The 109,518-nt window shown below is 64.0% G+C and carries 110 protein-coding genes, 1 tRNA gene and 1 pseudogene (1 of these 112 only partly in view); 39 read left to right on the top strand and 73 right to left on the bottom strand.

Translation table 11 applies throughout. The features are described 5' to 3' along the window. Nucleotides 1-192 carry the end of a TetR/AcrR family transcriptional regulator gene (locus AC066Y_RS08510; protein ID WP_456760705.1) on the top strand. It extends 366 nt beyond the left edge of the window, so 192 of the gene's 558 nt are visible here — the last part of the coding sequence; its start codon lies beyond the left edge, outside the window; it ends in the stop codon at nucleotides 190-192. 64 nt (nucleotides 193-256) lie between these two features. Here AC066Y_RS08510 and AC066Y_RS08505 read toward each other — a convergent pair whose 3' ends face one another. Further along, nucleotides 257-748 carry a hypothetical protein gene (locus AC066Y_RS08505; RefSeq protein ID WP_478273480.1) on the bottom strand — a complete coding sequence of 164 codons (492 nt, stop codon included), beginning with the start codon at nucleotides 746-748 and terminating at the stop codon, nucleotides 257-259. 208 nt (nucleotides 749-956) lie between these two features. Between AC066Y_RS08505 and AC066Y_RS08500 the strand changes: the two genes are divergently transcribed. Both AC066Y_RS08500 and AC066Y_RS08495 read left to right on the top strand, forming a co-directional pair. Next, on the top strand, nucleotides 957-1,229 hold the full coding sequence (locus tag AC066Y_RS08500; protein ID WP_478273479.1) for a PsiF family protein: 273 nt from the start codon (nucleotides 957-959) through the stop codon (nucleotides 1,227-1,229). 134 nt (nucleotides 1,230-1,363) lie between these two features. Then, nucleotides 1,364-2,449, top strand: coding sequence for an AbrB family transcriptional regulator (locus AC066Y_RS08495; protein WP_478273478.1), 1,086 nt, complete (start codon nucleotides 1,364-1,366; stop codon nucleotides 2,447-2,449). 246 nt (nucleotides 2,450-2,695) lie between these two features. On the opposite strand, the gene AC066Y_RS08490 is transcribed toward AC066Y_RS08495, so the two are convergent. From AC066Y_RS08490 to AC066Y_RS08475, 4 genes are all read right to left on the bottom strand, one after another. Continuing rightward, on the bottom strand, nucleotides 2,696-3,076 hold the full coding sequence (locus tag AC066Y_RS08490; RefSeq protein ID WP_478273477.1) for a hypothetical protein: 381 nt from the start codon (nucleotides 3,074-3,076) through the stop codon (nucleotides 2,696-2,698). Nucleotides 3,077-3,174: 98 nt separating this feature from the next. After that, entirely contained in the window at nucleotides 3,175-3,459 is a 285-nt protein-coding gene (locus AC066Y_RS08485) for a DUF1488 family protein (RefSeq protein WP_342724603.1), read from the bottom strand. Nucleotides 3,460-3,496: 37 nt separating this feature from the next. Further along, complete coding sequence (locus tag AC066Y_RS08480; protein WP_456760700.1) at nucleotides 3,497-3,793, bottom strand: hypothetical protein; 297 nt, start codon at nucleotides 3,791-3,793, stop codon at nucleotides 3,497-3,499. Further along, nucleotides 3,786-4,055: a hypothetical protein gene (locus AC066Y_RS08475; RefSeq protein ID WP_478273476.1), complete on the bottom strand. Its 270-nt coding sequence runs from the start codon at nucleotides 4,053-4,055 to the stop codon at nucleotides 3,786-3,788. The genes AC066Y_RS08480 and AC066Y_RS08475 overlap by 8 nt, the downstream gene beginning before the upstream one ends. Between AC066Y_RS08475 and AC066Y_RS08470 the strand changes: the two genes are divergently transcribed. Then, the gene (locus tag AC066Y_RS08470; RefSeq protein WP_478273475.1) at nucleotides 4,054-4,515 is read left to right on the top strand and encodes a hypothetical protein; all 462 of its coding nucleotides are present in this window, start codon (nucleotides 4,054-4,056) and stop codon (nucleotides 4,513-4,515) included. The two genes, AC066Y_RS08475 and AC066Y_RS08470, sit on opposite strands and share 2 nt — an antisense overlap. A 37-nt stretch (nucleotides 4,516-4,552) precedes the next feature. Here AC066Y_RS08470 and AC066Y_RS08465 read toward each other — a convergent pair whose 3' ends face one another. After that, complete coding sequence (locus AC066Y_RS08465) at nucleotides 4,553-5,125, bottom strand: disulfide bond formation protein B (protein ID WP_478273474.1); 573 nt, start codon at nucleotides 5,123-5,125, stop codon at nucleotides 4,553-4,555. A gap of 159 nt (nucleotides 5,126-5,284) precedes the next feature. Between AC066Y_RS08465 and AC066Y_RS08460 the strand changes: the two genes are divergently transcribed. Then, nucleotides 5,285-5,369, top strand: a tRNA-Leu gene (locus AC066Y_RS08460). A gap of 761 nt (nucleotides 5,370-6,130) precedes the next feature. On the opposite strand, the gene AC066Y_RS08455 is transcribed toward AC066Y_RS08460, so the two are convergent. From AC066Y_RS08455 to AC066Y_RS08385, 15 genes are all read right to left on the bottom strand, one after another. Beyond that, a complete protein-coding gene (locus tag AC066Y_RS08455; protein ID WP_478273473.1) occupies nucleotides 6,131-6,370 on the bottom strand; it encodes a DUF2798 domain-containing protein in 240 nt (79 codons plus the stop codon). Between the two features lie 67 nt (nucleotides 6,371-6,437). Then, nucleotides 6,438-7,901, bottom strand: a complete 1,464-nt coding sequence (locus AC066Y_RS08450; protein ID WP_478273472.1) for a porin — start codon at nucleotides 7,899-7,901, stop codon at nucleotides 6,438-6,440. A gap of 61 nt (nucleotides 7,902-7,962) precedes the next feature. After that, entirely contained in the window at nucleotides 7,963-8,712 is a 750-nt protein-coding gene (locus AC066Y_RS08445; RefSeq protein WP_478273731.1) for an SDR family NAD(P)-dependent oxidoreductase, read from the bottom strand. Between the two features lie 17 nt (nucleotides 8,713-8,729). After that, nucleotides 8,730-9,875 (bottom strand): SDR family oxidoreductase, encoded by a 1,146-nt coding sequence (locus AC066Y_RS08440; RefSeq protein ID WP_478273471.1) that lies wholly within the window; start codon nucleotides 9,873-9,875, stop codon nucleotides 8,730-8,732. Nucleotides 9,876-9,921: 46 nt separating this feature from the next. Beyond that, a complete protein-coding gene (locus AC066Y_RS08435; RefSeq protein ID WP_478273470.1) occupies nucleotides 9,922-10,863 on the bottom strand; it encodes a D-2-hydroxyacid dehydrogenase family protein in 942 nt (313 codons plus the stop codon). Next, complete coding sequence (locus AC066Y_RS08430; RefSeq protein WP_478273469.1) at nucleotides 10,860-11,699, bottom strand: alpha/beta fold hydrolase; 840 nt, start codon at nucleotides 11,697-11,699, stop codon at nucleotides 10,860-10,862. Before AC066Y_RS08430 ends, AC066Y_RS08435 begins: the two co-directional genes overlap by 4 nt. Beyond that, complete coding sequence (locus AC066Y_RS08425) at nucleotides 11,696-12,166, bottom strand: 2,4'-dihydroxyacetophenone dioxygenase family protein (RefSeq protein WP_478273730.1); 471 nt, start codon at nucleotides 12,164-12,166, stop codon at nucleotides 11,696-11,698. Before AC066Y_RS08425 ends, AC066Y_RS08430 begins: the two co-directional genes overlap by 4 nt. Nucleotides 12,167-12,304: 138 nt before the next feature. Continuing rightward, on the bottom strand, nucleotides 12,305-13,009 hold the full coding sequence (locus tag AC066Y_RS08420; protein ID WP_478273468.1) for a glutathione binding-like protein: 705 nt from the start codon (nucleotides 13,007-13,009) through the stop codon (nucleotides 12,305-12,307). A gap of 102 nt (nucleotides 13,010-13,111) precedes the next feature. Beyond that, nucleotides 13,112-13,669 carry a YkgB family protein gene (locus AC066Y_RS08415; RefSeq protein WP_478273467.1) on the bottom strand — a complete coding sequence of 186 codons (558 nt, stop codon included), beginning with the start codon at nucleotides 13,667-13,669 and terminating at the stop codon, nucleotides 13,112-13,114. A gap of 118 nt (nucleotides 13,670-13,787) precedes the next feature. Continuing rightward, nucleotides 13,788-14,363 (bottom strand): carboxymuconolactone decarboxylase family protein, encoded by a 576-nt coding sequence (locus AC066Y_RS08410; RefSeq protein ID WP_478273466.1) that lies wholly within the window; start codon nucleotides 14,361-14,363, stop codon nucleotides 13,788-13,790. Between the two features lie 142 nt (nucleotides 14,364-14,505). Further along, on the bottom strand, nucleotides 14,506-15,348 hold the full coding sequence (locus AC066Y_RS08405; RefSeq protein WP_478273465.1) for a sensor histidine kinase: 843 nt from the start codon (nucleotides 15,346-15,348) through the stop codon (nucleotides 14,506-14,508). Nucleotides 15,349-15,499: 151 nt separating this feature from the next. Next, nucleotides 15,500-15,880 carry a nuclear transport factor 2 family protein gene (locus tag AC066Y_RS08400; protein WP_478273464.1) on the bottom strand — a complete coding sequence of 127 codons (381 nt, stop codon included), beginning with the start codon at nucleotides 15,878-15,880 and terminating at the stop codon, nucleotides 15,500-15,502. A 522-nt stretch (nucleotides 15,881-16,402) separates the two neighbouring features. Further along, nucleotides 16,403-19,261 (bottom strand): ATP-binding protein, encoded by a 2,859-nt coding sequence (locus AC066Y_RS08395; RefSeq protein ID WP_478273463.1) that lies wholly within the window; start codon nucleotides 19,259-19,261, stop codon nucleotides 16,403-16,405. 395 nt (nucleotides 19,262-19,656) lie between these two features. Further along, nucleotides 19,657-22,074 (bottom strand): ATP-binding protein, encoded by a 2,418-nt coding sequence (locus tag AC066Y_RS08390; RefSeq protein ID WP_478273462.1) that lies wholly within the window; start codon nucleotides 22,072-22,074, stop codon nucleotides 19,657-19,659. Then, nucleotides 22,071-22,508, bottom strand: coding sequence for a winged helix-turn-helix domain-containing protein (locus AC066Y_RS08385; protein ID WP_478273729.1), 438 nt, complete (start codon nucleotides 22,506-22,508; stop codon nucleotides 22,071-22,073). The genes AC066Y_RS08390 and AC066Y_RS08385 overlap by 4 nt, the downstream gene beginning before the upstream one ends. 229 nt (nucleotides 22,509-22,737) lie before the next feature. Between AC066Y_RS08385 and AC066Y_RS08380 the strand changes: the two genes are divergently transcribed. From AC066Y_RS08380 to AC066Y_RS08365, 4 genes are read left to right on the top strand one after another with little or no spacing between them, the layout of a single operon-like run. Beyond that, nucleotides 22,738-23,928 (top strand): thiolase family protein, encoded by a 1,191-nt coding sequence (locus AC066Y_RS08380; RefSeq protein ID WP_478273461.1) that lies wholly within the window; start codon nucleotides 22,738-22,740, stop codon nucleotides 23,926-23,928. Between the two features lie 21 nt (nucleotides 23,929-23,949). Then, nucleotides 23,950-24,777, top strand: a complete 828-nt coding sequence (locus AC066Y_RS08375; RefSeq protein WP_478273460.1) for an NHL repeat-containing protein — start codon at nucleotides 23,950-23,952, stop codon at nucleotides 24,775-24,777. An 11-nt stretch (nucleotides 24,778-24,788) separates the two neighbouring features. Continuing rightward, entirely contained in the window at nucleotides 24,789-25,712 is a 924-nt protein-coding gene (locus AC066Y_RS08370) for an alpha/beta fold hydrolase (protein ID WP_478273459.1), read from the top strand. Next, nucleotides 25,709-26,110 (top strand): hypothetical protein, encoded by a 402-nt coding sequence (locus AC066Y_RS08365; protein WP_478273458.1) that lies wholly within the window; start codon nucleotides 25,709-25,711, stop codon nucleotides 26,108-26,110. The genes AC066Y_RS08370 and AC066Y_RS08365 overlap by 4 nt, the downstream gene beginning before the upstream one ends. Before the next feature lie 14 nt (nucleotides 26,111-26,124). Here the strand turns inward: AC066Y_RS08365 and AC066Y_RS08360 are convergent, their stop codons facing one another. Both AC066Y_RS08360 and AC066Y_RS08355 read right to left on the bottom strand, forming a co-directional pair. Further along, nucleotides 26,125-27,285, bottom strand: coding sequence for a patatin-like phospholipase family protein (locus AC066Y_RS08360; RefSeq protein ID WP_478273457.1), 1,161 nt, complete (start codon nucleotides 27,283-27,285; stop codon nucleotides 26,125-26,127). A gap of 34 nt (nucleotides 27,286-27,319) precedes the next feature. Beyond that, entirely contained in the window at nucleotides 27,320-27,553 is a 234-nt protein-coding gene (locus tag AC066Y_RS08355; protein WP_478273456.1) for a hypothetical protein, read from the bottom strand. A 107-nt stretch (nucleotides 27,554-27,660) separates the two neighbouring features. Here AC066Y_RS08355 and AC066Y_RS08350 point away from each other — a divergent pair, with 107 nt between their 5' ends. From AC066Y_RS08350 to AC066Y_RS08335, 4 genes are all read left to right on the top strand, one after another. Further along, on the top strand, nucleotides 27,661-28,542 hold the full coding sequence (locus AC066Y_RS08350) for a LysR family transcriptional regulator (RefSeq protein ID WP_478273455.1): 882 nt from the start codon (nucleotides 27,661-27,663) through the stop codon (nucleotides 28,540-28,542). Between the two features lie 148 nt (nucleotides 28,543-28,690). Then, complete coding sequence (locus tag AC066Y_RS08345) at nucleotides 28,691-29,005, top strand: hypothetical protein (protein ID WP_478273454.1); 315 nt, start codon at nucleotides 28,691-28,693, stop codon at nucleotides 29,003-29,005. A gap of 148 nt (nucleotides 29,006-29,153) precedes the next feature. Then, nucleotides 29,154-29,828, top strand: a complete 675-nt coding sequence (locus tag AC066Y_RS08340; protein ID WP_478273453.1) for a peroxiredoxin-like family protein — start codon at nucleotides 29,154-29,156, stop codon at nucleotides 29,826-29,828. Between the two features lie 79 nt (nucleotides 29,829-29,907). After that, nucleotides 29,908-31,011 carry an alkene reductase gene (locus tag AC066Y_RS08335; RefSeq protein ID WP_478273452.1) on the top strand — a complete coding sequence of 368 codons (1,104 nt, stop codon included), beginning with the start codon at nucleotides 29,908-29,910 and terminating at the stop codon, nucleotides 31,009-31,011. A 20-nt stretch (nucleotides 31,012-31,031) separates the two neighbouring features. On the opposite strand, the gene AC066Y_RS08330 is transcribed toward AC066Y_RS08335, so the two are convergent. Then, nucleotides 31,032-32,060, bottom strand: coding sequence for a cupin domain-containing protein (locus tag AC066Y_RS08330; RefSeq protein ID WP_478273451.1), 1,029 nt, complete (start codon nucleotides 32,058-32,060; stop codon nucleotides 31,032-31,034). Nucleotides 32,061-32,194: 134 nt separating this feature from the next. Between AC066Y_RS08330 and AC066Y_RS08325 the strand changes: the two genes are divergently transcribed. Both AC066Y_RS08325 and AC066Y_RS08320 read left to right on the top strand, forming a co-directional pair. Next, entirely contained in the window at nucleotides 32,195-32,731 is a 537-nt protein-coding gene (locus AC066Y_RS08325) for a carboxymuconolactone decarboxylase family protein (protein ID WP_478273450.1), read from the top strand. A 46-nt stretch (nucleotides 32,732-32,777) separates the two neighbouring features. Next, nucleotides 32,778-33,281: a YkgB family protein gene (locus tag AC066Y_RS08320; RefSeq protein WP_283079873.1), complete on the top strand. Its 504-nt coding sequence runs from the start codon at nucleotides 32,778-32,780 to the stop codon at nucleotides 33,279-33,281. Between the two features lie 102 nt (nucleotides 33,282-33,383). Here AC066Y_RS08320 and AC066Y_RS08315 read toward each other — a convergent pair whose 3' ends face one another. From AC066Y_RS08315 to AC066Y_RS08250, 14 genes are all read right to left on the bottom strand, one after another. Next, nucleotides 33,384-34,400 (bottom strand): porin, encoded by a 1,017-nt coding sequence (locus AC066Y_RS08315; protein ID WP_478273728.1) that lies wholly within the window; start codon nucleotides 34,398-34,400, stop codon nucleotides 33,384-33,386. Between the two features lie 515 nt (nucleotides 34,401-34,915). Beyond that, nucleotides 34,916-35,899, bottom strand: coding sequence for a dihydroxyacetone kinase subunit DhaK (gene dhaK, locus AC066Y_RS08310; RefSeq protein WP_478273449.1), 984 nt, complete (start codon nucleotides 35,897-35,899; stop codon nucleotides 34,916-34,918). 32 nt (nucleotides 35,900-35,931) lie between these two features. After that, entirely contained in the window at nucleotides 35,932-36,357 is a 426-nt protein-coding gene (locus AC066Y_RS08305; protein ID WP_478273448.1) for a hypothetical protein, read from the bottom strand. Further along, complete coding sequence (ptsP, locus tag AC066Y_RS08300; RefSeq protein ID WP_478273447.1) at nucleotides 36,347-37,966, bottom strand: phosphoenolpyruvate--protein phosphotransferase; 1,620 nt, start codon at nucleotides 37,964-37,966, stop codon at nucleotides 36,347-36,349. Before ptsP ends, AC066Y_RS08305 begins: the two co-directional genes overlap by 11 nt. A 1-nt stretch (nucleotide 37,967) precedes the next feature. Continuing rightward, nucleotides 37,968-38,270, bottom strand: coding sequence for an HPr family phosphocarrier protein (locus AC066Y_RS08295; protein ID WP_371821719.1), 303 nt, complete (start codon nucleotides 38,268-38,270; stop codon nucleotides 37,968-37,970). Nucleotides 38,271-38,301: 31 nt separating this feature from the next. Continuing rightward, complete coding sequence (gene dhaM / locus AC066Y_RS08290; RefSeq protein WP_092118687.1) at nucleotides 38,302-38,694, bottom strand: dihydroxyacetone kinase phosphoryl donor subunit DhaM; 393 nt, start codon at nucleotides 38,692-38,694, stop codon at nucleotides 38,302-38,304. Beyond that, on the bottom strand, nucleotides 38,691-39,314 hold the full coding sequence (gene dhaL / locus AC066Y_RS08285; RefSeq protein WP_478273446.1) for a dihydroxyacetone kinase subunit DhaL: 624 nt from the start codon (nucleotides 39,312-39,314) through the stop codon (nucleotides 38,691-38,693). The genes dhaM and dhaL overlap by 4 nt, the downstream gene beginning before the upstream one ends. Nucleotides 39,315-39,335: 21 nt before the next feature. Next, nucleotides 39,336-40,361: an ABC transporter ATP-binding protein gene (locus AC066Y_RS08280; protein ID WP_478273445.1), complete on the bottom strand. Its 1,026-nt coding sequence runs from the start codon at nucleotides 40,359-40,361 to the stop codon at nucleotides 39,336-39,338. Continuing rightward, nucleotides 40,354-41,451 carry an ABC transporter ATP-binding protein gene (locus AC066Y_RS08275; RefSeq protein WP_478273444.1) on the bottom strand — a complete coding sequence of 366 codons (1,098 nt, stop codon included), beginning with the start codon at nucleotides 41,449-41,451 and terminating at the stop codon, nucleotides 40,354-40,356. Before AC066Y_RS08275 ends, AC066Y_RS08280 begins: the two co-directional genes overlap by 8 nt. Before the next feature lie 4 nt (nucleotides 41,452-41,455). Beyond that, entirely contained in the window at nucleotides 41,456-41,656 is a 201-nt protein-coding gene (locus tag AC066Y_RS08270; protein WP_478273443.1) for a hypothetical protein, read from the bottom strand. Continuing rightward, nucleotides 41,653-42,615, bottom strand: a complete 963-nt coding sequence (locus AC066Y_RS08265) for a carbohydrate ABC transporter permease (protein WP_478273442.1) — start codon at nucleotides 42,613-42,615, stop codon at nucleotides 41,653-41,655. Before AC066Y_RS08265 ends, AC066Y_RS08270 begins: the two co-directional genes overlap by 4 nt. Further along, entirely contained in the window at nucleotides 42,612-43,586 is a 975-nt protein-coding gene (locus AC066Y_RS08260; protein WP_456759072.1) for a carbohydrate ABC transporter permease, read from the bottom strand. The genes AC066Y_RS08265 and AC066Y_RS08260 overlap by 4 nt, the downstream gene beginning before the upstream one ends. A gap of 74 nt (nucleotides 43,587-43,660) precedes the next feature. Beyond that, a complete protein-coding gene (locus tag AC066Y_RS08255; protein ID WP_478273441.1) occupies nucleotides 43,661-45,019 on the bottom strand; it encodes an ABC transporter substrate-binding protein in 1,359 nt (452 codons plus the stop codon). Between the two features lie 562 nt (nucleotides 45,020-45,581). Continuing rightward, nucleotides 45,582-46,046, bottom strand: coding sequence for a RidA family protein (locus AC066Y_RS08250; RefSeq protein ID WP_478273440.1), 465 nt, complete (start codon nucleotides 46,044-46,046; stop codon nucleotides 45,582-45,584). Nucleotides 46,047-46,435: 389 nt separating this feature from the next. Here AC066Y_RS08250 and AC066Y_RS08245 point away from each other — a divergent pair, with 389 nt between their 5' ends. Then, nucleotides 46,436-46,819 (top strand): C40 family peptidase, encoded by a 384-nt coding sequence (locus tag AC066Y_RS08245; protein WP_478273439.1) that lies wholly within the window; start codon nucleotides 46,436-46,438, stop codon nucleotides 46,817-46,819. A gap of 310 nt (nucleotides 46,820-47,129) precedes the next feature. Here AC066Y_RS08245 and AC066Y_RS08240 read toward each other — a convergent pair whose 3' ends face one another. After that, nucleotides 47,130-47,762 carry a TetR/AcrR family transcriptional regulator gene (locus tag AC066Y_RS08240; protein ID WP_478273438.1) on the bottom strand — a complete coding sequence of 211 codons (633 nt, stop codon included), beginning with the start codon at nucleotides 47,760-47,762 and terminating at the stop codon, nucleotides 47,130-47,132. Between the two features lie 94 nt (nucleotides 47,763-47,856). On the opposite strand from AC066Y_RS08240, the gene AC066Y_RS08235 reads away from it, so the two are divergent. Then, nucleotides 47,857-48,522 (top strand): O-methyltransferase, encoded by a 666-nt coding sequence (locus tag AC066Y_RS08235; RefSeq protein WP_478273437.1) that lies wholly within the window; start codon nucleotides 47,857-47,859, stop codon nucleotides 48,520-48,522. 23 nt (nucleotides 48,523-48,545) lie between these two features. Here the strand turns inward: AC066Y_RS08235 and AC066Y_RS08230 are convergent, their stop codons facing one another. From AC066Y_RS08230 to AC066Y_RS08220, 3 genes are all read right to left on the bottom strand, one after another. Then, nucleotides 48,546-49,886 (bottom strand): TRAFs-binding domain-containing protein, encoded by a 1,341-nt coding sequence (locus AC066Y_RS08230; protein WP_478273436.1) that lies wholly within the window; start codon nucleotides 49,884-49,886, stop codon nucleotides 48,546-48,548. A 12-nt stretch (nucleotides 49,887-49,898) separates the two neighbouring features. Continuing rightward, nucleotides 49,899-50,483: a hypothetical protein gene (locus AC066Y_RS08225; RefSeq protein WP_478273435.1), complete on the bottom strand. Its 585-nt coding sequence runs from the start codon at nucleotides 50,481-50,483 to the stop codon at nucleotides 49,899-49,901. Between the two features lie 112 nt (nucleotides 50,484-50,595). Next, complete coding sequence (locus tag AC066Y_RS08220) at nucleotides 50,596-51,735, bottom strand: patatin-like phospholipase family protein (RefSeq protein ID WP_478273434.1); 1,140 nt, start codon at nucleotides 51,733-51,735, stop codon at nucleotides 50,596-50,598. A 398-nt stretch (nucleotides 51,736-52,133) separates the two neighbouring features. Here AC066Y_RS08220 and AC066Y_RS08215 point away from each other — a divergent pair, with 398 nt between their 5' ends. Next, nucleotides 52,134-53,558, top strand: coding sequence for a toll/interleukin-1 receptor domain-containing protein (locus tag AC066Y_RS08215; RefSeq protein WP_478273433.1), 1,425 nt, complete (start codon nucleotides 52,134-52,136; stop codon nucleotides 53,556-53,558). Between the two features lie 139 nt (nucleotides 53,559-53,697). Here AC066Y_RS08215 and AC066Y_RS08210 read toward each other — a convergent pair whose 3' ends face one another. The 3 genes from AC066Y_RS08210 to AC066Y_RS08200 form a co-directional block, all read right to left on the bottom strand. Next, nucleotides 53,698-54,435 carry a hypothetical protein gene (locus AC066Y_RS08210; RefSeq protein WP_478273432.1) on the bottom strand — a complete coding sequence of 246 codons (738 nt, stop codon included), beginning with the start codon at nucleotides 54,433-54,435 and terminating at the stop codon, nucleotides 53,698-53,700. Nucleotides 54,436-54,543: 108 nt separating this feature from the next. Beyond that, nucleotides 54,544-54,801 (bottom strand): hypothetical protein, encoded by a 258-nt coding sequence (locus AC066Y_RS08205; RefSeq protein WP_212314100.1) that lies wholly within the window; start codon nucleotides 54,799-54,801, stop codon nucleotides 54,544-54,546. A gap of 115 nt (nucleotides 54,802-54,916) precedes the next feature. Then, on the bottom strand, nucleotides 54,917-55,915 hold the full coding sequence (locus AC066Y_RS08200; RefSeq protein WP_478273431.1) for an NAD(P)H-dependent flavin oxidoreductase: 999 nt from the start codon (nucleotides 55,913-55,915) through the stop codon (nucleotides 54,917-54,919). Between the two features lie 64 nt (nucleotides 55,916-55,979). Between AC066Y_RS08200 and AC066Y_RS08195 the strand changes: the two genes are divergently transcribed. Next, complete coding sequence (locus AC066Y_RS08195; protein ID WP_478273430.1) at nucleotides 55,980-57,542, top strand: AMP-binding protein; 1,563 nt, start codon at nucleotides 55,980-55,982, stop codon at nucleotides 57,540-57,542. Between the two features lie 149 nt (nucleotides 57,543-57,691). On the opposite strand, the gene AC066Y_RS08190 is transcribed toward AC066Y_RS08195, so the two are convergent. The 7 genes from AC066Y_RS08190 to AC066Y_RS08160 all read right to left on the bottom strand — a co-directional run bounded on the left by AC066Y_RS08190 (nucleotide 57,692) and on the right by AC066Y_RS08160 (nucleotide 64,335). Beyond that, nucleotides 57,692-59,863 (bottom strand): ATP-binding protein, encoded by a 2,172-nt coding sequence (locus AC066Y_RS08190; RefSeq protein ID WP_478273429.1) that lies wholly within the window; start codon nucleotides 59,861-59,863, stop codon nucleotides 57,692-57,694. A 338-nt stretch (nucleotides 59,864-60,201) separates the two neighbouring features. Continuing rightward, complete coding sequence (locus tag AC066Y_RS08185; RefSeq protein WP_478273428.1) at nucleotides 60,202-60,975, bottom strand: thioesterase family protein; 774 nt, start codon at nucleotides 60,973-60,975, stop codon at nucleotides 60,202-60,204. Further along, nucleotides 60,975-61,946: an NAD(P)H-dependent flavin oxidoreductase gene (locus AC066Y_RS08180; RefSeq protein WP_478273427.1), complete on the bottom strand. Its 972-nt coding sequence runs from the start codon at nucleotides 61,944-61,946 to the stop codon at nucleotides 60,975-60,977. Before AC066Y_RS08180 ends, AC066Y_RS08185 begins: the two co-directional genes overlap by 1 nt. A 170-nt stretch (nucleotides 61,947-62,116) precedes the next feature. Continuing rightward, complete coding sequence (locus AC066Y_RS08175) at nucleotides 62,117-62,605, bottom strand: hypothetical protein (RefSeq protein WP_478273727.1); 489 nt, start codon at nucleotides 62,603-62,605, stop codon at nucleotides 62,117-62,119. A gap of 124 nt (nucleotides 62,606-62,729) precedes the next feature. Continuing rightward, nucleotides 62,730-63,311, bottom strand: a complete 582-nt coding sequence (locus AC066Y_RS08170; protein ID WP_478273426.1) for a YqaA family protein — start codon at nucleotides 63,309-63,311, stop codon at nucleotides 62,730-62,732. Between the two features lie 63 nt (nucleotides 63,312-63,374). After that, nucleotides 63,375-63,776 (bottom strand): phosphoribosyl-ATP diphosphatase, encoded by a 402-nt coding sequence (gene hisE / locus AC066Y_RS08165; RefSeq protein ID WP_478273425.1) that lies wholly within the window; start codon nucleotides 63,774-63,776, stop codon nucleotides 63,375-63,377. Between the two features lie 124 nt (nucleotides 63,777-63,900). Continuing rightward, nucleotides 63,901-64,335, bottom strand: coding sequence for a hypothetical protein (locus AC066Y_RS08160; RefSeq protein WP_478273424.1), 435 nt, complete (start codon nucleotides 64,333-64,335; stop codon nucleotides 63,901-63,903). 307 nt (nucleotides 64,336-64,642) lie between these two features. Here AC066Y_RS08160 and AC066Y_RS08155 point away from each other — a divergent pair, with 307 nt between their 5' ends. The 6 genes from AC066Y_RS08155 to AC066Y_RS08130 all read left to right on the top strand — a co-directional run bounded on the left by AC066Y_RS08155 (nucleotide 64,643) and on the right by AC066Y_RS08130 (nucleotide 72,271). Further along, complete coding sequence (locus tag AC066Y_RS08155) at nucleotides 64,643-65,650, top strand: ABC transporter substrate-binding protein (RefSeq protein ID WP_478273423.1); 1,008 nt, start codon at nucleotides 64,643-64,645, stop codon at nucleotides 65,648-65,650. Nucleotides 65,651-65,814: 164 nt separating this feature from the next. After that, nucleotides 65,815-67,593, top strand: a complete 1,779-nt coding sequence (locus AC066Y_RS08150) for a glucan ABC transporter ATP-binding protein/ permease (protein WP_478273422.1) — start codon at nucleotides 65,815-65,817, stop codon at nucleotides 67,591-67,593. A 251-nt stretch (nucleotides 67,594-67,844) separates the two neighbouring features. Next, nucleotides 67,845-69,236 carry a D-alanyl-D-alanine carboxypeptidase family protein gene (locus tag AC066Y_RS08145; RefSeq protein ID WP_478273726.1) on the top strand — a complete coding sequence of 464 codons (1,392 nt, stop codon included), beginning with the start codon at nucleotides 67,845-67,847 and terminating at the stop codon, nucleotides 69,234-69,236. 175 nt (nucleotides 69,237-69,411) lie between these two features. Next, a complete protein-coding gene (locus AC066Y_RS08140) occupies nucleotides 69,412-71,094 on the top strand; it encodes a long-chain-fatty-acid--CoA ligase (RefSeq protein ID WP_478273421.1) in 1,683 nt (560 codons plus the stop codon). Nucleotides 71,095-71,110: 16 nt separating this feature from the next. Next, nucleotides 71,111-71,677 (top strand): DUF924 family protein, encoded by a 567-nt coding sequence (locus AC066Y_RS08135; protein WP_478273420.1) that lies wholly within the window; start codon nucleotides 71,111-71,113, stop codon nucleotides 71,675-71,677. A gap of 108 nt (nucleotides 71,678-71,785) precedes the next feature. Continuing rightward, nucleotides 71,786-72,271: a peroxiredoxin gene (locus AC066Y_RS08130; protein WP_097673720.1), complete on the top strand. Its 486-nt coding sequence runs from the start codon at nucleotides 71,786-71,788 to the stop codon at nucleotides 72,269-72,271. A 183-nt stretch (nucleotides 72,272-72,454) separates the two neighbouring features. Here the strand turns inward: AC066Y_RS08130 and rnhA are convergent, their stop codons facing one another. The 3 genes from rnhA to ispH are packed head-to-tail and all read right to left on the bottom strand — an operon-like array spanning nucleotide 72,455 to nucleotide 74,864. Continuing rightward, entirely contained in the window at nucleotides 72,455-72,916 is a 462-nt protein-coding gene (gene rnhA / locus AC066Y_RS08125) for a ribonuclease HI (protein WP_478273419.1), read from the bottom strand. Further along, nucleotides 72,904-73,884: a homoserine kinase gene (locus AC066Y_RS08120; protein ID WP_478273418.1), complete on the bottom strand. Its 981-nt coding sequence runs from the start codon at nucleotides 73,882-73,884 to the stop codon at nucleotides 72,904-72,906. The genes rnhA and AC066Y_RS08120 overlap by 13 nt, the downstream gene beginning before the upstream one ends. A 5-nt stretch (nucleotides 73,885-73,889) precedes the next feature. Next, entirely contained in the window at nucleotides 73,890-74,864 is a 975-nt protein-coding gene (gene ispH / locus AC066Y_RS08115; RefSeq protein WP_456720334.1) for a 4-hydroxy-3-methylbut-2-enyl diphosphate reductase, read from the bottom strand. 229 nt (nucleotides 74,865-75,093) lie between these two features. On the opposite strand from ispH, the gene AC066Y_RS08110 reads away from it, so the two are divergent. Further along, complete coding sequence (locus tag AC066Y_RS08110; protein WP_050405544.1) at nucleotides 75,094-75,789, top strand: DUF1013 domain-containing protein; 696 nt, start codon at nucleotides 75,094-75,096, stop codon at nucleotides 75,787-75,789. Nucleotides 75,790-75,908: 119 nt separating this feature from the next. Here the strand turns inward: AC066Y_RS08110 and AC066Y_RS08105 are convergent, their stop codons facing one another. From AC066Y_RS08105 to AC066Y_RS08090, 4 genes are all read right to left on the bottom strand, one after another. Further along, nucleotides 75,909-77,024, bottom strand: coding sequence for an acyltransferase family protein (locus AC066Y_RS08105; RefSeq protein WP_478273417.1), 1,116 nt, complete (start codon nucleotides 77,022-77,024; stop codon nucleotides 75,909-75,911). 204 nt (nucleotides 77,025-77,228) lie between these two features. Continuing rightward, complete coding sequence (locus AC066Y_RS08100) at nucleotides 77,229-77,501, bottom strand: hypothetical protein (RefSeq protein WP_229168563.1); 273 nt, start codon at nucleotides 77,499-77,501, stop codon at nucleotides 77,229-77,231. Nucleotides 77,502-77,824: 323 nt separating this feature from the next. Continuing rightward, a complete protein-coding gene (locus tag AC066Y_RS08095) occupies nucleotides 77,825-79,735 on the bottom strand; it encodes a propionyl-CoA synthetase (RefSeq protein ID WP_478273416.1) in 1,911 nt (636 codons plus the stop codon). 124 nt (nucleotides 79,736-79,859) lie between these two features. Continuing rightward, nucleotides 79,860-80,642, bottom strand: coding sequence for a hypothetical protein (locus AC066Y_RS08090; protein WP_478273415.1), 783 nt, complete (start codon nucleotides 80,640-80,642; stop codon nucleotides 79,860-79,862). Nucleotides 80,643-80,793: 151 nt separating this feature from the next. On the opposite strand from AC066Y_RS08090, the gene AC066Y_RS08085 reads away from it, so the two are divergent. Then, a complete protein-coding gene (locus AC066Y_RS08085; RefSeq protein WP_478273414.1) occupies nucleotides 80,794-82,332 on the top strand; it encodes a cation:proton antiporter in 1,539 nt (512 codons plus the stop codon). A gap of 16 nt (nucleotides 82,333-82,348) precedes the next feature. Here the strand turns inward: AC066Y_RS08085 and AC066Y_RS08080 are convergent, their stop codons facing one another. The 4 genes from AC066Y_RS08080 to AC066Y_RS08065 form a co-directional block, all read right to left on the bottom strand. Then, complete coding sequence (locus AC066Y_RS08080) at nucleotides 82,349-83,155, bottom strand: SDR family NAD(P)-dependent oxidoreductase (RefSeq protein ID WP_478273413.1); 807 nt, start codon at nucleotides 83,153-83,155, stop codon at nucleotides 82,349-82,351. 119 nt (nucleotides 83,156-83,274) lie between these two features. After that, nucleotides 83,275-83,688, bottom strand: a complete 414-nt coding sequence (locus AC066Y_RS08075; RefSeq protein WP_478273412.1) for a DUF1850 domain-containing protein — start codon at nucleotides 83,686-83,688, stop codon at nucleotides 83,275-83,277. Beyond that, complete coding sequence (locus AC066Y_RS08070; protein ID WP_478273411.1) at nucleotides 83,649-85,757, bottom strand: TRAP transporter permease; 2,109 nt, start codon at nucleotides 85,755-85,757, stop codon at nucleotides 83,649-83,651. Before AC066Y_RS08070 ends, AC066Y_RS08075 begins: the two co-directional genes overlap by 40 nt. Nucleotides 85,758-85,912: 155 nt before the next feature. Then, nucleotides 85,913-86,860, bottom strand: coding sequence for a TAXI family TRAP transporter solute-binding subunit (locus tag AC066Y_RS08065; RefSeq protein ID WP_478273410.1), 948 nt, complete (start codon nucleotides 86,858-86,860; stop codon nucleotides 85,913-85,915). A 147-nt stretch (nucleotides 86,861-87,007) separates the two neighbouring features. On the opposite strand from AC066Y_RS08065, the gene AC066Y_RS08060 reads away from it, so the two are divergent. Both AC066Y_RS08060 and AC066Y_RS08055 read left to right on the top strand, forming a co-directional pair. Further along, entirely contained in the window at nucleotides 87,008-88,294 is a 1,287-nt protein-coding gene (locus AC066Y_RS08060; protein WP_478273409.1) for an MFS transporter, read from the top strand. A 350-nt stretch (nucleotides 88,295-88,644) separates the two neighbouring features. Next, entirely contained in the window at nucleotides 88,645-89,859 is a 1,215-nt protein-coding gene (locus AC066Y_RS08055; RefSeq protein ID WP_478273408.1) for an EAL domain-containing response regulator, read from the top strand. A 14-nt stretch (nucleotides 89,860-89,873) separates the two neighbouring features. Here the strand turns inward: AC066Y_RS08055 and AC066Y_RS08050 are convergent, their stop codons facing one another. After that, nucleotides 89,874-90,749 carry an HpcH/HpaI aldolase/citrate lyase family protein gene (locus AC066Y_RS08050; protein WP_478273407.1) on the bottom strand — a complete coding sequence of 292 codons (876 nt, stop codon included), beginning with the start codon at nucleotides 90,747-90,749 and terminating at the stop codon, nucleotides 89,874-89,876. A gap of 45 nt (nucleotides 90,750-90,794) precedes the next feature. Then, a complete protein-coding gene (locus AC066Y_RS08045; protein WP_478273406.1) occupies nucleotides 90,795-91,274 on the bottom strand; it encodes a hypothetical protein in 480 nt (159 codons plus the stop codon). A 206-nt stretch (nucleotides 91,275-91,480) separates the two neighbouring features. Here AC066Y_RS08045 and AC066Y_RS08040 point away from each other — a divergent pair, with 206 nt between their 5' ends. Beyond that, nucleotides 91,481-91,780, top strand: a complete 300-nt coding sequence (locus AC066Y_RS08040) for a hypothetical protein (RefSeq protein WP_456720322.1) — start codon at nucleotides 91,481-91,483, stop codon at nucleotides 91,778-91,780. A 118-nt stretch (nucleotides 91,781-91,898) separates the two neighbouring features. On the opposite strand, the gene AC066Y_RS08035 is transcribed toward AC066Y_RS08040, so the two are convergent. After that, entirely contained in the window at nucleotides 91,899-93,095 is a 1,197-nt protein-coding gene (locus AC066Y_RS08035) for a hypothetical protein (protein WP_478273405.1), read from the bottom strand. A gap of 364 nt (nucleotides 93,096-93,459) precedes the next feature. Next, a complete protein-coding gene (locus tag AC066Y_RS08030) occupies nucleotides 93,460-94,089 on the bottom strand; it encodes an NUDIX hydrolase (protein ID WP_478273404.1) in 630 nt (209 codons plus the stop codon). Between the two features lie 92 nt (nucleotides 94,090-94,181). On the opposite strand from AC066Y_RS08030, the gene AC066Y_RS08025 reads away from it, so the two are divergent. From AC066Y_RS08025 to AC066Y_RS08015, 3 genes are all read left to right on the top strand, one after another. Then, nucleotides 94,182-94,607 carry a PaaI family thioesterase gene (locus AC066Y_RS08025; RefSeq protein WP_478273403.1) on the top strand — a complete coding sequence of 142 codons (426 nt, stop codon included), beginning with the start codon at nucleotides 94,182-94,184 and terminating at the stop codon, nucleotides 94,605-94,607. A gap of 99 nt (nucleotides 94,608-94,706) precedes the next feature. Beyond that, the gene (locus AC066Y_RS08020) at nucleotides 94,707-95,717 is read left to right on the top strand and encodes an aldo/keto reductase (protein ID WP_478273402.1); all 1,011 of its coding nucleotides are present in this window, start codon (nucleotides 94,707-94,709) and stop codon (nucleotides 95,715-95,717) included. Between the two features lie 119 nt (nucleotides 95,718-95,836). Then, nucleotides 95,837-96,037, top strand: coding sequence for a hypothetical protein (locus AC066Y_RS08015; protein ID WP_478273401.1), 201 nt, complete (start codon nucleotides 95,837-95,839; stop codon nucleotides 96,035-96,037). A gap of 106 nt (nucleotides 96,038-96,143) precedes the next feature. Here the strand turns inward: AC066Y_RS08015 and katG are convergent, their stop codons facing one another. Further along, nucleotides 96,144-98,318 (bottom strand): catalase/peroxidase HPI, encoded by a 2,175-nt coding sequence (gene katG / locus AC066Y_RS08010; protein WP_478273400.1) that lies wholly within the window; start codon nucleotides 98,316-98,318, stop codon nucleotides 96,144-96,146. Nucleotides 98,319-98,436: 118 nt separating this feature from the next. Between katG and AC066Y_RS08005 the strand changes: the two genes are divergently transcribed. Beyond that, nucleotides 98,437-99,396: a hydrogen peroxide-inducible genes activator gene (locus AC066Y_RS08005; RefSeq protein WP_478273399.1), complete on the top strand. Its 960-nt coding sequence runs from the start codon at nucleotides 98,437-98,439 to the stop codon at nucleotides 99,394-99,396. Nucleotides 99,397-99,658: 262 nt separating this feature from the next. On the opposite strand, the gene galU is transcribed toward AC066Y_RS08005, so the two are convergent. Together galU and AC066Y_RS07995 are read right to left on the bottom strand one after the other, a co-directional pair. Next, nucleotides 99,659-100,534: a UTP--glucose-1-phosphate uridylyltransferase GalU gene (gene galU / locus AC066Y_RS08000; protein ID WP_092118845.1), complete on the bottom strand. Its 876-nt coding sequence runs from the start codon at nucleotides 100,532-100,534 to the stop codon at nucleotides 99,659-99,661. Between the two features lie 136 nt (nucleotides 100,535-100,670). Next, on the bottom strand, nucleotides 100,671-101,972 hold the full coding sequence (locus tag AC066Y_RS07995; protein WP_478273398.1) for an NADH:flavin oxidoreductase/NADH oxidase family protein: 1,302 nt from the start codon (nucleotides 101,970-101,972) through the stop codon (nucleotides 100,671-100,673). A gap of 92 nt (nucleotides 101,973-102,064) precedes the next feature. On the opposite strand from AC066Y_RS07995, the gene AC066Y_RS07990 reads away from it, so the two are divergent. The 3 genes from AC066Y_RS07990 (at nucleotide 102,065) to AC066Y_RS07980 (ending at nucleotide 106,038) form a co-directional block, all read left to right on the top strand. Continuing rightward, entirely contained in the window at nucleotides 102,065-102,484 is a 420-nt protein-coding gene (locus AC066Y_RS07990) for a MerR family transcriptional regulator (protein ID WP_478273397.1), read from the top strand. A 134-nt stretch (nucleotides 102,485-102,618) separates the two neighbouring features. After that, complete coding sequence (locus AC066Y_RS07985) at nucleotides 102,619-103,998, top strand: lytic murein transglycosylase (RefSeq protein WP_478273396.1); 1,380 nt, start codon at nucleotides 102,619-102,621, stop codon at nucleotides 103,996-103,998. A gap of 330 nt (nucleotides 103,999-104,328) precedes the next feature. Next, the gene (locus tag AC066Y_RS07980) at nucleotides 104,329-106,038 is read left to right on the top strand and encodes an SGNH/GDSL hydrolase family protein (RefSeq protein WP_478273725.1); all 1,710 of its coding nucleotides are present in this window, start codon (nucleotides 104,329-104,331) and stop codon (nucleotides 106,036-106,038) included. A 118-nt stretch (nucleotides 106,039-106,156) separates the two neighbouring features. On the opposite strand, the gene AC066Y_RS07975 is transcribed toward AC066Y_RS07980, so the two are convergent. After that, nucleotides 106,157-106,531, bottom strand: a complete 375-nt coding sequence (locus AC066Y_RS07975) for a CsbD family protein (RefSeq protein ID WP_478273395.1) — start codon at nucleotides 106,529-106,531, stop codon at nucleotides 106,157-106,159. A 59-nt stretch (nucleotides 106,532-106,590) separates the two neighbouring features. Beyond that, the gene (locus AC066Y_RS07970) at nucleotides 106,591-107,325 is read right to left on the bottom strand and encodes an SDR family NAD(P)-dependent oxidoreductase (protein WP_478273394.1); all 735 of its coding nucleotides are present in this window, start codon (nucleotides 107,323-107,325) and stop codon (nucleotides 106,591-106,593) included. Nucleotides 107,326-107,519: 194 nt separating this feature from the next. Here AC066Y_RS07970 and AC066Y_RS07965 point away from each other — a divergent pair, with 194 nt between their 5' ends. Beyond that, nucleotides 107,520-108,299: an SDR family NAD(P)-dependent oxidoreductase gene (locus AC066Y_RS07965; RefSeq protein ID WP_478273393.1), complete on the top strand. Its 780-nt coding sequence runs from the start codon at nucleotides 107,520-107,522 to the stop codon at nucleotides 108,297-108,299. A gap of 101 nt (nucleotides 108,300-108,400) precedes the next feature. Then, on the top strand, nucleotides 108,401-109,288 hold the full coding sequence (locus tag AC066Y_RS07960) for a TauD/TfdA dioxygenase family protein (RefSeq protein ID WP_478273392.1): 888 nt from the start codon (nucleotides 108,401-108,403) through the stop codon (nucleotides 109,286-109,288). A gap of 113 nt (nucleotides 109,289-109,401) precedes the next feature. Here AC066Y_RS07960 and AC066Y_RS07955 read toward each other — a convergent pair. After that, nucleotides 109,402-109,518: pseudogene (locus tag AC066Y_RS07955) on the bottom strand (IS110 family transposase); the annotation flags it as partial.

The raw sequence follows: 109,518 nt of genomic DNA, 5'->3' as shown, positions 1-109,518 counted from the left end.
GCCGCGCGGCTGAAGAATGTCGGCCAGCTCTATCGCGCCACCGGGCTCTCGGCCGAGGAAGCCGATGCGCAGGCGTTCCTGTTCTACTGCTTCATCTTCGGCCAGAGCCTCTTGTTTCTCGAACGCGGCCCGCGCAAGCGCGCGCAACTGCTGGCGCAATCGGCGGACAAGCTGCTCACGGAAAGCCAATAGCGCTTCAGCCGAAAGAAAAGCGGCCGGCTTGCGCCGGCCGCCCGTCAAACTCGCTTCAGCTGGCTCAGGCGCCCTTCAGGCGCTTGTTGCATTCGCTGTAATAGCCGCCGCCCTTCTGGATCCACTTCAGGCCGCCATTGCCGCCGGTGGTCTTGTTGGCATTGTACTGGTCCACGCAAGTGTGCATGCGCTGCTTGCCTTCGGACTCCTTGGCGTATTTTGGATCGACCGCGTTCGGAAACACGGCGGGCCCTGCCGGTGCGGCGGGTGCCGCGGCGGGCGCGGCGTCCCGCTTGGCCTCCTTCGGCGCGGCCGGAGCAGGCGCGGCGGCAGCGGGCGGCGGAGCGGCGGGCGCCGCGGCCGGGGTCGCGTCGGCGCCGCATTGCGCCTTGCGGAAATCATTCCACTTCTGGCCGTTGAGGGTGCCGGCCGTCTTGGCCGCCTGGTACTTGGCGCTGCATTCCTGCGTGGTCAGGGCCTGCGCCGGCGCGCTCGCCACAAAGGCTGCAAAGCCCGACACCGCAATCACACACAACAATCTGGTCTGAATGGTCATCCCTGGTCTCCCGTCATCCCTGGTTTCCCGTGAGGGTTTCCCCTAGGGGGCATTGGCGTAAGACCATTATCCTAGCGCAACCCCGACTTGCGACAACGTGCGGACGCCCTTGGCTGTTAAAATATTGTGGCGGCGGGACCACCGCATATTCATCCACGGTTCATCATCGCCGCGCAACGTTTCGGCTCCTTCCCTCACGAGGTGCCCCATGATGAAGATTTCCTCCCTTGCGACCGTGACCGCCCTTGCCTCCGTGCTGCTGATCGGTGGCGCCTTCGCGCAGACCGCCGCGCCCGCCGCCAAGGACGCCGCTCCGAAGGCCGACGGCAAGATGGCCAAGGAAGCCAAGCCGCGCACCGCCGAGTCGCTGGAATGCTCGAAGGAAGCCGATGCCAAGGGCTTGCACGGCAAGGAGCGCAAGAAATTTCGCTCCGAATGCAAGAAGGCGGGCGGTGCTGCCGCAGCGCCGGCCGCGAAGTAACGCGCAGACGTATTCTGACGTCCTTCACCCTCCCCGCCGGGGAGGGTGAAAATCTGTGCGCAGGCGAGCCGGGGTGCAATGCTGCAATCGCGAGATGCAATTGTCCCGTGGTTGCGAATTTGCCATAAGGCGGCGTGACCCTGATCCGCGCTTCGATGGCGACCGCCATTCCCGACCGCAGCAAAGTTCTGAACGGGCTCGAGACACTCGTCATCGGCGCCGCCGGCGGCTTGCTGTTTTTATGGGCGGGATTGCCGGGCGGGCTGATCTCGGGTGCGATGTGCGCGGTCGCGATCGCCGCACTCGCCGGACGGCCGCTCGCGGTGCCGCCGGTGCTGACGCAATCGGTGCTGCTGCTGCTCGGCATCTCGCTGGGCTCGCTGATGTCGCAGCAATTGCTGCAGCACATGAGTTCCTATCCGCTCACCATCGCCCTGCTGGCGCTGGCGACGTTCTGCTCGACCTTCGGCTCGAGCGTCTATCTGCAACGCATGCATGGCTGGGACCAGACCTCGGCCTTCCTCGCCGGCAGCCCCGGCGCGCTCTCGCAGATCACGATCCTCGCCGCGGAGAAGGGCGCTGACGTCGCGGCGATCGCCGTGGTGCAGACCATGCGCGTCATCATCCTGACCGCGGCGCTGCCGCTGGTGCTGGCGTTGACCGGGGTGACGCACGCGGCGCCGCCGCCACTGCCGACGACGGTGGCCTCGCCGTTCGGCCTTGTCGCCCTGGTCGCCGGGTCGATCGGCGTCTCGCTGCTGCTGCGCTGGATCAAGTTTCCGGCCAGCTGGATGTTCGGCGCGATGCTCGCCTCCAGCCTGCTGCATGGCTCAGGCCTGGTCGATGGCGGCCTGCCGCCCTGGCTGCGCAACGTCGCGCTGGTCGGCATCGGCGCGCTGATCGGCACCCGGTTTGCGCGGATGAAGACCTCGACCCTGCTGAGCCACGTCAATGCCGGGCTCGGCTCATTCGCGATCGCGATCGCAATCTCGGCCGTGTTCGTCGCGGTGATCGCCTTCACTACCCATGTGCGGCTCGCCGACGTCGTGGTCGCCTTCGCGCCCGGCGCGATGGACGCGATGCTGGCGCTGGCGCTGACGCTGCACATCGACCCGATCTTCGTCGGCGCGCATCATTTGTCGCGCTTCCTGTTCGTCACCATCTCGACGCCGGGCATCATCCATCTGTTCGGACGGCCGCAGGACGACGTCGACGACTAGGCCAAGGCTCACCTGTTAATTCCGTCATCCCGAGGTGCGAGCGGAGCGAGCCTTGAACGATGAACGGCCCGGCTGGTGGCCGTGCATGCTTCGAGACGGCCGCAAGCGCGGCCTCCTCAGCATGACGGATTGAGAGGCGGACACGGGCCTTAACCGTGGAAGCGTGGTGGGTTTCGCGGAGCCTGTGATCGGGCCGCGCTTTGCGCGGACCCGTTGGCTCTACCTACCCTGCAGCTCCAATCCAGATCATGCCTCGGCCGTCGACTGGCCCGGCTGATCGCGAAACGATCGCGCCAACGCTGTCAGTTCGCCGGGATCGAACCATAGCTCCTCGTCCCGGTCCATTTGCAGTTTCGCGACGGCTGCAGCGTGCCACAACGGCTCGGTGATCCGGGCATAGACCGAATCGGGCTGTGCTTCGCTCCATTCCTCGAGCCGCTCCCTGGCGACTGCACGCCAAAGCGCAGTCAGCCGGCTGCTCGCACCATGGATCTCGGAGATGGTATATCTCGGGCGCTGCTCGCTCATCAGCGTGGCGATGAGATTGCGTCGGCTCTTGAGGCGCAACAACGTCTCATTGGCCAACAGCAACAACTCGACGGGGACGCGGTGCACGATGATCAGCATGGGCTCGTCTGTCGCGCATGATCGGAACGGTGGCGGCGGGATAGCCTCGACCTTGAAACACCTGACACGCGCGCCAGGGCCTTCGCACCGGGAATCCTCTACCTTGGCTTCCGGAAATCGATGCTGCGCAGGATGATCCGGGGCGGCGCCCCCTCGAATTCCTTCGCCTGGTACTTGTCATCGGCGCAGGCCTCGATGCGCTCGCGCAGCCGCATGAACTGGGTCTCGCGGTGGCCCGCGCGCCCGAGCGCCCCGCCTTCCAATTCATCCATGGCGGAGGTCGAGATCGCGCAATGGATCTCCTTCTCGTCGTCATGCATCGAAAACAGCACGACCATCCGGTCGTATTCGTAGCTGATGAAGCGACCCTGGGTAAGCGTCATGTGACCAGCTCCTTCAAAGCCGCGAAGTGGTTCTGGTTCATCGCGGCTCGGTGAGCCGGACAAAATCCTCGAGAATTGCCGTGACCAGATCGCGATGCCTTGTATCCTCCGGCGGCAGGCTCGCGGCGTACAGATTCAGAACGTAGCGCGCCTTGGCGGCGACCTCCGGCCACGACGTCGCAGGTACCGCCAGCAGTCCGGTTTCGAGCGAGGCCTGCCGTTCGCGCAGATCCCTCGCATGGGTCTCGATTTCCGCCAGCGCACGGCGAATATCGGTGGCTTTCTGGGCTGCCATGCCGCGGTGGCGATCGAGGTCGAGCGGTTCGTCAGACATTGGAGGCGCTCGCGTCGATACGCTGGGCGTCCGCCAGATCGACCGAGCCGATCGACACCATCTCCGTCGTCAATCCGCGCGAGCCTTGTGCCGGGACGATGATCATCGTGGCGACACGGCGGAACACCGCGAACGAGAGCCCTTCGATCGCCTCTTCGTCGGTGATGACCTCATAGGCGCCTGCGGGCAATTCACGATCGATGCCTCTGATCCGGAATGGATGCTGGAAGGTGACGACTTCACGTCGGGAGCGCATGGTCATGGGCCAGCCTTTTGCGAAACGCCTTGCGCCGGTGCGCGGCCCCATTGGCAGCATGCGCCGCTTCAGCGGCAATAGCCAATGCTTTCTTGTTGGTTTTCCTTGTGTTCCTGGCTTTCTCGCCGAACGAGGGGCAAAGACCGCTCCGCACAGCATCCTGCGCGTTGCTGCCGCAGCGCGCCGCAGACCGCTTTGGCGCTCGCTATTCGGGTGCGATCGGCCTACGGTCGATCACCATCACTTCCGGCAAAGCAAATCCACGTCGACGTTCGGGACTGCTCGGGAGGCAGGCTCTGACCGAGTCGATGATCTCGATAAACAGAGGGAGACCGACATGTCCAAAGGCGAGCGACACGGCAACCGCGAGGTCAAAAAGCCCAAGAAGGAGAAGATCAAGGTGATCGCCGCGGCTCCCAGCCTGAAGGGCGGACAGCCGAGCTTCACGCCGGGAAAGAAGAAATAGATCGATTGAGACAAGGCCTGTAAATCAGGCCACTCAGTCAGACCTTGGCCGCCTTCGCCACGCCCCAGCCGGCGATCGCGGCCATCAAGAGCGAGATCAGCACGTTGTAGCCGGCAAGCGAGATGCCGAGGAAGCGCCACTGCACTTCGTCGCAGCGGACCACCTTGACCTTGTCGAGCTGATCCAGCAGCGAGCCGGCCTTGCCGAAATCCACCATCGGGCCGGTGCAGTCGGTCGGTCCCTGCCAAAACCCCCATTCGACCCCGGCGTGATAGGCGCCGAGCCCGGCATTGGCGAGCGCGGCGAGGCCGAGGATCACAAGGCCCGCGAGCAGCACCGGGCGCGCTGCGCCACGGGCGGCCGCGAGCGCCACCACGGCGCCGAGCGGGACCGCGAGGTAATAGGCATAGCGCTGCTCGAGGCACAGCGGACAGGGCATGATCTCCAGCACCAGCTGGAAGAACCAGGCGCCGGCCAGCGTCGCCGCCGCGATCACGGCAATCGCCAGGGCCGAGGTCAGCGCCGGATTGCCGGTGGCGGAAGCATCCGACGGATGGGCGGTGGCGAGCGTCACGGCAGTCCTCCTGCGAGCACCGTCCGGCGGGGTCATGGCCCCCGCCCCATGCTCAGCCCGGGTCGTATCGCGTGAAAATACCGCTGTCGAGGCGCGGGACAATCACATCCGCGCGGGTTGACCGTGACGGGCCGCCCGCTATAGTCCGCCGCGCTTCGCGACCCCGGCCCTGCCTCGGCCTGGACCACCGCGAATGCCCCTGTGGCGGAACTGGTAGACGCGCTCGACTCAAAATCGAGTTCCGCAAGGAGTGCTGGTTCGATTCCGGCCAGGGGCACCACGGAAAAATTCTTCGTAATATCAATAACTTAAGCCTTTGGTTCGATTCCGAATTTCTCCGGATAATTGTCACGACCTATTGAAAATACAAGCAAAAGCCCACTGCAGCCGTCCGCTTTGCTGGTATTTTTGCTGGTATCGCCAAGCCAAAAGCGCCGCGGCGAATTTCGCTCTTCCGAACGACGGAATCGAGCAGATGGCCCGCAAGAATGATGGCGCCGAGGGTGCCAACCCACAGCAGATCTGACTAATCTCGACTGCCGCCGCGCGACCGAAATTCGACATGAGCGACGGACCGGCGCTTTTCGACTCGCGCACGAAGCTGATGCAGCATTGGGCTGATCGGAAGTGTTTCGATCCCAAGAAGTCGATGCCGACAAGGTAGGCGCGCAGGCTTGAGTCTCCTAACATCAGGCTGGTTGAGCTTGTCCAATTCAACCCGCGGCAAGCTCAGGTGATAGTCGTCGAACGCTTGTGCATGACGTGCCGGAAAGCGGATCGATCTCGCAGCGCCTTTGCAACGCGTTGTGCTTGGCCACCTGAGATAAACCGCCGCGCGTACATACGCCGTGACCAAGAGATCGTCTGCGCTCCTGACCGCTGGCCTCCGAACGCAAAGGTCACGCGATCGAATCGCGTCGGGTGAGGCAATCCATTTTTGCTTTTTCACCTCGATGATTGGACTGAAGAGCTGCAGTCAAAAGATTTCGATCCCGGGACTCGACCCTGAATGCGATCATGCGTTTGCAGCGCCTGGCGTTCTTAGTCCATCGACTCTTCTCGGGTAAGGACCACGGATAGTGATCGTATTATCGGTGCGGCAAACAGGACGACAGGCGACATCACGACCCACGAGATCAGCCATGATGCGAGCCAGTTCCACAGGTAATGGCCGGTTGCCGTTGCGGAAAGGCTCGCGACGCCTGCGGCAATGAGGGAAGTCAATCCAGATTGGATGACGCCAAAGACGAAGTGACTGTAGCGACGCGGGATTGCGAACATAGCCTCCTCAAACTCAACTGCGCTGAATTCTCGATGCTCTTGAAACTGCAGACGGCGCCGAGGTTCTTTAAAACCGGAAACGCAAGCCGACAGTTGGATCGATATTGTTGTATTTGAGGAAGCCACTTGCCTGTCCGCCAGTGACCCACGAGTACATCAGTCCGGCGTAAGCGTCGAATTTCGCCGCGAAATGCCAGTCGACCGCCGCTGAAACCGCGTTGAGCGTTCCACTGCATGTCGTGAACGCCAAGGTGGAGCAGCCGGACGATGCTCCGCCGCCAAAGCTGTTCTGGTCGTAATGATAATAGGCGCCGATCACGTTCACGTCTTCGGTGACGGCGTATGACACGCCCGCCCAGGACACTTGCAGTATCTTGTTATGAAAATCGAAGGCTGTCGTATTGACGGCCGTGACAAAGTCCCCGCCGATATCCGTAAAGGGTCTCCGCTTGTCGCTTGGCGGAGCGTATCGGATCCATTCATATCCGGCATAGAGTTTGAGGGGGCCGTTCGCATACTTGCCGAGCAGCATCAGGCTCGAATCGTCAGAAATCGTGGCAGTCAGGGTCTGCGGCAGGAACGGGGGCACCGGCACGCCTCCGACCGTGGGGTTGCCGGTGAGTCCGATCGAAACGGCGTCGCGCACGACGCTGCCGATTGCGTCGAGCGAAAGCGTGCCGTTCGCCAACCCGGTAATATCGCCGCCGAATTGCACCTGGTAGGCGCCGTCGGCAGCGTTGTTTTGGTCGTAGCCGCCGAACTGCCAAAGCGCCCCGACGCGGAACTGGCCTACATTGATGCGGTATTTCGCAGACGTCGTGTACCGGCAGTCTTCGGTGTTACCGACGCCGCAGGTTACGCCTGAAAAGCCAAGCACCGAGAACGCGTACGATCCCGCCATTGGGTCATACGCAGCGATAGCGTCGTTGGTCAGCGCGTACTGCCGGAACACCGTGAGAGTGCCATATGTCGGTGAACTGACGCCCGCGTAACCCATGCCGTTGTAGAATTGTCCCTGCCGGCTCGAATCGCCGTAGGAGTTTTGGTTGGTCAGCGGCACGCCGGCGTTCTGGGCGACGGAATGCGATCCGTTGGCGAGTTGTAATGAATAGGGATCAAAGTCGGCTTGCACATCAAAAATGAAGGACCAATCGGAGCCGATCGGTTCGCTTCCCTTGATGCCGATGTTCGATTGGCTCAGTGCATTGGGCGCGGGGAGCCACAGCGATCGATTGCTGCTTTTTGAGATCAAATAGTCCACGCCGAACGACGATCGCCTGTTGAACGGCGCAGAATGGCTTTGCCAGGACCCGCCGGTGTCGATCGTACCGTACACGGTGATGCCGTACCAGCTCAGCGGGCAGGCCGTGGTCACAAAGTCCGTAGGACTGCCACATGGTGCGCGGGAAGAAGGCTTTGCCGCAGCTGGCGGCGGAGCTTTTGTCGCCATGTCATCAGCCATCGCTGCGCTCAAAGGCGTCCCGAGGAGGATCGAAGAAATGCCTATAACGCAAAGTGAAGTGAGCTTCATGGTCATCCCCCCAGAAGGTCGCTTATTTGTTCCGTGCTGCATCTTCGCAGCCCTCGCATGTTCAAAGCGCGCTCAATCCGCCATCGACGACGAGATCGGCGCCGGCGACGTAACTGCTCTCGTCGGAAGCCAGGAACAGCGCGGCGGCAGCGATCTCCTCGGGTCGGCCAAGCCGGTCGAGCGGAGTGGCAGCCCTGAAGCTCGCCCGGATCGCGTCGGCGCCTTCCTTCGTCGTTGCCTGCGCGTCGATGATGGGCGTGTCGATCGCGCCCGGGCTGATCGCGTTGACACGAATGCCGCGGTCCTTGAGTTCAGCGGTCCACGTTCGCACAAACGAACGAACGCTTGCCTTGGTCGCGCTGTAGGCGGTGTAGCGCGGAATGCCCTTGAACGCGGCGATAGAAGAAATCAGGACGATGGTTCCGCCATCGCGGAAGAGAGGTAGCGCCTTCTGAACCGTGAACAGAAGCCCGCGCACATTGATGCCGAAGGTCTGGTCGAAATTTTTCTCCGTCACTTCGACGAACGGCTCCGGATCGATGAAGCCCGCGTTTGCGACCAGAATGTCGATCCTTCCCTTCTCGCTCCGGATCCTCTCGTAGAGCCGATCGAGATCCTGGAGGTTCTGGACGTCCCCTCGAACGGCCGCCGCACGCTCTCCAATCAGGGCAACCGCCATTTTGAGTTCGTCCTGGCGGCGGCCTGTGATGTAGACAAATGCTCCCTCCCTCGCAAACCGCTGGGCCGTCGCGAGTCCGAGACCACTACTACCGCCCGTTATGAGCGCTACTTTGCCTTGCAGTCTTGGCATCATTCTCTTCCTTCCAATCAGGATGCGACTGAGAGCCGGGCAGCCGCCTGCTTCGAGGCCGGCGGCAAGAGCTTATTGTCGATCAGAGACTGCAGGGCCTTGCGGAACGACACCTCCGTATCGACCACCTTTGCGAAGCCGGCCTGGCGCAGCTTGACGGTGCTCACGAAGGCCCTCGGTCCCGCCGGGGCGCCATAGGCAAAAGCGAAGTCGGCATGCTGGTCCCCTTGACCGACCAGATCCCGCAGGCTCCGCGAGCGAAGACCATACTTCGCGACGATCTTGCCCCAAACGTCGGCGTTTTCCGCGAGGTACCCCGCCACACTCATCGGCGAGTCCGGTCCGGCCTCGACGCCGAGGGTTTCGGCGATCCCCGGCCACACGTTGCGCCACTCGAACACGTCTCCGTTGGTTATGTTGAACGCCTCGTTCGCCGCCTGTGGCGACTGCGCAGCCCAGACCATCACGTCCGCGACGAGATCTGCATCGGCGGCCTCCCAGACGAACGACGGACCGCCAGGAAAGCCGAACGGTTCACCCTTCTCGCGGCGGATTGCCGCGTAGGCTCCGATTGCCGGAATAACGTTCAACGCACCCGGAGTGGGACCGGTGACGAGCTGCGGACGCAGAGCCGTATAATTGAAGCCATGCTTGGCACCCATCTCACCCACATAGGCTTCCTGGTCGAAGAAGAAGTTCGGGTGATCCTTGCGGGCATCACGTTCGCGGGCCGGGATAGGGATAGGGTGCAAGTGCACGCCGTAGATCTTGGTTCCCTGCAGAATGCTGACGTGCTGGAAATTGGAGGCTGTGCGCACGATCGGCGCCACCACGTTGCGCAGCATGGCGTTATTGGTGTCGATCTGTTCCTTGCTCGACCAGCCAGCGACCAGTTCGGGCCTCTCGTGCAGGGCGGTGTAGGCGATGTGCGTGATGTCGGTCAGCGGCTCGAATGCAGCGCGGGCCTTTTTCTCGTCCCGCAGATCGACGGATAGAAACTGGACGTCGCGGCCGCTCGGTAGCTCGGGCTTGCGGCGCGAGACGCCGACCACCTCCCAGCCCGCGGCAAGAAACTTCTCGATCGCGGCGACCCCCAGCAGGCCGCTTGCACCCGTGACCAGGACCTTATTCCGAACGATCTTTCCTTGGTTGCTCATGCTCATGATTCTTGGACTCCTGTTGATGAGCAGGTTTGCTCATCGCCTATACCTAAGCGGCCGTTGCGTTAACCTCGATCCATTTTGCGATGCTGGCCGCGGCATCGCCGTAGAAGGTCCGATAGAGATCTTCGGTTACGTAGCCGATGTGAGGCGTTGCGAGGACGTTCTCCAGCTTCCGGAACGCGTGACCGGGAGGCAGCGGCTCCACGTCAAATACGTCGACCGCAGCCCCGGCTATCCGGCGCGCCTGCAGCGCTTCGATCAGAGCCACCTCATCGACGATCGGACTGCGCGATGTGTTGACGAGTCTCGCCGTCGGCTTCATCAGGGTGAGTTCGGGTGCCCCGATCAGCCCTTTGGTACGACTGCTCAGGACGAGATGGACGGTCACGATGTCGGCCTCGCGGAACAACGTCTGCTTGTCCACGAGGGTGGCACCGGCGGCGCTTGCTTTCTCCTCAGTGAGGTTCTGGCTCCAGGCGATCACCTTCATGCCGAACGCGAGGCCGATGCGCGCCACTTCTGTTCCGATGTTTCCCAGCCCGACGACGCCCAGGCTCTTGCCCCTCAGGTTTGCGCCGAGGCTCGTTTGCCATCCCCCGGCCTTGAGCGAAGCGGCTTCCCGGTCGATGCCTCGCATGCTGGCCAGAACCAGCGACCAGGTGAACTCGATGGTGGGTGTGGAGTCATAGCCGGTCGCGGTGACCGCGATGCCGAGATCGGTCGCGGTCTGGCTGTCGATGGAGGCGTTTCGCGGTCCGGTCGACGCTATCAGCTTGAGGTTCGGGAGCTGCTGCAGGGTCTCCCTCGTAAGCGGCGTGCGCTCGCGCATGACGCATATCGCGTCGAACGGGCGCAGGCGCTCGACCACTCCCGAGGGATCGGCGATATGATCGTTGAATACGGTGATCTCGGCGTGCCGCCGGACGGCCGACCAGTCGGCAAGCTGCATCGCAACGTTCTGGTAGTCGTCGAGGATCGCAACTTTCATTGGACCCCCTCCTTCTGCTTGCCGGCAAAGAACCCGGCCAGAGCTCCCGCCACGGCTTTACGATCGTTCTCCATCGGAATGTGGCCGGCCGACTTGATCCGAACGAGCCGCGTTTCTGGGATCTCCCGTGCGTAGCGTTCGGCATAGTCGATGGTTTGAAATGGGTCGTCCTCGCCCCACACCAAAAGCTTCGGCTTCCTGGACTGCAGCAGTGCCGGCAGCATCTCCATGGTGTAGCGATGGTCGGCAGCGCCTGCGAGCGCCAGCCAGGATCGGGCGACCCTCGGGTCCGTCCATGGGTCGAGATATTCGGCGATCTCGGCTTCGCTTGCCGGACGCCCGAGCGCCTTTACGACGGACACACGGCGTGCGGCCAGTACATCATCCCGCGTCGTCGCGGCTGCCACTGCCGGATCCCGAAAGCGGGCAACGCCGGGAACAGGCCATGAGTCGTACATAATGCCGTTCACCACGGCCACGCGCGGCACCTCCACGGTTCCTGCGAGCGCGAGATGCTGCGCCACGCCTCCGCCGATGTCGTGGCCGGCGACCATGACCGGTCCCTTGTGCCCGAGCGCCTCGAGGAAGCCCACCAACCAGGCGGAGAGACGCGGGACTGAAGCCTCGCTTACGGTGAGTTCACCTCCGGAGCGGCCGAAGCCGGGGAAATCAACCGCAACGGGGCGAAGGCCCGCCGCGGCGATGCCGTCGAGCACGGGCTGCCAGACGCGGCTCCAATAGGTGCCATGAAGCAGGAGCACCAAGGGGCCGCCCTTGCCGGCGGTCAGATAGCTGATCGGAACGCCGCCTACATCGACAGTCTCGCGTCTCGTCATCGGACGATCCTCTTCACATGTTCCTTGCCGAGCCCGATGGCTTCATAGTGCCTGGTCGCGTGCTCGAGCTTGGTGAAAACATCTTCGTATCCGAGCGCCTCGCCGTAGGGATCGACATAGGTGTACCCGCCGGTCACGTGAAACAGCGTGGCCATTTCCTTGACGTCATCCGGAACGACGAGCGTGTGCGTCTCGCCGGGCGGCTCGAACGCATAGTCCCCGGGGGACGCGACCCAGTCGTGCTCGAGGTACCGCCAGCTTCCGCGCAACGTGAAGGCATGCACCGGTCCGGAATGTCTGTGGCGCGACAGCACGCCCGAAGAGCGGACCCGAAGAATGTTGATGTAGTATCCCTGGCTCACATTCAGCACGAGCGGTCTGAAGGCGACAGTCGGCGATTGCGGGACCCATTCCCGCTCGTCTCCGTCAAGCTCCAGCGCAGAGCCGATGAACACATCCGGCACCATGCCAAAGGGCTGTGGCTTCTGGTAAGCGATCTTCCTTTGATCGATGGCCCTGCTTTCAGACACCTGCATTTCTTCCGACGAGGACTTCATCGCTGTTCTCTTTCCATCGCGTGAAACGACGTCTTTCCATCCCGTATGTCAGGCTACCGACGCCCTGCTCGCGGTTTGTCCGAACAGAATCTTCTTCCCCTCTTCCGTGACCGCAGGGCGGCTCGAAAATGGTTCGCCTTTCGCGTAGGCCCATTGTGTACCTGGGCGCTCGCGCACCGCATCGAACCAGCGCCGCAGGTTCGGGAAGTCGTCCAGATTCTGCTGCTGGCGCTTCCACGGAACGACCCATGGATAGGAAGCCATGTCGGCGATGCTATAGGCGTCGCCGACGATGAACGCGCGGTTCTCGAGGTGGCGATCCAGCACGCCGTAGAGACGGTTCGTCTCCTTGACGTAGCGTTCGATCGCGTACTCGATTTTCGTCGGCGCATAGACCCCGAAATGGTGGTTCTGACCGGCCATCGGCCCGAGACCGCCGACCTGCCAGAACAGCCACTCCGTCACGGTCTTGCGGCCGCGTGTATCCTGCGGAAGGAAGCGGCCGGTCTTCTCGGCCAGATACAGCAGAATGGCGCCCGACTCGAACACACTGATCGGTTCGCCGCCATCGGCCGGCGCGGTATCGATGATCGCCGGCATGCGGTTGTTCGGCGAGATGGCAAGGAAGTCGGGCTTGAACTGATCGCCGGCGCTGATATCGACCGGGTGGATTGTGTAGTCCAGTCCCGTTTCCTCCAGGAACATCGTGATCTTGTGGCCATTCGGCGTAGGCCAGTAGTAAAGGTCGATCATTTCCGTCTCCCTGTCCGCCAAAGTGCAAGCCCGTGAATGATGCGGACACGACAAACTTGCGTATCCGCCCGCGCCGGGGCAGTCGCACTGAGGCAATATCATTCATTCCTGTCCGGAATGGACGAGACCCATGCCCTTCGCGCGGCTTGCCACGGCCTCATGTCGGGCGACGCGCACCACGTCCTGCTTCAGGAGATAGAACGAGACGGCGAGCAGCACGACGTCCTTCATCAGGAACGGGACGTTGCCGGTCATTGCCGGAAATCCGGCCGCAGGATCCCAGCCCTCCGGCATGAACGGAATAATCGTGACGGTCGCGATGAACGTCGCGGTCGAACCGGCGGCGCCGAGAATACCGAGCCGCTTGTCCCAGAACCCTGCAAGTAGAAGGGTGCCGAACGTCCATTCGGAAACACCGAGAAACCAGCTTGCACCCTGGTGGCCGAACAGGGGGTACAGCCACCAGATCAGCGGACCGTTGCTGATGAAGGGCACCAGCCGCTCTGCCTCATATGGCCACCACTTCTGGTAACCGAAGAAGAAAAACATGATCACCATCGATGCGCGAACCAGATGGTAGTCGAGATCCTCGGCGAGCAGGCCGGACCGGCGCAGGATCAGGACGAACGGACTGATTGCCGAGTTGAGAATCGCGTTCATTGTCGTAACTCCTTGTGTCGAGCGTCGACATGCAGTCGCTTCACGCGACCGCGGGAAGTCGATTTCAGTGTCGGACCAGGCCGCCCCGCCGCAAAGCGAGGGCAGCCATTGATACCGATTAGGCGGCGGGTTTCAGCTTGCCGGGCGGAGTCCACTCGGCGCCCTTCATGAACGAGTCGTTCGGGGTCTCGGCGAGATGATTGGTGTAGTTGGAGATCAGCTTGGTCGCCGCGAGGACGAGGACGTCAAGCACCGACTGATTGTCGTAGCCCGCGGCCTTGAAGGCAGCTACGTCTGCCTGGCTCAAGACCCCGCGCTGCCGGGTGACCTTGGCTGCGAACTGGCGCAAGGCCTCGAGCTTCGCGACGGCGATAGGGCGGCTCTCGCGGACGGCGGAGATGGTCGCATTGTCGACCTTGGCCATTCGCGACAGATTGGTGTGACCGGCCATGCAATAAGTGCACTCGTTTTCGTAGATGATGGCGAGATAGACGATGTTGCGCTCTTGCGGCGTGAAGCTCGTCTTTTCAGCTATTCCCCAAAGGGTGCTGTAAGCCTCAAGTGCTGCCGGGCTCTGTGCGAGGACGCGGTGCAGGTTGGGAACGAAACCCCAAGACTTCTGAACGCCATTGAGGATTTCGGCGGAAGCCGCCGGCGCGGTTTTCGTGTCGAGAAGTGTAAAGTCATTGATCATTTCTCTCTCCCTTCTTGTGGTCAAAACGTAGGACCGCACCCTCACCCATTCCCCGACGCAGCGGCAGGCGCGAGCCGGCGATATCATTCATTCCGACGGGGAATGGGCGCAAACGAGGTGGCGGCCATGGTCCCAGGAGTGGTCACGAGACCTCCTCCCTAGTGCTCTCCGTTTCTCTCCTTGCGCGGTGTCTAGCTTTGTTCTCTCCCTCCTCGGATCGCATGACGAAAATCGAAAAGCGAGACCCGCGGCAGGGACTGGAAGCGACGCCGAAGCGATGCCCCAAAATTCCGAGCGCCTGCCGCACGATGAGGAGACCGATGCCGAGGCCCCTGCCTTGCTCGGCATCAAGCCGAGTGAACGCCTCGAAGATTCTCGGAATCTGATCGTCGGCCATTCCAACGCCCGTGTCGTACATGTCGATCCGGATTTCCGAACCGAAGCGCCTGCAGCCGAGAAGGATGCGACCTCCCGATTGGGTGTATTGGACCGCATTGCTCACCAGATTGCGCAGGGCGGCGCCGAGAAGCAGGCCATCACTGAGTACCGTGGCGTCATTGGAAACCGAGTGGATGCTTATTCCCTTGCTCAGCGCGGCATGTTCGTTCTCGCGGCACGCCTGCCGCAAGACTTGCTGGATCCGCACCGGCGTGAGTTCCAGGCGTCCGCTGCGTTCTCGAAGGCGCAGCGCGGTCAGGATCTGCTCCAGTTGATCCTTGAGCCGGTCAATCGCGCTTTGACTGGAACGCAACCATCGCAGTTCGGAGCGCGTCCGCATTCCATGACCAAGCAGTTCGTGGACGCTTTGGATGACCTGCAGTGGCTGGCGAAGATCGTGGCCAGCTATGGCGAGCAGCACCGCCTCAAAATCCGCAACGCTGCGCGGCCTAGCGCTACCGGTCATGCACCATGATACCTGTCGCGTCACGCTGGTCGTTGCCCGGAAATTCCCGTGACGTTCTTCCGTGCCGATATGGTCGCTCACGTCGCGCATCCACGTGCCCTCTCAGGCTAGTAGCCAGAAAGACCTGATTGCTCGCAAGCGTGGCGCGATCCGTCCACGAAAGCGAGTTAAACGTTCTAAGAGATTGTTAAACGTGGAGACGCCGCGATGACCTTTACAGGCGAGCTGATCGTCAGATATCGCGACGATTGCGCAGAATGATCAGTTGGACGATGAGTTCATCGTGCGACGTGAAATAAAAAGCCAAGACCAAAGGATCCGGCAAACCGCGCTTGTCAAAATTTCCGTCGACATTGGCGGTGACAACGAAATTGCCGTGGTGGCTGACGACTTTCGTGACAGTGATGGTGAGTCTTTCGCCGATAATGTCCCGCTCTGCCCAGTTCCTGATGGCCGCTTTGCCCCAGTAGTCGCGCAGTTGATCGTTGACAAGCGCGTCGTCTGAAAACGTACCCATCAGCCGATCCAAGTCGAAGTCGTTCGTGGCCTCGACGAAGGCTGCTATCAGGGGTGGAAGGGAAACTGGACCGTTAGTCGACGAACCTGGACTCATGTGGATTGCGAATTGGGGCGCTCGGCAAATTGCCCCATCTTCTCGCTCCTGGCTCATTGTATGATGTAAAAGATCGTTAAATCAGCAGGAGCGAATGCTGGACTTACCAACCGATCGGGACCCGCCCCGAGCGCGCGCCACAACTTCGATCCGGAAATTTAGATTGCTGACGGTGCCATCTCGTCGTATGTCGGATAATCGACATAACCCTGCCCGTCGCAGCCGTAGAACGTCGACCGGTCATAGCTGTTCTCGCTACAGTGCTTCGCACATACGGGTTTCATCTCGCAGCCGGAGTCAGAAAAAGAACCCATTGCTTGCAAAGCGTGGCACGCCCCTCCAGCGAAGGGGAATTAAACGTTCTAAGAGATTGTTAAACGTGGATATGCCCGGCCGGCTCGGACGGGGACGCCAGCCGTTAGAAATCGCCGGGATTGGGCGGCGTGATCACTTGTATGACGAGTTCATCTTGCGGCCTGGAATAGTCGCCCCAGACAAGCTGTGCGCCCAGCTTGTCTGAAACTATGGGCCCAGTTCTTCAAGGAGCCCACGCGCCATCCTGAGATCCGCAGTCCCAAAACCTTCCTTGAAACGTTCGAATACGCTTGCCAGGCATCGGCGAGCTTCGGCAAGTTTGCCTTCGCGCCGTAACAGGCCGGCAAGAGTCATTGCCGACCTGAGTTCAAGGCTGAGCGCATGTTGTGCCTGCGCCTTGGCAATCGAGTCCTTCAAACAACTCCTAGCGGCCTTATGGTCCTCTTGCGCCGCGAGGATTTGTGCCTTGATTCGCAGCAGTTCTGGCACATCAAATTCGGCACCCGTATCGGTCGAGCGGGCAAGCGCGTCATCGACCATTGCGAGCGCTTCTCTCAACCGCCCGACCTTTCGAAGCCCGTCTGCAAGCGCACCCATGAGGGTGGTACGAATCACATTGTATTGTTCGATTTGCATAAGCTCTAAAGCTGCCCTCAACGACTCTATGCCTGCCGGCACCTCATGTCTCGCGATCTGCAGTTCTCCCTTCAATCCGATACCCGCCGCCCGATAGGGTCCTAAGGAGTGTCGTCCAGCGAAAGCTATCAATCGTTCAACCAAATCCCAAGCCGTCGTGAGATTCCCGGTCCAAAAAACGACCGAACCGCCATAGAGAAGGGACGTGCAAACGGATACGGGATGGTTTCGGCCGCGGTTCATTTCATCGATTGCATCTTGCGCCATTGTCGTGGCGCGATCGGGAAACCCGCGCAGCCACAAGACTCGCGCGAGAGCCACCATGGCTCCTATGCGATTAACACTCCCGAAGTAGTTGGCGAGGTGCGAGCCGCTTTCGGCCGCCACCGACATTCCTTGCTCGAGGTGAAACTGAGCCGCGATCTGATCTCCACTCAAGTAATGGGAGACGCCCATCATCCAATCGGCCCAGATAAGGCCGGCGGGGTCCGATATCGCTTGTGCTACACTTCTTCCTTGTTCGACAGCCGCCCTGGCGCCGCGAAGATCACCTTGTCGGACGAGAAGCAAATTCAAGCTCGCCAGGAGCTGCAATTGGCGCGACCTGTCCTCGAGCGCTTCGGCAAGCGCGAGCCCGCGCTCGATTGCCGCGCGAACCTTGCGGTCATTTCCGCGCGTGTACATCGACGCGAGCGCCAGCGATTCCTGGAGGATCATCTCCGTTCTGGTAGAGTTGCCGGCATCATCGAGAGCCGCCAGAGCGCCTTCGCAAAAGCGCCTGCACTCTTCCAGCAGAGACAGGCCCAGCAACAGAGGCGCCGATTGCGCGACAAGAGCCGCTCCGAAGGCGGGATCGTCACGATCCGACAATGCCCACTCCAGGGCCGCACGCACGTTTCCTATGTGCGGAGTGTATTTTGACAGATCATGTTTGCCGATCCTTGAGCGGATGATGTCGTCGCTTCGGAGAAGGGCGGAATAGAACTCTGCATGACGACGAGCGACGCGAGCTTCTTCCCCTCGATCAGCGAGCTTTTCTCTCGCGTATGCGCGCGTCGTGTCGAGCAATCGATAGTATGTCGCATCGGATATCCAGCTCGTGGATATCAGCGACTTCGCGAGTAAGCTGTCGAGAACATCTGTAGTGCTCGCCTCCTCGATCTCGGTTTCGAACGCGACAGAGCGGGCTGCCTCGACCGTGAAATCGCCCACGAATACCGAGAGCCTGCTTAGAACCGCCCTCTCCGGTTCGGGCAGCAGATTATAACTCCAATCAAGCATGGCGTTCAGGGTCTGATGTCTGGGCAGCGCGGTTCTTCGCCCGTGCCAGAGCAGGCTGAAGCGATTATCGAGCAGCTCCGCGATTCCACGAATCCCGAGAGACCCGGCACGACTGGCGGCGAGTTCGATCGCGAGCGCGATCCCATCAAGTCGACGACAGATCATGGCGACAATCGGTGCTTCAATGTCGCTCAGACCTGCTTCGTGGCCACTAGCTGCAGCTCGCTCCATAAAGAGCTGAGCGGCCGGATATCTCAGAACTTCCGCGGCGGTGAGATCGGCGTGCCCGGGCGGACAACCAAGTGAATAGAGAAAGTGGACGCGTTCGCCCTCGACACGGAGCGCCTCCCGGCTGGTCGCAAGGATATGCGCTTGCGGCGCCTCGCTGACGACGCGTTCGGCCAACTCTGCTGCCGAATCGATCACGTGCTCACAGTTGTCGAGGATCAGGAGAATCTTCTTGTCGCCTATGAAGGCTAGAAGGCTCCTGAATGGATCATGAGCCTGGATCATGAAACCGAGCGCTGAGGCGACTGCCGTTGGAACTAGCCTGGGATTTGTCAATAAACCTAGATCGACAAAGGAGACGGCGCCGCTGAAGCCGTTCACCAATGCATGCGCAACCGAAATAGCGACCGTGGTCTTGCCTATGCCGCCCGGACCGACGATGCTCACAAAGCGTCCCGCAGCAAGCTGCTCTGATACCGCTCGAACAGCTTCTTCTCGACCGACCATCCGCTCCAATCGCGGCGGCAGTTTCCTGAGCTGCTCGCCGTCCGAATTTCCGTCCGCGACAGTCAGCCGTCCGGTCGAGCGCGAAACGGGCGCGACGAAACAATAGCCGCGACCCGTAACATTGGTAATGTAACGAGCGCCGCGCTCTCCGTCGCTCAGCGCTTTCCGGAGGGTGGCAATCTGAACACGGAGATTCGACTCGTCCACCGTAACATTCGGCCACGCTATGGAAATCAGCTCGGCGTAGCCGACGACCTCGCCAGCCCGCTCCGTCAAGGCGATCAGGACATCGAGCGCGCGCCCTCCCAGTGGTACTGTTTCAGCAGCCCTCTTGAGAATCCTGCCGGCCAGAAACAGACTGAACGGGCCAAAGGAAAGCACGTCCCCGGGCTGAACATTGCGAAGACCGTTCATACGAGCATTCCGCGCTGTTGCCTTGCCATCGCGGATCTCTGCGGGAAAACCGCCCGCGTAGAACCCACTTCATTCTACTGCCCATGCCCACTCTGGGCCAGCCGGGTTGGCTGCATCTCCGGTGCGAGCACACCTCCACGGGGTTCCGAAGGCGCAATAGGAACAAAGAGTAGCGTGGCCAATGATGACCCGTCCCGCACTAGCGCAAGCACCTTAGTCGCATATTCCGTGCGGGAATAGGCGTTTATTGCGAGGAAACCGCTCTGCCGTAATCCTCCCTCGCGCACGGTCGGCGAGCTGTGGCTCATAGTGTAGTGTTAAGCGCTGTAAATCGCTCGTCGAAGCCATCAGCGCGTGTGGCGAAGGACAGCCGAGAGCCCCGTCGCGGCCTGCAGTCAGGCTTGCAAATTCTCGCGAAGCGATCGCGCCAGCTTCAGGTCCGCAGTTTGAAACCCTTCCGTGAAGCGGTCATAGACAGCAGCAATATCTCGACGGGCTAGATCCCTTTTCCCCGCTTCAGCATGGAGGCGAGCCAAGACAATAGCCGATCTCAGCTCCCAGGCGAGCGCCGATTGCGAACGCGCGATCTCGATCGCCTCGTTCAAGCAATCTACAGCCGTTTTGCGCTCGTTTCTGGCGAGGGAAACCAAGGATTTGATGCGCAACAGGTCCGGCAAGTCGAGTTTCACTCCGTGGCTCTTGGCATGAGTGATGGCACCATCGACGGTGAACAGCGCCTTTTCCAATTGCTTGGCCTTCCACAATCCCTCCGCCAATGCTCCGGTCACACTCGGCACAAGAAGGCAGAAGGATTCCTCTATGGTCTTCAACGCATCCTGCAGCAACGGGATACCTGTTCCGGTGTCGTCACTAGCGATTGCCAGTTTGCCGTTCATAGCGAAACCAGCGGCACGAAAAGATTCGAGCGAGTACCGGCCGGCGCAAGAGATGAGCCGCTCGATCAGACCTCGCGCTCTCGGCAGATCGCCGATCCAGAGAAACAACGAAGACGTGTAGATCAGCGCTATACACAGCGACACCGAATGGTCTCTCAGAACTGCTTCGTCGATGGCCTTCTGCGCAGCATCGACCGCTCTGTCCGAGAAACCACGCAGCCAAAGCGTGCGGGAAAACGCGAGAAGAGCTCGAATATGGTGATCGTAGCCGAAGTAGTTCGGCCTGATTCCGACGTGGTCGGCCGCCAGCGAGAAACCCCGCTCAAAACGTAGCTGCGCCTCGGCCTGGTTCCCCTCGAACGAATGAGAGATTCCCAGCATCCACTCCGCCCACATAGCGCCGGCAGGGTCGGACAACGCCAAAGCGATTGCGGCCCCGCGCTCAGCGGCCGCTCGCGAGTTGCGTAGGTCGCCGAGCCGATTGGAAAACAGATTCAGACCGGCGAGAAGTTGCAGTTGATGCGGCTGATCGCCAAGAGCCTCCGCAACCGTGAGGGCGCGCTCAAAGGCACTACGAATCAGACCGTTGTCGCCTCCAGTACCAGTATCCATTACAGATACAGCTAGTGCCTCCTGAAGGATCATTTCTCGCCGAGTGCCACGGTTAGCATCATCGAGGATTGCGACCGCCCGCTCAGACCAGCGTCTGCATTCGCCAGATAGCGACAAGCCCATAAAGAGCGGCGTCGCCGAGGCGGCGAGCGGAATCGCGATGGCGACATCTCCGTGCTCCGACAGCGCCCATTCGAGCGCGGCCCGCGCGTTGCCGACGTGAAGACTGAATGCAGAAAGATCGGAGTCGCCAAACCGCGGGTCTGGGATGATCGCGTTCTGAAGGAATCTGGAGAAGAACATCGCGTGCCGCCGCGCGATGGTATCCATTTCGCCACGCCTAACGAGCTTGCTGCTCGCATACGCGCGCGTGATGTCGAGGAGTCGATAGTACGTCGCGGAGCCGATGGCCCTCGCCGACACCAACGATTTCTCGACAAGATCGAGCATCACGCCGGCAGACTGTGCGTCGTCTTCGTCCCCGGACGCGACAAAACAGGCGGCTGGAAGCGAAAAGTCTCCGACGAAAACCGATAGGCGACTTAGGACCACCTTCTCTTGGTCGGAGAGGAGATTGTAACTCCAATCGAGCATGGCATTGAGCGTTTCGTGGCGCGGCAATGCCGTACGGCGGCCTTGCCAAAGCAGCCCAAAACGACTGTCAAGCAACTCGGCCGTCCCCCGAATCCCGAGAGGACCTGCGCGGCTTGCAACGAGCTCTATCGCGAGCGCGATGCCATCAAGCTTACGACAAATTCTCGCGATGGTCCGTGCGTCGGCATCCGTCAAGTCAGGCGAATGGCCGCTGGCGACAGCGCGCTCCATGAAAAGTTCGGCGGCTGGATACGCCAGTGATTCAGCAGCCGTCAGGCTGTCGTCCTCGGGAGGCCCCTCAAGGGAATACAGCAGGTGAACATGCTCGCCCCGTACCCGAAGTGCTTCGCGACTGGTCGTCAAGACGTGAGTCTGAGGCGCCTCGTCGACGACGCGCTCGGCCAGCGTGGCCACGGCATCGATCACGTGCTCGCAGCTGTCGAGGATCAGAAGTAGCTTCTTGTCACCGAGAAAAGCGATGATACTTCCAAGCGGATCGCTGGCTCGCGCCATGAATCCGAGCGTCGATGCCACCGCTGCCGAAACGAGCTTGGAATTAGTCAATACGCCGAGATCGACAAAGACTACGGCGCCTTCGAATCCAGTGAACAGCTCATGCGCTACCGCCACGGCGACCGTAGTCTTACCTATTCCCCCGGGCCCCACGATGCTGACGAAGCGCCGTCGCATAAGCTGCGCCGCCAGCTTCATGACGGCATCTTCGCGGCCGACCATCCGCGATAGCCGTCGCGGCAGCTTCTTGAGCCCCTCATCATCAGTGGCCGCAGGCGGCGAGGCGCCACCCTCCGACGAGTGCCTAGTTGGCGCAACGAAGCAATATCCCCGACCGGCAACACTGGAAATATAGCGGGCACGCCTTGGCCGTCGCCGAGCGCCTTTCGGATAGTGGAGATGTGGACCCGGAGATTGGCTTCCTCCACGTTCAAGTCTTGCCAAACGCGCTCGATCAATTCCTTGTTCGTGACGACCTCTCCAGCCCGCTCCGTCAGGGCGATCAGGACATCGAGGGCACGCCCCCCAAGGGGGATTGATTGGTCATTCTTCCTCAGCAGCCTCTCATTTGCAGACAGACTGAAGGGGCCAAACGAAACGATATTCTGCGACCGTGGCGTTCGATCGTTCATGAGCGCGTTCGCACCTTGCGTCGGCATGCCGACATCAGATGAACGGAGGAGATCCGTCAAAAACGGTCGATGCCTTCGTCGCCGACGAGTACCCTGGTATTCTAACTTGATGGCATCATTCCGCGCAAGAATAAGCATTATTGCGAGGACCGCTCTGCCGTAATCCTCCATCGCACGCCAGTTAGCCATGTGCGTTTCCTGCACGTCATCTGGGCGGAGGCCTTTTCTCATGACATCGAAGCACTCGGTAGTGATTGTTGAACCGGTCCGAACGGCCATCGGAACATTTGGCGGTACCCTGAAGGATATTCCGACCGTCGAACTGGGCGCGGCGGCCATCAATGCTGCTCTTCAGCGGTCCAACCTGCGGCCTGACGAGATCGGCACTGTTGTGATGGGAAACACGGTGCAGGCCGGCAACAAAATGAATCCCGCCCGCCAAGCTGCGATCCATGGGGGACTTCCGGTCCAAGTTCCAGCCATGACCGTGAATCGCGTCTGCGGCTCCGGCGCGCAGGCAATTGTTTCCGCGGCACATGAAATCCTGATGGGTTCGGTGGATGCAGCGATCGCCGGCGGCATGGAGAACATGGACGCCGCTCCGTACCTGGTCGCGCGCGGCCGATGGGGCCACCGCTTGGGGGACGGGACCCTCTACGACAGCGTGTTGCGCGACGGCCTCAACGATGCCTTCTCGGACGCGCATTCGGGCTGGCACACCGAAGACCTGGCCACAAAGTTCCAGATCAGTCGCGCAAAGCAAGACGAATGGGCCCTGCGTTCGCACACGCGCTTTTCCGCCGCGCAGAGCGCGGGCAAATTCGAGGGCGAGATCGTGCCCGTTCAGATTCGCACGCGAAAGGGTGCGAGCACGTTCCAGGTCGACGAACATAATCGCCCGGACGCGACGATCGAGGCACTGGCCAAACTGAAGCCGGCTTTCCGCGATGGCGGCACGATCACCGCCGGAAATGCCCCCGGTTTGAACACCGCCGCAGCGGCGATGGTGCTGACGGAAGAGGATTGGGCCGCCAAACGCGGTCTGACGCCAATTGCCCGGCTGGTGTCGTATGGGATCGCTGCCGTGGAGCCGGGTATGTTCGGCCTGGGCCCGATCCCTGCCGTAAGACAGGCGCTGGCGCGCGCCGGCTGGACCAATCAGGATGTCGAGCGCATCGAGATCAATGAAGCTTTCGCCGCAATAGCGCTCGCGGTCATGCAGGAACTCAAGCTGCCGCCTGAGATCGTGAACGTGGAGGGTGGCGCCATCGCGCACGGGCATCCGATCGGCGCAACCGGCGCCGTACTGACGACCCGTCTCCTTCATTCGATGCGTCGGGATGGCCTCAAGAAGGGTGTCGTCACGATGTGCATCGGCGGCGGGCAAGGGATCGCTTTGGCCCTCGAGATGATTACTTGAGGATAACCGCAGGAGCCTTCCATGGTCCTTCTTGTGACGAGCGCCTCGGGCGCGAACGGCTTAGGTTACGGCAAGCTCTTGGCGTTCGATGCCGACGGCAAACTGCTCGGTCCATTCAGTGAAGACGCCCGGATCATCGACCCGCGCGGACTCGGCGTCGAAGGCTCATTGCTCTTCCTCAACAGTGGATCGGACCAGATTCTGGCGCTCGATGGCAAGGCGCGTGTGGTGCGCGAGACCGGCGTGATACCTGGGCTGAACCCAGGCGGCGGCAATTTCGGACCCGATGGCCGGTACTATGTCGGATTGCGCGCTGCGCGGACGATCATGGCGTTTGCGCCGACGCTCGATGGATCTGGCGAAGCTGTGCTTCCAACCGCAGTGGTCCCCTTCCCCCGCGGATTTGCCTTCGGACAGGACGGCACTCTCTTTCTCGCATCTGGCATCGGTCCGGGCGGCGAAGGTGACAACACCATTCTGGCGTTCGGTCAGGAGTGGACGGTCAACGCTTCCTGGAAGGTCCGAGATCCGGATCTCAGCCCGCTCGACCTCGCGATCGCGCCAAACGGAAACGTGGTCGTCAGCAGTGAACAACCCTTTGGAGATCCGAACGCAGTGACGACCATCCGCGAATATGATCGATCCAACGGCCGTCTTGTTCGCGTCCTTGCTCCGGATCGCGGGCTTGGGTTCAGGAAGCCGCGCGGCCTACGCTTTGAATCGGACGGGAAGCTGTATTGCGTGGCCCAGGACGAAGTCGCCGCGTTCGATTTCGCGACGGGCAAATCTCTGGGCCCGGTGGTCAGGCTGCCGGGCCTAAACGGCCAGGCCGTGATCTTCTTTGGATAGGGAGGAAAAGGATGGAGGCGTCGGGAGGAGCGCGGCTGTTCGCGCACGATCAGTGGCCCTACGAATCGAAATTCAAGCAAGTCAACGGCTGGCGCATGCACTACGTCGACGAGGGCACCGGTGATCCGGTCGTTCTCCTGCACGGCAACCCAGCCTGGGGCTTTCTGTACCGGAAATTCATCAAGCCTCTGACTGAGGCAGGAAGGCGCGTGATCGTTCCGGACATGATCGGCTTCGGGCTATCCGAGAAGCCCGTCCGCGAACAAGCCCATACGCTCGATGGCCACATCGCCAACCTGACCGGCCTCTTGCGACAGCTCGATGTGCACAACGCGACCATGGTCTGTCATGATTGGGGCGGACCTACCGGCCTCGGGTTTGCCCTGTCAAATCCGGACCGCGTGCGCGCTCTGGTGATCATGAGCACGTGGGCTTGGCCGCTGCCTCCAGCCGAATTCCACAAGCGGATTTTTCCATGGCGCATGATGCATGCACCCCTCGTCGGTCCCTATCTTCTCGGGCGCCACAACGCGCTTGCAGGTCGGGGGATGTACCTTTCCGTCGTCGACCGCAAGAAGTTCCGGGCGGAGGCCCAGAGCGTCTACGAGGACATCTTGCCGGATCCGGGATCGCGTCTGCTCACGTGGACCTGGCCGCGCTGGATCCCGCTCGATGAAAGCGCTCGGGGTTTGGCCCGCTTCGAATGGCTTGAGCGCGAACTGAGAAAGTCGAAACTCCCAACGCTGCTGGTCTGGGGGCGGGAAGACGAGGTTTTCGACCACAAGACGTTCGCGACCCGCTTCAAGGAGCTCTTGCCGCACGCCGAAGGACCCGAGCTGGTGACGGGCCGGCACTTTCTCCAGGAGGATTCCGGCGAGGAGATCGCCGGCAAGATCAACCGATTTCTCGACCGCATCGAGGGGATATTGCCATGACAGCGATCCAAGTCGTCGAAAATCCGGCGATCGAAGGCAAGAGAAGAGCGTTCGTGTTCGCGGAAGATCGCGTGGGACACTACCCGGAATTCCGGGAGTTCTTCGTCAAGCAGTTCTCCCTAGGCACGAACGCGCTGTCGCGCCCCGGCTACGTGCGAGCGCCCTCGGGAATGCTCTACGCGCTCGTCTTCATCGGCCGCAGCGGCGAACCTTTCCCCGACGGGATCGAAATCTACGCCCTGCCCGATGCGCTGGAACCGTTGAACGATCCCGAGGTCGACGCCGATCTCTGGGCATTGCTCAGATGGATGATCGCCGGCGTCGGCGGCGAATGGCGCGTTGAGGACCTGGATGCGACCGGCCGGCTGTACCAGTTGGGAGTGGCCGCAAGCGCGTGACGGCTCGCGGCCGCTCATTCAGCGGCGAGCGCCATCAGGTCCTTGGCTTCATGAAGGATGACACCCGACAGCGGATCGAACTGGCCCATCCACGGCTTGCGCGCGAGCACCGCCTTCGTGTGCGCGTAGCCTGCTTCCCAACGCTGCCTGATTCCGGCCTGGCTGAAATCGATGTCCTTGGTGTGGTCCTCGTGGTCCAACTGCGGCGCGAGCAGTTGGACCACGTGCATGCGGGTTTGACAGCCACAGTCCAGCAATTCCCTGACCTCCAGCTTGTTGCGCTCGCTTTCAGGTAGCCGCGAGGCGAGGTCGTTGATGACGTGACGCAAGCGATGCGTCTGCTGATGACGGGTGATCTGGCTTGCGATGCGGCTCGAATACTGGACGTCCTTGTGACGGTTGAGGACATCGGCCATCGTCGTCGGCTCGGCTCCTTCCGGATTCCACAGATGGACCGAGAAGATCACCGAGTCCCGCCTCGGATTATCATCGAACACCACCTCGGTGGGCGTATTGGAGAGAACGCCGCCGTCCCAATAGAGTTCGCCGTCGATGCGCACAGGCGGAAAGGCAGGCGGAAGAGCCCCCGAAGCCATGATATGCCTGACGTCGAGCCTACCATTGCGGGTGTCGAAATAGCGCATCTGGCTGCTTCGCACGTGCGCCGCGCCGACAGTCAGGCGCAGGCTTCCCCGATTGATCAGATCGAAGTTCACCAGCTCGGCAAGAGTGCGTTCGAGCGGTGCCGTCGAGTAGTAGCCGGCGTGGTCGGCGCCGAGTGGAAAGGCGTCCCCGACATGAGCAAGCGGGTTCGGCGTGAAAAAGCCGGGAATGCCCTGGGTCAACGTGCTCCACTGTGACCAGCGCCTGTCGAGTCCAAGGAACGGGCCCTGAAAGCTCCAATGCGGCTCGCGCTGTAAACGGCTCCAGAATGCGTGCAGTCGCTCAAGTCGATGCTGCGGCTCGTTTCCGGCGATGAGACCCGCGTTGATGGCGCCGATAGAGGTCCCGATGATCCAGTCCGGCTCGATCGCGGCCTCCTGCAGCGCCTGATACACGCCGGCCTGGTAGGATCCCAGTGCACCGCCGCCCTGCAGCACCAAAACGATCTGGCCCGGCAACTCGCCGGAGACAGCGCGCGGGAGAGTCGGCCCATGGTGATTAGGTCGCGGCATTCTAAGTTCTCCTTCGGCGACCACGGCCGCCCTCCTATCCACGTCCATGGAAAATGCACCGCAGCAGCACCTCAAGGTGGGGCGCGGCGATCATGACGATGCTCGCCACAGCGCTGCCAGTCATCGCATAGGCCAGTAGAGCATCCCTGGCCGTTCCGGAGAGCGTCTCGGCCGCTCGCAGAGCGGCGGCTTTCGCGCGAGCCATCCCATGGGAATTGGCTGTGGCGGTTCTGACCGGCATCGCGGTCTGGAATTCGTAAGTGTTCATAGCCTTTCTCCTCTGCGGGCTCGGACGCGTACAGAGATGGCCAATTCCCGGCCGGCATGGCAGATAGGGTGGAGCGATATCGCTCATTCCTGCGGAGAATAAGTAAGATGGATCGTCTGGCTTCGATGGAGACGTTCGTACGGGTCGTCGAGACGGGCTCCTTTTCGGGAGCGGCCCGACAGCTTCGAGTCGGACAACCAGCCGTCTCGAAATCGGTCGCGCAACTGGAGGAATATCTCGGCGTCAAATTGCTGACGCGCTCGACGCGGGGGCTAACCCCCACCGAGGCCGGACTTGGCTATCTCGAGCGCGCCAGGCGGGCACTTGAAGAAGCGGCCGAGGCCGAGCTCGCCGCGCGTGGAGCGGGAGCAGGTCTCAAAGGACGATTGCGCGTCTGCGCTGCCGTCACGTTCGCACGGATCCATCTTATTCCGATCTTGCCGCAGTTCATGGCGCAGCATCCGGAACTGGATCTCGAGGTGATCCTCGACGACCGTCAGATCGACCTCGTCCAAGAGGGCATCGATGTGGCTCTCCGGATGGGGAAGATGATGGATTCGACGCTGACCGCTCGGCGCATCGCGAGGTGCAAGCGGCTCGTGGTGGGCACGCCCGCCTACTTCGATCGGGCAGGCACGCCATCGACGCCAAGTGAGCTGAGCAAGCATCAGGCTGTCGTCTATTTGCAAGGAGAAGGCAGTGTGTGGTCGTTCAGGCGCGAAAGTACGGAACTGGCCGTTAGCGTTCAGAGCAGATTGCGGGTGACCGCTGCGGAAGGTGTGAGAGCGGCGGTGCTCGCCCATGCAGGATTGACCATCGCGTCGGAATGGATGTTCACCCCCGAACTGCGATCGGGCGCTGTCCGTGCGGTCCTGTCGGAATGGAGTCTCCCGCCACTCGACCTATGGATGGTGCTTCCGATCGGTCGCTCGGCGACGGCCAAGGCGCGAGCGTTCGTCGCCTTCTTCGAGCGTGCATTCAATGCATAGGCGATGCAGTCCCGGGCGTAGTTCGCGCGGCTCATGAGACGAACGAGCATGTCTTCGATCTCGGCCGGCATTCAACGTCTCAGATAGATGAGTACGGTGACACATAACGGAGCTGCTCATTCCGAGCCTCCTACAAAGGAGTGTCGCCATGTCCCGCACCTCGATCCTGAAGCGCTCGCTTAGCGCAGCCGCCGTCGCCGTCTTTGCCGCCCTGCTTTCACCGGCAAACGCCACCTATCGGCAAGATAGCATCACCGTTTTCCCCGATGTGTCGCCGAGCGCAGCCTCGAAACGGGCGCCGATGGTGCTGACCTCGCGCTTGCCGTGGCTTGCTCCGGTCGGCCATCGGCAACCGCACCAGGCGGATGTCCCCCAGCACGAAGCCGTCTCGGCATGGGAACACCAGCAGCAGCAGTTCGACCAGGAATTGGACCGTAAGCTGATCATCTGCAGGGGATGCTGACCCGCTGCGCTACGATCATTCCCGGGCGGAATAAGCGCTAGTCCGACGTGCCAGCTACCTCGAATGGCGGTCTCCGTTAGATTTCTACGCGTGAGTTTAACGAAACGGGCGGCGCCGCCGTCCTCCACGCGGACGAAGGAGACCCGTCATGTCGCTTCAAGCCAAGCTCGACGCCTTCAAAGCCGATTTCGAGGCCGGAAAGCCACCCTACAACGTTCCTCACTCGGTCATCGAGACGATGCACCGCGCCACCGCCGAACTGATCGAGTCAGGGGCCGCGCGGCGCGCCAAGAAGGCAGGCGACCTCGCCCCGTCCTTTTCGCTGAAGGATCCGGAAGGTAACGTCATCAACTCGGCCGACCTTCTGAAGCGCGGCCCGGTGGTGCTCAGCTTCTACCGTGGCGTCTGGTGCCCGTACTGCAACATGGAATTGCAGGCGCTTGAAACCGCAAAGCCGGAGTTCGACAGGTATGGCGCCTCGCTGGTCGCGATCTCGCCGCAGGCCGCCCCCAACAGCCGCAAGTCGGTGCGCCAGAACAAGCTCTCGTTCCCGATCCTGTCGGACGTGAAAGGCAAGGTCGGCGCCGCATTCGGCCTCCGCTTCAACCTGCCCGACTATCTGGTCGAGCTCTACAAGCAGCTCGAGAACGATCTGCCAACGTTCAACGACGACCCGAGTTGGACCCTGCCGATGCCGGCCCGCTACGTCATCGGGCGGGACGGCGCGATCCTCTATTCCGAAGTGAACCCCGACTGTACCCGTCGCCCCGAGCCTAAGGACATGATCCCGGTCCTCCAGCGCGCGGCCGCCGTCAAGGTGTGACGGCGTATGAGGCGGCCGATGGGGCGCAATGACCATCGGCCGCTGTCCTTCCACTCAAGCACCCGAAAGGAACATTCCAATGTCCAAGCTGTTCACGCCGACCCAGATCGGTCCCTACAAATTGTCCCATCGCGTCGTGATGGCGCCTCTGACGCGGATGCGCTCGTATCCCGGCGACATTCCGAGCGACCTGATGATCGAATACTACACGCAGCGTGCATCCAAAGGCGGCCTGATCATCTCCGAAGCGACGCCGGTCTCGACCCGCGGCAACGGCTATGCCGGTGCGCCCGGCATCTACTCCGACACTCAGATCGCAGGTTGGCAGCGCGTGACTAACGCGGTCCACGCCAAGGGTGGACGCGTCTTCCTGCAATTGTGGCACGTCGGCCGGCAGTCGCATGTCGACTTGCAGCCGAACGGGGACGCGCCGGTCGCGCCCTCCGCCATAGCGGCCGAGGGCTACGCGTACTCCAAGCGCGGCGAAGTCCCGTTCTCGATGCCGCGCGCCCTCGAACTGCATGAGATCCCCGGCATCATCGAAGAGTTTCGGTCAGGCGCAGAGCGGGCGCTGCGGGCGGGCTTCGATGGCGTCGAAATCCATGGCGCGAACGGTTACCTGCCCGACCAGTTCCTGCAGGACGGAACGAACAAGAGGACCGACGAATATGGCGGCCCCATCGAAAACCGCGCCCGCTTCCTGCTGGAGGTAACGCAGGCCGCGATCTCCGTCTGGGGAGCCGATCGCGTCGGCGTGCGCATCGCCCCGAGCGGCACCTACGGTTCGATGTCGGACAGCGATCCTGCGGCGACGTTCGGCTACCTGACCACGCAGCTGGACCGCCTGGGCATCGCCTACCTCCACGTCGTCGAGCCGCGCATCAAGGGCACCGAGGAGATCGCGCATGGCAAGGCTCCGATCGCAGCTCAGCACCTGCGGCCGAAGTTCTCGCGGACCTTGATCGCGGCCGGCGGCTTCACCCCGGCCTCGGCGGAAGCCGTCGTGACTTTCGGCGATGCCGACCTCGTCGCTTTCGGTCGCCACTTTATCTCGAACCCGGATCTGCCGGAGCGGATCCGACAGGGGCTGCCGCTCACGCCCTACGACCGATCGACCTTCTATGGCGGCGACTCGCGCGGCTACACGGACTACCCGACCGCGCAATCGGCGGCAGCGGCCTGACAGCGGCCCGCATCATCTCTCTAGGCCAGCGAGGTAGCGTCCCCGCCCTTCGCTGGCCTACTTGCGTCGGAAGTCTTCGTCGAATCGCCGGCTGCCGCCGGCCTTGCGAAGACGTCCCGAGCCGTCGGCTCCTGCAGCTTGCGCCACTGCGCCGGCGTGACGCCCATGTGGCTCTTGAACGCGCGCTGGAAGGCGGCTTCGGATTGATAGCCAACCGCCTCCGCCACGGCGCCCGTCGAAAGCGACGACTTCTTCAACTCGTTCGCGGCCATCGTCATCCGGATGTCGGCCAGAAGATCGGAGGCCGATCGTCCGAGCTTCTCCTGAAACTGGCGGGCCACCGTGGCTCGCGACATGTTGCAAAGGCGCGCAAGGTCGGGCAGCGACCAAGCGCGCGCGGGCTCGGCGAACATGGCGGCCACGGCCGGCGCCAGACGCGGATGACCGGCCAACGCCAAGAGGCCGCGCGGCGCACTTTCTGCTTCGCTTGCGAGCCGCAGCACCAGCGCGAACATCGCGGTCGACAGTGCGTTCAGCATCGCACGACCCCCGAGGCGGTCATCGGCCGTCTCGCCGCGCATCAGGGCGACGAGGCCGGCGAGCTGGCTGGAATTCTCTCCTCCGTCGTTGCCGCCGGCATGCACGACCAGGCGAGCCGGCAGATAGCTGCGCACCAGGCGGTCGTGAGGGGGCGCGATCGTGAAGTGTCCGCACAACAGATCGAGCCGCTCGCCTTTGCCGGCGTTCTCGCTGATGACGAGATTGAGCTCTTGTCGGTTTCGTGCCGGCTTCGGCCGCGCCCCGCCGCCGTCGTGCATGACATGCCGTGGGTTGCCCGGCAGGAGCAGGATGTCGCCGGTTTCGAGCCGCAGCGGCTTTCCGCCGGGTGGATCCTCCAGCAAGGCCGAGCCGCCGACGACCGCGTGATAGGGGATCTCGTTCGCTTCGCCCGGCCCCTGATCGATCCGCCACGGCGCACCGTAGGAGCAGCGCAGGTCCAGGCGACCGCGCACCGGCATCATCTCGAACAACCTGCTGAGCCAATCCATGGCGACCTCCTACGAACCTGATGGTGAGACGATGGAGCATATAGTCGAGCATTGACGACATTCAAAGTCTCGGCTCCCGCTCATATTGTCACTCCGCAATCGTTCACCACCCAACCCAACGAAGGAGTGCCAACATGTCCCGTCTTTCAGTCCCCAATCTCGAATCCGATGCCGGTCCCTCGGGCCAGGTCTATGCCCAGATCAAGAAGGCTATCGGCAACGTGCCGAATACCTTCGCGGCAATTGCTGCCCATGGCCCGGCCGCGCTCAAGGCCGTCCTCGCCGCCGACACGGTGCTCGCTGCGGGCTCCTTGTCGAAGCGCGACCAGGAAGCCATCAAGCTCGTCATTTCCGAGGTCGCGGGTTGCGACTACTGCGTGGCCGCTCACAGCCTGCTCGGCAAGCTCGCGGGCCTCAAGCCCGACGAGTTGAAGAACATCCGTGAGCGCCGGGCGACCGGCGACGAGAAGCGCGACGCGCTGATCCGCTTCGTCCGCAAACTCGCGCAGTCCAGCGGCACGGTCAGCGACGAGGAGTTCGCCGCGATCAAGGCCGCCGGCTACAGCGACGCGCAGCTCGTCGAGATCAGCCTCGCGTTCGCGACCACCGTCTTCACCAACGTCTTCAACCGCATCAACGACACCGAGATCGACTTCCCCGCCGTCGCGTGAAGCGACGCCGCCTCCAGTCAGATCTCCAGCAGAAAGGATTACGACCATGAGTACGCTCTCCATTAACGCTCAAAACCCGATCGTCCGCGCCCTGCACCGGTCCGGCCTCCTTGCCGAGGACCTCGACTACCACCTGCTCCGCGCCGCAATGGTGATCATCTTCGCGTGGTTCGGGTACGACAAATGGTTCGAAGCGGAGATCAGAGGACTGCTGCCCATAATTACCCACGGCCCGTTTATCTTCTGGACGATTCCGGTTTTGGGCATTCGCGGCACCGCCATTTTTCTCGGCACCTCAGAATGGACCTTTGGCACGTTGCTGCTTCTGGGTTTCTGGAACAAGAAAGCCGGCATGCTCGGCGCCCTCGGTTCGACCTTCACCTTCATCGCTACCTTCACGGTCCTGCCGTTCGTTCCTGACGCGTGGGATGCTGGCGCCGGAGGCTTTCCAGCGATGACGATTAATTCGGCCTTCCTTCTGAAGGATCTCGTGCTGCTCGCCGTCTCGCTCTACCTGCTGAGACAGGATGTGGTTCGCCTGACGCGGTAAAGCGCACTCCCGCGGAAGGCGATGCGTCGCCGGCGAGTGTCTCACCTCGCCGGCGATTGCACGTTTTTCTGGCGCGGCTGGCCGCTGCCGGATTCAGCTCCTTCAGAACCGGTAGATCAGCGAGGACTGGACGCGCGTCTGATAGCCGCTGCGGCCATCGGCATCGATTCTCCGCCCATATTGATATTCCGCGCCGACATCGACGTCGGGGAAAGGGCTGTAGAGAACATTGATGGCGCCGTATCGCGTTCCACGTAGCGCCGTCCCTCCCGAGTATGTCGGATTGTCGACCTGGAGGGCGCCGTAAACCATATTGGTGCGGATCGTATCGGTCCACCAATGCTGCAAGGCTCCGAATCCGCCGTAGGCCTTGACGGTATCGAATTGCGTCAGCGTCGCATTGTACGCGATAGAGGGCGATGCGGCCGAAGTTTCCTGGATGTAGCGGGATGCACCGTCCACATAGGTCGTCTGGAATCTGAAGTTGTCTTTGTTATTGAGCATCGGAAGTGCGACCTGACCCGCGAGATGCACACCGGAACCCAATTGCCCGTTCCCCGGCACAAAGGGTGCGGCGGCAGTTGCAGGCGGCGCGCTCGAACGCGTAAGTACACCCGAGAGCATGAGATTGACCTGCGGGCTGGCATATTTGATTCTTCCTATGAGATCCGGCGTGCTATCGCGCGCAAAAGGACCAACGCCCACGACCTGAATGCCGCTCGCCGGTGCTCCGGCGCCCGTTCCGGAGACCGGACCCTCCCCAATTCGGACTCTGCACTCGGGGTTTTCCACCGCGATCGCGCCCGAGAAGCCGCCGCCAAGATTCTGGGTGTACCGGATCTGTCCCTGACGCAAGAAGGACTGCCCTCCCGGCCCGGAGAAGTCCAAGATCTCGGCATACGTGGACGGATCGACGAACGACGTCCAAGTCTGTCCCGCTATTACCGGCCCGAGTTCGGCAAAGGCATGACGCAGACGAAACGCGTGCGAGTTTGTCGTGCTCTCCGTCCCGAGATCGACCGGAGCGAAGAAGTCGGCTTCAAAAAAGGCGCGGGCCGGACCCAAGGGCGTGTCGGCCTTGCTGGCTTCGATGTAGATGCGCGATTGCCGCGCGTGAATACTCGTGCTCGCGTCTCCGGGCGCGTTCTCTCACGCTCTCCAGACACGCTCCAATACGCATGAGAAGACCTCCCTTGACCTCGCGAATTATGTCAAGTCGATGCCGTCGGCATTTCGGGTCAGGCCGGGTTCGATTCCGGTCGGGGGCGATAGTGGAGTCTGGAATGGCATAGGCGTGCCCGCTGCGGGAAGCCTGCTGTTTTATTTTTGTCGGCGAATACCGCGCGTCATCCTGCTGGTATTTGTGCTGGTATCGGCAGCAATCGACGATAAAAGTGACTTCAAATTCAGATGGTTATGGTACTAAGCGATTGCCGGCCAGGGGCACCACGCTTCGCCCTTGCGGGCTTCGCGTGGCGCAGCCACGCCAAGACTGCAAAGGCGAAGCGTGTCCGGCGAAGCTCGAGCGACGCGAGAGCGAAGACAAACGGCCTCATTTCGGCTATGGGCCCGCGGATTCCAATATCAGTCCTGTTGACCTGCGCCGACATACATGCGGCCGACGCCGGCGGCGATCACCATTTCAATGCGGCCGTGCGCACCGGGGCGTCCCACAGCGCCGACGTCTCGGCATCGAGCAGGCTCACGGTGAGCGAGCAACCGGCCATATCCAGCGAGGTGACGTAGCTGCCGACCAGCGAGCGCGCGATGCGCAGGCCGCGCTGCTCGAGCATGCGGCGCGCGGCGTTGTACATCAGATAGAGCTCGATCGTCGGCGTGCCGCCGAAGCCGTTGACCAGCAGCAGGGCCTCGGAGCCTGCGGGCGCGGCGAGATCGTCGGCAATGGCGGTCGTCATTTCCGATGCGATCGCGTCGGCCTCCGCGAGCTTGACGCGACGACGACCCGGCTCGCCGTGGATGCCGACGCCCATCTCCATCTCGTCCTCGCCGAGCGTGAAGGTCGGGGTGCCCGCGGCCGGGACCGTGCAGCTGGTCAGCGCCACGCCCATCGAACGCGTCCGCGCATTGACGCGCTCGCCGAGCGCCACGCAGGTCTTGAGATCGGCGCCCTTCTCGGCGGCGGCGCCGACGATCTTCTCGACGATCAATGTGCCGGCGACGCCGCGGCGGCCGATGCTGTAGGTCGATTTCTCGACCGCGACATCGTCGTCGGTCACGATGGTGGCGGTGCGGCCTTCGGCGATCTCGGCCGCCATCTCGAAATTCATGCGATCGCCCGCGTAGTTCTTGACGATGAACAGCACGCCGGCATCGCCCGCGACCGCCTGCGCGGCCTCGACGATCTGGTCGGGCGTCGGCGAGGTGAACACCTGTCCGGGACAGGCCGCATCCAGCATGCCGTAGCCGACGAAGCCGGCATGCAACGGCTCATGCCCGCTGCCGCCGCCCGAGACCAGCGCGACCTTGCTGGCGTTCAGCTCGCGGCGACGAACGAATTTGCGCTCGGCGCCCAGCACGACCAGATCGGCATGCGCGGCCGCGAAGCCGTCGAGGCTTTCGCCGAGCACATTGTCGACCGCATTGATGAACTTCTTCATGGTGTCCTCCCCGCTTCGTTCGGCGTTTTCGCCTATTTTTCCCGCATGATGCCGATCAGGCGCCGCGTGAATTCCTGCAGCAGCGCGTCGAGCTCGGCATTGCGCTTGGCGCTGCCGAGATCCGGGAGATGTAGCGTCAACGCCCGCTCGTGCGAGCCTTCGCTCAGCCGGCCGACGCGGCGCGGATGTGCTCGCGCATAGGCGCGCAAGAAGGCGGTCTTCGCCTGCGGCGGAAAGTGGCAGACATCGAAGATCGTGTTGAGATGCTGCACCGGGATCGGCACGGGATAGGCCGGATTGCTGATCTGGCTGACGAAGCTGCGGTTCTTGCCGATGGCATGGGCGAGGCGCAGCCGCATGCCGGACGGGCGGCTCTCCAGCACTTCCTTGAAGATGCGCTTGTAGACCGCAACCGCGCCGGCTTCGGGCGCTTCATCGGCCGCCGCGTCAGCCAACACTGCCTCCGCTGCTCAGCCGGTCGATGGTCTGCTTGATCTGCGCCAGCGCCGATGCGTTCACCGACAATTCGCGCAGGCCGCAGTTCAGAAGGGCGGGAAGACAGCGCGGATCACCCGCCATGTCGCCGCACAGGCTGACGCCGATGCCGGCGCGGCGGCCGTGCTCGGCGGTCCGCGCGATCAGTTCGAGCACTGCGGGATGCAAGGGGTCCATCAGGGGGGCGAGAGCTCCGTTGGAACGATCGCAGGCGAGCACATATTGCGCGAGATCGTTCGAGCCGATCGAGAAAAACGACGCCTTGAAGCTCGAGACCGCCAGGGCCGCCGCCGGAACCTCGACCATGATTCCGAGCTCCGGGAGCATCGCGGCAATGCCGTCCGCCTGCAAGCGCTGCACGATGCCGGCGAACAGCTTCCGTCCCGCCTCGAGCTCGTCCGCCGACGTCACCATCGGGAACATGACCTTGAGATTGCCGCGCACCGCGGCGCGGGCCAGCGCGCGGAGCTGGACCGCAAAGATCTCGGGCCGGGCCAGGCAAAGCCGCAAGCCGCGCACGCCGAGGAACGGGTTGGCCTCGCCGTCGAATGTAAAGCCGGGCACCGGCTTGTCGCCGCCGGCATCGAACGTGCGGATCGTGACGGGCCGCGCTCCGGCCCAGCGCAACACCGCGTCATAGGCCTGGAATTGGGTCTCCTCATCCGGCAGGTCGCTCCGCCCGGCGAGCAGGAATTCCGTCCGCATCAGGCCGATGCCGTCGGCATATTGCGCATCCGCATCATCGAGGTCGTCGACGCGCTGGATATTGATCAGGAGCTTGATGTGTTCGCCGCGCCACGAGGCCGTCGGCCGCCGCAGGATCGCGCGCGCGGATGCCCTGCTCTTGCGGTGGCTCTCGCGCCGCTTCTCGAAGATGCGCACCTGCTCGGCGCTGGGATCGAGCTCCAGCGTCGCGCCTTCGCCATCGAGCAGCGCCGTGGCGCCGGCATTTGGGATGGCGCCGAGTTGCACGACCATCGGGATGCCGCGCGCGCGCGCCAGCATCGCGACGTGGCTGGTCGGACTGCCGTGCAGCAGCGCCAGGCCGCCGCCGCCGGACCAGTCGATCTCCAGGAAGCGTGACGGCGGCAGGTCGTCGGCACAGACGACGCCTCCGCTCGGGATCTTCAGCGGCTCGCCTTCGTCGCCGCGCAGGATGTGGACCACGCGGTCGCGCAGGTCCGCAAGATCCGACGAACGCGCCTGCAGATACTCATCCGCCGCCGAATTGTACTCCGCGATCTGCTCGTCGAGCGTCGAGCGCCATGCGACGTCGGCCGGACGCCCCTCGCCGATCGACGCGAAGATCGCCTCGATCAGATCCTCATCCTCCAGCAATGCGACCTGGAATTCGAGGATTTGCGCGGCTTCGCCGCCGGCGCTGGCGGCAAGATCGGCGATCTGCCCGCTTGCGAGATCGATCGCCTTGCGCAACGCGAGCGCCTCCTCGACCAGCGTGCCGGCCACCCGCTCGCCGCCGGCGCCCGCATCGACCCGGACCAGCGGACCATGGGCAAAGCCGATCGAGGCGGTCCTGCCGCGGTAAGCCGATCCTGCAGCGCCGCCCTGCATGCTAGCCTGCTCCATCCGGAAAATCGCTGGCAACCAGGTCGACCAGGGCCGCGACGGCGGCCTCGGCGTCGCTGCCGGAGGCCTTGATCTCGATCGTGCTGCCGTGCGCGGCGCGCATCGCCATGATCTTGGCCACGCTCTTGGCATTGATCCACTCGGGTGCACCCGCGACCCGCACCGAGATTTGAGCCTGGAACTTCTTGGCGAGCTTGGTCAGCTTGACCGCCGGGCGCGCGTGCATGCCCACCGCATGCACCAGCCGCACATTGCCGGTGAAGATCTGTCCGTCCGCTTTATCAAGCATGCTCATCATCCATCATCGCTTCGCCGACATTTCAGTCGGCAGAGAGTTCCTCGGCTACGGCCTTGACCTGGGCCAGCGAGCTGCCGCCCGCCGCCTCGGTCGCCGCCATCACGGCGCCCTCGACGATCGGCGCGTTGCAGACGACAACGAGATCGCGCCGCGCGGGCTCAAGCATCTCGACCGCCATTTCGCTGTTGGTCTCGGCGCCGCCGAGATCGACCAGCACCGCGACACCCTTCGGAGACCAGGCGTCGTTGATGGCGTCGATGATCAGAGGCACGCTGGTGCCCAATCCGCCGTCGGGATTGCCGCCGCAGAACGCCACCTTGACCTCGCTGCCGACCATCTGCCGCACCATGTCGGCGGTTCCCTTGGCGATATCGCTGGAATGCGAGACGATCACGATTCCCACGGTGTCGGTCATGGGCGTGCCTCCAGGCCGGCGCACACCGCCTGCACCAGCACGCAGCTCGACCGCGCGCCGGGATCGACATGCCCGACGCTGCGCGCGCCGAGGAACGACGCGCGTCCCTTGGTGGCCTGCATCGGCGCCGTCCGTTCGACCGCCTCGGTCGCTGTGGTGCGCACCCGCGCGATCAGATCCGGCTCGCCGGCCGCCGTCTTCAACGTCTCGAGCACGGGAACCAGCACATCCAGCATCGTCTTCTCGCCGACCTGCGAGCGGCCACGCGCGCTCACTGCGTTCACCGCGCTGCCGAACACGTCGGCGAGATCCTCGGGCAGGTGCTTGTCGTGCGACAGCGCCTCGCCCGCGGCAAGAAAGAAGCTGCCATAGAGCGGCCCGGAAGCGCCGCCGACCGTCATCACCAGGGTCTTGCCGATCATCTTCAGCGCTTCGTCGAGCGGCTGCGCCGAGATCGCATCGAGCTTGCCGAGCACGGCTTCGCAACCGCGCTTCATGTTGGTCCCGTGGTCGCCGTCGCCGATCGCCTGATCGAGGCTCGTCAGCTCCGGCGCGCTGGCGATGACCTGCTCTGCGGCCGCCTTGACCAACGACTTGATTGTCTCCGATGGCACCGACATCTCCTCGATCCTCTCGCCCCTCTAATGAACCGCCGCGGCAATGCGCTGCCCCGCGCGGTCGAAACACAACGGACGCACCAGATGCAAGTCGACCTCCTGGCCGGCCTGCAGCGGCTGATGCGGATCCGCCAGCGTCACCAGCGACTCGCCCATATAGTCCAGATGAACATGATTCTGCTCGCCGAGGTGCTCGACCCGATGCACGCGGCCGACCATCTGCCCGCCATTGCGCGCAGCAAGCTGAAGATGCTCGGTGCGAATGCCGACCGTCTCGGTTCCGGCCGGCATCGCGACATTCGCGAGCAGGCGAGCCGGCAGGAAGTTGATCTGCGGCGTGCCGAGCCGCGAGGCGACGTAGCTGCTGGACGGGCTTTCGTAGATCTCCCGGGGCGTACCGAGCTGAAGCAACCGGCCGTCCCTGATCACGCCGATGCGCGAGGCCATCGTCATCGCCTCGACCTGATCGTGGGTGACGTAAAGAATGGTCGCGCCGAGCTCGATCTGGATCCGCTTGAGTTCGAGCCGCAGCTCCGCGCGGAGTTTTGCGTCGAGCGAGGACAGCGGCTCGTCCATCAGATAGATCGAGGGATCGCGGACCAGCGCACGGCCGATCGCCACGCGCTGCATCTCGCCACCGGAGAGGCGGGTGGCACGATTGTTCAGCTTGCTTGCGATATGCAGCAGCTCCGCGGTCTGTTCGACGCGCTTGCGGATGATCGGCTCCGCGACCCGCCGCGCGGGAGAGCGCAGCGGAAACGCCAGATTGTCGTAGACCGTGAGATGCGGATACAGCGAATATTGCTGGAACACGAAGGCGATGTCCCGCGAGCCCGGCGCATCATGCGTCACGTCGCGCCCGTCGATCATGACGGAGCCCGTATCGGGGCTCTCCAGTCCGGTGATCAGCCGCAGCGTCGTGGTCTTGCCAGCGCCGCTCGGCCCAAGCAGGACCAGGAATTCGCCATCGCTCACCGTCAGCGAGAGGTCGCGGACCGCTTCGACCGCGCCGAAGCGCTTGTTGACGTTGCGCAGGGTGACGTCAGCCATGGCGCACGCCCTCCGCGCTCGCGGTCCTGATCGCAAGGCCGCTGCCGATGTCGAACAGCGCCAGCCGCGCCGCATTGAATTCGAGACCGATGGTTTCACCGATCCGCACCGATGCACTGGAGGGCAGCCGCGCCGCGACCCGCCCATAGGCTGTGTCGACGGTGACGATCTGCGTGGTGCCGAGATATTCCGCGCCGAACACTTCGCCGCGAACGGCGCCCGCGTCGGCGAAGCGGATATGCTCCGGACGGACGCCGAGCGCCAGCGGCGCGCTGGCACGGTCCTCGCGGATCTCCGGCACCGCAAGCCTGGTGTCGTGGAAGCTGACCGCGCAATCGCCGGATCGCAGGCCGCCCTCGAAGCGCAGGAAGTTCATCGGCGGCGAGCCGATGAAATCGGCCACGAACATGCTCGCAGGCCGGTCATAGACCTCTCGCGGCGTGCCGATCTGCTCGACACGCCCCTTGTTCATGACGGCAATCTGGTCGGCCATCGACATCGCCTCGAGCTGATCGTGCGTGACATAGACCGTGGTCGCCTTGATGCGATCGTGCAGGTCGCGCAGCTCGCCGCACATCAGATGGCGAAATTCGGAGTCGAGCGCGCCCAGCGGCTCGTCCATCAGGAACGCCTTCGGTCGCCGCACCATGGCGCGCCCGAGCGCGACGCGCTGCCGGTCGCCGCCCGAGAGTTTCGAGGTCTTGCTCGACAGCAGATGCTCGATCTGCAACATCCGCGCGGTCTCCTGCACCCGCTGGCGGATCTCGCGGCGGCCCATGCCCTGGCACTTCAGGGGGAAGCCGATGTTCTCCCCGACATTCATGTGCGGATAGAGCGCGAACAGCTGGAACACGAAGGCGATATCGCGGGCGGCCGCGCGGTGGAAGGTGACGTCCTCGCCATCGAGCAGGATCTTGCCCTCGGTCGGCAGCTCGAGGCCGGCGATCATGCGCAACGTGGTGGTCTTGCCGCAACCGGAGGGCCCGAGCATCGCGAAGAACGTGCCGTCGTCGATCGTGAAGGTCGAGCCTTCCACCGCGGTGAACTGATCGAAGGACTTGCGCAGGTTTTCGATGCGGATCTGTGCCATGGCCCTATTCCGGAAAATGGCTGACGACGACGAAGCCGACCGTGCCGGCCAGGATCGTCACGAAGGAGTAGCTGTAGAGATCGATCGACCAGGGCTGCACCAGCATGACGATGCCGCCTCCGATCAAGGTCATCGCGAAGGCCTCCCACGGCCCGCGACGAAACCAGCGCACTACGCCACCTTTGGCAACCACTGAGCCGCTCATTTGCGCACCGCTCCGAAGGTGATGCCGCGCAGCAGATGCTTGCGCAACAGCACGGTGAACATGACGATCGGAACGACGAACAGCGTGGTCGCGGCGGCAACCGCCGGCCAATCCTGCCCGCCCTCGCCGATGATGAAGGGAATGAAAGGCGGCATGGTTTGCGCCTCGCCGCTGGTCAGCAGCACCGCGAAGGCGTACTCGTTCCAGGAGAAGATCAGGCAGAAGATCGCGGTCGCCGCGATCCCGGTGACGGCCTGCGGCAACACCACCTTGCGCAGCGCCTGCAGCCGCGTATAGCCGTCGACCAGCGCCGCCTCCTCATACTCGCGCGGGATCTCGTCGATGAAGCCCTTGAGCAGCCAGACCGCGAGCGAGACGTTCACGGCGGTGTAGAGCAGGATCATGCCGAGCCGCGTGTCGGTCAGATTGAGCTGCCGGTACATCAGATAGATCGGGATCGCCACCGCGACCGGCGGCATCATGCGCGTCGAGAGGATGAAGAACAGCAAATCGTCCGCCAGCGGAATGCGGAAGCGCGAGAACGCGTAGGCCGCGAGCGTGCCGAGGAAGACCGCGAGGAAGGTCGAGCCGAAGCCGATGATCAGCGAGTTGACGAAGCGCGGCACGACCTTGGACGGCCCGGCGATCACCATGTCGCGCTTGCGCACCAGCTGGTCGTACCAGGTCTCCGGCGGCGGCAGCTTGGCGATGAAATCCGGCGTCTGGCGCGTCCGCACGGTGAACAGGTTGACATAGCCTTCGAGGGTCGGCTCGAAAATAACCTTGGGCGGATAGGCGATGGCGTCGCTCTGCGACTTGAAGGCGGTGGCGACGATCCACAGCAGCGGCAGGATCGTGATCACGGCATAGAGGATGACGAGGCCGCCGGCGAACGCCTTGGTGCGCGGCGAGGCCTCGACGATCGAGTGCGCGGTCGATTTGGTGGTGGCAGCGGTCATCGTTGCTTCACCTTGTTGAGCGTCTTGACGTAGATGTTGGCGGCGCCGAACACGGTCACGAACAGGATGATGGCGAGCGCCGAGGAATAGCCGGTGCGCCACTTCTCGAATGCCGCACGCTTCAGCGCAATCGACACCAGCTCGGTGGTCGAGCCCGGCCCGCCGGAGGTCAGGAGATTGACCATGTCGAACATCTTGAAGTTCTCGATCGCGCGGAACAGCACCGCGAGCATCAGGAACGGCACCGTCATCGGCAGCGTGATCGACCAGAACTGCCGCCAGGCCGAGGCGCGATCGACTTCCGCGGCCTCATAAATGTAATCGGGGATCGAGCGCAGCCCTGCAAGGCAGATCAGCATGACGTAGGGCGCCCACATCCAGGTATCGACCAGCACGATGGTCCACGGCGCAAGCGACACCTGCCCGGTCATGCTGAACGAGCTCGGCGGCACGCCGGTGAACAGGCTGATCAGATAGTTGAACGGCCCGATCTGCGGCTGCAGCAGCAGCGTCCAGAAATTGCCGACCACCGCCGGCGACAGCATCATCGGCAGCAGGATGATCGTGGTCCAGAAGCTGTGGCCGCGAAACTGACGGTTGATCAGGAGCGCCAGGCCGAAGCCTATGACCACCTGCAACGCCACCGACGAGATCACGAACTGCGCCGTGGTCTGCAGCCGGAACCAGACGTCCTCGTCGGTGAGGATGTCCCTGAAATTGTCGAGGCCAACGAACCGCAGCGGCAGATATGACATGCTGAGGTTGAGGCTGGTGAAGGACAGCCGGATCATCCAGATCAGCGGAAAGATGTTGATCGCGAGCAGCAGCGCGATCGTCGGCGCGACGAACAGCCAGGCGATAGCCCGGTCCGACAGGCCGTGGACGCGCCGCCCGGCGCGGGATTTTACAGGCTTGCTCACGCCTGGGATCGTAGCATGATCGGGTTGGAGGATCGTCGTCATCGTGTCCATCAGCGGGGCTGGCCGGTTCGGATTCCCCGAGGCGGCCCTCAGGGAATCCAGTTCAGGTGATGTGCGGGCGGGCGCTATTGCGAGGCGACTTCCTTGCCTTGCTCCTTGAACACCTTGGTCCAATCCTTGACCAGGAGATCGAGCGCCTGCTGTGACGTGCCCTTGTCGGCGACGACGTAGTCATGCACCCGCTTCTGCATGTCGAGCAGCAGCTGCGCGTAGGACGGCTCGGCCCAGAAGTCCTTGACGATGCCCATCGACTCCAGGAATTGCGGCGCGAACGCCGCGCTCTTCGGGAAGTCGGGCGCATCGACCACCGCCTTGAGCGCCGAGTAGCCGCCGATCTGCCACCATTTCTGCTGCACGGCGGGCTGCGCGAACCATTTGATGTAGGCGAGCGCGTCGTCCTTGTGGTCGGAGGTTGCCACCACCGAGATGCCCTGCCCGCCGAGCTGCGTGAAATGCCCATTGGGACCTGCCGGGTTGACGAAGAAGCCGATCTTGTCGCCGCCGACGTTCGGGTCCTTGTAGAGACCGGGGAAGAAGGCGAACCAGTTCATCTGCATCGCAACCTGGCCCGACTTGAAGGCATCAAGTCCTTCCTGCATGTAGGCGTTGGTCATGCCCGGCGCCGTGCAACACTTGTAGAGCTCCTTGTAGAACTCGAGCCCCTTGGCCGCGTCGGCGGAATTGACGATGCCCTGCATCTGGTACGCCTTCTTCGGATTGTCGTAGGCGAAGCCGTAATTGTAGAGCACGTTGGTCACGCCCATCGTGATGCCTTCCGAGCCGCGCTCGGTGAAGATGTAGGCGCCATAGACCTTCTTGCCGTCGATCTCGCGGCCCTGGAAGAACTCTGCGACCTGCTTCAGCTCGTCATAGGTCTTCGGCGGCGCCAGATCGCGGCCGTACTTGGCCTTGAACGCGGATTGAATTTCGGGCCGCGAGAACCAGTCCTTGCGATAGGTCCAGCCCACCGCATCGGCCATGGCCGGCAGCGCCCAGTAGTTCGGCGTGTTCTTCGGCCACTGCGAGTAGCCGACGACGGTCGCCGGGACGAAATCGCCCATCGAGATCTTCTCCTTGTCGAAGAAGTCGTTGAGCTTGACGTACCATTTGTTCTCGGCGGCACCGCCGATCCATTGGCTGTCGCCGATGATCAGGTCGCAGAGCTTGCCGTGCGAGTTGAGCTCGTTGAGGAAGCGATCGGCGTAGCTCGTCCAGGGGACGAACTCGTATTTCATCTCGATGCCGGATTGCTTGGTGAAGTCCTTGCCCAGCTCGACCAGCGCGTTGGCCGGGTCCCATGCCGCCCAGCACAGCGTGAGCTGCTTGCCTTGTGCTGCGGCTTCCCCGCCGCCGAGAACCCCAACCGCAGCGGTCGCAACGACCGCGGACGCCACCGTACTGCGTAACCATCCCAATCTTCGCATATCCATTTCCTCCGTATCGTTGAAGCACCTAACTCGCCCGGCGCATCCCTGCCGGATTGACGCCGAGACTTCGAAACCGAGTTGATGAGCGATGATGGAGAGCGAGACTGAACGCGTCCGGAAGTTGGGATCCGGATGGCGGGGCTCCTCCCACACATCAGCTCGATGTGCGATGTTTATCGTTTTTGTAATACTAAACGTATTACTAAATTCAGGAACCCGTCAAGCCGATTTTCTTGCGAACCTCAAGAGGGCTGGTTGCACTATCGTAAGCAGAATAATCGCTGCAGTGCACCAACGCCGATCGTGGAAAGCACCCAGCGCGGGGCTCTGCCTGATGTTTAGTGGATCATTTTACTGAACGTTCAGCGCAATGGCCAACGCCCTGCCCGTTTCGCATCGCCTCGTCAAAGCAAGGCGAACGCGATCGAACACGATCGACCGAGGGGCCTGCTTGTTGGCATGCGTGTCGTCCCGAAGCTCAGAAGCCGTCAATGCATAGACGCTTCTGGCCCAGATGCTCCGCGAAATTGGCACGGAAGGCAGAAGGCGCCGCTGCAGCCTAGCGCGCCAGCGCTGCGATCAACTCGACTTCGATCGATGCGTTGCGCGGAAGCTGCGCGACCCCAACGCTCGTCCTGGTGTGCAGTCCCCGCTCCGGACCGAACAGCTCCATGATGAGCTCCGATGCGCCGTCGGCGACCGCGGTCTGACCGCTAAAATCCGCCGCGCTGTGCACGAACACGGCGAGCTTCAGGATTTGCGTGACATTGTCGAGCGATCCCAGATGCGCCTTGATCGCGGCCAATCCGCGGATCAGCGCCAGCCGCGCACCCCGCTTGGCTTCTTCCAGTGTGACATCGCGGCCAACCTGGCCGACGACATGCACCTTGTCGCCGTCGCGCGGAAGCTGACCGCTGACATAGATCGTGTCGCCATGGACCACGACCGGCGCGTAGGCGCCGCCGGCCGCCGCCGATATCGGCAGCTCGATGTTGAGTTCGTTCAGCCGCTGCTCGAGGTTCACGATTGCTTGCCAGCGAACTGGCCCTCCCTGTCCGATCTGCGGCGGCTTCTGAGCGAAGCGGAGCTCCGTCTGCCGCGGGGCGCTTCTGTTAACCCGATTCTGCGTGACGCGGTACCCGGGAACATGCTCTCGGAGCAATTCTGCCGCTATCAACGCTGTGCGCGGCTCTTCCAGTTATGCGAGAGCATGTCGGGCCATGTCTCAGCCGCCAGACGGGATTTATCGGCCATATTTTGGCCATAGCCCGTTTCTTAAAGGCCCGAGCGGGCCATGTCCCGCCTCTGTTTTGCGTCGCCTGGCCGGTGCGGTCGCTTCGCAACCAAATCGCAGATCGTCGCTGCGACCCTCCCACAATCAGGATGGCCTGCCAACGACAAGAGGACTTTGTAATGCGTAAAACTCTCGCGGCTGTCGCCGTGCTTTTGGCCTTCGCTTCATCTGCTGCTGAAGCTCGCGGCCGTCATCACCATCATCGACACCATGCACATTCCGGTCGCCCCGCTGCGTGGTGTGGGTGGTTCATGCGCACGCAGGTCGGCAGCGATCCGGGCCCGCAATTCAATCTGGCGCGATCCTGGGCGCGATACGGCAGTAATGCAGGCGGCCCTTCGGTCGGCGCGATCGTGGTCTGGCGTCACCACGTCGGCAAGATCGTGGGCCACGAGAACGGCCAGTGGATCGTCCAGAGCGGCAACGACGGGCATGCCGTGCGCACGCGGCCGCGCTCATTGGCTGGCGCCATCGCGTTCCGAAGCGCTTACGCTTCGTTTTAGGGAACCTCGACGCGATATACGAACCGTTCATCATCGCGACTTACGCTGCCGCGGGGTTTCGCCCTGAAGCCCTCAGACGGGCGCCGTCACCTGCGTTGACCAGGTGGCGGCGCCTTTTTCAGGAATGCATGGCTTGCCTCGGAAACCGAAGAAAGTTGCGACGGCCTCTCAGACCGTTTCGTATTGGTCCGCCGCTTACATCAGTTTCTGCAATGGCGTGGCCGTTTTCACTGTGACCGGCGGCGTGCTCGGGTTTCTGCTGGTCGCCAAGCACTACCTGTGAACGACGGCCGGATTTACTGCGCGCGTTTCAGCGCTTTGCGACACTCTTCAGATACGCGCAGAACATGTCGGCCATTGCGTCCGCATGGGCCTCGATCTCGGCCTGACTTCGCGGGCTCTCTGAAAAATCCTTGCCCACCGTGCTCATCGTGGTCGTGATCAGATCGCCGGCCGTCGCGCGGACCGCGTCGGAAGCTTTCGGCAATGCCTCACGCATGAAGACCTCGACGATGCGCTCGCCCGATGCACGCGCCTCGCGGGCTTCGGGCGCGTCGCGATAGAGCGGCGCGGCGTCATTGAGTGCGACGCGCACCGCGGCCTCCTCGCATTCGGAACGGATGAACGCGTACACCAGCGAACGCAACCGCTGCAATGGCGGCCGCGTGCGGTCTGCGAGAATGTTGCGGAGCAGGCTGGAGTTCTGTCGCCACTCATCGCTCTGCAGCCGGAACAGGATCGACGCCTTGTTCGGAAAATACTGGTACAGCGAGCCGACGCTGACGCCGGCCCTCTCGGCTACGCGTGCCGTGGTGAACCGCTGCGCGCCTTCCTTGGTCAAAACCTGAACAGCGGCATCGAGGATCGCCGCGACGAGCTCGGCCGAGCGGGCCTGTTGCGGCTGTTTTCGCGAGGAAATTGAAGAGCTTCGCCGTCCGGTCATGAACGCCCCAGGGAATGCGATTAGCGAATGCGAATAATTATTCGTATTTCTGGCGAGGCGCAAGAACGCGCCGCCTTTCAGACCGGAGACCGACATGACCACCCTCGTTTCACCTGAGATCGCGGGCCTGCTCGACCGCCTGTTCGCGCAAGCTTCCGCCGCTGACGAGGAGACCCAGCTCGCGGTGGCCGACCTTTCCGATGAGGAACAGGCACGCCTGATGCGGAGCAAGACCGACTACCGCGCGCTCTACGGCCGCCTGAACAATGTGCCGCTCGCGGTCTCGCGCGAGACCGGCACGCTGCTCTACATGCTGGCGCGCGGCACGCGGGCGCGGAACATCGTCGAGTTCGGCACCTCGTTCGGCATCTCGACGCTGCATCTCGCCGCCGCGCTGCGCGACAATGGCGGCGGCCGGCTGATCACATCCGAATTCGAGCCGTCCAAGGTGGCGCGCGCCCGGGACAATCTCGTCGCCGGCGGCGTTGACGACCTGGTCGAGATCCGCGAGGGCGACGCGCTGAAGACGCTGCGCGCCGATCTGCCCGATACGATCGACCTCGTGCTGCTCGACGGCGCCAAGGCGCTCTACCCCGACATCCTCGATCTCGTGGAGAGCCGACTGAAGCCGGGCGCCTTCGTCGTCGCCGACAATGCCGACCACAGCCCCGATTATCTGGCACGGATACGCTCGCCGGAGAGCGGCTATTTGTCGGTGCCGTTCGGCGAAGATGTCGAGCTGTCGATGCGGCTTGGTTGAGCGGATGCTGGCGGAGCGCGCGATCAGGCCGTCTTGATCTTGTCGATGACGGCGGACAATCGCGCGCGCTTTGCTGGGTCGGTGACGTATTGGAGACTGGCTTCGAGGTCGCGAAGGACGCTGCCCACTTTCCATTTGGCTTGCCCCTCGGCAACCACCTGCATTGCCAGTTCCTCGGCCTTGTCGGGATCACCGAGATCAAAGGCCGCGGCAAGCTGCGTCGGGCGCAGCCATTCGTCGGCAAGCTGCAATCGTCTGGCCCGCTCGCAGGCGGCAATCGCGACCCGCACGGTGGCCTGCGCAAGATCCTCGTCTCCCGGGTTCCCCCGGGCACGATAGAGACGGGGCAAGTTGCTGGAGCAATAATAGGCGTTGAGATCGAGCTCCATACCCTGCTGATAACAGTCGATCGCCTTCTCGAGCTCCTCCTTGCGGCGAGGGGAGTCGGCCGGTGCGGCTCTGGCGAGGCGTTTGTGGCGGCCCCCCATCAAGCCGAGCCGTTCCGGCGTCGGCCCCGCGAAATCGATCAACGTCTGGATCTCGGCAATGGCCTGAATGTCGTCGCCGGCCTGGGCCGCGGCAAATGCACGATTTTCCTGCACTTCTGGCTCGCTCGCGAAGCGGTCGGGAAGCTTGCTAATAAAGTCCAGCACGATGTTCCAGTCGGCAGCATCGTTGACGCAGTCGCGCAGCATCAGCAACAAAGCTAGCGCCTTTGCATAAGTGGCGGGCGGACTTCCCTCGGTCGCGATCAGCGCTTGGGCCCGCGCCATGCGCTGATCCGGGGCCGCCGCGCGCACCGCGCGTATCTTGGTCTGAAACGCGGCTTGCTCGGCGAGCTGACCTCGCATCACGGTCGCCTTGCGTGGATCGACCTTGTCGGGATAGCCCGGGATCGACTGATGCATCGGCGAAATCCCGGCGGCGAGCGTCTTGATAGGATCCTTGATGGCAGCCTGCATCGCGGCGGCGGTCGCCTCGGTGATCTCACCTTCGGGCAGCGGGTAGCGGACGGTCCGCATCTGGACGACGTCGAACAATTGCTTGGACCAGTCGGCCGCAAGCAGGACGCATCCCGTCTTCTGTGATGCGTGGCGAATGCCGACCTCGTAATAGACGTTGCCATTCGGAATCGTCATGTCGGCCAGCACGAGATCGGCGAAGTAGATCCGCTCCAGCATTTCGCTGACGATCAACGCGCTGGTGTCCTGATCGGCCCGCACCGGATCATAGCCAAGGGCCTTGATCGCCGGAACGTAAGCCCGATCCCAGAGCGCGTTGAAATCGATCTCGGCCGGACCAAACTTGGGGTCGGCCTGGGTCGGCTTGCGGCCGTAAGGCATGATCATGAAACACGACGGCATCTTGCAATTCCTTCAGTCCCATAATTTTCTCGTATCCAGCCAGTAAATCCAGGTCGTCTTGCGCCCCGCCTCTTCCATCAGATGCTTCGCACCGCCGGGGCCGTCGCCGCCCTCGCCGTTCCACAGGCAGACGAAGGCGATCTTCTCGTCGCCGAACCGGGCGGCGCGCGCCAGCATCCACTGATTGTCGCGCTCGTAGGCGTTCTCGCCGGCCGGCAGCGGCCCCAGCTCCTCGGGCATGACGTGGAGCGTCGCCTTCGATTTCGCGGCGAAATAGCGCGCGCGCCAATTGCCGCCGGCGAAATCCACCGAGCCGGCGAGGAAGGTCGGCTCATCGAATGGAATGTAGATCTCAAGCCGCATGCCCTGCGCGAGAGCGGCTTCCGCAAACAGGAGATCGCCACCGCAGGCCCCGCCGCAGATTGCAAGATCGCCTTCGCGGACCCCGACCCGCACAAGCGCTGCGGCAATCGCAGCGGCCGCAGCGGGCTCCTTGTCTGGCGGAAAGCGTGGCGTTTTTCGATCTGGCGCATCGATCATGTGACCGCTGAAGAGAACCACCGTGTTCGGTGATTTGGCGTCTTGTTCCGTGGCCATCGCGACACCTCGACTCATGATTGGATCATTGTGTCCAGGTGACGAACTTAACTGAAGCCAAATTCCTTGTCGAAGCCGGGATCCGCGCGTTGTGACGCCGCTGCGCTCGGCATCACGTGAGATCGAAGGCCTGTGGGAAATGTTCCGGCCTGACCTGCTCCTTCGCGGCGAGCTGTCCGATCCCGGCGAGTTCGTCCATGTTCTTCGGGTCGTCCATCGCTGCGGCCTTCGCAAGCGCGTCCGGCGTCCGATCGATGCGAAGCTTCTCCTTCAGCCAAGCCGTTTCCAGCAGCACGTTGTACCGCGCATAGGTCGCGAGTTGCGGCCCGTTCTGGCTGTCCGCGATCATATCCGTCACCGCGCGATCGATCGGCCACGGCGTCAGGCAGTTGGTCAGCCATTGCAGCATGGCGTGATTGTGCCGGCTGCAATCGTCCATGAGCGATTGCAGCGAGCGCACACCCTGCTCCGCCGCCGGCATGTGAAGGATCTGCTCCGTCGGGAAGGTCGCCCTGAATACGCCGGTACCCGCCGAGATCAGCAGCAGCTTGTCCTTGCCCGTGTGCCACCGAAAGCCGTGGCCATGGAGTGCCGCGAGCATCAGGAGTTGCAGAGCCGGATCGTTGAACGGGCTGACGCCGCCGTCGACGAAGGCGCCGTTGACCGTGTGACCATCGCGCGCCGAGATCGTGATCTCCTCCGGTTTAAAATAGGTTGGCGCCGCGGTGCTGGCGCGCACCACTTGGGTCAGCCGCAACGCGCCGTCCTGCTTGGCAAAGACCGCGTCCGGATTGTTATGCAGCGGCCATGGACTGCCGGTATCGAGCCGCTTGGTCATGATCATCAAGCCGGTGCGGATGCGATCGCCGCCGATCACGGTGTCGGCGCCGAGCTGCGCGTCGAGCGCGCGCTGCAAGGCGTCGGAATTGAATTTCGGTGCCAGCAGCCCTCGCCGCCAGAACGATTCCTGAAAGATGTCCGTGCCGATCGAGCGATAGAGCTTCTTCAGGGCGTCGACGGTCATGCCGCAGGCCAGTCCGGCTGCGATGATCGATCCGGTCGAGGTGCCGCCGATCAGATCGAAATAATCGCACAGCAACAGGTCGTTGTTCTTGTACCGCTCGCGCAACTGCGTCTCAATCGCGGCCAGATATTCGAGCGTCAAAATACCGCGAATGCCGCCACCGTCGAGCGCCAATATCCGCTTCGGTCCGGCGTCACGATCAAGATGCTGCTGCTTGGTCTTCGGCATGATTGCGCCCCGACTATGACTTTTGCTGATCTCGATACGGCCGACCGATCATGGCCGAAGGCTCAATTGATCGTGCGTCCAGGCGCGAACCGCGCCAGGCCATGAAATGAAGCGATGCGTTCAAATCGACACATCAGCCGAGTTTCGAAAAATTTTAGCCAGTCCGCACCGGAGCAGGACAAGCATCGCGCGCCGGTTCCCTGAGTATCTTGCACATGGCACACCCTAAGGTATAGTGAGATACATCACTGGCAGGCGGTTTTTCTTTTTCGCGCCCGGCGATCGCAGATTTCAGAGACGAGCTATTATTCGATCCGCGGCGAGACATGCAGCCGCGGCATTCGGCCGACGAGACACGGCCAGCCGTCGCATCAAATTCATGCAGATCGGATTTTGCCATGCCCAATGATTTCTCGGTCTTTATCAGCCATCGCGCCGAAGACAGATTTCTCGCGCGCCTGTTGAAGGCGCGGCTCGAGTATCTCAGCAGCCTGGACGGTCAGCGTTCGGTGGAATGCTTTGTGTGCGAGGAGATTCCCGGCGGCGCCGAATGGCGGCAATGGATGATCGACAACACGGCGAGGGCCGATTGCCTGATTTTCATCCACACCAATGCCGAGCACAATTGGACCTGGTGCGCGTCCGAGATTTCCCAGTTCGACGGCTACAAGCGCGCGTTGAAGCTCATGTCAAAGGTGCTGTGGTTCTCGGTCGACAGCTCGCCGTCGTTTCCGATGCTGGCGGAGAACGAGTTTTACGGGATCGGCGAGGACGAGGTCCGGCGGTTTCTCGAAGATCTGTTCGTGCGGCCGACCTTCGGTGCCGTGCCGCTGCGGCCGAAACTGAACGCCAATCACGCCCGCGACTTCAACGAGGCGGTGAAGGACCTGCACGCGCAGTTCATGCAGATCACCCGCCCGGAAGAGCTGTTTCGTCTGCGGCCTCGCATCGTGTTCAGCGACGAATTGTCGTTCCGGCAGAAGGCCGATGCGCTGAAGGCATTGCCGCCGTCAGACCGTGCGCGGGGATTCCTGACGGATGCCAGGCTGGAGGCGGATCCCGCCACCACCACGCTGCTGTCCGGCCCCGATACAGCTGATCTCGACTGGGAGGACCTGCTCAGCGCACAGAATCGGTATGATAGCGGCGCCTGGCTCGACGAGTTGACGAGCTACATCGCGAACTCGTTTTCCGACGTGGACATTGCCAGCCGGCGAAGCCGCGAGCAGGTGCTCACTCCGATCTTCCGCGATTTGAAGCTGTATCAACCGGTCATCGCCCGGCTCGAATATCTCGACAACACGCCTTTCTCGGTCGTCATCATCTTCGTGCCGATGCCGCCATTCAGCGAGGATCCAAGACTGATGGTCGCGCAGAACATGCCGAAGGACATCGTCTTCCTCTCGATCCTGCTGCGACTGGCGCGGCGCTTCCGATGGTCGTTTCTCGAGCCGCTGTACAACGCGGTCGAGAACCTGGACGATGACTTCAGCGCCAAGCGATGGGACGATCTGCTGCAGCGCTACCACGAATGCCTGGAAAACCTCGATTCGATCCTGCGACAGGGCAACATGCGCGAGCTCGAGACCGTCGGCGACATCAAGTCGACGATCAACATCTCCGACGATGCGCTCTTGAAGGAGATGTTCAAGGATTGGGGGACGTTTCAGACCCGGCTTGCGCAGGCCATCGAGAAGAAGTCGCCGGGCGATGTACGGCAGACGCTGGAGCCATGGCTCAAGCGCAACAAGGACTTCATGAAGCAACTGCTCGTCGAAACCCAGGGCAAGGTGGACAAGCTGCGTCCGCTGGAAGCCCACTAGAGCTTTGGTTCTGATTGAATCAGAACCGAAGCTCTAGATTGTTGTTTTGACGCGTTTTCTTCACGCGAACCGGTGTCCACTTCGCTCGAAAACGCTCTAGAACTCGTCGGCCGCAGGTCGGCTCGGCCGACCCTTGCGCTCAGATCATCGAGGCGACGCGTTCGAGGCCGATCAGGCGCGCCAGCGAGCGGACCTCGTTCTTCTGATCCTCGCGGAGCTGGAACAGCAGCGGCATCGCCGCCGACTTCAGCTGCTGGACTTCCTCGGAGTCGGGATCGATCGGCATGGTTCCCGATGCGGGATCGCCCTGGCGCTTGGCGTGGATCTTGCGCGCGACGGCGCGCAGCGCAGTCTCGACCGCCGGCCAGTAATACTCCTGCGATGACGACAGCTTCAGCCGGTCCTTGATGCCGGCGATCTGCGCGTCGCTGAGCAGGGCGTAGGTCTTCTGCGGCGCCGGCTTGGCGGCCGCCTTGGGCTTCGGCAGCGCGGCGGGGGCGGCCGGCGCCGGTGCGGTGGGCTCGGCGATCTGCGGCTGGACCGCAACGACGGAGTCATTGATCTTCGGCAGGCCGATATCGGCAGGCTCGGCGGAGGCATAAGCCTGGCGCACGGTATCGGTCGCGCCCGGGATCGCGGCTTGCGCCCGCAGCAGGAGCGGCGACGGACTGGCGGGAGGCTCGGCCGGCCGAGGCGCCTCGAAGGCGGCCGTCGCGAGCGTCGTGACCGCGAGCTTGTCCTGCTTGCTGGCGCGATTGGCGACCGGACCAATGTCGGCCTGCGCCGCGGGCAGGCTGTCGCGGCCCAAAATGGCTGTTATCGCGGCGCCGGCGAGGAGGAAGCAAGTCAGCGCGGCGAGGGTGATGGCTCTGGTCAAAAACTACTCCATTCCCGGCCGGTGTTGCCGCAAACTGCGCGAGAAATGCGGCGTTACCGTGCCGTGACAGCGCCAAATAGGTGAAATCGTCCCGAAACGGCCCGAAAATCAGGCTGCGGCGTCAAGCTCATAGGCTTCCTGGATGTCGGCTACGATCTCGTGCGCCGTCCAGAGGGCACCGGGCTGGACCGAGTGCAGACTGACCGTCCAGTTGGTGCGGCGGGTGCGCGGCGTGCTGACGATGTCGAATTCGACCTGACGACACAGCGGATGCCGCTGCAGGGCGTAGAACACGCGGGTCCGGAGATCGTCGAGCGATGCCGGGGTCTTGGCCGAATCCCTGGCGAAGAGCGCCTCAAAAGCCATGTCGCATTCCCACAACTGCCGGGCGGCCAGCCGCGGCGGCGGACCATCCCCTGACGCTATTGTTGGGACTGGCATGGTTAATGCCGCGTTAAGCGGACAGGCGGGACTTGAAGGGTCAGACGAGCCGCACCCGCGCGCTCGCCACCTCGTACTCGGCTATCGTCTGGGCCAGCAGATCATCGACCGCGAGCACCCCGGTCACCCCTGAGGTGGAATGACCGCCGCTCCAGATGTCGCGCCAGCGTTTGGGGCGGCTTTCGCGGGCGCCGATGTCGATGTCCTTGCCGATGTCGATCGCGCCGCGCGTCGGCAGGTCGTCGGGATCGAGCCCGGCGGCCTCGATCGAGGGCCGCAGCATGTTGGTCTGCAGGCCTGTGAAGGCCGTCGTGAGCAGGATGTCGTCGGCGGTCGCCTCGACCAGCATCTGCTTGTATCTCGCGTCCGCCATGCTCTCGCGCGTCGCGATGAACTTGGTGCCCATATAGGCGAGATCGCAGCCGAGCGCCTCCGCGGCGCGCAGCGCGTGGCCGTCGCTGATGCCGCCGGCCAGCACGATCGGGCCGTCGAAGAATGCGCGCACGGCGCGGACGAACACGAACGGATTGAGCCAGCCGGTCTGCCCGCCGGCGCCCGCGGTGAGCAACACGAGCCCGTCGGCGCCGACTGCTGCCGCGCGCTCGGCATGACGGATCGAGGCGACGTCGGCGAACACCAGCGCGCCGGCATCGTGCAAGGGGGCGAGCACCGGCGCGGGCGAGCCGACCGAGGTGATCACGAGCTCCGGCTTGTGCCGCAACAGCACGGCGAGATCCTGCTCCAGCCGCGCGTTGGAGCGGTGCACGATCAGGTTCGGACAGATCGGCGCCGCCGCTCTGCCACTCGCGTCGGCATGCACTTGCAGGCGCCGCGCGATGTCGCCGAGCCATGCATCAAGCTGTTCCGTCTCACGGCAATTCACCGTCGGAAACGATCCGATCACGCCGTTGCGGCAGGCCGCTACCACCAGCTCGACACCCGACACCAGAAACATCGGCGCTGCAATCAGCGGCAACCGGAGGCGATCGCGAAAACGCGCGAGAGGATCAGCGGACAAGTTGTTTCTTCCCTGCATCATTGTGTTAGCGTTGCGCCAACATTGGCACGAGAGAAGCCAAAGGCAAAGCGGGAGGGACAACGAGATGAGCAATCCGCTCTATGCATTTCCGGCGGTGTGCGAGCAGACCTTGCGGGCGCTGGCGCGCTATCCGTCGCGCACGGCCTTCGCCTGGCCGGGCGGCTCGCTCAGCTATCAGGGCGCGACCGATTTGATTGGACGGATGCAGAGCGTGTTCATGCGGCTCGGCTTTGCGCCGGGCACCCGCGTCGCGCTGCTCACCGCCAACCGCGCCGACAGCTGGTGCGCCGGCGTCGCCGCGCAATTGTCGCGGCTCGCGATCACCTGGCTGCACCCGCTCGGCTCGCTCGACGACCAGCTGTTCCAGATCGAGGACTCCGAAGCCGAGATGCTGATCGTCGACGGCATCACGTTTCGCGATCGTGGCGGCGAGCTCGCCACCAAGGCCGCCGGCCTGAAGACAGTGTTCACGCTCGGCCCGGCGGATTACGGCGCCGACCTGTTGCAGGTGGTCGAGGATGCCGGCAGCGCGACCGCGAAGAACTTCGCCCGCGAGGACGACATCTCGACCTTGAACTACACCGGCGGCACGACCGGCAAATCCAAGGGCGCGCTGCGCTATCACCGCGAATATGGCGGCTTCGCCGCCGCCATCCTTGCCGACTTCGAGATTCCGGAGACGCCGCGTTACCTGACGGTGGCGCCGATCAGCCATGTCGCCGGCACCAAGGTGCTGCCGACGCTGATGCGCGGCGGCACCGTGCACATGCTGAAGGGGTTCGATCCGGAGGCCGTGTTCAAGACCATCGAGAGCGAGAAGATCAACTTCACGCTGTTCGTGCCGACCATGATTTATGTGATGCTGGATCATCCGGCGCTGCCCAAAACCGACCTCTCCTCGCTCGAGCTGTTGCTCTACGGCGCATCCGCGATGTCGCCGAGCCGGCTGGTCGAGGGCATCGAGCGCATCGGCCCGGTGTTCTCGCAGCTTTATGGCCAGACCGAATGCTATCCGGTCTCGGTGCTGCGCAAGGCCGACCATGACCCGAAGACGCCGGAGCTGTTCCTGTCCTGCGGCTTCCCGATCACCGCCTGCCAGGTGAAGATCCTCGATCAGGACGACCAGGAGGTCGCGACCGGCGAGGCCGGCGAGATCTGCGTGCGCGCCACGCATGTGATGGCCGAATACTGGAAGCGGCCCGACATCACGGCGGAGACCCTGAAGAGCGGCTGGCTGCACACCGGCGACATCGCCCGCAAGGACGAGCGCGGCTACATGTTCATCCTCGACCGCAAGAAGGACATGATCGTCTCCGGCGGCTTCAACATCTTTCCACGCGAAGTCGAGGATGTGCTGTCGCAGCACGCCGACGTCGCGATGGTCGCCGTGGTCGGCGTGCCCGACGACAAATGGGGCGAGGCCGTCACCGCCGTCGTGGTGGCACGCGAGGGCACGACGCCGAACGCCGACGAGCTGATTGGCCTCGTGAAGGCAAAGAAGGGCTCGGCGCACGCGCCGAAGCAGATCCAGTTCGTCAAGGAGCTGCCGATGACCGGCGTCGGCAAGGTCGACAAGAAGGTGCTGAAAGCGCGCTTCTGGACCGGCCGCGACCGCATGGTGGGGTGATGTTCGCCGAACTGAAGCCCGTCATCCTGAGGAGGCCGCGCAGCGGCCGTCTTGAAGGATGAACGGCCCCGATGTTTCAGCGTGCGTCCCGGTCTACCGCGGCGACAGCTGGGCCGTCGCCCTTCGAGACGCCGCGCAAGCGCGGCTCCTCAGGGTGACGGGGAGAGGGTCGATGGCGCAGCGCGACTGTCGGTGCCGGTCGCGGCCGCGAGCTGACCGCCCCCCTGCCCCAGCAGCTGATCGAGCCGCTCGCGCAGCTGATCCTGGTGGTAGGGCTTGGCCAGCCGCGGCAGGTCGACCTGGGTGCCGTCGGGCAGTTCGGCATAGCCGGTGGCGAGCAGGACGACGAGATGCGGGCGCAACTCGCGCGAGGCCGCGGCCAGTTCGAGGCCGGTCATGCCGGGCATCACGTGATCGGTCATCATCAGGTCGATCTGCTGGTCGCTCCGGAGGATATCGAGCGCGTGCGGTCCGGAATTGGCGCCGATCACGCGATGGCCAAGGTCCTCCAGCATCTCCATGGTCGACATCGCAATCAGTGGATCGTCGTCGACCAGCAGGATCACCGCCGAGCGCTTGACCTTCTGTGCCGCAGGCGCCGGGCTCTCCACCGCCGGCGCTGTTGTCGCGACCGGCAGCACCAGCACGGCCGTGGTGCCCCTGCCGACCGCGCTCGACAGCTGCAGCGTGCCGCCGAGCTGCACCGCGAGCCCGTGCACCATCGACAGGCCGAGCCCGGTCCCCTTGCCCACCGGCTTTGACGAGAAGAACGGCTCGATCGCCCGCTTCAGCACGTCCGGCGACATGCCGCTGCCGCTGTCGACCACCGACAGCTTCAGGTAGTTGCCCGGTTGCAGCGCGGGATCGCCCTTGACCTGATCGCTCCCGACCTGATCGTTTCTGGCCTGATCGTTTTTGACCTGCCAGGCCGCGAGGCGGATTTCGATCACGCCGCCATCCGGCATCGCATCGCGCGCGTTGATCGCAAGGTTGAGCACCGCAAGCTCGAGCTGGTTGGTATCGACGCAGGCCGGCGGCAGTCCGTCCGGGATGTCGAGCCGCAGCGTGATGCGCGGCCCGAGCGAGCGCTCGAGCAATTCGCTCATGTCGCGCACCAGCGCGCCGAGATCGACCGGCACCGCGCGCAGATCCTGCTGCCGTGCGAAGGCCAATAGCCGCTGCGTCAGCGAGGCACCGCGCTCGGCGCCCTGCAACGCGCCGTCGACCAGCCGGCGCAGGCGCGGGTCCTCCGGCATCCGCTTGCGCAGCAGATCGAGATTGCCCATCACGGCCATCAGCAGATTGTTGAAGTCGTGCGCGACGCCGCCGGTGAGCTGGCCGATCGCCTCCATCTTCTGCGCATGGCGGAGTTGTTCCTGCGCCCGCTCGCGCGCGGCGACCTCCTTCATCAGGTCGGCGGTGCGCTGTTCGACCCGCTGCTCCAGCGTCGCGGTGAGCTCGGCAAGCGCGGTGCGCTCCGCGGCGAGCTGCGCCAGCAGCGCTTCGCGCTCGATCTCCGCGGTCTTGCGCGCGGTGATGTCGGAGCAGACCCCGACCAGTGATCGGATGCTGCCGTCGGGCCGGCGCACCGCGCGGGCGCGGACATCGACCCAGTGCTGGGTGCCGTCGGGCCAGATGTTGCGATACTCGATCCGGTAATCCGCGCCGGTGCGCAGCGTTTGCTCGACGATTTCGCTGCGGCGGGCGCGGTCATCGGGATGCACCGCGTCGAGCAGATCCTGATAGGTGAAGGGATCGCGAGGCTTGCGCCCGAAGAACGTCTTGCAGGTCGGCGACGCCTCGAGCTCGAAATCCGGCAGATGAAGTTCGAGCGCGCCGAGATGGCCGGCATCGAGCGCGGTCTGCAACAGGTCTTCGCTCTCGGTCAGGTCTTCCAATATCTGGCGGGTCTGGTACTGGCGGCGGCGGCCGCGTACCGCCGCGGCAACCAGGCTCACCAGCGTGGTCGGATGGAACGGACGCTCGATGAAGGTGACGTTGCCGAGCGCGCGGCCGAGCCGCGCCGCTTCGGGATTGCGCTCGGGCCCGCCCTTCTCGCTCATCAGCACGATGGGAAAATCCGACCATGACGGCTGCTCGTTCAGCCAGCGCGTCAGGCCGGCAACGTCGGCGGTCCTGATCGCCTCATCGGCAATGATGGCAAGGCCCGCCCCGCTCGCGACCTGGTGCCCGAGCTCGGCAAGGTCGCCGCAGATGTTGGCGTAGTAGCCGGCTTCCTTGATCAGGTGGGCGGTCTTGACGGCGTCCCGCTCGCTCGCGGCGAGGATGACCGCGCGTTCCGAGGACGGGCCGGGCTTCACTGCGACGCTCCAGGCCGCTCCGGAGCGCCGATACCGTCCACCCGCAACGCATGGGGCCGCCGGACGGCCCTGGCCAGGAAACCGGCGGCGAGATCGATGCGCGTCATGACACCCCCTAACGAGACCAAAACTCGTTGGTGCCGCCAACCGTTCCGGAGGCACAGGGGTATTTTTGCACAAGGGCGGCCGCTGCGGGCTGCCCTTCTCTGCATCGTAGCGGCTGAAACCGGTCCGGCGCTAAAGCGCGATGAGATCAGGTTGAATCGTCATCGCGCCTTAGCTTCTTGTTTGAGCATGATCTTTTCGGAAAACCGCTTCACACTTTTCCGGATCATGCTTTAGCGCCGCTCGATCACGAGGCTCTGGACGGTCCGGCCGAAATAGCCGCGCTGGTCGGCGAGCCGCGACATCGCAAGCCCTGCGCCGTCAGGCCCGATCCAGGACTCGCTGTCGAGCAGAACCCAGTCGCCGACCGGCTCGCGCGCCAGGCTCACGGTGAGATCGGCGTTGATGAAAGTCCACCGGCTGAAATCGAGCGCCGGCGAAACGCCGTTGGAGAAATCCGAGGCGACCACCGCACGCATCGCCTGCGAAACGGCGACGCCCGCGATCAGCGGCTGGTTGACGCGGAACCAGATCGCGCCCGGGCCCAGCACGCCGAAGCGGCCGCGCGCGGCGCGCATCGAGATATTTTTCACGAACGGACTGTTCGCGAGGTTGCCCGGCTCGACGATGCTTTCGTCGGGGCCCGGCAGATCGACCGGAAGGGCCGCGACATCCGGCGGCAGCTCGGCCGCCTGCTGCTTGATCTTGAGCACGGTGGCCGAGACGACGAGAACGCCGTCGGCGAGAAGTCTGACGCCGCAGAGCTGGATCTTGCGGCCGTCGCGCAGGGTCTCGCTCGAGACCGTCAGCGGCGCCACCGGCACCGGACGCATCAGGTCGATCGTGACCCGCGCGATCCGCATCGGCACCGGCGTGGGGATAGCTTCTGCGGCCCACACCACCAGCGCGGCCGGCGCGGAACCGTGCTGCATCCGCGGGTCCCATGGACCCGCGGCATCGGGACTGGTGACGACGCGGTCGCCGTCAACGCGAAAGATCGGCTCCATCAACCAAGCGCCGGATCGACTGCTTCGTCATACTCTTTCTTGAAGCGCGCGATCAGCTCGGCCGCTGGCACCACCTTGGAGATGCTGCCGACGCCCTGGCCGGAGCCCCAGATCTCCTTCCAGGCCTTCGGCTTGGCGCGCTCGCCGGATGCATCGGTGCCGAAGCTCATCTTCGACGGATCGGAGGTCGGCAGGTTTTCCGGATCCATGCCGGCTGCGACGATCGACGGCTTCAAATAGTTGCCGTGCACGCCGGTGAACAGATTGGAGTAGACGATGTCCTCGGCGGACGAATTGGTGATCATGCTCTTGTAGCCCTCGACCGCGTTCGCCTCTTTGGTCGCGATGAAGGCGGAGCCGATATAGGCGAAGTCGGCGCCGATGATGCGCGCCGCGCGAATGGCGCGGCCATTGGCGATGGTGCCCGACAGCGCGATCGGCCCGTCGAACCACTGCCGCGTCTCCGACACGAACGGGAACGGCGACAGCGTGCCGGCATGGCCGCCGGCGCCGGCCGCGACCAGGATCAGGCCGTCGGCGCCCTTCTCGATCGCCTTGTGCGCGAACTTCTGGTTGATCACGTCGTGGAACACGATGCCGCCCCAACCATGGACGGCCTGGTTCAGCTCCTCGCGCGCGCCGAGCGAGGAGATGATCATCGGCACCTTGTGCTTCTCGCAAAGTGCCATGTCGTGATCGAGCCGGTTGTTCGACTTGTGCACGATCTGGTTCACCGCGAACGGCGCTGACGGCCGCTCCGGATGCGCCTTGTCGTAAGCGGTGAGCTCTTCCTTGATCCGGTACAGCCATTCGTCGAGCAGTTCCGGCGGCCGCGCGTTCAGCGACGGAAACGAGCCGACCACACCGGCCTTGCACTGAGCGATGACGAGGTCAGGCACCGAGATGATGAACAGCGGTGCCCCGATCACGGGAAGAGACAGGCGGCCCTTGAACAGAGCAGGCATGGACATTGGCGGCGGATCCTCAAGTTGGTTGGTCTCGAATGCTGACCGTCATACCAACAAGGCAATCTTTCCAGTGTCAAGTATTGCGTTACGGCGCTGCAAAAAGGATGACAAAACCTCATCCGGATGCCGTGCTTTCGGGCGCATCTGGCATCCCAGACGCGGTTTCGACACCTTTATTGGCAGACCGCCCGTGTCACGAAATTTTCCGTCTTGCAGTCATTCGGTCCGCGCTTGTGGCCCGGCAGATAGACCAGCGGCGAGTATTTCTCGGAGGCGTCGGTATCGATGCTCTTGCCCTCCTTGAACCCCTTGCTCTGGCACAGCCGGTCGGCGCCGATCTTGCAGTCCGGCGCGCCGTTCGAGGCCACCACGCAGGCTGCGCGCCCGGTCACCATCGTCGAGGGGCGCGCGATGTTCGACAGATCGTTGATGGTCTCGCCGGGGCTCTTCAGCTGTGGCAGTGCCGACTTCGACTTCTCGAACAGCTTTCCGATTTCGTTGATCAGCCCGGGATTCTCGCGCTCGACCGGCGCCGGCGGCAGCTCGATCTGTTGCGGTTGAGACTCAACAGACTGCGACTGCACGCCGAGCGCGGGCGGCGCAGTCTGCGCCCGTGCGCTGTCGGTCGCAGGCAGCGCCATCGACAGCGCAAGGCCCGCCATCGCAACGCACGCCTTGGCGGGATTGAGTCTCGCGAGATTCACCGGTCGTCGATTCCATCAGCCAACCCAGCGACCGTAGTCCGAAGCCGTCCGCGAACAAAGACGCGAACAGCTAGAACTTTGGTCAGATCAGCTTGAATGCGACAACAAAGCCCAGCACCAGCACGATCGCGCCGATCGCGACCCACAGGCCGAGCCGCTTCTCGAGCTCGGCGCGGATGACATCGCCATAGCGGTTGAGCAGCACCGCGACAAAGAAGAAGCGGCCGCCGCGTGCAACGATCGAGCACAGGATGAACAGCCAGATGCTGTAGCCGGCAAAGCCCGACGTGATCGTCACGAGCTTGTAGGGGATCGGCGTCAGCCCCTTCACGAGGATGATCACGGCACCCCACTCGGCATAGGAGGCGCGGAACGCGTCGACCTTGTCGGAGAGGCCATAGAGATGGATCAGCCACTGCCCGAGCGAGTCGTAGAGCAGCGCGCCGATCGCGTAGCCGAGCACGCCGCCCGCGACCGACGCGACGGTGCAGACGGCCGCGAACCACCAGGCCCGCTTCGGCCGCGCCAACGACATCGGCAGCAGCATGATGTCAGGAGGGATCGGGAAGAAGGAGCTCTCGGCGAAGGCGACGGCCGCGAGAATCCAGAGTGCGTAGGGCTTGTCGGCCGCCGCAACGCACCAGTCGTAAATCCGTTTCAACATGGGCGCGATGAACCATCATGGAGCGGATTTGTCCATGCCGGGAATGGATCGAATTTGGTTGATTTACGACTGCCGTTTGCGCAGCCGGTTCTCCAGCGCGACAATTCGACGCCGAACCACCGGGACGGGCGCGGTCTTGGGAAGCTTGACGGGCGACTTCGGCAGCTTCTCGGCGATCCCGAGCAGCCGCTCGCGCCGCTCCATCTCGCGCCACACATCCCCCGGCTTCACGCCGGCCGATGCCCACAGAACGGTGAGATTGTAGAGCAGGTCCGCGCTCTCGCGGACAACGGCGTCCGGCTTGCCGCTGACGGCGTCGATCACGACCTCGACCGCTTCCTCGGCGAGCTTCTTGGCCATCTTGGCCGGCCCACGCTGGAACAGCCGTGCGGTGCGCGAAATGGCCGGATCAAGATCCTTGGCCGCGATCACCGCCTGGTAAAGCCGCTCGATCGAATCACTCATCCTACGAGCCTAATCGAAACGTGTCGCCAGCGCGTTAACGGGCGAGCCGACAACGAAAAATCCACCGGCCTTGCAGCCGGTGGATTGATGCTTTGTGACAGTACTGAGAACCGCCGATGCGGCGTCAGTACGGCGTATAGGGCAGCTGCGAGCGGCGCCCGTAATAGTGGTGGTAACCATAGTACGGTCCGCCACCGTAGTAGACTGGACCACCATAATAGGCGGGACCACCATCGTAATAGGCCGGGCCGCCATAGTAGCCGTAGGAGTCGTAATAGTCGCGGCGGCTCTGGGCTGCGGCGATCGCCAGACCCGTGCCGACGATGCCGGCGAACGCAGCCGCGGCCGCCGCGCCACCGCCGCCATAGTAACGACGGCGGGCGCTGATATCGGTCGCGCCGCTTATGCCGTGCGATGTGGTCACTGCGGCCGCCTTGCCCGCCGGAGCAGAGCCTGCGAACGCCATCGTCGGCTCAACGGCCGTCAACGCCACCGCGGCAACCGTTGCCAATGTGGCTGCGCGGCCAATGGACGAAAAAACACCCTTTCGCGCAAACATTGCAGTCATCCTTTGTGGAAGCCAGCCCGACGGGCCCTGGTGAGCTAACCACTGCCTCTAGATTAGGTTCCCCAAACCGAATGCAAGCTGAACAACCTTGGGTTAAATCATGGCAGTCATCGGCCGTTCACCTTGCCTGGGGCAGGATGCCGGCAGATAACGCTTGAAATTGATGCTTGAATTGCACCCTGCCCTGGCGCATTCGATGTCATGAAGCAGGCGCAGCCGGCGCGGCACTTTGTCTCGCCTCCCGGATGGCAGGATGCAGGTAAGTCGGACCACTGTTCTCCGCTGGATACTGGCTGGCATGATCGGCCTTTCGGGGGGCGTGTGGCCGGACCTGACGCCGCTGCACGCCGGCGAGCCGCAGCCGCTCACCATCCAGTTCACGCTCGACCGGCCGCTTGATGCTGCCGCGGCCCCATTCGTGATGGCGTCGGCCGGCGGCCTGTTCAGCGCCGAGGGCCTTGCGGTCGGCACCAACGTCGCCACCAGTTCGGCGGACGCCATCGCGCGCGTCGCCGACGGCTCGAGCGATTTCGCCCTCGTCGACATCAACGCGCTGATCCGCTTTCGCGACAAGCCTGGTGCTGCCGCCGTCAAGGCGGTGTTCGTGCTGTTCAACCAGGCGCCTTATGCGATCATTGCCCGCAAGAGCCGGGGCATCAAGGCGCTGACCGACATCCAGGGCAAGAACCTTGGCGTCGCCGAGGGCGACCTTTCGATCCGGCTGTGGCCCGCGGTCGCCAAGCAGAACGGCATCAAGCTCGCGAGCGTGAAGCAGAGCACGATCAGCGCGGCGGTGCGCGAGCCGATGCTTTCCGCAGGCCAAATCGATGCCGTGACCGGCTTCTCCTATCTCTCGGCGATCAATCTGCGCGATCGCGGCGTGCCCGCCGATGACCTTGCGGTGCTGCGCTTCGCCGACTATGGCTGCGTAGCCTATGGCTTTGCGGTGATCGTCAGCCCGCGCCTTGCCGCGGCGAAGCCGGACGCGGTGAAAGGTTTCGTGCGCGCGGTGATCGGCGGCACCAACCTCGCGGTCAAGGACCCGGCCCGCGCGGCGAGCGAGGTGGTGAGCCGGATGGATGGCGGCTCGCGCGACCTGGAGCTGGAGCGGCTGGGCGCCATCATCCGCGACAACATCGTGACCGGCGAGGTGAAGCGCAACGGCCTCGGCGGCATCGAGGCGGAGCGCTTCGAGCGATCGCTCGACCAGCTCGCGGAGGACTTCAAATTCCAGAAGCGGCCGCACGCTGCCGACATCTTCGACGACCAATTCCTGCCGCCGATCGATGGCCGGCTGGTGAATTGAAGCGCCGACCGGATTGCCCGTGGCCCATCCTTCGAGACGCCTGCTTCGCAGGCTCCTCAGGATGACGTTCGGAGTGTGTGGACCAAGAACGGAAAGTGGGTAGTTCTCTGCGATAATCCCGGCTTACAATGGGCCCCGCGCCACCGTTCGAGAGCCCCGCCGGCATGTCCATGCTTCGCCTCTATACCCGCGTCCTCGAACTGCTCGGCAAGGAGGCGCGGCTCGGCTGGATTCTGGCCGCCGCCAACATGCTGCTCGCCGGCGCGCAATTCGCCGAGCCGGTGCTGTTCGGCAAGATCGTCGACGTGCTGTCAGGCCGGCCGGTCACCGGGCTGTTCGCGACCTCCTCGGCATGGCCGCTGCTCGCGGCGTGGGCGGCGTTCGGCCTGTTCACGATCGGCTGCAGCGCGATCGTGGCGTTGCAGGCCGACCGGCTGGCGCACCGCCAGCGCCAGGCGGTGCTGACCGATTATTTCGAGCATATCTTGCAATTGCCGCTGACCTTCCACTCCGGCACCCATTCCGGGCGGCTGATGAAGGTGATGCTGAACGGCACCGATGCGCTGTGGCGGCTCTGGCTCGGCTTCTTCCGCGAACACTTCGCCGCGATCATGTCGCTGATCGTGCTGCTGCCGCTCGCGCTCTACATCAACTGGCGGCTGGCGATCCTGCTGTTCGCGCTCTGTGTCGTGTTCACCGTGCTGACCACGCTGGTGGTGCGCAAGACCTACGGCATGCAGAGCGAGGTCGAGGCCTATTACAGCGACCTCTCGGCGCGCGCCTCCGACGCGCTCGGCAATGTCGCACTGGTGCAGAGCTTCGTGCGGATCGATTCCGAGGTGCAGGGCCTGCGCTACGTCGCCGACAAGCTGCTCGCGGTGCAGATGCCGGTGCTGTCATGGTGGGCGCTGGTCACCGTGATCACGCGCGCCTCGACCACGATCACGGTGCTCGCGATCTTCACGGTCGGTATCGCGCTTCACAATGAGGGCCTCACCACGGTCGGCGAGATCGTGATGTTCGTCTCGTTCGCCACCATGCTGATCCAGAAGCTCGAGCAGGTGGTGAGCTTCATCAACAATGTGTTCATGGAAGCGCCGCGCCTTCAGGAGTTCTTCGACGTGCTCGATGCGGTGCCGGCGGTGCGCGACCGGCCCGGCGCGGTCGATCCCGGCCGGCTGTCCGGGCTGGTCGAATTCAACGACGTCTCGTTCTCCTATGACGGCAAGCGGCCGGCGATCGAGGACCTCACCTTCACCGCATTGCCCGGCCAGACCATCGCGCTGGTCGGCGCGACCGGCGCCGGCAAATCCACCGCGATCGCGCTGCTGCATCGCGCGTTCGATCCGCAATCCGGCATCATCGAGATCGACGGTATGGACATACGCGCGCTGAAGCTGACGGCGCTGCGGCGGAACATCGGCGTGGTGTTCCAGGAGGCGCTGCTGTTCAACCGCTCGCTCGCCGACAATCTGCGCGTCGGCAAGCCCGATGCGACCGATGAGGAGCTGCGTACCGCCGCGGCGCGCGCGCAGGCACTGGATTTCATCGAGCGCAGCGAAAAGAAGTTCGACACCCATGCCGGCGAGCGCGGCCGCATGCTGTCCGGCGGCGAACGGCAGCGGCTGTCGATTGCGCGTGCGCTGCTCAAGGATCCGCCGATCCTGATCCTCGACGAGGCAACCAGCGCGCTCGACGCCGTCACCGAGGCCAAGGTCAATGCTGCTCTCGACGAAGTGATGAAGGGCCGCACCACCTTCGTGATCGCGCATCGTCTCTCGACCATCCGCTACGCCACCCGCATCCTGTTGTTCGACCAGGGACGGGTGATCGAAAGCGGAACTTTCGATGAACTGGTGGCGAAAGGCGGGCGTTTTGCCGAGCTCGCGCGGGCCCAGTTCATGGTCCAGGACCAGGCGCGCGCCGGCATCGAGGCACCATAATTCTCCCCTTTCCAATTGAGGCGGCTGCCGAAATTCAGCCGATTTCGTCCACGATATAATTGGCCGGCCTCTGTTCTCAGCTGGCAAGCCGGTATAGGTTTGCATCGCCGCAATGCGGCGCCGGACACGCTTGAAACCCGTACGTCACATCGCAAGACCTCCTTCTTGAAGGCGGGTCTCAAAGGACCGGAACCGTCGTGTATTTTCCTCGCCCGCTGCGCCCGTCGTTGAAATGGATTTTGGCCGTCGCGATGCTCGCCATCGCAACGCCACAGATCGCGCAGGCCGAGGCGCTGCTGGTCGTCGAGGCCGATACCGGGAAGGTGCTGCAGGCCGACAATGCCACGATGCCGTGGTATCCGGCCTCGCTCAGCAAGCTGATGACCGCCTATGTGACGCTGAAGGCGGTCAAGGATGGCCGCGTCTCGCTCGACACGCTGCTCACGGTGTCGCCGACCGCGTCATCGCAGTCGCCCTCGAAGATGGGCCTTCGGCCCGGCACCCAGGTCACCGTCGACAACGCGCTGAAGATGATGCTGGTGAAGTCGGCCAACGACATGGCCGTGGTGCTGGCCGAGGGCATCGGCGGCTCGATCGACGGCTTTGCCGGCGAAATGAACCAGACTGCGCAGAAGCTCGGCATGACGCAAACGAGCTACGTCAACCCGAACGGCCTGCCCGCCGACGGCCAGATCACCTCGGCGCGCGACATGGCGATCCTCGCCCGCGCCATCATCCGCGACCTGCCGGAATACGAGTATTTCGTCCATATCCCGTCGATCCGGTTCGGCCGCCGCATCACCCAGAACTTCAACAAGCTGATCGGCCGCTATCCCGGCGCCGACGGCTTCAAGACCGGCTTCATCTGCGCCTCCGGCTACAATCTCGTTGCGTCGGCGACGCGCGACGGCAAGCGGCTGATCGCCGTGGTGCTCGGCGCCTCCTCTGGCCGCATGCGCGCGATCCGCGCCGCGCAGCTTTTGGATCGCGGCTTTGCCAATAACGGGCTGGCGTGGCTGCGGCCCTCGCTCGGCACCGTCGACAATCTGGTGCCGATCGATACCACCCCGCCGAACCTGCGCGAGGAGATGTGCGGCGCCAAGCACAAGCGGCCCGCCAGCGACGAGGACGGAGAAGACACCGTCGCCAGCGCCGGCACGAGCACCAACGGCGACAGCGGCGTGAGCTTCTTCGCCTCGGGCCTGCAGGCCGCGATGCCGACAAAACCCGCCGACCTGCTGGCGCAGCCGGCGGCCGCGTCCGAACCGGTCGTGGTTTATACGGGGCCGACCAAGACCGGCGCTGCGTTGATCGCCGCGGTCGAGGCCGACACCGAGAAGCTGCAGCCGGCCAAGCGCGCCAAAGGCAAGCACACCCGTGTCGCCGGCAAGAAATCCGATGCGCCCGATGACGCCAAGGGTGACAGCAAGAGCGCCTCCAAGTCGGACAGCAAGCCGGCGGCCAAGCCCGTACGTCACGCCAACGCCAAGCCGGATGCCGCAGCTGCGAAGCCCGCCGCGGACAAGCCCACCGCTGCAAGGCCTGCCGGCAAGCCGTCGGCGGCGGCAAAGCCTGCTGCGAAGCCCAAGACCGAGAAGCCCAAGGCTGAGAAGCCGAAGGCCGACGCCAAGCCGGCAGGCTAGCAGAGCGCCACCCCCTCCGATCTCCCAATGCGTCGATAGCGCGCAGCGGCTTGCCATTGGCCGCGGCATCGCTCAATACTGCCTGAAATAAGGCGGCCAAGACGCGGTCAAGGGTCGGAAAACCCGGAAGCAATCCGGGACATCAGCCAAATTTATATCAGAGGGAATAGCCATTATGGAGCGCATCTGGCTCAAGCATTATCCGGCTGGCGTGCCCGCCGATATCGACGTCACGCAATATTCGTCGCTGGTCGAATTGCTGGAAGAGAGCTTCAAGAAGTTCGCCGATCGCAAGGCGTTCATCTGCATGGACAAGGCGATCACCTATCGCGAGCTCGACGAGATGTCGACGGCCCTCGGGGCCTACCTGCAGAGCAAGGGCCTGCAGAAGGGCGCACGGGTCGCGCTGATGATGCCGAACGTGCTGCAATATCCGGTCGCGACCGCCGCCGTGCTGCGCGCCGGCTATGCCGTGGTCAACGTCAATCCGCTCTACACCCCGCGCGAGCTCGAGCATCAGCTCAAGGATTCCGGCGCGGAAGCAATCATCGTGCTGGAGAACTTTGCCACCACCGTGCAGAAGGTGCTGGCGAACACCGCGGTGAAGAACGTGATCGTCGGCAGCATGGGCGACCTGCTCGGCTTCAAGGGCGTCATCGTCAACCTGGTGGTGCGCCGGGTGAAGAAGATGGTGCCGGCCTGGTCGATCCCTGGTGCGGTCAGCTTCAATGAGGCGCTGTCGGCCGGCCGCGGCATGAAGCTCAACAAGCCGGTGTTGACGCGCCAGGACGTCGCCTTCCTGCAATATACCGGCGGCACCACCGGCGTTTCCAAGGGCGCCACGCTGATCCACCAGAACGTGCTCGCCAACGTGCTGCAGAATGACGCCTGGCTGCAGCCGGCGCTGAAGAAGCCACCGCATGTCGAGCAGCTCCTCATCGTCTGCGCGCTGCCGCTCTATCATATCTTCGCGCTGACCGCGTGCTACCTGCTCGCGGTGCGCGCCGGCGGCGTCAATCTGTTGATCCCGAACCCGCGCGACATGGCGGGCTTCATCAAGGAGCTGTCGAAGTACCAGGTCAACAGCTTCCCGGCGGTCAACACGCTCTACAACGGCCTGTTGAATACGCCCGGCTTCGACAAGCTCGACTTCTCCAAGCTGAAGACCTCGTTCGGCGGCGGCATGGCGACGCAGAAGCCGGTCGCCGAGAAATGGCTGAAGGTCACCGGCTGCGCGCTGTCGGAGGGTTACGGCCTGTCGGAGACGTCGCCAACGCTGACCTGCAATCCTGCCGACGCCGACGAGTTCTCCGGCTCGATCGGCATCCCCGTGCCCTCGACCCATCTGTCGATCCGCGACGACGACGGCAACGAGCTGCCGCTCGGCGAGGCCGGCGAGATCTGCGCCAAGGGTCCGCAGGTGATGGCGGGCTACTGGAACAGGCCGGACGAGACCGCGCGGGTAATGACCGCGGACGGCTATTTCCGCACCGGCGACATCGGCGTGATGGACGAGCGCGGCTTCACCAAGATCGTCGACCGCAAGAAGGACATGATCCTGGTCTCGGGCTTCAACGTCTATCCGAACGAGATCGAGGAAGTGCTGGCGAGCCATCCGGGCGTGCTGGAATGCGCCGTGATCGGCGTGCCCGATGCGAAGTCCGGCGAGGCGGTGAAGGCCTTCGTGGTCAAGAAGGACCCGAACATCACGGCGGAGGACATCATCAAGTTCAGCGCCACCCAGCTCACCGCCTACAAGGTGCCGAAGCAGATCGAGTTCAGGACCGACCTGCCGAAGACCAATGTCGGCAAGATCCTGCGTCGCGAGCTGCGCGACGAAAAGAAGGCCGCGGCGTAGAGCGTGAGTGAGGCTGATGTTGGATACGACTGACGCGCGCTTCGCGACGCCTGCCGACGTCGTCGCGTTCTGGCGAGAGGCCGGCCGCGACCGCTGGTACAGGCACGACGACGCCTTCGATGCCGAAATCCGCAGCCGCTTCCTTGCCACCTGGCAGAAGGCGGCTGCCGGCGAATTGTCGTCATGGGAGGCAAGCGACGAGGGCGCACTGGCGCTGACCATCGTGCTCGACCAGTTTCCGCGAAACCTGTTTCGAGGCGACGCCAAGACCTTTTCAAGTGATGCGCTGGCGCGTGAAGTGGCAAGGCGCGCCATCGACCGCGGCGTCGATGTGCGGACCGACCCGGTGCTGCGCGAATTCCTCTATCTGCCTTTCGAGCATTCGGAGGACCTCGACGACCAGCAGCGCTGCGTGGCGCTGTTCCGGCAATATGACTGCCATCCCGACAACCTGAAATATGCCGAGGATCACGCCGACATCATCCGCCGGTTCGGCCGCTTCCCGCACCGTAACCGGGTGCTGGGCCGGAAAACGACTGCGGACGAGCAGGCCTTTCTCGACGCCGGCGGGTTTTCCGGCTGATGACGGAACGGTGACTGCGCTTCGGCATTGCCGTTCCCGCAGCAGGTCGTATTGTGCCGCCCAACCACCGGGTTTAAGACAGTTCCGCTTCACCGAGGGAGAACAACGATGACGATCAATGTTGGCGACAAGCTGCCGGAAGCCAAGTTTCGCGTGATGACCGCCGAGGGGCCGCAGGTCAAAACCACCGACGACATTTTCAAGGGCAAGAAGGTCGCCCTGTTCGCGGTGCCCGGCGCCTACACCGGCACCTGCCACAAGATGCATCTGCCGAGCATCTTCCTCAACGCCTATGCCCTGAAGAACAAGGGCGTCGACACCATCGCGATCGTCTCGGTCAATGACGCCTTCGTGATGAACGCCTGGAAGCGCGACACCGACCAGCGCGACGAGGCCGTCTTCCTGGCCGACGGCAATGCCGACTTCACCAAGGCGATCGGCATGGAGCTCGATGCCTCCGGCAACGGCCTCGGCATCCGCTCCCACCGCTACTCGATGCTGGTCGAGGACGGCGTGGTGAAGAAGCTCAACAAGGAGCCCGCCCCGGGCAAGGTCGAGGTCTCCGGCGGCGACACCCTGCTCGGGCAGCTCTGAGCTGACGCTTTCGCCGCAAACTGGCTGTCATCGCCCGGCTCGACCGGGCGATCCAGTACGCCGCGGCCTCTCGTTTCAATTGCCGATGTCTCTGGAATCCCGGATCGCCCGCCTTCGCGGGCGATGACAGTTTTGGGAATGGCGACAGCCGGGATCGCTGACGCGCAGCCGGCAAGCGCCGCCCTACTCCTTCAACCTTGCCATCGCCACGCCTTCCCGCGCCAGCTCGTCGGCGCGTTCGTTCTCGGCGTGGCCGGCATGGCCCTTGATCCAGTGCCAGCGCACCTCATGCGGCTTCAGCGCGGCGTCGAGGCGCTGCCACAGCTCGACATTCTTCACCGGCTTCTTGTCGGCCGTGCGCCAGCCATTGCGCTTCCAGCCATGGATCCATCCGGTGATGCCCTGGCGGACGTACTGGCTGTCGGTGGTGAGGTCGACCACGCAGGGCTTCTTCAGGGCTTCCAGCGCCGAGATCGCCGCCATCAGCTCCATGCGGTTGTTGGTGGTGTGCGCCTCGCCGCCCTTCAATTCCTTCTCGACGTCGCCGAATCTGAGGATCGCGCCCCAACCGCCCGGTCCGGGGTTTCCGGAGCAGGCACCATCGGTAAAGACAATCACATGCGGCTTGTCGCTCACGCCGCGCATCCTGCCGGCGTGATGCCGTAGTCGTTGATAGCAGCGACGTTCTGGTGGAAGCGCAGCTTGCGGACGTATTCCAGCGGGTCCTTCGGCTGCACCAGCGCACCCGCGGGCACGTTAAGGAAATCCACCAGACGCGTCAGCAGGAAACGGAGCGCGGCGCCGCGCGCGAGCAGCGGCAGCGCGGCCTCTTCCGCCGCCGACAATTGCCGCTCGCGGCCATAGGCATTGAGCAGCGCGCGGGCCTTGGTGACGTTGAAGGAATGATCCGGCTCGAAGCACCAGGCGTTGAGGCAGATCGCGACGTCGTAGGCCAGGATGTCGTTGCAGGCGAACGGAAAGTCGATCAGGCCCGAGACCTTGTCGCCGAGGAAGAAGACGTTGTCGGGAAACAGGTCGGCATGGATCACGCCGACCGGAAGGTCCGCCGGCCACGCGGCCTCGAGATGATCGAGCTCGCGCGCGATGAAGTCGTGCAGACCCGGCTGCACGCTGTCGGCCCGCGCGGCGGCGAGATCGAACAGCGGCCGCCAGCCGGAGACCGACAGCGGATTGTTGCGGACCAGCGGAAAGTCGCGGCCCGCCAGATGCATTTTGGCCAGCGCGGCGCCGACGCCGGAGCAATGCGCCACGTTCGGCCGCCGCGGCCACATGCCTTCGAGGAAGTTGATGATCGCCGCCGGCCGGCCGGCGAGCCGGCTATAGACCTCGCCCTTGCGGTTGCGCGCCGGCTGCGGGCACGACACCCCGCGCTCGGCGAGATGCGCCATCAGCGACAGGAAATACGGCAGGTCGCCCTCCGCCACGCGCTTCTCATAGAGCGTGAGGATGTAGGCGCCCTGGCTGGTGTGCAGCAGAAAGTTCGAATTCTCGACGCCCTCGGCGATGCCCTTGTATGAGAGCAATTCGCCGATGTCGTAGCTCTTGAGGAATTCCGCGAGGTCTTCGGCGGCAACGTCGGTGTAAACCGCCATATGGTCTATTCCGCGGCGGCAGCGTCGGGCCGCAGCGAACGCGGCAGCGGGAAGAACTCGTTCTCTTCCGCGGCCGAGACCGTCTCCACGTGCAGTTCGTAACGCTCAGCGAAGGCGCCCATGATCTCCTCGACGATCACCTCCGGCGCCGATGCGCCCGCGGTGATGCCGAGGCTCGTGATGCCTTCGAAGCGGCTCCAGTCGAGATCGCTGGCGCGCTGGGCGAGCACAGCGATCGGGCAGCCCTCGCGCTCGGCGACCTCGCGCAGGCGCTGCGAGTTCGACGAGTTCGGCGCGCCGACCACGATCAGGGCATCGACCACCGGCGCCACCTTCTTGACCGCCAGCTGGCGGTTGGTGGTGGCGTAGCAGATGTCTTCCTTGTGCGGACCGTTGACGTTCGGGAAGCGCTGCTTGAGCAGCGCCACGATCTCCGCGGTGTCGTCGATCGACAGCGTGGTCTGGGTCACGAAAGCGAGATTGTTGGGGTCCTTCGGGACGAAGGTCTTTGCGTCCTCGGCGGTCTCGATCAGGGTCACGGCGCCGACCGGGAGCTGGCCCAAGGTGCCGACCACCTCGGGGTGATGGGAATGCCCGATCAGCAGGATCTCGCGGCCGCGCTTGAAATGGATCGCCGCCTCGCGGTGGACCTTGGTCACCAGCGGGCAGGTCGCATCCAGCGAGAAGAAATTGCGGGATTTGGCCTCGGCCGGAACCGACTTGGGAACACCGTGGGCCGAAAATACCACCGGCGCATTGGTATCGTCGGGGATTTCGGCCAGTTCCTCGACGAAAATGGCGCCTTTGGTCTTCAGGCTGTCGACCACGTACTTGTTATGGACGATTTCGTGCCGGACATAGACCGGGGCACCATAAATGGTGAGCGCGCGTTCGACCGTATCGATGGCGCGGACCACCCCGGCACAAAAGCCGCGGGGGGAACAAAGCACGATTCTAAGATCGGGTTTTTTCGCTGACATCAGGCTGTCTCGGGGCAATCTCGGGACCGAATCACCCCTCGCCGGCGGGCGGGGAACGGCCAGTTAGGATAAGGACTTGGGACTGCTTTCGGGCGCTGTCAAGGCGATTTTGCTGGCCCATTGCGCCATTCCCCCCGGAGGGCTTATATAGGCCCTATAATTCCCGTCATCGCCGATGACTACCAGCTTCGCCTCTACAGAGGTGGGCGAAGCACAAAGGAGATTTGCCATGAGCAACGCACCGCTGATGCCAAAGGCGACTGCCGTGTGGTTGGTCGATAATACCGCCCTGACGTTCGATCAGGTGGCCGATTTCACCAAAATGCACCCCCTGGAGGTACGCGCCATCGCCGACGGCGACGCCGCCCAGGGCATCAAGGGCATGGACCCGATTTCCAACGGCCAGCTGACCCGCGAGGAGATCGAGCGCGGCGAGCGGGACCAGAATTACCGCCTCAGGCTCCAGGAGAGCAAGGTGGTGCTGCCGACCGCCGCCAAGAAGAAGGGCCCGCGCTACACCCCGGTGTCGCGCCGCCATGAGCGGCCGAGCGCGATCCTCTGGCTGGTGCGCAACCACCCCGAGCTGAAGGACGCCCAGATCATGCGGCTGGTCGGCACCACCAAGACCACGATCGCCAGCGTGCGCGACCGCACACACTGGAATGCCTCGACCCTGACCCCGATGGACCCGGTGACGCTCGGCCTGTGCTCGCAGATCGAGCTCGATTTCGAGGTGCAGCGCGCCGCCAAGGAAAAGCCGACCACGACCGTCTACGGCGGCGCCACGCTGCTGCCGGCCTCCGAGACCACGCGCAAGGACGAGCTGGACGATCAGCCGATCGAGCGGCACGACGATCTCAATGTCGATGCCGTGTTCGCCAAGCTGAAGACGATCGGCGGCAAGAAGGCCGACGACGAGGAGTAGCCGCCGGCTGCGTTTCTCGAGGACCGGAATACAAAGCGCGGCGGGCAACCCGCCGCGTTTTTGTTTGGGGCACGCGTAGCCTTGATCCTGCAAGCGGCGCGCCGGTGGCCCGCTTTCGCTTACCCGAACGAGAAGCGCCGGTGGGCGAAATCGAGCAGCGGACGTTCGAAATAGCGATAACTCAGGGCGCACAGCCCGAACGTCAGCGCGAGCGCGCCGAAGGTCAGCGAGAGGCCGGCAAGGCTCTCGACTGTCCTCGGCTGATGCAGCACGGCGAACAGCAGGTACAAGATGACGTGGTGGGTGAGATACGCCGCGTAGGACGTCCTGGCGAAGAACGTCGCGACCGCGCTGCGCAGCAGTGCGAGTTTTGGCGCGCCGCGATTTTCCAGAACGACGAACAGCAGAGAACCGAAGAGGATCTCGACCTGCGTGTGCGAGAACGCCACCGACCAGCGCTTCCACCCGAACAGCCACAGCAGGGGAAGCGACATGCTCGACCATTTGAGGATGGCGGCGACGCGTCTGGTGACCTCGGCATCCGGCTTGCGATAGAGGCGCCACCAGGCGATCAGCGCGCCGATCGCAAGCGAATCGATCCTGAATTGCGGCAGCACGTACCAGCCGTAAGCGTCCGGCAGCGCGCTATCGATCAGGCGCCCGATCGGGCAGACCAGGATCGGCACGAGCAGGATCGCGAACAGCCGCTCGGACGGGATGTTCCGGACCAGCAACGGAAACAGCAGATAAAACTGCTCCTCGATCGCAAGCGACCAGGTTACGGCCAGCCAGTAAGCGCCGTCGGTCTGCGCCTTGGCCATGCCAAAATTCTGCAAGCCGAACAGGTACAGCCAGCCGGGCACACCCCTGGTGTCGAACAGATCAGGGCTTAACGAAAAATACCAGCCGATCGCCGCGCAACCGCACATCAGGTAGTAGAGCGGCCAGATGCGAAACGCGCGCCTGCCGTAGAAGGCCGAGTAATATCGTTCGGCCGCACGGTGGCGCAGCAGAATATCGGTGATGAGATAACCGGACAGAATGAAGAACAGGTCGACGCCGAAGCGGCCGACATGCAGCAGTTTCCATGGCCAGCCCTGCGGACCGTCCGGCGCGCCGAAATAGTGCCAGATGACGACGATCAGCAGCGCGATCGCGCGCAGTCCGTCGAGCTCTCCGATCCTGTCACGCTGCAACGCGGGCTCGCCTTCCACAAGCACAGGACCTGGTCTCATCCAAAACAGCTGCTCATGATCGCATGCGGCGCGCCGATGTCTTGCCGGAATTCGGCCCGGCGGCCGTCCACGCATACCTCACCGGGCGGCCGGTAACCATGGCGCCTAGAGCGTTTTCGAGCGAAGTGGATACCGGTTCGCGTGAAGAAAACGCGTCAAAGCAAGAATCTAGGGCCCCGTTCCGATTCATCGGACCGGGGGGCCCTAGTGGCGGTCCGGATTGTTCATCATGTATTCGCCGAGATCGCGCTGCCGCCGATCGGTGCGGGCTTCGGCGTTCTGGCGCTGGACGTCGCGATCCTTGCGGCAGGCGACATATTCGGGCGAGCCGACCGCGACCTTGCCGTTGCCCTGGCAGTACTGATCGTCGTCGCCCATGCTCTCCGCGATCGGCGATCGGCCGCGCTCGAGGCAGCCTGCCAGCAGCGGCAGTGCGAGCAGCAAAGCGAGAGGCGCGCGTGCGGAAATGGATCGCATCCGGTGGTCCGTATCTCGTGGCACATGACAGGGAAGGCCGGGATGACCCGGCAATCCATCAAAATCAAGGCCATTTTGCTTCCGATGGGTTTCGATCAGACAAGGCCCGATTGCGCGATGATGCGCGCATTGATGGGATCTCGCCCGGGGCCACCCCTCTCCCTAGCCCTCTCCCGCAAGGGGAGAGGGAACCCTTCTGTTGGTGGCTGCCTCACGTCAGGTGAGCACAATGGTCAGGCTCCCTCCCCCCTTGTGGGGAGGGTTGGGAAGAGGGGGCCACAGGGCGCGCTCTCTCAAGTGCATGCAAAGCTCTGACGACGGTCTTACGCCTTGCCCTTCAGCGCCTCGCCGATTTCGTCGAGCACCTTGGGGTCCTCGATCGTCGCCGGCATGGTCCAGGGCTCGTCGTCGGCGATCTTCTTGATGGTGCCACGCAGGATCTTGCCGGAGCGGGTCTTCGGCAGCCGCGCCACGGTGATCGCCAGCTTGAACGCGGCGACCGGCCCGAGCTTCTCGCGCACCAGCGCCACCACTTCCTTCTCGACCTGATCCGGCGCCTTGGTCACGCCGGCCTTCAGCACCAGGAAGCCGCACGGCACCTCGCCCTTGATCGCATCCTTGACGCCGAGCACCGCGCATTCGGCGACATCGGGATGCGAGGCGAGGATCTCCTCCATGCCGCCAGTGGAGAGCCGGTGGCCGGCGACATTGATGATGTCGTCGGTGCGGCCCATCACCCAGACATAGCCGTCCGCATCCTTGTAGCCCGCGTCCGAGGTCTTGTAGTAGCCGGGGAATTCCGAGAGGTAGGCTTCCCTGAAGCGATCGTCCTGCTGCCACAGCGTCGGCAGGCAAGCCGGCGGCATCGGCAGCTTGATCACGATCGAGCCCATAGTGCCCGCGGGCACCGGCTTCGCCGCCTCGTCGACGACGTCGACCTGATAGCCCGGCATCGGCACCGTCGGCGAGCCGTGCTTGACCGGCAACTGGCCGAGCCCCACCGGATTGCCGGCAATGCACCAGCCGGTCTCGGTCTGCCACCAGTGATCGATGACCGGCACCTTCAGCTGCTGCTCCGCCCACTCCACCGTCGGCGGATCGGCGCGCTCGCCGGCGAGAAACAGCGTGCGGAAGCGCGAGAGGTCGTAACTCCTCAGCAGCTTGCCCTCGGGGTCTTCCTTCTTGATCGCACGGAATGCGGTCGGCGCGGTGAAGAAGGCGACCGCCTTGTGCTCGCTGATCACGCGCCAGAACGCGCCGGCATCCGGCGTGCCGACCGGCTTGCCCTCATACATGATCGTGGTCGCGCCGTGGATCAGCGGGCCATAGACGATGTAGGAGTGGCCGACCACCCAGCCGATGTCGGAGCCGCACCACCAGATCTCGCCGGGTTTCACGCCGTAGAGATTGTGCATCGACCATTTCAGCGCAACGAGATGCCCGCCGTTGTCGCGCACCACGCCCTTCGGAATTCCGGTCGTGCCCGAGGTGTAGAGGATGTAGAGCGGATCGGTCGCGGCGACCGGCACGCAGGGCGCGGCCTTGCCGGCGTCGAACGCGGCGCGGCGCAATGTCGCCCAGTCATGGTCGCGGCCCGCGGTGAGCTCGCAAGCCTGCTGCGGGCGCTGCAGGATGATGCAGGTCTCGGGCTTGGCGCCGGCGAGGCGGATCGCTTCGTCGAGCAGCGGCTTGTACTGCACAATGCGCCCGGGCTCGATGCCACAGCTCGCCGAGAAGATCAGCTTCGGCTTGGCGTCGTCGATGCGGGTCGCGAGCTCCTTGGCCGCGAAGCCGCCGAACACCACGCTGTGCACCGCGCCGATCCGCGCGCAGGCGAGCATCGCGACGACGGCCTCCGGCACCATCGGCATATAGAGGATGACGCGATCGCCCTTGGTCACGCCGAAATCCTGCATGACGGCGGCCAGCGTCTGCACCTCCGCCAGGAGCTCGGAGTAGGTGTATTTGGTGATGGTGTTGGTGAGCGGGGAATCGTGGATCAGCGCGACCTGGCCGGCGCGGCCGCCGGCGACATGGCGATCCAGCGCGTTGTAGCAGGTGTTGACCACGGCGCCGGCGAACCAGCGTCCATAGGCGCCCATGGCCGGATCAAAGACTTTCTTGGCCGGCCCGATCCAGTCGATCTCGCGCGCCGCCTCCGTCCAAAAGCCCTCGGGGTCGCGAAGCGAGCGGGCATACACCTCATGATACCGGCTCTTCTGCTGGACGTTCATTGCGCTTCTCCCTCGCCTCCATCATCGTGGTCAAACATGACGACTTCGGATGGTTGGCTCTCTTTGGCGGCCATTGTCATGGACGCGACCGATAATTCAAGCCAGAAACTTACCGACGTTGGCACTAGTAGCCGTCGACGCCGTTGATCTGCCGCAACCGCTCGCGCATCGCCTTTTGCAGGTCATAGTCCGGCTTGCCGAATTCCGCGTTGCGGCGGGCGATGAACTGATCCTGCGCGCGCTGCAGCTCGCGCGCCTGGCGCGGGTCCTGCGCCTCGCGCACCGTGCGGAAGGTCGATGCGACGATCTCGCGATCGAGATCGGCCAACGCGGGACTGGCGCAGATCGCCTTCTCCACCGGCCGGTGTGCCTTGCGGCAATCGAAGCTCGGCTTGCCGGCGACCGCCATCATGGCGCCGATCCGCTCCAGCTCCAGCGACAACGATTTGTAGTTGGCCTTGGCGGCGGCGTGATCGGGGTTGAGCTTGACGGCGGCGCCGAAATCCATGACCGCCTTCGGCCGGTCGCCCTTGCGGCGCCACAGCCCGCCGCGCGCATTGTAGGCGTCGGCAAGCGACGGATCGAGCCGGAGCACGGTGTCGTAATCTGCGATCGCGCGATCGATCATCTGCTTGCGGTCATAGGCGCTCGCGCGTGCCATCAGCGCCTTGATTCGATCCGGCTTGGCCGCCTTCTCATTGTCGATCAGCGCGCCGCAGGCATCGATGGTCTTGTCGTCATCTGCCGCCGCAGCCGCGGCGATGCAGGGCCCGGCATCGGCCTGCACATCCTTACCGGGCTCGCTGGCGGCCGCGCGCGCAACGCCTGACGTCAGCGCGCCCGACAGGCAAACGCACAGCAGCGCCAGAACCAGATCAACGGCAAGATTCGCAGAGTTGCGTCGCATCCCGATCGCCGACAAGGCATCCCTCTCCCGCGCCCGCACCACCGACCTCTGATGTCCGGCAGCGCGCCATTTGCCGCAAAACCACACGCTGGATTATACGTCAATTGCGACGATCGGCTGCACTTGGAGCCGTACTTGGTTGGGGGTTCGCGTGCTGACATTCGAATGGATCATCGGCCTGCTGCTTGCGGCGGTGGCGCTGTCGGCGCTGGCGCGGCGGATCAAGGTGCCCTACCCGACCTTTCTTGCGCTCGGCGGCGTGCTGCTGACCCTGCTGCCATGGGCCCCGACCTGGGCCCTGGAACCGAAACTGGCGCTGGCGCTGTTCGTCGCACCAGTGCTGCTCGATGCCGCCTACGACACCTCGCTGCGCGATCTCCGCAACAACTGGCTGCCGGTCTCGACGCTGGTGGTGGTCGCGGTCGGCGTCACGACGGCCGCGGTCGCGGTGGTCGCGCACTGGCTGCGCCCGGACATGCCCTGGCCGGTCGCAATCGCGCTCGGTGCCATCGTGGCGCCACCGGACGCGGCCGCAGCCACCGCGATCCTGCGCCAGGTCAAGCTGCCGTACCGGATCCAGAAAATCCTCGAAGGCGAAAGCCTGCTCAACGATGCCACTTCGCTGTTGATCTATCGTGTCGCGGTCGGCCTGGTCGCCGCCGAGCACATGAAGATCCGTGAGTTCGTGCCGTCGATCACGGTCGCGCTGATCGGCAGCCTCGCCGCCGGCTACCTGTTCGCGCGGGTCTGGATGATGATCACCCGCCGCATCACCGAGGCGCCGAGTGCGATCATCACGCAATTCGGCGGCACCTTCATGGTGTGGATCGTCGCCGAGCACCTCGGCCTGTCCGGCATCCTCACCATCATCGCCTATGCGATCACCATCGCCCGCACCGCGCCGGCCCGCACATCGGCGCGGCTGCGCGTGTCGTCCTATGCGGTGTGGGAAACCGTCGTCTTCGTGCTCAACGTGCTCGCCTTCATGCTGATCGGCCTGCAATTGCGCCCGATCTGGTCCGAGCTCGACGACGAGGTGCGGTGGAAATATTGCAGCTTTGCGGCCGCGATCCTCGCCGTCGTGATCCTCGCCCGCATCCTCTGGGTGATGCCTTACGGCGCGCTGCTGCGCCTGCTGAAGTCGCGCAACCTGCTGCCCGCCCATGTGGTGGAGGCAGTGCCGACTCTGAAGCGCGGCTTCATCGTGTCGTGGTGCGGGATGCGCGGCATCGTCACGTTGGCGGCCGCGTTTGCACTACCTGAATGGTTTCCGTACCGAGATCTGATCCTGCTGACGGCGTTTGCCGTGGTGTTGGGCTCGCTCGTGATCCAGGGACTGACCTTGCGGCCGCTGATCCTGGCGCTCAATTTCGATGATGACGATCCGGTCGGACGCGAGGCGGCTCATGCCCGCAGCGTGGTCTTTCGCGCCGCGCTCGAGGCGATCGAAACCGACCCGTCCGAGGAAGCCGAGATCCTGCGGCTCGAGTACCGCGCCGTGCTGCTGCGCGCCGAGGCCGATGGAGGATTGAGTTCGCGCGAGCTGCCGGCGGATCCGCTACGGCGCCGCGCCGTCGCGGCCGCACGTCAGGCGCTGCTCAATTTGCGCCGCACCGAGACGATCGGCGACGACGCCTTTCATCTGGTCGAGGAGGAGCTAGACCGCGCCGAGCTCAGCGTCGAGGCCTAGTTCCTTCAGCGACCACTCAAGCGCCCGACTTCGAGGTGATGCCGCCGTCGACCACCAGCTCGATGCCGGTGACATATTTCGATTCGTCCGACGCCAGGAACAGCGCGGCATTGGCGACGTCCCAGGCGTCGCCCATGTGCCCCATCGGCACCTGGGCGTCGCGGGCGCGCCACATCGCCTCGACATCGCCCTTGGCGTAACTCTGCGCCAGCCCCGCGGAATGTTCGACCATCGGCGTCTTCATCAATCCCGGCAGGATCGCGTTGACGCGCACATGCCTGGAGGCGAACTCGACCGCGGTCGAGCGCGTCATCTGGTTCATCGCCGCCTTGCTCGCATTGTAGCTGACATAGGAAATGCCGACATGGCGGATCGAGGCGATCGAGGAGATGTTGATGATCGAGCCGCCGCCCTGCTTGATCATCACCGGAATGACGTGCTTCATCGACAGATAGGCGCTCTTGAGGTTGACCGCGAAGACACGGTCCCAGTCGGCTTCCGCGACTTCCACCACGCTGCCGACCTCGGCGATGCCGACATTGTTGTCGAGCACGTCGATACGGCCATAGGCCTTGAGGCAGGCCGCGACCATCGCCTCGACCTCGCTGGCGCGCGAGACATCAGCGGTGAACGCGGTCGCCTTGCCGCCCTCGCCGGTGATGATCTTGACCGTCTCCTCGGCCGCGGCGCCGTTGCGATCAACGCAAAACACGCTGGCGCCCTCGCGCGCGAAGGTCACGGCGGTCGCCTTGCCGTTGCCCCAGCCCGGCCCGATCGAGCCCGCGCCGACCACCATCGCAACCTTGCCCTTGAGCCGATCCATCGCCTGTTCTCCCGTTTGTTGTTCTTGCAGCCTGACGTAGTCAGTAGCCCGGATGAAGCGAAGCGCAATCCGGGAGCACTGGCCCCGGATTACGCTGGCGCTCCATCCGGGCTATGGAGCTACGGATCTCGGCAAACACTCATCGTCGTGACATTAGCACCGATCGGATGCCCGAAAATCTCCGATAGCGTCTGGCAGCGTCCCGCCCCGCACAGATGCCATTCGCCCGCCGCGCCGGAATTGCCGAGCACGACCTCCGCCCTTGGCACCGGCGGCGGCGACCATTGAAACCAGCCGCCAGCGAGGCGCGCTTCCGGCGGCGGCTCCATGCCGGCGCCCGTGCCTTTGATACGCGCCTGCTGCAGCGTCAGGCCGGCCGGCGTGACCTGCCAGTCTTCCTGCCAGGCGGTCTTCTCGATCGAATGCGTCCAGGCGAGCGTGAAGGCTGCGACCTGCAGCGTCTTCACGACACCGGCGGATGCAAGGCAGAGGCTCAAGCCGCCGCCACCGCGTTGCGCGGACGCTGCCGCCATTGCCACAGCACGACCGCGGCGGCGAGCGTGAAGCCCGCCGTATCCGAGAACTGGAAATCGCCGAGCAGGCAGAGCGCGGCGCCGAAGGCGACCACGATCTCGATCAAGGTCAGCCGCGCGAACAGGAAGCCGATCGCGACGATGCCGAACAGGGCGATCGCCACCAGCGCCTTGAAGGTCGCCAGCGCCACCGCGCCGTAGAAGCCGAGCTGCGTCTGCATCGGATCGCCCGCTTGCAGCATCAACGCCGGCGAATAGACGAAGATGAAGGGAATGACGTAGCCGGCAAGCGCGATCCGCATCGCTTCCCAGCCGATCTTGTCCGGATTCTCCTTGGCGATCGGCGCCGCTGCCAGCGCCGCGAGCGCGACCGGCGGCGAGAGGTCGGCCATGATGCCGTAGTAGAACGCAAACATGTGGCTTGCGATCAGCGGCACGCCGAGCTTGGCGAGCGCAGGCGCCGCGAGCGCCGCGGTGATGATGTAGGTCGGGATCGTCGGGATGCCGGTGCCGAGCAGGATCGACAGCAGCATGGTCATGATCAGCGCGAGGAACAGGCTCTTGGCGCCGAGCCCGATGATCCAGCTGCCGAAGATGGTGCCGACGCCGGTCTGCGTCATCATCCCGATGATGGCGCCGACGATGGCGCAGGCCATGCCGACGGTCAGCGCCGACTTGGCGCTGTCAGCGAGCGAGTCACGGCAGGCTCGGAGCGTGGCGCGGCCGCCGCTTGTGATCGCCGCAATCACGATCAATCCTGCGACGACGCGGGCGACCGGGACGATCTCGAGCCCGTGGCGCGACACCGCGGCAACCACCAGCGCGAGGCCGATCCAGAAGATGTAGCGCACGACGGTGTTGGAGAAGCCGAGCGTGATGCTGGCGCCGAGGATCAGCCCGACCGTCAACGCGAGCCCCATGCTGCCGGCATAGAGCGGCGTAAAACCCTCGAACAGCATGTAGACCAGCGCTGCGAGCGGCAAGACGAGATACCAGCGCGCGACCAGCGCCTTCCAGGCGCTCGGGATCTCCGAGCGCTTCATGCCGACGAGGCCATGCTTGCCGGCTTCCAGATGCACCATCCAGAACGCCGAGGCGAAGTACAGAATCGCCGGGATCACGGCGGCCTTGACGATCTCCGAATAGGGAACGCCGAGCGTCTCGGCCATGATGAAGGCAACCGCGCCCATCACCGGTGGCATGATCTGGCCGCCCATCGAGGCGGTGGCCTCGACGCCGGCGGCGAACGCGCGGCGGTAGCCGAACTTGATCATCAAGGGAATCGTGAACTGGCCGACGGTGACGACGTTGGCGACGCCGGAGCCTGAGATCGTGCCCATCATGCCCGAGGCGAACACCGCGACCTTGGCCGGCCCGCCGCGGGTGCGGCCGAACAGGCCGAGCGCGACGTCGGTGAACAGCTGGATCATGCCGGCACGCTCCAGGAACGAGCCGAACAGGATGAACAGGAAGATGTAGGTCGCCGAGACATAGATCGGCACGCCGTAGAAGCCTTCAGTGCCGAACGAGAGATGGGTGACGATCTGGTCGAAGCCATAGCCGCGATGGTTGAACGGCGACGGCAGATATTGTCCGAAGAACCAGTAGAGCAGACAGGCGCCGCACATCAGCGGCAGCGCCGCTCCCATCAGCCGCCGCGTGCCCTCGAAGATCAGGATCGCAAGCAGCGTGCCGACCGCAAGGTCCAAATTGGTCGGATCGCCGTCGCGGGCGATCAGGTCGGCATAGAAGATCCACTGATAGAGCCCGCAGAGGAAACCGGCGGCGCCGACGATCCAGCTCACCGCGCGGCCGAAATCGGTCCTGGCGGTGAAATTGCCGATCAGGCCGAAGGTCAGCAGAATCAGGAAGCCGACATGGACGCCGCGCACCACCTGGCTCGGCAAATAATTGAAGGCTGCGACATAGAGCTGGAACACCGCAAAGGCGAGACCGATGGCATAGGCCAGATGGCCCCAGGCGCCCGGACCGAAGCCTTCCGGAAAGCCGTGCTCGAAATTGTCGAATTCAACCTTGATGGGCTGCTCGCCCGCAACCTGCTGCTGCATATGATTAGTCCCCCGCCGTGCCCGCGATGCTTATAGCACCTTGGCCAAATCGTCATGCGCGGGCCTGACCCGCGCATCCATCGAAAAATCAACGTCTTTGGAAAGATGGATGGCCGGGTCGAGCCCGGCCATGACACCTCGAAATGTGGCTGGCCCTACTTGATCAGGCCCTTTTCCTTGTAATAGCGGATCGCGCCGGGGTGCAGCGGCACCGGGCTGCCGGTCGCGGCGGCCGCGAGCTTGATCTCCTTGCCCGCGGCGTGGGCATTGGCGAGTTCCGGCAGCGATTCGTAGACCAGCTTGGTCATCTGATAGGCCAGATCGTCCGACACCGCGCTCGAGGTGACGAGGTAGTTCACGACCGCCGCGGTCGGCACGTCCTTGTCCTGGCCGGTATAGGTGTTGGCCGGAATGATCACGGAGACGAAGGGCGGGCCGATCTTGTCGACGGTCTCCTTCGGCACGGCGACCACGGTGATCTCGCTGGAGGTCGAGAGGTCCTTCAGCGAAGCGACGCCGAGGCCGGCGGACTGCAGCGTGGCGTTGAGCTGGCGGTTCTTCATCAGGTCGACCGATTCGGCGAACGGCAGATACTCGACCTTGCCGAGATCCTTGTAGCTCATGCCGGCGGCCGCGAGGATCGCGCGCGAGTTGAGCTCGGTGCCGGACTTCGGCGCGCCGACCGACAGGCTCTTGCCCTTGAGATCGGCGAGCGTCTTGATGCCGCTTTCGGCGGTGGCGACGATCTGGATGTAGTTCGGATAAATCGCGCCGATGGTGCGCAGCTTGTCGAGCTTGGTCTTGAAGCCGGCCTCGGCGTCGCCTTCCCAGGCGGCCTTCAGCGAATCGCCGAGCGTGAAGGCGATCTCGCCCCGGCCCTGCTGCAGCAGCACCAGGTTCTCCACCGAGGCCTTGGTCGCCTGCACCTGGGTCTTCACGTCAGGGATCTTGTCGCCGTAGATCTTCCCGATCGCGACGCCGAGCGGATAGTAGACGCCCGAGGTGCCGCCGGTGAGCACGTTAATGAACTGCTGGGCCTGCGCGACAGGCGCGGACAAAACACTGGCGGCCACGATCGCGGCAGCCATCAACCTTGAATTCATGAGCATTATTCTCCCCTAAGCCGGGCCGGAAATTGGCCGCACGCCCCTGCCGGGTCAACCCATCCAAATGACGCATGCAGGGCCGAAATCCCTGATGGCAGCACCACTTTACCTGCACGGGAACTCTGCGCGCGCCGCCGGGTTGAGATGCGTAATCTCGCCGCGAGGTATCACTTGCAGCCGTCCGGGACGCCCGTTGAGCGCGCGCTTGATGCGTTGAACTTCTTCCTCGCCGACGTGCGGGACGGCCTCGGCCCTTATCTGGCGATCTACCTTCTGACCGAACGGAGGTGGGACGAGGCCTCGATCGGGTCGGTGATGTCGATCGCGGCGATCGCCGGGATCGTCGCCCAGACACCGGCCGGCGCCCTGATCGACCGCAGCCGCGCCAAGCGCGCGTTGATGATCGCAGCCGCGCTCGCCGTGACCGCCGCCTGCCTGCTGCTGCCGCTGCTCGACCGGTTCGCGCTGGTCGCCGCGACGCAGGCGCTTGCGGCCGCATCGGGCTCGGCGTTCGCGCCGGCGATCGCTGCGGTGACGCTCGGCATTGTCGGCCCCAGGGCATTCGCGGCGCGGACCGGCCGCAACGAGGCCTTCAATCATGCCGGCAACGCGGTGGCTGCGGCGATCGCCGGCGGCACCGCCTACTGGTTCGGTCCCGTCGTCGTGTTCTGGCTGCTCGCGGCAATGGCGCTCGCCAGCATCGCCGCGACGCTCTCGATCCCAGCCGCCGCCATCGATCACCAGGTCGCGCGCGGGCTCGACGATATCGCGGAGGAGCACGGCACGCTGCATGACCGGCCATCCGGCTTTCGCGTGCTGCTGACCTGCAAGCCGCTGCTGATCTTCGCGGCCGCGACCGTGATCTTTCATTTTGCCAATGCCGCGATGCTGCCGCTGGTCGGACAGAAGCTCGCACTGGTCAACCGCAACCTCGGAACATCGCTGATGTCGGTCTGCATCATCGCGGCGCAACTGGTGATGGTGCCTGTTGCGATGCTGGTCGGACGCAAGGCCGACGTCTGGGGCCGCAAGCCGATCTTTGCCGTAGCGCTCGCAGTGCTGGCTGTTCGCGGCGCGCTCTATCCGTTGTCGAACAATCCGTACTGGCTGGTGTCGGTGCAATTGCTCGACGGCATCGGCGCCGGGATCTTCGGCGCGCTGTTCCCGCTCGTCGTCGCCGATCTCACGCACGGTACCGGACATTTCAACATCAGCCAGGGCGCGATCGCCGCTGCGACCGGCATCGGCGGCGCTCTGAGCACGGCGGTCGCCGGGTTGATCATCGTCCACGCCGGCTACAGCGCCGCATTTCTGTTCCTTGCGGCCGTCGCTTGTGCCGGGCTGATCGGCTACTGCGCGTTGATGCCGGAGACGTTGCGAACGGCAACGACGACAGCACGCAGGGCTGCATTGGCATCGCAGAACGGATGATCTGATTCGCCGTTGGTGCGCGGCGGCAACTCGATTTGATGTCCGACAATGGTGCAATTCCGCTTCGGCATCGACCCGACACCACAGTCATTAACGTCGTCTCGCGATGACACACGCGCGCAATGTTTCCGGTGCGGTGCACAGTCAGACACGATTGCTCTCATGAACGCCAGATGACGCATTTGTTGCGCGTGTAACCGCGGCAAGACGCGGCGATTCCGGGATCATTTGAGTCGAATTGAATCCTTTAAGGTTAGCGAGCCAATCAATGTATGAACCAGAAATTTCCATGATTGCCGCCGCTCATGGATGTACGAGTCAGGCCGGGGTAATTACGGATAAGGCGGGGCATGAACCACATCAGTCACATCGGACAAACGCGAGCCGGCTGGTTCGGACATCGCAAGCTGACCCCACGCGCATGCATTGCGGACAGCAAGAAACACCTACGGACCTTCCTCGCGGAGGCACTGGAAGACCTCGGCTTCATCACCAGCGAATGCGGCCAGGCTTTGGAACTCGACACCGTGCTGGACGCGGAACGGCCCGATCTTCTGGTGCTCGGCGTGTCCGTTGACGGCATCGAAGTCAGTAAAATTCTCGAGACTTTGGTGAGAAAGGACTACGGCGGCAAGGTCCTCGTCATCGGTCAGCCGGACTCCATCATCGTCAAAGCGGTTCGGCAGATCGGCGATGAGTACGGTATCGCCATGCTGCCGGCCCTCTCCACCCCGTTCAGCGCCGGAACCCTTCGTGACAGTCTTGTGTCATTGATGCCGCTCGAGCCCGCACCGAGCCCGGCAGTGGATGTGCCCGAAGCGCTGAAGGCCGGCTGGCTCGAGCTGTGGTATCAGCAGAAAATTCATCTCCGGACATTGGTTCCGAGCGGCGCCGAGGCGCTGATCCGGATGCGCCATCCCGCATGGGGCGTCGTGCCGCCTGCCTACTTCATCCCCGACGAAAGCGATCCGCATTTTCATGCGCTGTCCGAGTTCGTGATCGAGCGCGCCATCGAAGACTGGCGCTATCTGCTCGAGCAGATCGGACCGGTCGATCTCTCGATCAACCTGCCGATCTCGTTTCTCGCCGACGATGCTGCGGTGCGCGAGCTTTGTTACCGGATTCCGGATCATGCCGCCTTTGCCGGCCTGCTGATCGAGATCGACAGCGCCGAGGTGGTCGACAATCTCGATTTGGCGATCGATGTCGCCCGGCGCGTTCGCCTGCACAATATCGGCATCTCGATCGACAATGTCGGCGCGAACTGGCCATCCTTGCTGGGATTGCCGAACTTTCCGTTCGTCCAGCTGAAGGTCGACCATCAATACGTCACCGGTTGCGCGGATCAGCGCCTCAAGCAGACGGTGTGCCGGCGTATCGTCGAGCTCGCACACGACGCCGGCGCGCAGGTTATTGCGCAGGGGGTCGAGACGCGCGCGGACTTTCTTGCCGCGCACGAGATGGATTTCGATCAGGTCCAGGGCTACCTGTTCGGCAAGCCGATGGGCATCAAGAAGTTCGCCCGCTCGCGCATGCACTTCTCGGAGAAACAGCCGGCGTCCTGAGGCATGGCCTCCGGTCAGGCTTGAGCGTTGCGATCGATCGCGCGCAGCGCCTCGCCGCGCGCGATCAGGCGCTTTGCGTTGGAATAGGTCGGGACTTCAAGCAGCGAACCGTCAAGTTCGACGCGCCCAAGGCCCTGCGCCCGCGCCGCTTCGAAGGCAGCTACGATCCTGGCCGCCTGGCGCAACTCATCCTCGCTCGGCGTGAGGACGCGGTTGACGATCGCGGCATGCGCAGGATCGACCAGGCTCTTTGCGGTGTAACCCAGCCGTCGCGCCCAGATCGTGTCGCGTTCGACGCCCGCGACATCGCTCCAGGTGTAGGGACAGTCGACCGCGACGACATTGGCGGCGCGACATTCGACGATGAAGCGCTGCCGCGCGTAGGCGAGCTCCAGGCCGTCGCTGCCGCGCTCGGCGCCAAGATCGGCGGCGAGGTCTTCGGCGGCCATCAGACAACCGATGGTGCGCCGGCTCGCCGCCGCGATCGCGCCGGTCTGCACCAGGCCGCGCGCGAACTCGATGTTCGGCAACAGCGACGTCGATCCTTCGGCGATGCCATAGTCGCGCTCGAACCGTGTCACCGCCTCGTCGAGTCTCGCGACATGCTGCGGCTCGGCGACCTTCGGCAGCGCGACGATGTCAGGATGGCCGCGCATCACGGCGGCAAGATCGTCCATGCCGTCCTGGTCCAACGGATTGACGCGGACCGCGACCACCGCGCCCTGGTCGCGCCAGGCCGCGTAGAGCTCGGGCGCCAGCGCCCGCGCCCTCGGGCGCAGCGGCGGCGGGGTGAAGTCCTCGAGCTCGTGGATCAGCACATCGGCGCCGCTGGCGGCCGCGCTCTGCAGGATCGCCTCGTTGGCGCCACGAGAAACAGCCAGGAGCGGCACAGCGGGGCCGGGCGCAGCTTGCGCATCACGCGGCCCGCACAGCCGTCACTGAAACGTCATGTCGAGGCATTTCGAGATGTCGGAGCCGAGGCCGGACGAGATGGTGATGCAGCCGCGGATCTTCTGGGTGTTGGTATCGCTGGCCCAGATCGCATAGCCGCCCGTACCGAAGAACGAATTGGTGTTCGGCGGCTCGGTCTCGGTGGCGTCGAACGTGTAATTGCCGTCGGTCTCGAAGATGCGCGGCTTCTTGGTGCAGCCGCCGTCGGCCTGCACGTTGATGACCTCCTTGTTGTCCCGCGTCAGCGCCAGCGAAACCTGGCAGCGGAAGTATTCGGAGGTCTTGGCGTTGAACAGATAGGCGTAGGACTTGCAGGTCGACGTGTTGAGCTTGCCGGCCGACAGGCCGCGGCTGCAGGAGATCCGCTGGTTGTTGGAGAGCTTGAACTCGTCCGCCTGCGCGACTGACGCCAGCGCCATGAACGACAGAGCGACACCGATACCGATCTTCATGACGTGGTTCATCCCGATCATCCCCAGGTAGTGTTTCCGGCAATCGAAGCGTTTGTAAACGGTAACGCGAAGATAGTCGCCAAGGTTGATACGGGAAATCACAAAGTCGCCGATCTGCGCGAGCGGTCGCGCCGATTGTCGTATTGACGCGCAAATGCCGTTCGTGATTTGTTCAAAAACGTGGGGACGACGCCGTTATTCTCGGCCGGAGGTGGATCATGACGCTTTTTCTGACCAAGACCTTTATTGCGACTGCGGCGCTTGCCGCGCTGACGACATGCGCATTCGCGCAGGAGGCTGCGCCCTGGGAGCTGAAGACCGACATGGGTTATGCCTATGACAAGGACGGCAAGACTTGGGCCTACAAGATGGGGACCAGCAATGCCAACACACTGCTGAAGGGAGCCAAGAAAGTGCCGAAGGGGACGCTGTTCTTCATCGGCCACAACGGCCAACTCTACATGCGCTCCGGGCCCTATCTCGAGGGCAACGGCAAGTTCATGTTCGGCTCGAATTAGAGCGTTTTCGAGCCGAGCGGACGCCGGTTCGCGTAAAGAAAACGCGTCGAGAGAAGGGTCTAGAGATTCGGTTCTGATGCAATCAGAACCGACAATGCTCTGACGTCTTCGATAGACCTCAGAACGCCGCGGCCAATTCCCTCGCGCCGGGCTTGTTGCTGTTGAAATCCATCCGCTCGTTGGTGATGGCGAGCAGCTTGGCCACGGTGTTGTGACGGATCGCGACCGGGTTGCGTTCGTAGCCGGAGCGCTGGAAGAAATTCGTGGTCGGCACCTGCTCGCGCATCGCCTGCGGCATCGTCACCATGTCGAGCCCGGTGCCGTCGCCGGTCAGGTTCATCATCTCGAGCTCGGCCGCGGTGAGCGGTCTTGTGTAGCCCTTGTTGCGCGCGAAGATCACCGAGGTCAGCAGCTTGTGAGTCTGGAGCATCGGACCGATATCGATGTCGAGCACCATGGCGTGACACGCCCAGCCCTGCGGCGTATCGGCGAGGCGCTGATGCGCCGACCAGTCGTCGGGCACGGTCCGCGTGAACGCGACCATCTTCTTCAACACCGCGAGCTTGTGCTCCATGGCCTTGCGCGCCAGCCCCTGCGTCGCCGCCACCCGCGCGGTCAGATCCCGCACGAATTCATGGCCCTGCTCGGCCAAGAGCTCGACGGTGTTGGTGGTGAGCAGCTGGTTGTAGCCCATCGCGGTGGAGATCGCGCGCTTGCCGCCGTGCTCGATGCCCGCCTGCACGTCGTAATTGCCGGTGCCGCCGGTCTCGAACGAATAGACCCGCACCGCCTGCTCCGGCGTCAGCCCTGCGGCGCGCGCGTAGCGAGCATAGGCGCGCTTGAACTCGACCTCGCTCGACGGCCGCTGCGGCGTGAACTGGAATTGTTCGGCCGCCGCCCTCACGAGATCCGAGACCACCGGAATGGTTTTGGGCGGGCGCGGCGGCTTGCCGCCCTCTTCTTCCGGCGCCGGGTTGACCGGCCGCTTCGGGCCCTCATAGACCGGCGGCTGCTGCAGCACGTAATCGTCCAGCGTGATCTGCACGCGGTCGCGGCGCTTGGCGTTGCGGCCGCGCCGCTTGTCCGCGATCGCGCTCCAATAGGCGCTGGCGTCCTGCTCGAAGGCATCGCGCGCCGCCTGATATTCCTCCAGCTTGCGGCGATATTCCATGATCGCCTGCGACGAGGCCTGCGCCATCGCATTGGCGACGGACGGCGGCAACGTATCGGCCTCGCCGGCCAGTACGGACGGCGCGCCGGCGGCGAGCGCGAGCACGACAAGTCCAGGAACGAGGCGAATCAATTGCGGGCGCATGGCCTCGTTGTAGCAAGCGCCGCCGCGAAGTCAGCCCGGAAATGCTCGGAGCGCAAGCGGCCGGATGCCGCGACCAGGTCCAGAATTTTCGCCACAATGCGGTGTTCTCCGGTGAAACGCCGTGGAGATTGCGATGAGAATGGCACTCTGGCTCGCCGCCGCGCTGACGCTCTCCACACCCGCGCACGCCGAGCGTCCGGATTGCGGGTCGTTTCCGGATCCGCGCTCACGATTGTCCTGTTACGAGAATGTGTCGCGAGCGCCGCCGGAACCCGCGAGCGCAACGCATCCGCCTGATGCGCAAGGCAAGGCAATGAAGATGAACGCCCGCAAACGGCATCACAAATAGCCGCATCGTTGCGGCCTACTTCCATGCGAACACCGGCTGCTCGAGATCGGCGACGCGGGTGTTGCGGCCGGCGAGCACCTCACGGAACTGATAGATCAGCGCGGCGGTCGGCGCATGGATCTGCTGACCACCGAGCCGGAAGCGGATCACGCGCCGCGCGCTCTCGGGAATCGTGACGAAGGTGAACGCGTCGTCGAGCTCGACCGCATCGAGACCGATGCGATGAACGGACGCGACCTCGTCCGGATTCGGCGTGATCGCTGCATTCACGCCGGCCCAGACCACGACCGGCGTGATCAGATAGCCGGACCGCGTCGGATAATCATCGAGCATGCCGAGCACGTCGCGTTCAGACAGCGCCAGCCCGAGCTCCTCGTGCAGTTCGCGCAGCGCGGCCTGGGGCTGCGTCTCGCCGGGATCGCAGCGTCCACCCGGCAGCGCCCATTGCGCGCTGTGGGCGCGCAGGCGCGCGCTGCGGCGGGTCAGCAGGAAGGCGGTGCTGCTGTTGTCACCGCCTTCGGTCAGCGCGATCGCGACCGCCGCGCGCTTCAGCGTCGGCGCCGCGTCCGCCGGCGCCAGGCGCGCGAACGCGGCGCAGAGCTCTGCGATATTCCGCCGGGTGGCATCGTCAAATGTGCGGGCCATGGAGCTTGACTACAACACAACAGCGTTTGATGAAATGAGCGGAACGACATGCCTCCTGCGATCAATCATTTGCAAGCAAGGGACCCCTCCTCATGACGGCCAAGGCCGCGGACAAGCTCAAATCCGACGGCTGGAAGATCGCCGACACCACGGGTTTCCTGACATTGATCGGCCCGTTGTGGGAGCGGTTGAAGGACGGCGCGCTCGAGCTCGCGCTGATTACCGAGGACAAGCACCACAATCGCCGCGGCCTGGTGCAGGGCGGCGTGATCATGACCTTTGCCGACCGCGCCTGCGGCATGGCCGCGCGCTTCGTCTCGGGCAAGCCGACGCTTGCGACGGTGCAGCTCGACACCCATTTCGTCGAGGCCGGCAAGATCGGCGAGATCCTGACGACGCGTCCGCGCGTGGTACGCTCGACCCGCAGCCTGATCTTCATCACGGCCGAGGTGACCGTCGACAAGCGCTGCATCGCGATGGCCAATGGCGTGTTCAAGGTTCTGAAGAACGAGAGTTGATCCTGTCATTCCGGGGCGATGCGCAGCATCGAGCCCGGAATCCCGATGTGCCGGGTCTGGTCCTTCGGGACATCCCGGAATGCCCCGGAGGAACGATCGATGCAATATCGCCAGCTCGGCCGCAGCGGCCTGAAGGTTTCGCCGATCTGCTTGGGCACCATGATGTTCGGCGGGCCGACCGACGAGGCGACCTCGTCACGGATCGTGGCGAAGGCGCGCGAGGCCGGCATCAACTTCATCGACAGCGCCGACGCCTATAATGGCGGCAAGTCCGAGGAGGTCGTGGGACGCGCGATCTCGAACAGCCGTTCGGGCTGGGTGCTCGCGACCAAGCTCGCCAATCCGATCGGCGACGATCCGAACCATGGCGGGCTGTCGCGGCGCTGGGTGTTGCAGGCCGCAGACGAGAGCCTGAAGCGGCTCGGCACCGATTACATCGACGTCTACTATCTGCACAAGGAAGACCACGCGACGCCGCTCGACGAGACGGTGCGCGCGATGGGCGACCTGATCCGCGCCGGCAAGGTGCGCTATTTCGGTGTCTCCAACTACCGCGCCTGGCGCGTCGCCGAGATCTGCAACATCTGCGACCGGCTCGGTATCGACCGTCCCGTGGCGAGCCAGCCCTATTACAATGCGATGAACCGGATGCCAGAGGTCGAGCATTTCCCGGCCTGCGCCTATTACGGCCTCGGCATCGTGCCCTACAGCCCGCTGGCGCGCGGCGTGCTGACCGGCAAATACGCACCCGACGCGGCGCCGCCCGCCGACACCCGCGCCGGCCGCAACGACAAGCGCATGATGCAGACCGAGTGGCGACCGGAATCGCTGCAGCTCGCGCAGGAGATCAAGCGCCACGCCGAGAGCCGCGGCATCACCGCCGGGCAGTTCGCGGTGTCCTGGGTGCTGAACTCGTCGTTCGTCAGCGCGGTCATCGCAGGCCCGCGCACCGAAGCGCAGTGGGACGATTACATCCGCGCGCTCGATTATCGCTTCACCGCCGAGGACGAAGCCCTGATCGACCGCCTCGTCGTTACCGGCCATCCCTCGACGCCGGGCTTCAACGATCCCGCCTATCCGATCGAGGGACGCCGCGCGCGGACCGGATAGCGTCCAGCCTTCGGCACTCCGCTCGGCTACGCCGAAGTCACGTTTCGCAGCTTCCGAATTGCGCAAGCGTCGCACAGGCTGCACCATCACCGCATGGAAATGCAGATATCGGTGCTGCAGTGACGGCATCCAATGTACTGGACTGGATCGTGGCTCTCCTGGTGTGCTGGGCGAGCCTGACCGCAATCCTCGAGCCTTCGCGCGGGGCCTCGCAGTGCGATGCTCCCATCGTGACGAGCAGCGCGCCTCAATCGCCACCGGCGATTCCGACGCAGGCGGAGTTCGAGGAGATGATCCGGGACATGAAGCTGCACGACTGAGCAAAGCTGCGGAAAGCCTTTCGTCTTCCAAAATTGCATCCCCGAAATGAAACAGGGCGGCGCCGAAGCGCCGCCCTGTCCCTGATTGCCGTGACGTACCGGCCGCTTACTTCGCGAGATCGAAGCGATCGGCGTTCATCACCTTGGCCCAAGCCGCGACGAAGTCGTTCACGAACTGCTCCTTGGCATCCGACGAGCCGTAGACCTCGGCGAACGCGCGCAGCTGCGAGTGCGAGCCGAAGATCAGGTCGACGCGGGTGCCGGTCCACTTCACCGCCTTGGTCTTGCGGTCGCGGCCTTCATAGACGCCCTGGCCGGCTTCGCTCCATACCGTGCCCGTGTCGAGCAGGTTGAGGAAGAAGTCGTTGGTCAGCGTCCCCGGCTTGCCGGTGAAGACGCCGTGCTTCGACTTCTTGGCATTGGCGCCGAGCACCCGCAGGCCGCCGACGAGGACCGTCAATTCCGGTCCGGTCAGCCGCAGCAGCTGTGCACGGTCGACCAATGCCTCCTCGGGCTTCAGGAACTGATGCTTGCCGCTGACGTAGTTGCGGAAGCCGTCAGCCCGCGGCTCGAGCGGAGCGAACGATTCGACGTCGGTCTGATCCTGCGTCGCATCGGTGCGGCCCGGCGTGAAGGGGACCTTCACATGGGTGCCGCCGTCCTTCGCCGCCTTCTCGATCGCGGCCGCGCCGCCGAGCACGATCAGGTCGGCGAGCGAGACCTTCTTGCCGCCGGCATTGAACTCCTTCTGGATGGCTTCGAGCTTGCCCAGCACGGTCTTGAGCTGGGCCGGCTCGTTGACATCCCAGTCCTTCTGCGGAGCAAGGCGGATGCGCGCGCCGTTGGCGCCGCCGCGCTTGTCGGAGCCGCGGAAAGTCGAGGCCGAGGCCCAGGCGGTCGACACCAGTTCGGACACCGAGAGACCCGAAGCGAGGATCTTCGCCTTGAGCGCCTCGATATCCTTGTCGTCGATCACCGCGTGATCGAGCGCCGGCACCGGATCCTGCCAGATCAGCGTCTCCTTCGGCACCAGCGGGCCGAGGTAGCGCGCGATCGGACCCATGTCGCGGTGCGTGAGCTTGAACCAGGCGCGGGCGAAGGCGTCCGCGAACTGATCCGGATGCTCGTAGAACCGGCGCGAGATCTTCTCATAGGCCGGGTCGTAGCGCAGCGACAGGTCGGTGGTCAGCATCGTCGGCTTGCGCTTCTTCGACGGATCGAACGGATCCGGAATGATCGCATCCGCGCCCTTGGCGACCCACTGCTGTGCGCCTGCGGGGCTCTTCGTCAGCTCCCATTCGTATTTGAACAGGTTCTCGAAGAAGTAGTTGCTCCACTTGGTCGGGGTCTGGGTCCAAACCACCTCCGGGCCGCCGGTGATCGCGTCAGCGCCGACGCCGGTGCCGAACTTGCTCTTCCACCCCAAGCCTTGATCCTCGATCGCGCCACCTTCCGGCTCCGGTCCGATCAGCGACGGATCGCCCGCACCGTGGGTCTTGCCGAAGGTGTGGCCACCGGCGATCAGCGCAACCGTCTCCTCGTCGTTCATCGCCATGCGGAAGAACGTCTCGCGGATATCTTTCGCGGCGGCAACCGGGTCCGGATTGCCGTTCGGGCCTTCCGGGTTGACGTAGATCAGGCCCATCTGCACGGCGCCGAGCGGCTCGGAGAGCTGGCGCTCGCCGCTGTAGCGCTCGTCGCCGAGCCAGGTGCCTTCCGGACCCCAGTACAGTTCTTCCGGCTCCCACACGTCGGCGCGGCCGCCCGCAAAACCGAAGGTCTTGAAGCCCATCGATTCCAGGGCAACGTTGCCGGCAAGGACCATCAGGTCGGCCCAGGAGATCTTGCGACCGTATTTCTGCTTGATCGGCCACAGCAGCCGGCGTGCCTTGTCGAGGTTGGCGTTGTCAGGCCAGCTGTTGAGCGGGGCGAAACGCTGCTGACCTGCACCGGCGCCGCCGCGGCCGTCGGTGATGCGGTAGGTGCCCGCCGAGTGCCAGGCCATGCGGATCATCAGGCCGCCGTAATGACCGTAATCGGCCGGCCACCATTCCTGCGACTCCGTCATCAGGGCCGTGAGGTCCTTGATCACGGCATTGAGATCGAGGGACTTGAATTCCTTGGCGTAGTCGAAGCCCTTGCCCATCGGATCGGACAGGCTGGAATTGTGATGCAGCACCTGAACGTCGAGCGTCTCCGGCCACCAGTCACGATTCGTGTGCCCGCGGGGCCCGCCCGTGAATGGGCATTTGCCCGCGCCTTCGTCGGTTTTTGCGTCCATGTTTCTTCTCCGAGGTGATGGATTCTGGAATGTGCTGGAGCTCTTCCGAGAACGATTCTACGCGCCCCAATCCATCAGGTGAAATTGACTTTAGTGATCGCGCCGATAAGATAATCTGATGATAAATGTCACACTCCGGCAACTGAGGTATTTCGATGCGCTGGCGCAGCACGGGCATTTCGGGCGCGCCGCGGATGCTTGCGCGGTGTCGCAGCCGGCGCTGTCGATGCAGATCCGCGAGATGGAACGGGCCGTCGGCGGCGTGCTGATCGAACGCAATGCCCGACAGGTCACCCTGACGACCTTTGGCGAGGACCTGCTGCATCGCGTGCGCGACATCCTGCGCTCGGTCGACGAGCTCGGCGACTTCGCGCGCGCCTCGCGCGACAAGCTCGCCGGCCGCCTGCGCGTTGGCATGATCCCGACCATTGCGCCATATCTGCTGCCGAGGGTGATCGAGACCCTGGCGCGGCTGCATCCCGGGCTCGACATCCATGTCCGCGAGACGCTGACGCCGAAGCTGATCAAGGAAGTCGCCGAGGGCCGGCTCGACACCGCGATCGTGGCGCTGCCGGTGCATGAACCGTCGCTGACCGAGGTCGCGCTGTTCTCCGAGAATTTCCTGCTGGTGCGGCCGGGCGAGGACGCCAAGACGCCGGTGCCGAGCGCCGAGATGCTGCGCGAGATGCGGCTGTTGCTGCTCGAGGAAGGCCATTGCTTCCGCGACCAGGCGCTGTCGTTCTGCAACATGCAATCGTCGTCGCCGCCGCGCGAGGTGCTGGATGCGAGCTCGCTGTCGACACTGGTGCAGATGGTCGGCGCCGGCATCGGCGTCACCCTGATCCCCGAGATGGCCGTAACGGTCGAGACGCGCTCCGCGCCCGTCACCGTCTCGCGCTTCAAGAACCCGCAGCCCTCGCGCACCATCGGCATGGTCTGGCGCAAGACCAGCCCGCTCGCCGCGCAGCTGCAGCAGATCGCCGAAGTGGTCTCACTCGCCGCCCGTGAATTGCGCGCGCCGAAGCAGGATGGGGCGAAGGAGCCAGTGAAACGGGCGCGGCGAAGGAAGGTGGCGTGATTGGGTCGGGGCGCGGCGGAGACGATGCCATCCGTGTTTGACGCACACGTCGCGCCATAATTACAGCTGTCGTCCCTGAGAAAGCAGGGACCCATAACCACGAATGTTCATTGTTGAGCAATTCTGGACGACGTGTCCCATTCACTACGCCTGCAGCGGAGTGTGGGTCCCTGCTTTCGCAGGGACGACATCGAATATGTTGCGCGGTCTGTGAATCATACGTCCGCGGTCTCGCGGCGAATGACGAGATGAGGCAGCGCCCCTACTTCTCCAGATATTTCTTCATCTCGGCGATCAGGCCGTCGCGCAGCTCGGGGCGCTTGAGGCCGAAGGCGATGTTGGCGCGGAGGAAGCCTGGCTTGGAGCCGCAATCGTGGCGCTCGCCCTCGAACTCGACGCCGTAGAACTTCTGCGTCTTGGCAAGCCCGATCATCGCGTCGGTGAGCTGGATCTCGCCGCCGGCGCCGCGCTCCTGCGTGGCCAGGATGTTGAAGATTTCCGGCTGCAGGATATAGCGGCCGGTGATCGACAGGTTCGACGGTGCGGTGCCCTTCGGCGGCTTCTCGACCATGCCGTCGACCTCGAAGATGTTGCCGGTGCGTTTTCCCACGCCGCAGATGCCGTATTGATGGGTAAGCTCGTCGGGCACCGCCTCGACCGCGATCACGTTCGACTTGTCGCCGAGCTTGTTGGCGGCGTCGATCATCTGCTTCAGGCAGCCCGGCGTGTTCAGCACCAGCTCGTCCGGCAACACCACCGCAAACGGCTCGTTGCCGACGATGTCGCGCGCGCACCACACCGCGTGGCCGAGCCCGAGCGGCGATTGCTGCCGGGTGAAGCTCATCGCGCCGGCTTCCGGCTGGTTCTGCGCCAGGATGTCCTGCTCGGTCTTCTTGCCGCGTTGCGCGAGCGTGGTGTCGAGCTCGAACATGCGGTCGAAGTGATCCTCGATGACGCCCTTGTTGCGGCCGGTGACGAACACGAAGTGCTCGATGCCGGCCTCACGGGCCTCATCCACGACGTACTGGATCAGGGGCTTGTCGACGATCGTCAGCATCTCCTTCGGCATTGCCTTGGTGGCAGGCAGCACGCGGGTGCCGAGACCGGCGACGGGAAATACGGCTTTGCGGATCTTCATGGGATTATCTGGAGCCTTGAAACGGGTGGGACGGCGGCGCGAAATGTAATCGCTTCTTCGTACCCGTTTTGCAGCCGAGAACAAAGGCGGATGTGTGATGCGCACGGATCCGCCTTTTCCCACCCATGCGTTTGGCTTACCGAGGCATCCCGACGGCCCGCACATTGGCGCGCGACGGCGCTGACGTACCGTGAGACGCAGCCGTCGCGTTGGCAGATGACGCGATCCAGCGGCGATATTTGCGGGTGAGCGACGCCGTGCGCAACTGGGCGAGAACCAACGCCTTCAGCGGCGAAACGTTTGGATTGGACGTGCCGCCCCGGCTCAACCGCCGCAGCTGGAATTTCACGACGGCCATTGCGGCAAGCGAGGCCATCGGCTTGCTCTTCCAGCTGATGGGCGCGACTTCTGGCCGCAGATCCTCGCCGCGGCGCCACGCATTCGGCAGATCCGGCCTGATGGCGAGCGCAGTGGCGATACCCGCGATGGCGACGCCGCTGTCGAGCACCTGCTGCACGATGCCGATGCGGCGAATGCCGCCGGTGACCATGACCGGCATCCTGGCGACCCCTGCGATATCGCGCGCGAAGTCGAGGAAATAGGCCTCGCGCGCCAGTGTGCGGCCATCGCGTGCATCGCCCTGCATCGCCGGCGCCTCGTAGCTGCCGCCCGACAGTTCCACCAGATCCACGGGCAATTCATTCAGCATCTCGACGACCGTCTTCGCATCGGCTGCATCGAATCCGCCGCGCTGGAAATCGGCCGAGTTCAATTTGACCGCGACCGAGAAGCCCGGCGACACCGCCGCGCGGACCGCCTTGACGATTTCGATCAACAGACGCGCCCGGTTTTGCAGCGAGCCACCCCAGCGGTCGGTGCGCCGGTTGCTCAAGGGCGACAGGAACTGGCTGATCAGATAGCCGTGCGCCGCATGGATCTGCACGCCGGAGAAGCCGGCTTGCTCTGCGAGTTTCGCGGCTGTGACGAAGCACGCGATCACCTCGCCGATGTCGTGCTCGGTCATCGCTTTGGGCATCGCAAACAGGTTCGAATGCTTGCCGAGATCGAGCGGCACCGCCGATGGCGCCAGCGTCTGCTGGCCCATGTTTTTCATCATCTGCCGGCCCGGATGATTGAGCTGCAACCAGATTTGCGCGCCCCTGCAGCGGCCAATCCGCGCCCAGTTCCGAAAGGCTTCAAGCGGCGTGCCGTCCTCCAGCACGACGCCACCCGGTCCGGTCATGGCGCGGCGATCGATCATGACGTTGCCGGTGATGATGAGGCCGGCGCCGCCGTCGGCCCAGGCCTGATAGAGGCGCAGCAGCTCGGCCGACGGGAGGTGCCCGGCGTCGGCCATGTTCTCCTCCATCGCCGCCTTGGCGATGCGGTTGGTAACGCTGGTCCCGTTGGGCAAAGTGAGGGAATCGAACGGCGACATGTGCCAAGTTTCCTTATCGAGTTCCTTGTTGATCTGCGCCCACCCTAACCTTAAAGTAAACTTTAAGGTCAAGCAGCCAAGGGAGCACCGCAGTGAAAATCGGGGAACTGGCTCGGGAGTCGGGCCTGGCGCCGTCGCGCATCCGCTTCTACGAGCGCGAGGGCCTGATCGGGTCGATCGATCGCGGCTTGAAGGGCTATCGGCAGTATTCGCGCGGAACCAGGCAGGTCCTCGAAATCATCGTAATGGCCCAACAGGCCGGATTTTCGCTCGACGAGATCCGAAACCTGCTGCCGCCGCACGGCAAGGGAGACTGGAGCCGCGACACGCTGGTGGCTGCGCTCAAGGCCAAGGTGGTCGAGGTCGCAGCCCTGCAGCGCCGCTTGTCTGAAACCCAGGCCGGGCTCGAGGCCGTGATCGCCCGGATCGAAGCCACGCCGCCGGGCGGCGATTGCTTCGAGAACACCGAAGCTGTCCTGGCCGGTCTCAGGGAACAGCCAAAAGCGGGTTGACGACGCCGGGCAATTTGTCCCGGTCACACCATCGCGCGCGATTACGTCACGCCCCAAATGCTGCCCTTTGTTAAGCTATTGGAAACCGTGACCGGGCCTTCTGAGGCGGCACGATTTTGACAGGCACACGACACATGCGCGCGACCGGAACATCAAGGACCAGGCTTTGCAGCGCGAGCCTGATCGCGCTGGCCCTGCTGCTGCCCGGCAGCACGCAAGCTCAATCGGCCGGCAACGGCCTGACCAACCTGATCGACAGCATCTTTTCGGGGAACGCCGCGACGCCGCCGCAGGCCGCGACCGGACAGGACGGCGCGGCGCCGCCCTGGAGCGGGGAAGACGGCGCCTCCGGCCATCCCTTGATGACAGCCGCTGCGATCCGCCAGGCCGCATCCGACTTCCCGAACTGTATTGCGGCGATGTGGCCGGATGCCGCGCGACGCAACATCGCCCAGCAAAATTTCGAGCGCTTCACCGCAGGCCTGCAGCCCGACCTGCGCATCATGGATCTCCTGGATTCACAGCCGGAATTCACCAAGGCGATCTGGGACTATCTCGACATCCTCGTCAGCGACACCAGGCTCGCCAAGGGCCGCGAGATCCTCGCCAAATACAAGTCGCAGTTCGACGCGACCGAGAAGGCCTATGGCGTCGATCGCTACATCGTCGCGGCGATCTGGGGCATCGAGTCGAACTACTCGACCCAGATGGGCGATCGCAGCGTGGTGCAGTCGACCGCGACGCTCGCCTGCATCGGCCGCCGCCAGGCCTATTTCAAGGACGAATTCCTGTCGGCGCTTGAGATTCTCAACCGCGGCGATCTCAAGCCCGAGCAGATGCGCGGCTCCTGGGCTGGCGCCTTCGGCCCGACCCAGTTCATGCCGACCGCGTTCAAGCGGTACGCGGTCGACGGCGATGGCGACGGCCGCCGCGACGTCGTCGACGATCCGAGCGACCTGATCGCCTCGACCGCCAACAATCTGAAGAAGGACGGCTGGCAGACCGGCGCGAGCTGGGGCTACGAGGTCGTGCTGCCGCAGGGCCTGAACTACATGCTGGCCGACCGCGCCAAGGCGATGCCGCTGTCGCAATGGGAGCAACTCGGCGTCAAGCGGCCGGGCGGCCAGCCGTTTCCGCGGCCGTCCGACAAGGCCTATCTGCTGGCGCCCGCCGGTGCCGAAGGGCCGGGCTTCCTGATGCTGCAGAACTTCCGGGTGATCATGAAGTACAACCCGGCCGAGGCCTATGCGCTCGCCATCGGCCATTTCGCCGATCGCCTGCGCGGCGGCCAGCCCTTCGTGCAGCCCTGGCCGCGCCAGGAACGGGTGCTGTCGCGCGCCGAACGGCTGGAACTGCAGCAGCTACTCGCCCAGCGCGGCTTCTACAAGGGCACGCCCGACGGCCAGTTCGGCGGCCAGACCCGCGAGGCGCTGCGCGGCTTCCAGGTGTCGATCGGGGCGCCGGCCGACGGTTTTGCCACCGCCGAGGTGCTGGAGCGGCTGCGGGGGCGGTAGCGCCGAGGCCACGACCTCTCTCGACCTCTCCCGCTTGCGGGGGAGGTCGGATTGCATCGGAGATGCAATCCGGGTGGGGCTCTCTCCGCATAATGATCAGCCCCATCGCGGCAACACCCCCACCCCAACCCTCCCCCGCAGGCGGGAGAGGGAGTCCGGTTCCGACGCCGCAGCCGTTGAGCCCCTCCCCAAAACTAACCGTGAAATCCGATATTTGCCCGGCGCCTTGACGGCGGCCGGAGGCACCCGATTTATGGTGGAAAAGCTGCCCGCTTGCGGCCCGATTCCGCTAATATGCTCACGTACTTCCTGATCATTGCGACGAACTCGATGGCGAAGCCGAAATCCTTCCTGCGCCTATTCACCGAAGCCGGCCCGCTGGTCGCGCTGACGGTGGCGCTTGCGCTGTTGATCGGCATTGCCGAGCCCGCATCGGCGCAGTTCTTCGGCTTTCCCGGCTTCGGTGGCGGACCGCCGCAACCGCAGCGCCGCGCTCCGCCGCAGCACGGCGGTGGCGGCGGCTGGTTCGGGGGCGATTTCTTCGCGCCGTTCCAGCAACAGCAGCCGCAATCACAGCCGCAGCGGCCGCGCGAGGATTTCTCGCGGGCGCCACCGCCGGCCAAGCGCGAAGCCGCGGCCGAGCGCAACGTGCTCGTGATCGGCGACGCGATGGCCGACTGGCTCGCCTACGGCCTGGAAGATGCCTATTCCGACCAGCCCGACATGGGCGTGATCCGCAAGCACAAGACGGTCTCCGGCCTGATCCGCTATCAGCCCAAGGGCGACCCGGCGGATTGGGCTGCGGCCGCGAAGGGCATTCTCGCCACCGAGAATCCCGACGCCATCGTCGTGATGCTCGGCCTCAACGACCGCACCGCGATCCGCGAACCGGTCGCGGAGAAGAAAGTCGACAAGAAGGACGACAAAAAGGACACGCGCGGCAAGCCGGACGCAAAGCCCGACGCCGCCGCCAAGACCGACGGCAAGACTGATGGCAAGACCGATAGCAAGGCGGCCGATGCCGAGTTGCCGGCCGACGACGCCGACCCCGACTCACAGGCCGCGCCGGAAAAGTCCGCGCGCTCGCCCAATGGCCTCTATGACTTCCGCGACGACCGCTGGGTCGAGCTCTACGGCAAGAAGATCGAGGAGCTGATCAACGTGCTGAAGAGCAAGGGCGTGCCGGTGCTGTGGGTCGGCCTGCCCGCGATCCGCGGCCAGAAGGGCACGTCGGACATGCTGTTCCTCGACGCGCTCTATCGCGACGGCGCCGGCAAGGCCGGCATCACCTATGTCGACGTCTGGGACGGCTTTGTCGACGAGGCCGGCCGCTTCATGCCGAAGGGCCCGGACTTCGAAGGCCAGCCGCGCAAGCTGCGCTCCGATGACGGCGTGTTCTTCACCAAGGCCGGCGCGCGCAAGCTCGCGCACTATGTCGAGCGCGAGGTAACCCGCCTGCTCGCGGTGCGCACCGGTCCGATCGCGCTGCCCAGCGAGCCGGCAACGCCCGAGACCAGCACCGAGCCGGGCAAGCCCGCGCCACGGCCGCTCGCAGGCCCGGTGCTGCCGCTGGTCGCCTCCACGGTCGGCACCGATCAATTGCTCGGCGGCCCCGGATCGCGGCCTGCCGCGGTCGACGCGCTCGCCGCACGCACGCTGGTGAAGGGCGAGGCCTTGGCGCCGCCGGCCGGCCGCGCCGATGATTTCGCCTGGCCGCGCCGCGAAATGGGGCGCGAGCAGGCCAAAGGCGACGTGCCGGTTGCTGCGACCACGCCGGCCGCCCCGGCGGGAGGCCCTGCGAATCCGCCGCCCTCGACCACGGCGATCGCGCCCGACGGGTCGATCATCACCGCGCCGAAGCCGCCAAGGCGCGTATTCCGTCCGGCCCAGGCCCAGCCGCAACAGCAGCCACAGACGCAGCCGTGGCTGCGTGACATCTTCGGCTTCGGCGCGCCGCAGCAGCGCCCGCTGGTGGCACCGCCGCGGCCGCCGCGCAATGTCGGACAGCGTGCCGCAGTGCCGGGGAATCCCTGGCAGTAGGCGGCGCGCGTTTCGATCATGGAAAAACCGTAGGGCGGGTTAGGGAAGCCGTAACCCGCCGATGTCGTATGCGCGGAGAGACGGCGGGTTACGCTATCGCTAACCCGCCCTACGCAGCTCAACCGTAATAACGCCAGCGTGACGGCGGGCGGCGCGGCTGGCGCGTCATCAACAGCGCCAGCGCAAAGCCGATGCCGCCGGCGATCAGGAGCGAACCGAGCGGATTATCCTGCACCGTTTGCGCCATCGCCTTCTGTCCGCTGCGAACGGTCTCGCCGCGATTCTCATAAGCATCCTTGGCATAGTTGACCGCGGTGTCGGCGGCGTCGCGCGCGGCGTCCTTGGCCTGGCCGTAGAGATCCTGCACCGCGCCAGCGGCTTCGCGCGCGCGGCCCGAGGCCTGGGTCTGCGCATCGCCGGCCGCATCGCCGACGGCGCCTTCGGCCTTGCCCACGAATTCCTTCGCCGTTCCGAAAATCCGATCCTTGTCCATCACGTGCTCCCTGAAACTGTCAGGAGGCCAACCGCCGAACCGCGCACAAGTTCCTGGAGCTAAAGAATGAGCCCGCCATCGACGATGATGGTCTGGCCGACGACGTAAGAGGCGAGCGGCGAGGCCAGGAACAGCGCGGCGCCGGCCATGTCGGCGGGCGTGCCGAGACGCTTCAGCGGAATGCGCTCGAGCGCGCCTTCGAGCCGCTTCGGATTTGCGGTCGTCGCCTTGGTCATCTTGGTATCGACGAGGCCCGGCGCGATGCCGTTGACGCGGATGCCGTTCTCCGCCCAGGCCTCGCCGAGCGTGCGCGTCAGGCCGACCGCGCCGGTCTTCGAGGCGTTGTAGGCCGGATTGCCCATGGTGGAATGGTAAGCCGCGGTCGAGCTCACGATGATCAGCGATCCCTTGCTCGCGCTCAGCATCGCGTGGAATCTGGTGGCGCAGGCCATCAGGCTCATCAAATTGACTTCCATCACCTTGCGGAATCCTTCCATCTGGAATTCCCCGCGGCGGTAAATCACCGCGCCCTGCGCCAACACCAGCACATCCAAGCGATCGAACGACGGCGTGAGGCTCTCGATCGCCTGCGGATTGCTGACGTCGAGCTGCGCATAGGCAAGGCCATCGAGATGCGAGCCTTCCTCAGCGGAATAGTCGCTCGCCTGCGCGCGGGTGCCGTACACGGCAACGTGCGCGCCTTTGGCGCGGAACGCCTGCGCGATGCCGTTGCCGATGCCGCTGGAGCCGCCGACCACCAATACCTGCTTGCCGCCGAAATCGAGCTCGTTCATCGCGTTCCTCTCCCGTGCTGTTTTCTTGATTGAGCATGATCCTTTTCGAAAAGCCAACGCAAAAGCCAACGCAGAACTTGCGTTAACGCGCTGCGCGCGCGGCGATAGCGGGTCACCGGTTTGACGTCTTTGCGGATCGGTGCCAGCGTTGCCGGTCTCACAACGCGCCAAATTTCATCTCGCGAGAATCCGTCATGCCCGAATTCAAACAGCTCAGCCGCTCGGTGAAGGGCCTCACCGTTCTCGTCACCGGTGCCGCCAGCGGCATGGGCCGCGCCACCGCGCGCGTGTTCGCCGATGAGGGCGCCAATGTCGCGGTCACCGATCTCACCGAAGAAGGTACGCAGGCGGTGGCGAAGGAGATTTCCGCAAGCGGCGGCTCGGCCAAGGCCTGGACGCTCGACGTCAGTGATCGTGACGCCATCACCAGGGTTGTCAACGATGTCGCCGCGCATTTCGGCGGGCTCGACATCATCGTCAACAATGCCGGCATCTCGGTGCGCGTGGCGATCGACGATCCCGGTTACGAGGACGCCTGGGCGAAGGGCATCGCGGTGATGTTGACGGCGCATCCGCGCATCATTCGCGCCGCACTGCCCTACCTGCGCAAGTCGCGATCGCCGCGCATCGTCAACATCGCCTCGACCGAAGCGCTCGGCGCGACCGGGATGCACAGCCCCTACTCCGCGGCTAAGGGCGGCGTCACCAGCCTGACCCGCTCGCTCGCAGTGGAACTGGGACGCGAAGGCATCACCGTAAACTGCATCTGCCCGGGCCCGATCCGCACCGCCATCACCGACCGCATCTCCGAGGAGCACAAGACGATCTACGCCAAGCGCCGCACCGCTCTCGGCCGTTACGGCGATCCGGAAGAGGTCGCGCACATGACGCTGAGCCTGTGCCTGCCCGCTGCATCCTTCCTGACCGGCGCGGTGATTCCCGTCGACGGCGGGTTGATGGCACGGAATGCCTGATCCGCGTCTGGTCGCGAAGCGTTGACAGGGCGCGCGTCGGGAGTAGCCTTCTCGTCAAACGAAGCGGGACAACCGCCCGCGGGATACGGGGAGATGCGCCAATGACGGTCCTGATCCGGCAGCTTCACAAGCATTTCGTCGGCGAGGTCTCCGGCGTCGATCTGCGCAAGCCGCTGACGAAGCAGGAAGCCGTCGACATCGAGGCCGGCATGGACAAATACGCCGTGCTCGTCTTCCACGGCCAGGACATCACGGACGAACAGCAGATGGCGTTCGCGCTGAACTTCGGCGAGCGCGAGAACGCGCGCGGCGGCACGGTGACCAAGAAGGAAGACTACCGTCTCTCCTCCGGGCTCAACGATGTTTCCAATCTCGGCAAGGACGGCAAGCCGCTGCCGAAGGATCACCGCACCCACCTGTTCAACCTCGGCAACTGCCTGTGGCATTCCGACAGCTCGTTCCGGCCGATCCCGGCGAAATTCTCGCTGCTGTCGGCGCGCATCGTCAACCCGAAGGGCGGCAACACCGAGTTCGCCGACATGCGCGCGGCCTATGACGCGCTCGACGACGAGACCAAGGCCGAGATCGAAGACATGGTCTGCGAGCACTCGCTGATGTATTCGCGCGGCTCGCTCGGCTTCCTCGACTACACCGACGAGGAGAAGGAGATGTTCAAGCCGGTGCTGCAGCGCCTGGTGCGCACCCATCCGGTGCACGGCCGCAAGTCGCTGTATCTGTCCTCGCATGCCGGCGCCATCAGGGGCATGAGCATGCCGGAGGCGCGGCTGTTGCTACGCGATCTCACCGAGCACGCCACACAGCCGGAATTCGTCTATGTGCACAAATGGACGGTGCATGACCTCGTGATGTGGGACAACCGCCAGACCGTGCACCGGGTGCGCCGCTACGACCAGTCGCAACCCCGCGACATGCGCCGCGCCACGGTGGCCGGCACCCAGCCGACGGTGGCGCAGGAAGCGGCGGAGTAGGCAAGACTACGGCCGTCGCAACCAAATCCACCGCTGGCGTGGCCAAACTCACCGCTGACGTTGCCAAATCCACAGCTGTCGTCCCGGGCAAGCGGAGCGCGACCCGGCAACTGTTATGTTGATGGAGCGATCTTGTAGGGTTTTCGGTCGCGCATCATGGCGTTGAGGATGGTCAGCAGCTTCCTGGCGACAGCAATGAGGGCGAGCTTGGCCGGTTTGCCGGCCTGGCG

This window comes from Bradyrhizobium sp. USDA3010 (genome assembly GCF_056429065.1).
The sequence above is the reverse complement of the archived record's forward strand: the minus strand, read 5'-3'. Positions and strand labels throughout refer to the sequence as shown.

What these genes read in the sequence shown, in the direction of transcription:
- AC066Y_RS08450 (WP_478273472.1), bottom strand. Translation starts at nt 7,901, where the DNA reads ATGAAGCTCACTTCACTTTGCGTTATAGGCATTTCTTCGATCCTCCTC.
- AC066Y_RS08065 (WP_478273410.1), bottom strand. Translation starts at nt 86,860, where the DNA reads ATGAATTCAAGGTTGATGGCTGCCGCGATCGTGGCCGCCAGTGTTTTG.
- AC066Y_RS08270 (WP_478273443.1), bottom strand. Translation starts at nt 41,656, where the DNA reads ATGAGCGGCTCAGTGGTTGCCAAAGGTGGCGTAGTGCGCTGGTTTCGT.
- AC066Y_RS08265 (WP_478273442.1), bottom strand. Translation starts at nt 42,615, where the DNA reads ATGACCGCTGCCACCACCAAATCGACCGCGCACTCGATCGTCGAGGCC.
- AC066Y_RS08070 (WP_478273411.1), bottom strand. Translation starts at nt 85,757, where the DNA reads ATGCAGCAGCAGGTTGCGGGCGAGCAGCCCATCAAGGTTGAATTCGAC.
- AC066Y_RS08150 (WP_478273422.1), top strand. Translation starts at nt 65,815, where the DNA reads ATGTCCATGCTTCGCCTCTATACCCGCGTCCTCGAACTGCTCGGCAAG.
- AC066Y_RS08135 (WP_478273420.1), top strand. Translation starts at nt 71,111, where the DNA reads ATGTTGGATACGACTGACGCGCGCTTCGCGACGCCTGCCGACGTCGTC.
- AC066Y_RS08160 (WP_478273424.1), bottom strand. Translation starts at nt 64,335, where the DNA reads ATGTTTGCGCGAAAGGGTGTTTTTTCGTCCATTGGCCGCGCAGCCACA.
- hisE (WP_478273425.1), bottom strand. Translation starts at nt 63,776, where the DNA reads ATGAGTGATTCGATCGAGCGGCTTTACCAGGCGGTGATCGCGGCCAAG.
- AC066Y_RS07995 (WP_478273398.1), bottom strand. Translation starts at nt 101,972, where the DNA reads ATGTCGCCGTTCGATTCCCTCACTTTGCCCAACGGGACCAGCGTTACC.
- AC066Y_RS08200 (WP_478273431.1), bottom strand. Translation starts at nt 55,915, where the DNA reads ATGATGCAGGGAAGAAACAACTTGTCCGCTGATCCTCTCGCGCGTTTT.
- AC066Y_RS08275 (WP_478273444.1), bottom strand. Translation starts at nt 41,451, where the DNA reads ATGGCACAGATCCGCATCGAAAACCTGCGCAAGTCCTTCGATCAGTTC.
- AC066Y_RS08370 (WP_478273459.1), top strand. Translation starts at nt 24,789, where the DNA reads ATGGAGGCGTCGGGAGGAGCGCGGCTGTTCGCGCACGATCAGTGGCCC.
- AC066Y_RS08255 (WP_478273441.1), bottom strand. Translation starts at nt 45,019, where the DNA reads ATGCGAAGATTGGGATGGTTACGCAGTACGGTGGCGTCCGCGGTCGTT.
- AC066Y_RS08100 (WP_229168563.1), bottom strand. Translation starts at nt 77,501, where the DNA reads ATGCGATCCATTTCCGCACGCGCGCCTCTCGCTTTGCTGCTCGCACTG.
- AC066Y_RS07985 (WP_478273396.1), top strand. Translation starts at nt 102,619, where the DNA reads ATGCGCGCGACCGGAACATCAAGGACCAGGCTTTGCAGCGCGAGCCTG.
- AC066Y_RS08260 (WP_456759072.1), bottom strand. Translation starts at nt 43,586, where the DNA reads ATGGACACGATGACGACGATCCTCCAACCCGATCATGCTACGATCCCA.
- AC066Y_RS08215 (WP_478273433.1), top strand. Translation starts at nt 52,134, where the DNA reads ATGCCCAATGATTTCTCGGTCTTTATCAGCCATCGCGCCGAAGACAGA.
- AC066Y_RS08035 (WP_478273405.1), bottom strand. Translation starts at nt 93,095, where the DNA reads ATGCGCCCGCAATTGATTCGCCTCGTTCCTGGACTTGTCGTGCTCGCG.
- AC066Y_RS08235 (WP_478273437.1), top strand. Translation starts at nt 47,857, where the DNA reads ATGACCACCCTCGTTTCACCTGAGATCGCGGGCCTGCTCGACCGCCTG.
- AC066Y_RS08170 (WP_478273426.1), bottom strand. Translation starts at nt 63,311, where the DNA reads ATGTTGAAACGGATTTACGACTGGTGCGTTGCGGCGGCCGACAAGCCC.
- AC066Y_RS08040 (WP_456720322.1), top strand. Translation starts at nt 91,481, where the DNA reads ATGACGCTTTTTCTGACCAAGACCTTTATTGCGACTGCGGCGCTTGCC.
- katG (WP_478273400.1), bottom strand. Translation starts at nt 98,318, where the DNA reads ATGGACGCAAAAACCGACGAAGGCGCGGGCAAATGCCCATTCACGGGC.
- AC066Y_RS07980 (WP_478273725.1), top strand. Translation starts at nt 104,329, where the DNA reads ATGGCGAAGCCGAAATCCTTCCTGCGCCTATTCACCGAAGCCGGCCCG.
- AC066Y_RS08075 (WP_478273412.1), bottom strand. Translation starts at nt 83,688, where the DNA reads ATGGCGGCAGCGTCCGCGCAACGCGGTGGCGGCGGCTTGAGCCTCTGC.
- AC066Y_RS08385 (WP_478273729.1), bottom strand. Translation starts at nt 22,508, where the DNA reads ATGAACGATCGAACGCCACGGTCGCAGAATATCGTTTCGTTTGGCCCC.
- AC066Y_RS08395 (WP_478273463.1), bottom strand. Translation starts at nt 19,261, where the DNA reads ATGAACGGTCTTCGCAATGTTCAGCCCGGGGACGTGCTTTCCTTTGGC.
- AC066Y_RS08025 (WP_478273403.1), top strand. Translation starts at nt 94,182, where the DNA reads ATGACGGCCAAGGCCGCGGACAAGCTCAAATCCGACGGCTGGAAGATC.
- AC066Y_RS08240 (WP_478273438.1), bottom strand. Translation starts at nt 47,762, where the DNA reads ATGACCGGACGGCGAAGCTCTTCAATTTCCTCGCGAAAACAGCCGCAA.
- AC066Y_RS08110 (WP_050405544.1), top strand. Translation starts at nt 75,094, where the DNA reads ATGAGCAACGCACCGCTGATGCCAAAGGCGACTGCCGTGTGGTTGGTC.
- dhaL (WP_478273446.1), bottom strand. Translation starts at nt 39,314, where the DNA reads ATGTCGGTGCCATCGGAGACAATCAAGTCGTTGGTCAAGGCGGCCGCA.
- AC066Y_RS08030 (WP_478273404.1), bottom strand. Translation starts at nt 94,089, where the DNA reads ATGGCCCGCACATTTGACGATGCCACCCGGCGGAATATCGCAGAGCTC.
- AC066Y_RS08295 (WP_371821719.1), bottom strand. Translation starts at nt 38,270, where the DNA reads ATGCTTGATAAAGCGGACGGACAGATCTTCACCGGCAATGTGCGGCTG.
- AC066Y_RS08355 (WP_478273456.1), bottom strand. Translation starts at nt 27,553, where the DNA reads ATGAACACTTACGAATTCCAGACCGCGATGCCGGTCAGAACCGCCACA.
- AC066Y_RS08340 (WP_478273453.1), top strand. Translation starts at nt 29,154, where the DNA reads ATGTCGCTTCAAGCCAAGCTCGACGCCTTCAAAGCCGATTTCGAGGCC.
- AC066Y_RS08060 (WP_478273409.1), top strand. Translation starts at nt 87,008, where the DNA reads ATGCGTAATCTCGCCGCGAGGTATCACTTGCAGCCGTCCGGGACGCCC.
- AC066Y_RS08175 (WP_478273727.1), bottom strand. Translation starts at nt 62,605, where the DNA reads ATGGCGGGCCTTGCGCTGTCGATGGCGCTGCCTGCGACCGACAGCGCA.
- dhaK (WP_478273449.1), bottom strand. Translation starts at nt 35,899, where the DNA reads ATGAAGAAGTTCATCAATGCGGTCGACAATGTGCTCGGCGAAAGCCTC.
- AC066Y_RS08145 (WP_478273726.1), top strand. Translation starts at nt 67,845, where the DNA reads ATGCTCGCCATCGCAACGCCACAGATCGCGCAGGCCGAGGCGCTGCTG.
- AC066Y_RS08350 (WP_478273455.1), top strand. Translation starts at nt 27,661, where the DNA reads ATGGATCGTCTGGCTTCGATGGAGACGTTCGTACGGGTCGTCGAGACG.
- AC066Y_RS07960 (WP_478273392.1), top strand. Translation starts at nt 108,401, where the DNA reads ATGACGGTCCTGATCCGGCAGCTTCACAAGCATTTCGTCGGCGAGGTC.
- AC066Y_RS08330 (WP_478273451.1), bottom strand. Translation starts at nt 32,060, where the DNA reads ATGGATTGGCTCAGCAGGTTGTTCGAGATGATGCCGGTGCGCGGTCGC.
- AC066Y_RS08155 (WP_478273423.1), top strand. Translation starts at nt 64,643, where the DNA reads ATGATCGGCCTTTCGGGGGGCGTGTGGCCGGACCTGACGCCGCTGCAC.
- AC066Y_RS07965 (WP_478273393.1), top strand. Translation starts at nt 107,520, where the DNA reads ATGCCCGAATTCAAACAGCTCAGCCGCTCGGTGAAGGGCCTCACCGTT.
- AC066Y_RS08220 (WP_478273434.1), bottom strand. Translation starts at nt 51,735, where the DNA reads ATGCCGAAGACCAAGCAGCAGCATCTTGATCGTGACGCCGGACCGAAG.
- AC066Y_RS08490 (WP_478273477.1), bottom strand. Translation starts at nt 3,076, where the DNA reads ATGCTGATCATCGTGCACCGCGTCCCCGTCGAGTTGTTGCTGTTGGCC.
- AC066Y_RS08020 (WP_478273402.1), top strand. Translation starts at nt 94,707, where the DNA reads ATGCAATATCGCCAGCTCGGCCGCAGCGGCCTGAAGGTTTCGCCGATC.
- AC066Y_RS08485 (WP_342724603.1), bottom strand. Translation starts at nt 3,459, where the DNA reads ATGACGCTTACCCAGGGTCGCTTCATCAGCTACGAATACGACCGGATG.
- AC066Y_RS08055 (WP_478273408.1), top strand. Translation starts at nt 88,645, where the DNA reads ATGAACCACATCAGTCACATCGGACAAACGCGAGCCGGCTGGTTCGGA.
- AC066Y_RS07970 (WP_478273394.1), bottom strand. Translation starts at nt 107,325, where the DNA reads ATGAACGAGCTCGATTTCGGCGGCAAGCAGGTATTGGTGGTCGGCGGC.
- dhaM (WP_092118687.1), bottom strand. Translation starts at nt 38,694, where the DNA reads ATGACCGACACCGTGGGAATCGTGATCGTCTCGCATTCCAGCGATATC.
- AC066Y_RS08005 (WP_478273399.1), top strand. Translation starts at nt 98,437, where the DNA reads ATGATAAATGTCACACTCCGGCAACTGAGGTATTTCGATGCGCTGGCG.
- AC066Y_RS08320 (WP_283079873.1), top strand. Translation starts at nt 32,778, where the DNA reads ATGAGTACGCTCTCCATTAACGCTCAAAACCCGATCGTCCGCGCCCTG.
- AC066Y_RS08430 (WP_478273469.1), bottom strand. Translation starts at nt 11,699, where the DNA reads ATGACGAGACGCGAGACTGTCGATGTAGGCGGCGTTCCGATCAGCTAT.
- AC066Y_RS08500 (WP_478273479.1), top strand. Translation starts at nt 957, where the DNA reads ATGATGAAGATTTCCTCCCTTGCGACCGTGACCGCCCTTGCCTCCGTG.
- AC066Y_RS08465 (WP_478273474.1), bottom strand. Translation starts at nt 5,125, where the DNA reads ATGACCCCGCCGGACGGTGCTCGCAGGAGGACTGCCGTGACGCTCGCC.
- galU (WP_092118845.1), bottom strand. Translation starts at nt 100,534, where the DNA reads ATGAAGATCCGCAAAGCCGTATTTCCCGTCGCCGGTCTCGGCACCCGC.
- AC066Y_RS08410 (WP_478273466.1), bottom strand. Translation starts at nt 14,363, where the DNA reads ATGATCAATGACTTTACACTTCTCGACACGAAAACCGCGCCGGCGGCT.
- AC066Y_RS08505 (WP_478273480.1), bottom strand. Translation starts at nt 748, where the DNA reads ATGACCATTCAGACCAGATTGTTGTGTGTGATTGCGGTGTCGGGCTTT.
- AC066Y_RS08365 (WP_478273458.1), top strand. Translation starts at nt 25,709, where the DNA reads ATGACAGCGATCCAAGTCGTCGAAAATCCGGCGATCGAAGGCAAGAGA.
- AC066Y_RS08325 (WP_478273450.1), top strand. Translation starts at nt 32,195, where the DNA reads ATGTCCCGTCTTTCAGTCCCCAATCTCGAATCCGATGCCGGTCCCTCG.
- AC066Y_RS08345 (WP_478273454.1), top strand. Translation starts at nt 28,691, where the DNA reads ATGTCCCGCACCTCGATCCTGAAGCGCTCGCTTAGCGCAGCCGCCGTC.
- ispH (WP_456720334.1), bottom strand. Translation starts at nt 74,864, where the DNA reads ATGTCAGCGAAAAAACCCGATCTTAGAATCGTGCTTTGTTCCCCCCGC.
- AC066Y_RS08225 (WP_478273435.1), bottom strand. Translation starts at nt 50,483, where the DNA reads ATGGCCACGGAACAAGACGCCAAATCACCGAACACGGTGGTTCTCTTC.
- AC066Y_RS08195 (WP_478273430.1), top strand. Translation starts at nt 55,980, where the DNA reads ATGAGCAATCCGCTCTATGCATTTCCGGCGGTGTGCGAGCAGACCTTG.
- rnhA (WP_478273419.1), bottom strand. Translation starts at nt 72,916, where the DNA reads ATGCGCGGCGTGAGCGACAAGCCGCATGTGATTGTCTTTACCGATGGT.
- AC066Y_RS08375 (WP_478273460.1), top strand. Translation starts at nt 23,950, where the DNA reads ATGGTCCTTCTTGTGACGAGCGCCTCGGGCGCGAACGGCTTAGGTTAC.
- AC066Y_RS08130 (WP_097673720.1), top strand. Translation starts at nt 71,786, where the DNA reads ATGACGATCAATGTTGGCGACAAGCTGCCGGAAGCCAAGTTTCGCGTG.
- ptsP (WP_478273447.1), bottom strand. Translation starts at nt 37,966, where the DNA reads ATGCAGGGCGGCGCTGCAGGATCGGCTTACCGCGGCAGGACCGCCTCG.
- AC066Y_RS08475 (WP_478273476.1), bottom strand. Translation starts at nt 4,055, where the DNA reads ATGACCATGCGCTCCCGACGTGAAGTCGTCACCTTCCAGCATCCATTC.
- AC066Y_RS08180 (WP_478273427.1), bottom strand. Translation starts at nt 61,946, where the DNA reads ATGTCCATGCCTGCTCTGTTCAAGGGCCGCCTGTCTCTTCCCGTGATC.
- AC066Y_RS08185 (WP_478273428.1), bottom strand. Translation starts at nt 60,975, where the DNA reads ATGGAGCCGATCTTTCGCGTTGACGGCGACCGCGTCGTCACCAGTCCC.
- AC066Y_RS08045 (WP_478273406.1), bottom strand. Translation starts at nt 91,274, where the DNA reads ATGAACCACGTCATGAAGATCGGTATCGGTGTCGCTCTGTCGTTCATG.
- AC066Y_RS08245 (WP_478273439.1), top strand. Translation starts at nt 46,436, where the DNA reads ATGCGTAAAACTCTCGCGGCTGTCGCCGTGCTTTTGGCCTTCGCTTCA.
- AC066Y_RS08445 (WP_478273731.1), bottom strand. Translation starts at nt 8,712, where the DNA reads ATGCCAAGACTGCAAGGCAAAGTAGCGCTCATAACGGGCGGTAGTAGT.
- AC066Y_RS08090 (WP_478273415.1), bottom strand. Translation starts at nt 80,642, where the DNA reads ATGCGACGCAACTCTGCGAATCTTGCCGTTGATCTGGTTCTGGCGCTG.
- AC066Y_RS08280 (WP_478273445.1), bottom strand. Translation starts at nt 40,361, where the DNA reads ATGGCTGACGTCACCCTGCGCAACGTCAACAAGCGCTTCGGCGCGGTC.
- AC066Y_RS08080 (WP_478273413.1), bottom strand. Translation starts at nt 83,155, where the DNA reads ATGGATCGGCTCAAGGGCAAGGTTGCGATGGTGGTCGGCGCGGGCTCG.
- AC066Y_RS08480 (WP_456760700.1), bottom strand. Translation starts at nt 3,793, where the DNA reads ATGTCTGACGAACCGCTCGACCTCGATCGCCACCGCGGCATGGCAGCC.
- AC066Y_RS08425 (WP_478273730.1), bottom strand. Translation starts at nt 12,166, where the DNA reads ATGGTGCCGGATGTGTTCATCGGCTCTGCGCTGGAGCTTGACGGAGAC.
- AC066Y_RS08105 (WP_478273417.1), bottom strand. Translation starts at nt 77,024, where the DNA reads ATGAGACCAGGTCCTGTGCTTGTGGAAGGCGAGCCCGCGTTGCAGCGT.
- AC066Y_RS08470 (WP_478273475.1), top strand. Translation starts at nt 4,054, where the DNA reads ATGGGCCAGCCTTTTGCGAAACGCCTTGCGCCGGTGCGCGGCCCCATT.
- AC066Y_RS08400 (WP_478273464.1), bottom strand. Translation starts at nt 15,880, where the DNA reads ATGAGTCCAGGTTCGTCGACTAACGGTCCAGTTTCCCTTCCACCCCTG.
- AC066Y_RS08360 (WP_478273457.1), bottom strand. Translation starts at nt 27,285, where the DNA reads ATGCCGCGACCTAATCACCATGGGCCGACTCTCCCGCGCGCTGTCTCC.
- AC066Y_RS08095 (WP_478273416.1), bottom strand. Translation starts at nt 79,735, where the DNA reads ATGAACGTCCAGCAGAAGAGCCGGTATCATGAGGTGTATGCCCGCTCG.
- AC066Y_RS08440 (WP_478273471.1), bottom strand. Translation starts at nt 9,875, where the DNA reads ATGAGCATGAGCAACCAAGGAAAGATCGTTCGGAATAAGGTCCTGGTC.
- AC066Y_RS08435 (WP_478273470.1), bottom strand. Translation starts at nt 10,863, where the DNA reads ATGAAAGTTGCGATCCTCGACGACTACCAGAACGTTGCGATGCAGCTT.
- AC066Y_RS08120 (WP_478273418.1), bottom strand. Translation starts at nt 73,884, where the DNA reads ATGGCGGTTTACACCGACGTTGCCGCCGAAGACCTCGCGGAATTCCTC.
- AC066Y_RS08230 (WP_478273436.1), bottom strand. Translation starts at nt 49,886, where the DNA reads ATGCCGTCGTGTTTCATGATCATGCCTTACGGCCGCAAGCCGACCCAG.
- AC066Y_RS07975 (WP_478273395.1), bottom strand. Translation starts at nt 106,531, where the DNA reads ATGGACAAGGATCGGATTTTCGGAACGGCGAAGGAATTCGTGGGCAAG.
- AC066Y_RS08380 (WP_478273461.1), top strand. Translation starts at nt 22,738, where the DNA reads ATGACATCGAAGCACTCGGTAGTGATTGTTGAACCGGTCCGAACGGCC.
- AC066Y_RS08390 (WP_478273462.1), bottom strand. Translation starts at nt 22,074, where the DNA reads ATGAAGCTGGCGGCGCAGCTTATGCGACGGCGCTTCGTCAGCATCGTG.
- AC066Y_RS08455 (WP_478273473.1), bottom strand. Translation starts at nt 6,370, where the DNA reads ATGTTCGCAATCCCGCGTCGCTACAGTCACTTCGTCTTTGGCGTCATC.
- AC066Y_RS08420 (WP_478273468.1), bottom strand. Translation starts at nt 13,009, where the DNA reads ATGATCGACCTTTACTACTGGCCTACGCCGAATGGCCACAAGATCACG.
- AC066Y_RS08415 (WP_478273467.1), bottom strand. Translation starts at nt 13,669, where the DNA reads ATGAACGCGATTCTCAACTCGGCAATCAGTCCGTTCGTCCTGATCCTG.
- AC066Y_RS08335 (WP_478273452.1), top strand. Translation starts at nt 29,908, where the DNA reads ATGTCCAAGCTGTTCACGCCGACCCAGATCGGTCCCTACAAATTGTCC.
- AC066Y_RS08140 (WP_478273421.1), top strand. Translation starts at nt 69,412, where the DNA reads ATGGAGCGCATCTGGCTCAAGCATTATCCGGCTGGCGTGCCCGCCGAT.
- AC066Y_RS08205 (WP_212314100.1), bottom strand. Translation starts at nt 54,801, where the DNA reads ATGGCTTTTGAGGCGCTCTTCGCCAGGGATTCGGCCAAGACCCCGGCA.